This is a genomic window from Cohnella nanjingensis (assembly GCF_014212125.1).
Classification (GTDB): domain Bacteria; phylum Bacillota; class Bacilli; order Paenibacillales; family Paenibacillaceae; genus Cohnella; species Cohnella nanjingensis.
The window spans coordinates 57,672-173,014 of the sequence record NZ_JACJVP010000004.1; the positions used below are offsets into that span (position 1 = coordinate 57,672).

The 115,343-nt window shown below is 61.6% G+C and carries 101 protein-coding genes, 3 riboswitches and 1 other annotated feature (1 of these 105 only partly in view); of the genes, 22 read left to right on the forward strand and 79 right to left on the reverse strand.

The window, feature by feature from the left end:
* From H7C19_RS03250 to H7C19_RS03265, 4 genes are all read right to left on the reverse strand, one after another.
* On the reverse strand, positions 1-143 hold the 5' portion of the coding sequence (locus tag H7C19_RS03250) for an ROK family protein (protein ID WP_185141143.1). The gene continues 10 nt to the left of window position 1, outside the view; the window shows 143 of its 153 coding nt (coding positions 1-143); the start codon lies at positions 141-143; the stop codon falls past the left edge of the window.
* A 462-nt stretch (positions 144-605) separates the two neighbouring features.
* Complete coding sequence (locus H7C19_RS03255) at positions 606-1,802, reverse strand: aminotransferase class I/II-fold pyridoxal phosphate-dependent enzyme (RefSeq protein ID WP_185141144.1); 1,197 nt, start codon at positions 1,800-1,802, stop codon at positions 606-608.
* Between the two features lie 42 nt (positions 1,803-1,844).
* Complete coding sequence (locus tag H7C19_RS03260) at positions 1,845-2,855, reverse strand: site-2 protease family protein (protein ID WP_185141265.1); 1,011 nt, start codon at positions 2,853-2,855, stop codon at positions 1,845-1,847.
* A 394-nt stretch (positions 2,856-3,249) separates the two neighbouring features.
* Positions 3,250-3,618: an arsenate reductase family protein gene (locus H7C19_RS03265; protein WP_185141145.1), complete on the reverse strand. Its 369-nt coding sequence runs from the start codon at positions 3,616-3,618 to the stop codon at positions 3,250-3,252.
* An 89-nt stretch (positions 3,619-3,707) separates the two neighbouring features.
* On the opposite strand from H7C19_RS03265, the gene H7C19_RS03270 reads away from it, so the two are divergent.
* Complete coding sequence (locus H7C19_RS03270) at positions 3,708-4,223, forward strand: hypothetical protein (protein ID WP_185141146.1); 516 nt, start codon at positions 3,708-3,710, stop codon at positions 4,221-4,223.
* Between the two features lie 113 nt (positions 4,224-4,336).
* Here the strand turns inward: H7C19_RS03270 and H7C19_RS03275 are convergent, their stop codons facing one another.
* The 12 genes from H7C19_RS03275 to H7C19_RS03330 form a co-directional block, all read right to left on the reverse strand.
* The gene (locus H7C19_RS03275; protein WP_185141147.1) at positions 4,337-5,311 is read right to left on the reverse strand and encodes an RluA family pseudouridine synthase; all 975 of its coding nucleotides are present in this window, start codon (positions 5,309-5,311) and stop codon (positions 4,337-4,339) included.
* A gap of 15 nt (positions 5,312-5,326) precedes the next feature.
* Positions 5,327-5,944, reverse strand: coding sequence for a cob(I)yrinic acid a,c-diamide adenosyltransferase (locus H7C19_RS03280; RefSeq protein WP_185141148.1), 618 nt, complete (start codon positions 5,942-5,944; stop codon positions 5,327-5,329).
* On the reverse strand, positions 5,941-6,582 hold the full coding sequence (locus tag H7C19_RS35160) for a bifunctional adenosylcobinamide kinase/adenosylcobinamide-phosphate guanylyltransferase (protein WP_185141149.1): 642 nt from the start codon (positions 6,580-6,582) through the stop codon (positions 5,941-5,943). Before H7C19_RS35160 ends, H7C19_RS03280 begins: the two co-directional genes overlap by 4 nt.
* Before the next feature lie 77 nt (positions 6,583-6,659).
* Entirely contained in the window at positions 6,660-6,923 is a 264-nt protein-coding gene (locus H7C19_RS03290) for an aspartyl-phosphate phosphatase Spo0E family protein (RefSeq protein WP_246469285.1), read from the reverse strand.
* A 111-nt stretch (positions 6,924-7,034) separates the two neighbouring features.
* A complete protein-coding gene (locus H7C19_RS03295; protein WP_185141150.1) occupies positions 7,035-8,249 on the reverse strand; it encodes an aminotransferase class I/II-fold pyridoxal phosphate-dependent enzyme in 1,215 nt (404 codons plus the stop codon).
* A gap of 39 nt (positions 8,250-8,288) precedes the next feature.
* Positions 8,289-8,780, reverse strand: coding sequence for an Lrp/AsnC family transcriptional regulator (locus H7C19_RS03300; RefSeq protein WP_185141151.1), 492 nt, complete (start codon positions 8,778-8,780; stop codon positions 8,289-8,291).
* A 120-nt stretch (positions 8,781-8,900) separates the two neighbouring features.
* A complete protein-coding gene (locus H7C19_RS03305; protein WP_185141152.1) occupies positions 8,901-9,263 on the reverse strand; it encodes a spore coat protein in 363 nt (120 codons plus the stop codon).
* Between the two features lie 15 nt (positions 9,264-9,278).
* On the reverse strand, positions 9,279-9,509 hold the full coding sequence (locus H7C19_RS03310; protein ID WP_185141153.1) for a hypothetical protein: 231 nt from the start codon (positions 9,507-9,509) through the stop codon (positions 9,279-9,281).
* Positions 9,510-9,667: 158 nt separating this feature from the next.
* Positions 9,668-10,588 carry a cysteine synthase A gene (cysK, locus tag H7C19_RS03315; protein WP_185141154.1) on the reverse strand — a complete coding sequence of 307 codons (921 nt, stop codon included), beginning with the start codon at positions 10,586-10,588 and terminating at the stop codon, positions 9,668-9,670.
* A 15-nt stretch (positions 10,589-10,603) separates the two neighbouring features.
* Positions 10,604-11,134 carry a hypothetical protein gene (locus H7C19_RS03320; protein WP_185141155.1) on the reverse strand — a complete coding sequence of 177 codons (531 nt, stop codon included), beginning with the start codon at positions 11,132-11,134 and terminating at the stop codon, positions 10,604-10,606.
* A gap of 110 nt (positions 11,135-11,244) precedes the next feature.
* The gene (locus tag H7C19_RS03325; RefSeq protein WP_185141156.1) at positions 11,245-11,676 is read right to left on the reverse strand and encodes a DUF350 domain-containing protein; all 432 of its coding nucleotides are present in this window, start codon (positions 11,674-11,676) and stop codon (positions 11,245-11,247) included.
* A gap of 13 nt (positions 11,677-11,689) precedes the next feature.
* Positions 11,690-14,056 (reverse strand): endonuclease MutS2, encoded by a 2,367-nt coding sequence (locus H7C19_RS03330; RefSeq protein ID WP_185141157.1) that lies wholly within the window; start codon positions 14,054-14,056, stop codon positions 11,690-11,692.
* Positions 14,057-14,205: 149 nt separating this feature from the next.
* On the opposite strand from H7C19_RS03330, the gene H7C19_RS03335 reads away from it, so the two are divergent.
* Positions 14,206-14,577: a phage holin family protein gene (locus H7C19_RS03335; protein ID WP_185141158.1), complete on the forward strand. Its 372-nt coding sequence runs from the start codon at positions 14,206-14,208 to the stop codon at positions 14,575-14,577.
* A gap of 153 nt (positions 14,578-14,730) precedes the next feature.
* The gene (locus tag H7C19_RS03340; protein ID WP_185141159.1) at positions 14,731-15,105 is read left to right on the forward strand and encodes a cupredoxin domain-containing protein; all 375 of its coding nucleotides are present in this window, start codon (positions 14,731-14,733) and stop codon (positions 15,103-15,105) included.
* Positions 15,106-15,841: 736 nt separating this feature from the next.
* Here the strand turns inward: H7C19_RS03340 and zapA are convergent.
* From zapA to H7C19_RS03415, 15 genes are all read right to left on the reverse strand, one after another.
* A complete protein-coding gene (zapA, locus tag H7C19_RS03345) occupies positions 15,842-18,655 on the reverse strand; it encodes a cell division protein ZapA (protein ID WP_185141160.1) in 2,814 nt (937 codons plus the stop codon).
* A gap of 102 nt (positions 18,656-18,757) precedes the next feature.
* The gene (pheT, locus tag H7C19_RS03350; RefSeq protein WP_185141161.1) at positions 18,758-21,211 is read right to left on the reverse strand and encodes a phenylalanine--tRNA ligase subunit beta; all 2,454 of its coding nucleotides are present in this window, start codon (positions 21,209-21,211) and stop codon (positions 18,758-18,760) included.
* Positions 21,212-21,236: 25 nt separating this feature from the next.
* Positions 21,237-22,271 (reverse strand): phenylalanine--tRNA ligase subunit alpha, encoded by a 1,035-nt coding sequence (gene pheS / locus H7C19_RS03355; RefSeq protein ID WP_185141162.1) that lies wholly within the window; start codon positions 22,269-22,271, stop codon positions 21,237-21,239.
* 147 nt (positions 22,272-22,418) lie between these two features.
* Positions 22,419-22,679 (reverse strand) — a binding site (T-box leader).
* Positions 22,680-22,822: 143 nt separating this feature from the next.
* Positions 22,823-23,686 (reverse strand): bifunctional hydroxymethylpyrimidine kinase/phosphomethylpyrimidine kinase, encoded by an 864-nt coding sequence (thiD, locus tag H7C19_RS03360; RefSeq protein ID WP_185141163.1) that lies wholly within the window; start codon positions 23,684-23,686, stop codon positions 22,823-22,825.
* The gene (gene thiO / locus H7C19_RS03365) at positions 23,683-24,837 is read right to left on the reverse strand and encodes a glycine oxidase ThiO (protein WP_185141164.1); all 1,155 of its coding nucleotides are present in this window, start codon (positions 24,835-24,837) and stop codon (positions 23,683-23,685) included. The genes thiD and thiO overlap by 4 nt, the downstream gene beginning before the upstream one ends.
* Entirely contained in the window at positions 24,834-25,676 is an 843-nt protein-coding gene (locus tag H7C19_RS03370) for a thiazole synthase (protein WP_185141165.1), read from the reverse strand. Before H7C19_RS03370 ends, thiO begins: the two co-directional genes overlap by 4 nt.
* A gap of 5 nt (positions 25,677-25,681) precedes the next feature.
* Positions 25,682-26,545: a thiamine phosphate synthase gene (thiE, locus tag H7C19_RS03375; RefSeq protein WP_221469017.1), complete on the reverse strand. Its 864-nt coding sequence runs from the start codon at positions 26,543-26,545 to the stop codon at positions 25,682-25,684.
* Entirely contained in the window at positions 26,529-27,758 is a 1,230-nt protein-coding gene (locus tag H7C19_RS03380; protein ID WP_185141166.1) for a ThiF family adenylyltransferase, read from the reverse strand. The genes thiE and H7C19_RS03380 overlap by 17 nt, the downstream gene beginning before the upstream one ends.
* Positions 27,751-29,514 (reverse strand): phosphomethylpyrimidine synthase ThiC, encoded by a 1,764-nt coding sequence (thiC, locus tag H7C19_RS03385; protein WP_185141167.1) that lies wholly within the window; start codon positions 29,512-29,514, stop codon positions 27,751-27,753. The genes H7C19_RS03380 and thiC overlap by 8 nt, the downstream gene beginning before the upstream one ends.
* A 545-nt stretch (positions 29,515-30,059) precedes the next feature.
* A riboswitch (TPP riboswitch) is annotated at positions 30,060-30,165 on the reverse strand.
* A gap of 45 nt (positions 30,166-30,210) precedes the next feature.
* The gene (locus H7C19_RS03390; protein WP_185141168.1) at positions 30,211-30,831 is read right to left on the reverse strand and encodes a YcnI family copper-binding membrane protein; all 621 of its coding nucleotides are present in this window, start codon (positions 30,829-30,831) and stop codon (positions 30,211-30,213) included.
* A 120-nt stretch (positions 30,832-30,951) separates the two neighbouring features.
* Entirely contained in the window at positions 30,952-31,416 is a 465-nt protein-coding gene (locus H7C19_RS03395; RefSeq protein ID WP_185141169.1) for a DUF2269 family protein, read from the reverse strand.
* Complete coding sequence (locus H7C19_RS03400; protein ID WP_185141170.1) at positions 31,404-31,973, reverse strand: PadR family transcriptional regulator; 570 nt, start codon at positions 31,971-31,973, stop codon at positions 31,404-31,406. The genes H7C19_RS03395 and H7C19_RS03400 overlap by 13 nt, the downstream gene beginning before the upstream one ends.
* 263 nt (positions 31,974-32,236) lie before the next feature.
* Positions 32,237-32,917: a response regulator gene (locus H7C19_RS03405; protein WP_185141171.1), complete on the reverse strand. Its 681-nt coding sequence runs from the start codon at positions 32,915-32,917 to the stop codon at positions 32,237-32,239.
* Positions 32,918-32,921: 4 nt separating this feature from the next.
* The gene (locus tag H7C19_RS03410) at positions 32,922-33,758 is read right to left on the reverse strand and encodes a sensor histidine kinase (RefSeq protein ID WP_185141172.1); all 837 of its coding nucleotides are present in this window, start codon (positions 33,756-33,758) and stop codon (positions 32,922-32,924) included.
* Between the two features lie 62 nt (positions 33,759-33,820).
* Positions 33,821-35,494, reverse strand: coding sequence for a copper resistance CopC/CopD family protein (locus H7C19_RS03415; RefSeq protein ID WP_185141173.1), 1,674 nt, complete (start codon positions 35,492-35,494; stop codon positions 33,821-33,823).
* Positions 35,495-36,184: 690 nt separating this feature from the next.
* Here H7C19_RS03415 and H7C19_RS03420 point away from each other — a divergent pair.
* Positions 36,185-36,691 carry a hypothetical protein gene (locus H7C19_RS03420; RefSeq protein WP_185141174.1) on the forward strand — a complete coding sequence of 169 codons (507 nt, stop codon included), beginning with the start codon at positions 36,185-36,187 and terminating at the stop codon, positions 36,689-36,691.
* 51 nt (positions 36,692-36,742) lie between these two features.
* Here H7C19_RS03420 and H7C19_RS03425 read toward each other — a convergent pair whose 3' ends face one another.
* The 3 genes from H7C19_RS03425 to pxpB are packed head-to-tail and all read right to left on the reverse strand — an operon-like array spanning position 36,743 to position 39,976.
* Positions 36,743-37,162 (reverse strand): gamma-glutamylcyclotransferase family protein, encoded by a 420-nt coding sequence (locus H7C19_RS03425; RefSeq protein WP_185141175.1) that lies wholly within the window; start codon positions 37,160-37,162, stop codon positions 36,743-36,745.
* Entirely contained in the window at positions 37,159-37,920 is a 762-nt protein-coding gene (locus H7C19_RS03430) for a LamB/YcsF family protein (protein WP_185141176.1), read from the reverse strand. Before H7C19_RS03430 ends, H7C19_RS03425 begins: the two co-directional genes overlap by 4 nt.
* A 49-nt stretch (positions 37,921-37,969) precedes the next feature.
* Positions 37,970-39,976 carry a 5-oxoprolinase subunit PxpB gene (pxpB, locus tag H7C19_RS03435; protein WP_185141177.1) on the reverse strand — a complete coding sequence of 669 codons (2,007 nt, stop codon included), beginning with the start codon at positions 39,974-39,976 and terminating at the stop codon, positions 37,970-37,972.
* A gap of 135 nt (positions 39,977-40,111) precedes the next feature.
* On the opposite strand from pxpB, the gene H7C19_RS03440 reads away from it, so the two are divergent.
* Complete coding sequence (locus H7C19_RS03440; protein WP_185141178.1) at positions 40,112-40,435, forward strand: hypothetical protein; 324 nt, start codon at positions 40,112-40,114, stop codon at positions 40,433-40,435.
* A 109-nt stretch (positions 40,436-40,544) separates the two neighbouring features.
* Here the strand turns inward: H7C19_RS03440 and H7C19_RS03445 are convergent, their stop codons facing one another.
* From H7C19_RS03445 to ssuE, 3 genes are all read right to left on the reverse strand, one after another.
* Positions 40,545-41,513: an aldolase catalytic domain-containing protein gene (locus H7C19_RS03445; RefSeq protein ID WP_185141179.1), complete on the reverse strand. Its 969-nt coding sequence runs from the start codon at positions 41,511-41,513 to the stop codon at positions 40,545-40,547.
* Between the two features lie 155 nt (positions 41,514-41,668).
* Entirely contained in the window at positions 41,669-41,989 is a 321-nt protein-coding gene (locus tag H7C19_RS03450) for a LytTR family transcriptional regulator DNA-binding domain-containing protein (RefSeq protein WP_185141180.1), read from the reverse strand.
* Between the two features lie 493 nt (positions 41,990-42,482).
* On the reverse strand, positions 42,483-43,040 hold the full coding sequence (gene ssuE, locus H7C19_RS03455) for an NADPH-dependent FMN reductase (RefSeq protein WP_185141181.1): 558 nt from the start codon (positions 43,038-43,040) through the stop codon (positions 42,483-42,485).
* 246 nt (positions 43,041-43,286) lie between these two features.
* Here ssuE and H7C19_RS03460 point away from each other — a divergent pair, with 246 nt between their 5' ends.
* Positions 43,287-44,021 carry a FadR/GntR family transcriptional regulator gene (locus tag H7C19_RS03460; RefSeq protein WP_185141182.1) on the forward strand — a complete coding sequence of 245 codons (735 nt, stop codon included), beginning with the start codon at positions 43,287-43,289 and terminating at the stop codon, positions 44,019-44,021.
* Between the two features lie 269 nt (positions 44,022-44,290).
* Here the strand turns inward: H7C19_RS03460 and pruA are convergent, their stop codons facing one another.
* Positions 44,291-45,838 carry an L-glutamate gamma-semialdehyde dehydrogenase gene (gene pruA, locus H7C19_RS03465; protein ID WP_185141183.1) on the reverse strand — a complete coding sequence of 516 codons (1,548 nt, stop codon included), beginning with the start codon at positions 45,836-45,838 and terminating at the stop codon, positions 44,291-44,293.
* Positions 45,839-45,933: 95 nt separating this feature from the next.
* Between pruA and H7C19_RS03470 the strand changes: the two genes are divergently transcribed.
* Genes H7C19_RS03470 through H7C19_RS03480 form a run of 3 tightly spaced genes read left to right on the forward strand, consistent with a single transcriptional unit; the run spans position 45,934 to position 49,108 of the window.
* Positions 45,934-46,863 carry a proline dehydrogenase family protein gene (locus H7C19_RS03470; RefSeq protein ID WP_185141184.1) on the forward strand — a complete coding sequence of 310 codons (930 nt, stop codon included), beginning with the start codon at positions 45,934-45,936 and terminating at the stop codon, positions 46,861-46,863.
* Between the two features lie 55 nt (positions 46,864-46,918).
* Positions 46,919-47,854, forward strand: a complete 936-nt coding sequence (gene rocF, locus H7C19_RS03475; protein WP_185141185.1) for an arginase — start codon at positions 46,919-46,921, stop codon at positions 47,852-47,854.
* A gap of 18 nt (positions 47,855-47,872) precedes the next feature.
* Entirely contained in the window at positions 47,873-49,108 is a 1,236-nt protein-coding gene (locus H7C19_RS03480) for an ornithine--oxo-acid transaminase (RefSeq protein ID WP_185141186.1), read from the forward strand.
* Between the two features lie 272 nt (positions 49,109-49,380).
* Here the strand turns inward: H7C19_RS03480 and H7C19_RS03485 are convergent, their stop codons facing one another.
* Complete coding sequence (locus H7C19_RS03485) at positions 49,381-49,734, reverse strand: winged helix-turn-helix transcriptional regulator (RefSeq protein ID WP_185141187.1); 354 nt, start codon at positions 49,732-49,734, stop codon at positions 49,381-49,383.
* 152 nt (positions 49,735-49,886) lie between these two features.
* On the opposite strand from H7C19_RS03485, the gene hxlA reads away from it, so the two are divergent.
* Positions 49,887-50,519 (forward strand): 3-hexulose-6-phosphate synthase, encoded by a 633-nt coding sequence (hxlA, locus tag H7C19_RS03490; protein ID WP_185141188.1) that lies wholly within the window; start codon positions 49,887-49,889, stop codon positions 50,517-50,519.
* A gap of 11 nt (positions 50,520-50,530) precedes the next feature.
* A complete protein-coding gene (gene hxlB, locus H7C19_RS03495) occupies positions 50,531-51,091 on the forward strand; it encodes a 6-phospho-3-hexuloisomerase (RefSeq protein WP_185141189.1) in 561 nt (186 codons plus the stop codon).
* Positions 51,092-51,268: 177 nt separating this feature from the next.
* On the opposite strand, the gene H7C19_RS03500 is transcribed toward hxlB, so the two are convergent.
* The 15 genes from H7C19_RS03500 to H7C19_RS03570 all read right to left on the reverse strand — a co-directional run bounded on the left by H7C19_RS03500 (position 51,269) and on the right by H7C19_RS03570 (position 68,670).
* The gene (locus H7C19_RS03500; RefSeq protein WP_185141190.1) at positions 51,269-52,012 is read right to left on the reverse strand and encodes an SDR family NAD(P)-dependent oxidoreductase; all 744 of its coding nucleotides are present in this window, start codon (positions 52,010-52,012) and stop codon (positions 51,269-51,271) included.
* Between the two features lie 112 nt (positions 52,013-52,124).
* Complete coding sequence (locus H7C19_RS03505; protein WP_185141191.1) at positions 52,125-52,727, reverse strand: hypothetical protein; 603 nt, start codon at positions 52,725-52,727, stop codon at positions 52,125-52,127.
* Entirely contained in the window at positions 52,724-53,914 is a 1,191-nt protein-coding gene (locus tag H7C19_RS03510; RefSeq protein ID WP_185141192.1) for an MFS transporter, read from the reverse strand. The genes H7C19_RS03505 and H7C19_RS03510 overlap by 4 nt, the downstream gene beginning before the upstream one ends.
* Positions 53,915-53,997: 83 nt before the next feature.
* Positions 53,998-54,741: an oxygen-insensitive NADPH nitroreductase gene (gene nfsA / locus H7C19_RS03515; RefSeq protein ID WP_185141193.1), complete on the reverse strand. Its 744-nt coding sequence runs from the start codon at positions 54,739-54,741 to the stop codon at positions 53,998-54,000.
* Positions 54,742-54,999: 258 nt separating this feature from the next.
* Positions 55,000-55,563, reverse strand: a complete 564-nt coding sequence (locus H7C19_RS03520) for a peroxiredoxin (protein ID WP_185141194.1) — start codon at positions 55,561-55,563, stop codon at positions 55,000-55,002.
* A gap of 122 nt (positions 55,564-55,685) precedes the next feature.
* The gene (trxB, locus tag H7C19_RS03525; protein WP_185141195.1) at positions 55,686-56,630 is read right to left on the reverse strand and encodes a thioredoxin-disulfide reductase; all 945 of its coding nucleotides are present in this window, start codon (positions 56,628-56,630) and stop codon (positions 55,686-55,688) included.
* 824 nt (positions 56,631-57,454) lie between these two features.
* A complete protein-coding gene (locus H7C19_RS03530; protein WP_246469286.1) occupies positions 57,455-58,153 on the reverse strand; it encodes a winged helix-turn-helix domain-containing protein in 699 nt (232 codons plus the stop codon).
* A complete protein-coding gene (locus H7C19_RS03535; protein ID WP_185141197.1) occupies positions 58,123-58,524 on the reverse strand; it encodes a Fur family transcriptional regulator in 402 nt (133 codons plus the stop codon). The genes H7C19_RS03530 and H7C19_RS03535 overlap by 31 nt, the downstream gene beginning before the upstream one ends.
* 242 nt (positions 58,525-58,766) lie before the next feature.
* Positions 58,767-60,836: a molybdopterin-containing oxidoreductase family protein gene (locus H7C19_RS03540; protein ID WP_185141198.1), complete on the reverse strand. Its 2,070-nt coding sequence runs from the start codon at positions 60,834-60,836 to the stop codon at positions 58,767-58,769.
* Between the two features lie 455 nt (positions 60,837-61,291).
* A complete protein-coding gene (locus tag H7C19_RS03545) occupies positions 61,292-63,607 on the reverse strand; it encodes a histidine kinase (protein WP_185141199.1) in 2,316 nt (771 codons plus the stop codon).
* A 38-nt stretch (positions 63,608-63,645) separates the two neighbouring features.
* Entirely contained in the window at positions 63,646-64,254 is a 609-nt protein-coding gene (gene kdpC, locus H7C19_RS03550; protein WP_185141200.1) for a potassium-transporting ATPase subunit KdpC, read from the reverse strand.
* Between the two features lie 30 nt (positions 64,255-64,284).
* Positions 64,285-66,315, reverse strand: coding sequence for a potassium-transporting ATPase subunit KdpB (gene kdpB, locus H7C19_RS03555; protein WP_185141201.1), 2,031 nt, complete (start codon positions 66,313-66,315; stop codon positions 64,285-64,287).
* An 18-nt stretch (positions 66,316-66,333) separates the two neighbouring features.
* Positions 66,334-68,013, reverse strand: a complete 1,680-nt coding sequence (kdpA, locus tag H7C19_RS03560) for a potassium-transporting ATPase subunit KdpA (RefSeq protein WP_185141202.1) — start codon at positions 68,011-68,013, stop codon at positions 66,334-66,336.
* A gap of 45 nt (positions 68,014-68,058) precedes the next feature.
* The gene (locus H7C19_RS35630; protein WP_185141268.1) at positions 68,059-68,136 is read right to left on the reverse strand and encodes a potassium-transporting ATPase subunit F; all 78 of its coding nucleotides are present in this window, start codon (positions 68,134-68,136) and stop codon (positions 68,059-68,061) included.
* A gap of 129 nt (positions 68,137-68,265) precedes the next feature.
* The gene (locus tag H7C19_RS03570; protein WP_185141203.1) at positions 68,266-68,670 is read right to left on the reverse strand and encodes a hypothetical protein; all 405 of its coding nucleotides are present in this window, start codon (positions 68,668-68,670) and stop codon (positions 68,266-68,268) included.
* Between the two features lie 119 nt (positions 68,671-68,789).
* Positions 68,790-68,957, reverse strand: a riboswitch (cyclic di-AMP (ydaO/yuaA leader).
* 90 nt (positions 68,958-69,047) lie between these two features.
* Positions 69,048-69,241: riboswitch (cyclic di-AMP (ydaO/yuaA leader) on the reverse strand.
* 566 nt (positions 69,242-69,807) lie between these two features.
* On the opposite strand from H7C19_RS03570, the gene H7C19_RS03575 reads away from it, so the two are divergent.
* Positions 69,808-70,431: a hypothetical protein gene (locus H7C19_RS03575; RefSeq protein WP_185141204.1), complete on the forward strand. Its 624-nt coding sequence runs from the start codon at positions 69,808-69,810 to the stop codon at positions 70,429-70,431.
* Positions 70,432-70,801: 370 nt separating this feature from the next.
* Here the strand turns inward: H7C19_RS03575 and H7C19_RS03580 are convergent, their stop codons facing one another.
* Entirely contained in the window at positions 70,802-71,170 is a 369-nt protein-coding gene (locus H7C19_RS03580) for a winged helix-turn-helix transcriptional regulator (RefSeq protein ID WP_185141205.1), read from the reverse strand.
* A gap of 127 nt (positions 71,171-71,297) precedes the next feature.
* Here H7C19_RS03580 and H7C19_RS03585 point away from each other — a divergent pair, with 127 nt between their 5' ends.
* Complete coding sequence (locus H7C19_RS03585; protein ID WP_185141206.1) at positions 71,298-72,014, forward strand: NAD(P)-dependent oxidoreductase; 717 nt, start codon at positions 71,298-71,300, stop codon at positions 72,012-72,014.
* 455 nt (positions 72,015-72,469) lie between these two features.
* Here H7C19_RS03585 and H7C19_RS03590 read toward each other — a convergent pair whose 3' ends face one another.
* A complete protein-coding gene (locus H7C19_RS03590; protein WP_185141207.1) occupies positions 72,470-73,741 on the reverse strand; it encodes an IS110 family RNA-guided transposase in 1,272 nt (423 codons plus the stop codon).
* Between the two features lie 231 nt (positions 73,742-73,972).
* Between H7C19_RS03590 and H7C19_RS03595 the strand changes: the two genes are divergently transcribed.
* Positions 73,973-75,088: a protein kinase family protein gene (locus tag H7C19_RS03595; RefSeq protein WP_185141208.1), complete on the forward strand. Its 1,116-nt coding sequence runs from the start codon at positions 73,973-73,975 to the stop codon at positions 75,086-75,088.
* 124 nt (positions 75,089-75,212) lie between these two features.
* Here the strand turns inward: H7C19_RS03595 and H7C19_RS03600 are convergent, their stop codons facing one another.
* The 6 genes from H7C19_RS03600 to H7C19_RS03625 all read right to left on the reverse strand — a co-directional run bounded on the left by H7C19_RS03600 (position 75,213) and on the right by H7C19_RS03625 (position 85,186).
* Entirely contained in the window at positions 75,213-75,638 is a 426-nt protein-coding gene (locus tag H7C19_RS03600) for a PaaI family thioesterase (protein WP_185141209.1), read from the reverse strand.
* A 76-nt stretch (positions 75,639-75,714) separates the two neighbouring features.
* Complete coding sequence (locus H7C19_RS03605; RefSeq protein ID WP_221469019.1) at positions 75,715-77,400, reverse strand: AMP-binding protein; 1,686 nt, start codon at positions 77,398-77,400, stop codon at positions 75,715-75,717.
* A gap of 31 nt (positions 77,401-77,431) precedes the next feature.
* A complete protein-coding gene (locus tag H7C19_RS03610; protein ID WP_185141210.1) occupies positions 77,432-79,216 on the reverse strand; it encodes an acyl-CoA dehydrogenase FadE in 1,785 nt (594 codons plus the stop codon).
* Between the two features lie 151 nt (positions 79,217-79,367).
* On the reverse strand, positions 79,368-80,564 hold the full coding sequence (locus H7C19_RS03615; RefSeq protein WP_185141211.1) for an acetyl-CoA C-acyltransferase: 1,197 nt from the start codon (positions 80,562-80,564) through the stop codon (positions 79,368-79,370).
* Between the two features lie 27 nt (positions 80,565-80,591).
* Entirely contained in the window at positions 80,592-82,988 is a 2,397-nt protein-coding gene (locus H7C19_RS03620) for a 3-hydroxyacyl-CoA dehydrogenase/enoyl-CoA hydratase family protein (RefSeq protein WP_185141212.1), read from the reverse strand.
* Positions 82,989-82,993: 5 nt separating this feature from the next.
* Positions 82,994-85,186, reverse strand: coding sequence for a heterodisulfide reductase-related iron-sulfur binding cluster (locus H7C19_RS03625; RefSeq protein WP_185141213.1), 2,193 nt, complete (start codon positions 85,184-85,186; stop codon positions 82,994-82,996).
* A gap of 173 nt (positions 85,187-85,359) precedes the next feature.
* On the opposite strand from H7C19_RS03625, the gene fadR reads away from it, so the two are divergent.
* Genes fadR through H7C19_RS03640 form a run of 3 tightly spaced genes read left to right on the forward strand, consistent with a single transcriptional unit; the run spans position 85,360 to position 87,777 of the window.
* Positions 85,360-85,944: a fatty acid metabolism transcriptional regulator FadR gene (fadR, locus tag H7C19_RS03630; RefSeq protein ID WP_185141214.1), complete on the forward strand. Its 585-nt coding sequence runs from the start codon at positions 85,360-85,362 to the stop codon at positions 85,942-85,944.
* A 38-nt stretch (positions 85,945-85,982) separates the two neighbouring features.
* On the forward strand, positions 85,983-86,750 hold the full coding sequence (locus H7C19_RS03635) for an electron transfer flavoprotein subunit beta/FixA family protein (RefSeq protein ID WP_185141215.1): 768 nt from the start codon (positions 85,983-85,985) through the stop codon (positions 86,748-86,750).
* A gap of 43 nt (positions 86,751-86,793) precedes the next feature.
* Positions 86,794-87,777 carry an electron transfer flavoprotein subunit alpha/FixB family protein gene (locus H7C19_RS03640; protein WP_185141216.1) on the forward strand — a complete coding sequence of 328 codons (984 nt, stop codon included), beginning with the start codon at positions 86,794-86,796 and terminating at the stop codon, positions 87,775-87,777.
* A 77-nt stretch (positions 87,778-87,854) separates the two neighbouring features.
* On the opposite strand, the gene H7C19_RS03645 is transcribed toward H7C19_RS03640, so the two are convergent.
* The 3 genes from H7C19_RS03645 to H7C19_RS03655 all read right to left on the reverse strand — a co-directional run bounded on the left by H7C19_RS03645 (position 87,855) and on the right by H7C19_RS03655 (position 90,383).
* On the reverse strand, positions 87,855-88,064 hold the full coding sequence (locus tag H7C19_RS03645) for a hypothetical protein (protein WP_185141217.1): 210 nt from the start codon (positions 88,062-88,064) through the stop codon (positions 87,855-87,857).
* Positions 88,065-88,244: 180 nt separating this feature from the next.
* The gene (locus H7C19_RS03650; RefSeq protein ID WP_185141218.1) at positions 88,245-88,745 is read right to left on the reverse strand and encodes an ATP-binding protein; all 501 of its coding nucleotides are present in this window, start codon (positions 88,743-88,745) and stop codon (positions 88,245-88,247) included.
* A gap of 333 nt (positions 88,746-89,078) precedes the next feature.
* Positions 89,079-90,383 (reverse strand): MFS transporter, encoded by a 1,305-nt coding sequence (locus H7C19_RS03655; protein ID WP_185141219.1) that lies wholly within the window; start codon positions 90,381-90,383, stop codon positions 89,079-89,081.
* Between the two features lie 16 nt (positions 90,384-90,399).
* Here H7C19_RS03655 and H7C19_RS03660 point away from each other — a divergent pair, with 16 nt between their 5' ends.
* Entirely contained in the window at positions 90,400-90,636 is a 237-nt protein-coding gene (locus tag H7C19_RS03660; RefSeq protein WP_185141220.1) for a helix-turn-helix domain-containing protein, read from the forward strand.
* 288 nt (positions 90,637-90,924) lie between these two features.
* Here H7C19_RS03660 and H7C19_RS03665 read toward each other — a convergent pair whose 3' ends face one another.
* The 5 genes from H7C19_RS03665 to H7C19_RS03685 form a co-directional block, all read right to left on the reverse strand.
* Positions 90,925-96,738: an S-layer homology domain-containing protein gene (locus H7C19_RS03665; RefSeq protein WP_221469020.1), complete on the reverse strand. Its 5,814-nt coding sequence runs from the start codon at positions 96,736-96,738 to the stop codon at positions 90,925-90,927.
* A 183-nt stretch (positions 96,739-96,921) separates the two neighbouring features.
* Positions 96,922-99,609, reverse strand: a complete 2,688-nt coding sequence (locus tag H7C19_RS03670; protein ID WP_185141222.1) for an alpha-mannosidase — start codon at positions 99,607-99,609, stop codon at positions 96,922-96,924.
* A 24-nt stretch (positions 99,610-99,633) separates the two neighbouring features.
* Positions 99,634-100,458: a carbohydrate ABC transporter permease gene (locus H7C19_RS03675; RefSeq protein WP_185141223.1), complete on the reverse strand. Its 825-nt coding sequence runs from the start codon at positions 100,456-100,458 to the stop codon at positions 99,634-99,636.
* A 5-nt stretch (positions 100,459-100,463) separates the two neighbouring features.
* Entirely contained in the window at positions 100,464-101,348 is an 885-nt protein-coding gene (locus H7C19_RS34590) for a carbohydrate ABC transporter permease (protein WP_185141224.1), read from the reverse strand.
* Positions 101,349-101,421: 73 nt separating this feature from the next.
* Positions 101,422-102,888 carry an ABC transporter substrate-binding protein gene (locus H7C19_RS03685; RefSeq protein WP_185141225.1) on the reverse strand — a complete coding sequence of 489 codons (1,467 nt, stop codon included), beginning with the start codon at positions 102,886-102,888 and terminating at the stop codon, positions 101,422-101,424.
* Between the two features lie 372 nt (positions 102,889-103,260).
* On the opposite strand from H7C19_RS03685, the gene H7C19_RS03690 reads away from it, so the two are divergent.
* Both H7C19_RS03690 and H7C19_RS03695 read left to right on the forward strand, forming a co-directional pair.
* A complete protein-coding gene (locus H7C19_RS03690) occupies positions 103,261-104,283 on the forward strand; it encodes a LacI family DNA-binding transcriptional regulator (RefSeq protein WP_185141226.1) in 1,023 nt (340 codons plus the stop codon).
* A 227-nt stretch (positions 104,284-104,510) separates the two neighbouring features.
* Positions 104,511-104,726 carry a hypothetical protein gene (locus H7C19_RS03695; RefSeq protein WP_185141227.1) on the forward strand — a complete coding sequence of 72 codons (216 nt, stop codon included), beginning with the start codon at positions 104,511-104,513 and terminating at the stop codon, positions 104,724-104,726.
* 26 nt (positions 104,727-104,752) lie between these two features.
* Here the strand turns inward: H7C19_RS03695 and H7C19_RS03700 are convergent, their stop codons facing one another.
* From H7C19_RS03700 to H7C19_RS03740, 9 genes are all read right to left on the reverse strand, one after another.
* Positions 104,753-106,135, reverse strand: a complete 1,383-nt coding sequence (locus H7C19_RS03700; protein ID WP_185141228.1) for an ATP-binding protein — start codon at positions 106,133-106,135, stop codon at positions 104,753-104,755.
* A gap of 110 nt (positions 106,136-106,245) precedes the next feature.
* The gene (locus H7C19_RS03705; protein ID WP_185141229.1) at positions 106,246-107,823 is read right to left on the reverse strand and encodes an anti-sigma-I factor RsgI family protein; all 1,578 of its coding nucleotides are present in this window, start codon (positions 107,821-107,823) and stop codon (positions 106,246-106,248) included.
* Positions 107,820-108,623: an RNA polymerase sigma-I factor gene (sigI, locus tag H7C19_RS03710; RefSeq protein ID WP_185141230.1), complete on the reverse strand. Its 804-nt coding sequence runs from the start codon at positions 108,621-108,623 to the stop codon at positions 107,820-107,822. The genes H7C19_RS03705 and sigI overlap by 4 nt, the downstream gene beginning before the upstream one ends.
* 152 nt (positions 108,624-108,775) lie before the next feature.
* Complete coding sequence (locus H7C19_RS03715; RefSeq protein WP_185141231.1) at positions 108,776-109,201, reverse strand: hypothetical protein; 426 nt, start codon at positions 109,199-109,201, stop codon at positions 108,776-108,778.
* 171 nt (positions 109,202-109,372) lie between these two features.
* Complete coding sequence (locus tag H7C19_RS03720) at positions 109,373-109,921, reverse strand: peroxiredoxin (protein WP_185141232.1); 549 nt, start codon at positions 109,919-109,921, stop codon at positions 109,373-109,375.
* Between the two features lie 148 nt (positions 109,922-110,069).
* A complete protein-coding gene (gene leuB, locus H7C19_RS03725; protein ID WP_185141233.1) occupies positions 110,070-111,149 on the reverse strand; it encodes a 3-isopropylmalate dehydrogenase in 1,080 nt (359 codons plus the stop codon).
* Between the two features lie 194 nt (positions 111,150-111,343).
* Entirely contained in the window at positions 111,344-111,856 is a 513-nt protein-coding gene (gene mobB / locus H7C19_RS03730) for a molybdopterin-guanine dinucleotide biosynthesis protein B (protein ID WP_246469296.1), read from the reverse strand.
* Between the two features lie 5 nt (positions 111,857-111,861).
* Entirely contained in the window at positions 111,862-112,452 is a 591-nt protein-coding gene (mobA, locus tag H7C19_RS03735; RefSeq protein WP_185141235.1) for a molybdenum cofactor guanylyltransferase, read from the reverse strand.
* Entirely contained in the window at positions 112,449-113,738 is a 1,290-nt protein-coding gene (locus H7C19_RS03740; protein WP_185141236.1) for a molybdopterin molybdotransferase MoeA, read from the reverse strand. Before H7C19_RS03740 ends, mobA begins: the two co-directional genes overlap by 4 nt.
* Before the next feature lie 235 nt (positions 113,739-113,973).
* Between H7C19_RS03740 and H7C19_RS03745 the strand changes: the two genes are divergently transcribed.
* Both H7C19_RS03745 and fdhD read left to right on the forward strand, forming a co-directional pair.
* Entirely contained in the window at positions 113,974-114,339 is a 366-nt protein-coding gene (locus H7C19_RS03745) for a Na-translocating system protein MpsC family protein (RefSeq protein WP_185141237.1), read from the forward strand.
* The gene (gene fdhD / locus H7C19_RS03750) at positions 114,332-115,144 is read left to right on the forward strand and encodes a formate dehydrogenase accessory sulfurtransferase FdhD (protein ID WP_185141238.1); all 813 of its coding nucleotides are present in this window, start codon (positions 114,332-114,334) and stop codon (positions 115,142-115,144) included. The genes H7C19_RS03745 and fdhD overlap by 8 nt, the downstream gene beginning before the upstream one ends.
* Positions 115,145-115,343 lie beyond the last annotated feature (199 nt).

A 115,343-nucleotide genomic window follows, 5' to 3' on the forward strand; every position in this document is an offset into this window, starting at 1 on the left:
GCGGAGGATACGAAGCGCATCGTCTTCGGGTTCAGATACGATCGAATGCGCTCGACGAAGTTGGCGCTGCCCGCCACGCCGCCGCCCAGCACGATCGTATCCGGATCGCTGACGCGCACGAGGTTCATGATCGCGGCGGCCATCGCTTACGCCGCATCCTCGCTTACTTTTCCGCAGGGATACCGCGTCCCCAATCCGCCTGTCTAGGGCGGTTCTAACCAAGGTTAGCAAACGCCAAAAACAGCTTCAATCTCATAATTTCGGCTTTGGTATCATTATTTCGTTCCGAGGGCTCCCGCCGCGAAAGGGCCATTTCTGAGATTCTAGAAGAGCGGAGTTTCGTTGTTGTCGAGGGATCAAGCAGAGGAGGCGGAGGCAGTTGGTGCAGAGGCAGTTGGTGCAGAGACAGTTGGCGGAGAGGCAGGTGGCGGAAAAGGCAGGTGGCGGAGAGGCAGGTGGCGGAGAGGCTCAGGCGGGGATATACGGCGTGAACGTTGGCAGAGCGCGCTCTGCACGCAAAGAAAGAGGACGGCTGGGCCGTCCTCGGTGAACCTGTCGAATTGCGGTCTGCTAGGGAATAGGAGGCGTCTCCGCTGGCCCGCGTCCTACCGTTCCGACACCGGTTCGTGATGCCGCAGGAATTGTCCGATCCGCCGCGCGGCCTCGCGCAGGCGATCTTCCTCTTCGACCATCGCGAACCGCACATACCCTTCTCCGAGCGCGCCGAATGCGTTGCCGGGAATGACGGCCACGCCCGTATTCGACAACATTGCCCGGGAAATTTGTCGCGAAGACCATCCCGGCGGCACGGGCGCCCATGCGAACATGGTCCCCCTCGGAGGAGAAACGACCCAGCCCTCCGCGCCTAGGGCGCCGATGAACGCGTCTCTCCGGCCCTCGTAGATCGCCGATACGGGATGCGGATCGCGCATATCGAGATCCAGCGCCGCGACCGCCGCTTCCTGGACCGCCAGGAACACGCCGAAGTCGATGTTGTTCTTCAGCGCCCTGAGCGCGTCCAGCACCTGCGGGTTCCCGACGGCGAAGCCGATGCGTCCGCCCGCCAAGTGAAACGACTTGGACAGCGAATGGAACTCGATCGCCACCTCCGCAGCCCCCGGCACCTGCAGGACGCTCGGCGGGCGGAAGCCGTCGAACGCCATCTCGCTGTAGGCATTGTCATGCACCAGCAGGACGCCCCGGCGCCGCGCGACGTCGACCGCCCGCTCGAAGAAAGCCAAGTCGGCGACCGCGGTCACCGGATTGCTCGGATAGCTCAGCAGCATGAACTTCGCTTTGTCCCAGACTGCGTCGGGGATGGCATCGAAGTCCGGCAAGTAATCGTTGTCCGCGAGCAGCGGCAAAGGGATCGTCTCCACGCCCGCGACGGCCAGCCCGGCTTGATAGACCGGATACCCCGGATCGGGCAGCATGGCGCAATCGCCGGGATCCGTCACCGCGAGCGCGAGATGGGCCAGCCCGTCTTGGGTGCCCATGAGCGAGAGAATCTCCCGTGCCGGGTCGAGTTCGACGCCGAAGCGATGCTCGAACCATTCGGCGGCCTTGCGCCGGAACCGGTCGCTGCCTTCCGTGCCGGGATACCGGTACATGTCCGGCTTCAGGCTCGCTTCGGCGAGCGCCTCGCGAATCCGCTCGAGCGGCGGCCGGTCGGGACTGCCGATATCGAGCGCGATGACGTCCTTTCCTTGACGTCGTGCCTCCGCCTTCCATTCCGATACCTCGGCGAAAATCGCGGACCCCAGTCGGCCCAGCCGCCGCGAGCGCCACTTCTCATTCGTCATGTGCAGATCTTCCTTCCATTCGTCATGCGGTCGGCCGAGTCGTTAGCGAGGCGTTTGCGTCCATCCGGCCTCTTGGATGATCCACATCATCGTCAGGAGTCCGAGCGCCAATCCGCCGTAGAGCAAGCCGATCCGCCACTTGGCGCGCTTCGGCACCTCGTAGTAATTCTCGGGCTCGTAGACGACCGCTTCGACGCGCACTTTGAGCGTAACCTTCTGATCCGCATCCGGCCCTTCCACCTGATAAGCGTATACGCGCTTAATGATGCAGGCCTGATCGATCGGCAGCTCGCCCTTGAACGACATCGCTTCCCACCAGAACTCGACGACGTGTTGGCCGTCCAGGCGGCAGTACACCGTATAGGGGAGCTCTCTCAGATGCTGCGAGCCTTTGTAATACCAATCGGGCAAGTTCGGATCCGCCGTCGCTTGGTAGACGCCTTCCGCCATGTGCGGCGGCCCTTCTTTATCCTTGTGCTTGAACTTGCGGTACGCCTGCCACAGGAACCATACCCAGATGAGCAGGAACAGGAAGCTCTTCGTGTACCAGATGACGAGCGGACCCAAGACGGCGCCCGCGACCCACAACCAGCGGCTGAGCGCCGCAGCGATCCGGCCGCCGTCGAGCGGATGGATCGGCAGCAAGTTCAACAGGTTGATGAAAAAGCCGACGTAGGCGAGAATGTGCCAGATCTCGCTCCCCGTCCACTCCCCGATGCCGTAGCAGAACAGCGCTCCCAGCGAGCCGAGGAGCGGGCCGCCCAGCGCGATGTCGGCTTCGGTCGCCGCATCCTTCGGATTGCGCTTCATCAACACCATCGCGCCGAAGAAAGGAATGAAGAACGGCGCGGAGATCGGCAGGCCCTTGCGGCGCGCCGCCCAGACGTGGCCAAGCTCGTGCACGAAGATCAGGGCGACGAGGCCGATCGCGAACGTCCACGGATAGAGCAACGCGTAAGCGCCGACGCTCACCGCCATGGAGATCAGCGGCTTGCCGAACTTGAGCAGCAGGAGCAGCGCCGCCTTGCCCTTGGACACCAGGAACAGCAGCACCGCGCCGAAAGCCCAAGACGATTTGCGGCCGTTGGGAGGCCGCCGCGACGGCGGTGGGTCAGACGGCGGTGGGTCAGACGGCGTTTGGTTAGACGGCGTTTGTTCAGACGGCGACTGATCCAAATGCTGCTGCGACAGTTGCGAGTGAGGGCGATACGTTTCCGGTTGTTGCTGAGACAGATGCTGATCTAGAAGAAGCGTTTCCGGCTGATGCTCAAGCAGTTGCTGGTCCGACTGACGCGATTCCGGTTGCTGCTCCGTCAGTTGCGGTTCCGACTGATCGTGCGATTGATGCCGAGACCGTTGCTGATCCTGCTGTTGCTGCTGCCCTTGCTGATTGGGTTGCTGCTGGTCCGGCCGTTTGTCCGGTTGCTGCTGATGCCTCTGCTGCTCCTCAGCGGTCGGCATAGACGCGCTCCAACTCCTCTTCGCGGAATCCTACGGTCGCGGCGTGGCCGTCCGATACGACGGGACGTTTAATCAACATCCCGTTCGATGCGAGCAGCGCCATCTTCTCCTCGTCCGACAGCTTGGTCATTTGGTCCTTCAACCCGAGCGAGCGATACGCGTCGCCGGAAGTGTTGAACCACTTGTTGATCGGCAGCCCGCTCGCCGGAATCAGTCGGCGCAACTCTTCGACGGTCGGCGGATGGTCCTTGATATGGCGCAGATCCAGTTCGTGCCCCTGCGCTTGAAGCTGCTTGACCGCGGCACGGCAGGTGTCGCAAGTCGGATATTGGAAGACGGTAAGTGTGCGTGCCATGCTTAGGTAGGCCTCCTTATTCAAAACGCGTTGCAGTTCCCTAACCTGCGGTAATGGGATTCCGTTCGCGCTTGGTCGGTTGCTCGACGTTGCAGTTGCGCAACCGCTCGTCTATTATTACGTCGCTCGATGCCGTGAGTCAAAGTCACAACATGAGAAGAACGATTAAAAATGAAGCGGATTTTCCGCCTTATTTGATTCTTCTCACCATCGCGAGGCCGTTAAAAGCGGATTTTCCGCCTTATTTGGCCCTTCTCACCACCGCGAGGCCATTTAAAGCGGTTTTTCCGCCTTATTTGGCCCTTCTCACCACCGCGAGGCCGCGTAAAGCGGTTTTTCCACCTTATTTCGCCCTTCTCACCACCGCGAGGCCATTTAAAGCGGTTTTTCCGCCTTATTCGTTGCATCTCACCATCGCGAGGCCATTTAAAGCGGTTTTTCCGCCTTATTTGGCCCTTCTCACCACCACGAGGCCATTTAAAGCGGTTTTTCCGCCTTATTCAGCTTGTCTTGCCCTGCAAGGATGCCCATTTATGCTCTGCCCAAGCCTGAGAACCCTCGCCCGGTTACTGCGCTTCTCCGTCCCCTCGCCTGGCGCCCCTTAGGTCACGATCGCCCCTTAGGTCACGATCGCCCCTTAGGTCACGATCGCCCTTTAGGTCACGATCGCCCTTTAGGTCCCTACCGCCCCTTAAGGTGCCCTACTGCCCTTAGCTGCCTACAGGCCTAGGCCGGCCGGCAGACGCTCCAGCGCCGCCTCCAGCGCGCGCAGGTCGTACGGTAGCGACGCGACCAGCGTCAGCGGCTCGTCCGTCACCGGGTGACGGAACGCGAGCAGCGCGGCGTGCAGCGCCTGCCGTCCGATAACGCCGGCCAAGCGGTCCGCGAGCGCCGTCCGCGCCCAATCCGGATCGGCGTAATAGCCGTCGCCGATGAGCGGGCATCCGACGGAGCCGAGGTGCACGCGGATCTGATGCGTACGCCCGGTCCCCAGGCGCACGTCCAAGGCGCTCGCCCCGCAGGCGTAAGGCCGCGCGACCTCGTAATAGGTCAGCGACGGCTGCCCGTCCGGCAGGACGGCCCGCCGGTGCGGGTCCTCCGGCACGCGTCCGATCGGCGCGTCCACTTCCCCGCGCGCCGCGGGGGGATGCCCGTAGACGTAGGCGCGATACTTCTTCTCGATGCCGCCGGCCATCATCTGGACGGACAGCTGCTGATGCGCGTACGGGTGCTTGGCCACGACGACCAGTCCCGACGTGTCCTCGTCCAGCCGGTGCACCGGCCGGAACCGGCAGCGCTCGCCGCGCTCCCGCCAGTAATGGACGACGCCGTTCGCGAGCGTATTCGCGTAATGGCCCGTCGTCGGATGGACGATCAGCCCGGCGGGCTTGTTCAGCACGAGCAGATGCTCATCTTCAAATGCGATGTCGAGCGCCATCGGTTGCGGCAGGATGTCCTCCGACTCCTCCTCCGGCATGCGCAGCTCGATCCGGTCGCCGACCGCGAGCCGGGCGCTCGAGTAGGCTTTCTCCCCGTTGATCGTCACGCCTGCCTCGGTCGTCTTGAGTCTGACCCATAGACGCCTGGACACGCCCAGCCGGTGGCGCAGCACGTCCCGGAGCATCCGCCCCTCGTCCTGCGCATCGGCCACGTGGACCAGCGGCGCGTAATATCCGTTCGTACGTTCCGTCATGCTGTCGATAGCCCCTTACTCCTTGTCGCGTTTGAACACGTTCGCGCCGCGTTCGTATTCGATGTCGCCGACGCCGAGCCGCGCATTCGCGGCGCGGGCGGCGGCGAAGAAATAGTCCGATAGCCGGTTCAGATAAGTCCGTACCTCCGCCGGGCAAGGCTGCCCGGCCGCGGCGAGCGTGACGACGCGACGCTCCGCGCGCCTGCAGACCGTGCGGCAGACGTGGAAGAGCGCAGCCGCCTCGCTGCCGCCCGGCAGGATAAAGCGCTGAATAGGCGGCGTCTCGGCTTCCAGCCGATCGATCCAACCCTCGACTCTCGCCGTCATCTCCGGCGAGACCTTCAACTGCTCCGGAGCCGGCGCCGCATAGGACAGATCGGAGCCGCAGTCGAACAGCTCGTGCTGGACGACGGTTAGGTCTTGAAGCAAGTCGTCCCACCACCCCGGCTGCCCTTCCCTTGCACCCTCGCCCGAGCTCGTTTGCGCGCGCGCGATCGCGGCGGCCGTCTGCCCGACGAACGCATTCAGCTCGTCGATGGTGCCGTAAGCTTCCACGCGCGCGTCGTCCTTGGACACGCGGCCGCCGATGACGGACGTCCGCCCTTCGTCGCCGGTGCGCGTATATAGTTTCACGATGGATTCCTCCGTTTCACTCGTTCGCCTCGCACTTCGGCCGCCAGCCCCGAAGTCAGCCGATAGATGCCGTGAGCCTGCTCCGACAGCCGTCGGTTCGCCTCGCATAGGAGCCCGATATATAGTCGCTCCCAGGGATCGCTCGCGAGCCCCGCGATCGTATCTTCGGTGACGACCACCCGCGTGCCCTGGAACCCCAGCAGCGCGCCCAGCACGTCCCGGAAGGCTGCTTCAAGCCCGGGGCGGCAGCGCGACAACGGATCCCCGCCTTCGGCGGAAACTCGCAGATCGCATCGCTCCGAGCCCGCGCGCGCGTCCGCGATGAGCTGCCTGAGCCAGCCTGACAAGCTGTCCATGAGCACCACCCTGCGATCGGCGCGGAACGGGTTCGAGCTGCGGTTGATCCGGTTCAGATGCCCGGAGAGCCGGTCGTCCGCGTATAGCCGCGACCATGCGAATCCGTAAGGCCCCGGATCCTCGGGCTCGGGCGCGAACGCAGCCTGCTTGTCCGCGCCCTTCGTCTCGAGCGGCCATGCGGGACAGGCCAGCCGGATCGCCTCCCGGCCGTGCGACTCGGCCAGCGTCTCCGCGTAAGCCGACTTGCCGCAGCCGATCCCCCCGGTGACCACCAAGAGCATCTCCCGTCACCCCCCGCTCGTTCATATCCTCACTATAGCACAAAAGAAAAAGGCCGGTAACGGAAGTCGACCGGGCCTTAGCGGATGACGCAAATTTGTCTCATATATTCGTTGATCTTCACGTCCAACATACGGCTGATCTCCATGACGGGCTCGGAGGTGAACGATTCTTCGCGAATGAACGTCTCCGTCATTCTGCGTCTTAACGTATCGATCTCCTCTTCCAGCCTTCTATCGATCAGCGGGGATGATCCGCCAGCCTCTCCGGTGTGATCCGGGGCGGATAAGATCATACGAGCCGCGGCCGTATCCAGGAGGTTATGTGGTTCCGCCGTCGCCATGCTCTTCCCCCTTTCGCCCGCATCCATCCATTTTCGTCTCGGGTTGCAAAACAAGGGTTATTATAGCAGAACCTTGGGAAAAAGAACATCTTTTTCGTATATTTTACCGCTTTATCTCAATTTATTCAAAAATCCGCCAATTCTCTCCAGCGCCTCTGTCAATTGTGAGACCGAAGTCGCATACGAGCAGCGGATAAAGCCTTCTCCGCCGCGGCCGAACACGTGTCCGGGGACCGCTGCGACCTTCACTTCCTGCACCAGCCGCTGGGAGAATTCCTCCGAGCTGAGACCCGTCGATTGAATGGAAGGGAACGCGTAGAACGCGCCTTGGGGTTCGTGGCATTCAAGGCCGATCTCGCGGAACCCTTGCACGACGAGCCGCCGGCGCTGGTTGTAGGACTCGATCATGCGGTGCATGTCTTCCATCCCGTTCTTCAGCGCCTCGAGCGCGGCCACTTGGCCCATGATCGGCGCGCACATGACCGTGTACTGGTGAATCTTGAGCATGGCGCCGATCAGATCGGGATGTCCGCACGCGTAGCCCATCCGCCAGCCGGTCATCGCGAACGCCTTCGAGAAGCCGCTGACGACGATCGTCCGGTCCTTCATGCCGGGCAAGGAGGCGAAGCTGACATGGCGCTCCCCGTAGGATAGTTCCGCATAGATCTCGTCGGAGATGACGATCAGATCGTGCTCTTCGACGACCTTGGCGATCGGCAGCAGATCCTCGTAGGTCATGACGGCGCCCGTCGGGTTGCTCGGATAGCAGAGGATGAGCAGCTTGGAACGCGGCGTGATCGCGGCCCGCAGACTCTCCGCCGTCAGCTTGAACTGATCCTTCGCGAACGTCTCGATGCCGACGGCTACGCCGCCGCCGAGCGTCGCGATCGGGTTGTACGGGATATAGGTCGGCTCCGGGATGAGGAGTTCGTCACCCGGCTCCAGCAGCGCCCGGATCGCCAGATCGATCGCTTCGCTGCCGCCGACGGTCACGAGCACTTCGTCCGCCGGATTGTACGTCAGATGGAAGCGGTCGTGCAGGTATTCGCCGATCGCTTCGCGCAGCTCGGGCATGCCGGCGTTGGCGGTGTACTGCGTCTTCCCCTTCTCCAGGGAATAGACCGCCGCGTCGCGGAACCGCCACGGCGTGACGAAGTCCGGCTCCCCGACGCCCAGGGAGATAATGCTGCTGTCCTTGCTTGCGCTCACCAAGTCAAAAAAACGCCGGATCCCCGATGGCGGGATGGCGCGAGCGCTGGCGGCGAGGTAGTCTTGCATGCCGCCCTTCGGTTTGCTGGTCTCGAGCTTTTCCTCGTTCGTAATCATGGGACATCGTTCCTTTGCGGTCGGTTTACTGGCATAGCGTTAAGGCGAGACCAGCAGGCGGTGATCGTCCTCGAACTCCTCGAAGATAATGCCGTCTTGTTTATATTTCTTCAAAATAAAGAAGGTTTTGGTCGCGATGACGGATTCGATGGTCGACAGCTTGTGGGAGACGAACGAAGCGACCTCCTTCAAGTTCTTGCCCTCGATCTCCACCAGCAGATCGTACGCGCCGGACATCAGATAGACCGACTTCACTTCCGGGTAGAGATAGATCCGCTCCGCGATGCTCTCGAATCCGCGGCCGCGCTCCGGCGTGCACTCCACCTCGATCAGCGCCGTTACTTTCTCGTCGTCCACCTTGCTCCAATTGACGACGGTCGCATACTTGACAATAACGTGGTCCCGCTCCATCTCCGCGATGGCGGAGGACACTTCGGCTTCGCCCGCCCCGAGCATCGTTGCGATCGTGGCGCCGGACAGCCTCGCGTCTTCTTTCAGCAGATCCAGAATCTTCAGCTTCAACTCGTTCATGGGGATCCCTCCTGAATAACTTTCATATTACATCAAATACAGGCTTGATGAAAAGGATCATTTCGGAAAGCGGGATACCGCGAAAAAGTCCTCCCCCGCCAAGCGGGGGAGGACTTCCGGTCAGTGCTGCTGTTGTTGCTGCTGCGCGGCTTGGGCTTGCTGCTGCTGCCAAGCGGGCATCGCTTGGTGCGCCTGCTGAACGAACTGGTTCGTTTTTTGCTGCGTGCTCTGATAGCTCTTCAACTGCTTGTCGATCTCTTGCTTCAACGCCGGCGACGCGGCGTTGTACATGTTCTGCGACTGCATCGCGTTGAAGAGCTCGCCTTGCATCTGAAGCGTAGTGTTCAAGAGCTGCGTGAACGATTGGCGAACCGTCGGGCAGACCGATTCGGTCGCCGCCGTGGCGTATTCGCGGGTCACGCGCTTCAAGTCGGACAATACGGTATATGCCAGATCCCCGTCCGGCATAAATTGCTGCGTCATCGTCGTCGTTCCTCCTTAAGATTGCGGTTGCATGGGCGCGAGCGGCTGGTGCTGCTGAAGCATCGACATCAGCGTCTGATAGTGCTGCGTGTGCACTTGCGCCTGATGATCGAGCACTTGCTTCACTTGCGGATTGGTGCAGTTCGCGGCGGATGCCGTGCATTGCTTGATCAGCAGGTCTTCGTTCGACATCGAGTCGGCGATATACTCGAGCTCTTTGGCGGTGATCGGCTGGAGCGTAGGCATTGGGTGAATTCCCCTCCTTTTCCTGACATCAAACGATAGTCTGGTTTGCCGCGCCGTTTTCTATACAGCGTTCCTATCGCCTCTCGCCGGAAGACGATGAAGGCCGTCCCTGGCGAACGGCTTCGCCCGGAACGGCCTGGAACGGTACGACGATACGGTTAGAAAAGGTCCATGCTGAGATACCGCTCCCCGGTATCGGGGGCGATGCAGAGGACGCGTTTGCCGGCCCCCAGCTTCTTGGCCAGCTGCAACGCCGCCCACACCGAAGCGCCGGAGGAAGGTCCGACGAGCAGGCCTTCCCTGCGCGCCAGCTGCTTCATCGTCTCGATCGCGTCCTCGTCGGTCACGCGGACGATCTCGTCGTAGACGGCGGTGTTGAGGATCTCCGGCACGAACCCGGGGCTCGTCCCGACGAGCTTGTGCGGGCCGGGCTGGCCGCCGGAGAGCACGGGAGAGCCCGCAGGCTCCACCACCGCGACGTAGATGCCCGGCAGCTGCGCCTTCAGTGTCTCCCCGACGCCCGTGATCGTCCCGCCCGTCCCCGCCGTCGCGACGAAGGCGTCCAGCCTTCCGCCGGTCTGCTCGATAATCTCGCGCGCCGTCGTCGTCCGGTGAATGTTCGGATTCGCCGGATTCGCGAATTGGTTCGGCATGAAGCTGCCGGGATTCGCCGCCACGATCCGCTCGGCTTCCGCGATCGCGCCGGGCATCCGCTGCGCGGCAGGCGTAAGGACGACTTCGGCGCCGTAGCCTAGGAGCAGGGAGATGCGTTCCTTCGTCATGTTGTCCGGCATGACCAGGATGAGCCGATAGCCCCGGGCAGCCGCGTTCATCGCCAGACCGATGCCGGTATTGCCGCTCGTCGGCTCGACGATCAGGGAGCCGGGACCGATGAGCCCCCTCTCCTCCGCGTCGGCGATCAAGCCGTAAGCGGCCCGGTCTTTGACGCTGCCGCTCGGATTCATCTTCTCCAGCTTTACCAGCACTTCGGCGTCTTCGCCGCCGGTCAGTCGGCGCAGCCGGACGGCAGGGGTGTCTCCGATCATCTCGGCGACCGATTGATAGACCCTGGCTGTCATTGCGCCATCCCCTCTCTAGTCGTCCCGGGCTTCCCGGCTCAACTTCTGCGCGACTCGTCCGCGGTCCGCGTCGGACAACGTATGCGTCATCGCGAAGCAGGACGGGCAAACGTAGACATGCATCTCGAAAGGCGCTTGAAGCACCGCCTCGCCGCCCAGCAGTTCGGCCTTGCGAGGCGAGAACGCCTCCGCCGAGACGGTCTGGCGGCCGGCTTCGAGCATATACTCGCGGCACTGCGGACATTCCGGCACGAGATCCTGCTCGTCTAGCAGCGCCTCAACCGTCTCCTCGTAGCGCAGGAGCGCTTCGTTCTTCTCCCGAAGGTCCCCGTCCTGCCCCCATGCGAGATCGTCCGTTTCCGATTCGGACGCGACATCGTCTTCATCCTCTTCGTCCTCTTCTTCCTCCGCCTCCGCGCCGAGGCCGAACTGCAGCGTGCGGTAGCCCTTCAATTCATTGTCGCAGACCGGGCAGAATTCGTCCGGCTCTTGGCCTTCTTCTTGAATCAGTTCGCTCTGGCACCACGGACATACGATCGCGGCCATATTATCCCTCCATTACCATATACACGATGCCGAAAATAAAAAACAGCACGGCAATCGCGAACAGCGTTCCCCATAAATACTTCATCCCAAATCCTCCTGCGGCAACCCGCTCAACCGAGCGTCACGGCCGCGCCGATTATATAGGAGAGCGACACGGACAGCAGCAGCGAGATCAGTCCGACCGCGCGATTGTCCTTGCCGATCTCGTCGTCAATCCGGAAAACTGGCGTGACGAATTCGAACAGGAAGTACGCGGCGAGGAGCAACAGAAACCCGGCCCCGGCCCACAGCAGACTCTCGTAGATCGAATCGTTCGATTCGATCGAGAAGCGGAAGATGTTGCAGATTCCGAAAATCTTGCCGCCAGTCGCCATGGCCACGGCCAAATTGCCTTTGCGAATCTCGTTCCAGCAGTCGTACTTCGTCACCCATTCGAAGCAAGCCAGGCAGACGATCAGCATGAGGATGCCGACGGAGAAATAGGCCAGCATCGCTACAATCGGATGCGCCAGCCAGGTGTCGACGGTTCCCGTCTCAGGCATCGGACGCCCTCCTCTAGTTCAATTCGGCGACGGTGACGCCGGCGCCGCCTTCGCCGTAATTGCCGAGCCGATAGCTCTTCACGTGCTTGTGCCGGCGCAGGAAATCCTGGATGCCGCTGCGAAGGGCTCCGGTGCCTTTGCCGTGGATAATATACACCTGGCCTAGATTGGCCAGGAACGATTCGTCCAGGAAGCGGTCCACTTCGATGATGGCCTCATCGAGCGTCGCGCCGCGCAAGTCGAGCTCCATGCGGATGTTCTCGTCGCGCGATCGCTTGACCGTGGTCGCTTGGACCGGCGCTTTCTTGGCTGCCGCGGGAGCGCCGGATTTGCGGACCGGATCCAGATCGGCGAGCGCTACCTTCATCTTCAGGATGCCCAGCTGAACGAGCGCTTCGTTGCCGGACAGTTCGACGACGTGGCCCTTCTGTCCGCCCAGGCTGAACACCTTGACTTCGTCTCCCGCCTCGATCTTGACCGGCTTCCCGCCGCCTGCGCGGGGCTTCTCCACCGGATCGGGCACCGCTTCCTCCAGCCGCCGCTTTGCTTCGATCAGACGGTGCTCCTTGACCGATGCGCCTTCCTCCATCGCGAGCTTCCTCAAGTCCGCGATGATCTCTTCCGCTTCACGCCGCGCCTTGGCGACTTGCTGGCGGGCTTGCTCGCGCGCTTCCTCCAGCAGTTTGGCCTTCTGCTCCTGGAACTTGAAGCGTTCGTCCTCCAATTGCTGGCGGAGCGTCTCGACTTCGCGGCGGTCGCGCTCGGCCGTTTGCCGCTCGGATTCCGCCCGCCGGCGATCCTGCTCCAGCGAGGCGATCATCGTGTCGACCTTCAGTTCGTCCTCGCTGACTTCCCCTCGGGCATGATCGATGATGGCGCGCGGCAGACCGAGCCTTCCTGCGATCGCGAACGCGTTGCTTCGGCCGGGCACGCCGACCAGCAGCCGGTACGTCGGGCGCAAGGTCGCCACGTCGAACTCCATGCTGGCGTTAATGATGCCTTCCCGGTTGTAAGCGTAGGCTTTAAGCTCGCTGTAGTGCGTCGTCGCCACGATCCGGCAGCCGATGAGGTGCAGATGCTCCAGGATCGCGATCGCGAGCGCGGAGCCTTCCGCCGGATCCGTGCCGGCGCCCAGCTCGTCGAGCAGCACGAGGCTGCGCGGCGTCACCTGCTCCAGCATGCCGATCAGGTTCGTCATATGACTGGAGAAGGTACTGAGATTCTGTTCGATGCTCTGCTCGTCGCCGATATCGGCGTAGATCCCGTCGAACACGCAGAGCGAGCTGCCGTCGTCGGCGGGCACGAACAAGCCGGACATCGCCATCAGGCTGAGCAGGCCGACGGTCTTCAGCGACACCGTCTTGCCTCCGGTATTCGGACCGGTGACGATAATCGCCGAATAGCGCTCGCCCATCTCCAGATCGATCGGGACGACCTGCTTCGGATCGATGAGCGGATGGCGCGCGCGCTTCAGCCGCAGTTCCCCCCGGTCGTTCATCGCCGGGAGCGTGCCGAACATCGCATCGGCCATCCCGGCCTTGGCAAAGATAAAGTCGATATAGCCAAGCGATTCCGCGTCCGAAGCGAGCAGCTCGGCTTTGTTGCCGGCAAGCTCGCTAAGTTGGCGTAGAATGCGCTCGATTTCCTTTTGCTCCCTGACTTTAAGCTCCCGGAGCTTATTGTTCAATTGAAGCACCGCTTCCGGCTCGATGAACAGCGTCGCGCCGCTCCCCGACTGGTCGTGGACGATGCCGCCGAAGTGCGAGCGGTACTCCGCCTTGACGGGAATGACGTAGCGGTCGTTGCGCATCGTGATGAGCGCGTCCTGCAGCATCTTCTGCACCGTGGTCGAGCGGACGAGGCTATCCAGCTTCTCCCGCGCCCGGCCTTCCCCGATGCGGATCTCCCGGCGGATCGTGGCGAGGTCCGCGCTGGCGGCATCCATCACCTCGCCCTGCTCGTCGATGCAGCGGCGGATCTCGTCCTCCAGCGGCTTGGCGTCGATCAGCGGCTCGCAGAGGTCCTCCAGCAGCGGTATCTCAAGTTCGTCCGAGACGGCCGCGACATATTTGCGTATACGCCTGGAACCCATGATGAACTGCGCGATATCCATGAGTTCGGACGGTCCGAGCACCCCGCCGAGCTTGGCGCGCCCCAGCGGCGCGCGTACGTCGGTGACGCCGCCGAACGGCGGCGCGCCCTTCAAGGCGACGGCTCGGGCCGCTTCGTCGGTCGCGGCCAGCCGGCGTTGCACTTCCCGCAGATCCGACGAGGGACGAAGCTTGCCCGCCTCTTCCTTGCCCAAGGACGTCGCTCCGAGATCCGTCAGGCGTTGGATGATTTTATGATATTCTAACGTAATTAGCGCCTTGTCGTTCACGGCGAGGCCCAACTCCTCTCGCCCTTATTATATCCGATGCGGCGGCGCTTGCGAAACCTTCCACTCATACCGTTCGCGCCGATGGATACACTATTCCCAATACCGGTGCGAACCGGGAATTAGATCAGCTAGTCTGGAGGGATCGGAGCATGCAATTTCTTGGTCACGTCGTCCGTTTCATCGTCTCGGCGATCGTCCTGATGATCGTCGGCTTCATCGTGCCGCAGTTCGCGATCGGCGGCTTCTGGAGCGCTTTGATGCTCGCGCTCGTCATCGCGGTGCTCGGTTGGATCATCGAAGGGATTTTCGGCAAAAGGGTCACGCCCTTTGGCCGGGGGATCGTCGGATTCCTCAGCAGCGCGCTCGTCATCTGGCTGGCGCAGTTCGTCATCGGGAACATGAGGGTTACGATCCTCGGAGCGCTGCTCGCGGCGCTGGTCATCGGGATCATCGACCTCTTCATTCCGGTCGCCAGCCCGTTCCGCGCCGGCCGCAACAGCAGCCGTCCCGAACGGAATTGACAGGCGACGGCCCCCAAGCTCGGCTCCCGCGAACGCCGCGGGAGCCGTTTTTCGTTCATCTTTTGGACATATCCCGGCGCACGGACGATGTGATATGATATTGCCGAATCGGCCTAGCGCCGGTTCGACGCTATCGATCGGAGGGGAACCGGTTTGTTACGTACGACATTCGCCAAGCTGCTCGCCGTCGGCCTCGTCGCGCTTGCGCTGTCCGCATGCGGGAGCAAGAACGACAACGCGGCGCAGCCCGAGGATACGGCGGCGGCCTCGCAGGAGATCGTCATTCGCGCCAGCAACTGGCAGTTCGATCAGACGGAGTACAAGATTCCGAAGGATACGCCGGTCCGCATCAAGCTGGAGAACGAGGCGGGCGCGCACGGCGTGCAGATCGAAGGCGCCGGCGTCAAGCTGAGCAACGGCAAGAAATCCAAAGTCGTCACGCTCGCGGCAGGTACATACGACATCAAGTGCTACATCGTCTGCGGCGACGGCCATCTGAAGATGAAGGCCAAGCTGGTCGTCTCTTAAGCGGCGCACGGCGAGGCGGCCAAGGTTTGCTTGGCCGCCACGCGCCCGGACGCCTGCGACGCTTCATCTTAAGCCGGCCTGCGGCCTTCGGCCTCTGGCGGCAGCTTGACCTCCATCCCCTAGCTCACCGCTTAATCGCCTTCGCGCAGACGCGCCTCAGTCTGTTCCCGCCGAGTATGATTTTTCGCTCTTTCGCGACGATGAATGACCGCCTTCACCTTGCCCTCCGTGCCTCCGCCAAGACATCGCGTAGCCTTGCGATTCCCGTCGTGACGTATGAAAACCGTTATGTCTATTTTTCGGCTTACGCACCTCCACCGGCCTTCTCGCAGACTTTAAGGCGGTTTTTCCGCCTTACGCACCTCCGCTCGGCTTTCTCGCAGACTTTAAGGCGGTTTTTCCGCCTTACGCACCTCCGCTCGGCTTTCTCGCAGACTTTAAGGCGGTTTTTCCGCCTTACGCACCTTCCCTCGGCCTTATCGCAGACTTTAAGGCGGTTTTTCCGCCTTACGCACCTTCGCGCGGCCTTCCCGCAGACTTTAAGGCGGTTTTTCCGCCTTACGCACCTCCGCGCGGCCTTCCCGCAGGCTGAATTGTCTGTTTTTCGGGTTACGCTGGGCCGCGGACGCGTTCGCCACGCTGCTAACTTCTCCTTTCGGTTACGTGGACAAAAAAAGCCGCCCGCCCAAGCAGGCAAGCCTGCGCTCGCTTGGGAAGACGGCCTGGCAGAGGCTCGTTAAGATTGTTCTTCGAGCATGTCGATCCATTCGTTGTACTCGTTCTGGAGCTTCGAATATTCCACCTGCAGTGCCTCGAATTCCCGGCGCATCGTGAGCAGCTCCGTCTCCAGGCGTTCGACTTGCTCGTTGTCGCCGCTCTCCCCGCGGATACGCTCGGCCAGTTCGGCGCGCTCCGCCTCCAGCGTCTCGGCCGCCGCGGCCCGCGCGCGGGCCGCTTCCAGCTCGGCTTCGCGGATGCGCTCGGCCAGCTCGACGCGTTCCGCTTCGAGCGCCTCCATCGCGGCCGCTTGCGCGCGCGCCGCTTCGATCTCGCGCTCCGCCGCGCGCGCGGCTTCGAGCTGCCGCTCGCCGGCGCGGCTCAGCTCCGCGACGCGCGCTTCCAGCGAGGCCGCGCGTTCCGCCGCTTCGCGTCCCGATTGCTCGACCCGGGCGACCTCCGCTTGCAGGCGGTGCGCCGCTTCCCGCGCTTCCCGCTCCCGGGCGGCCAGCTCGCCGAGTTCGCGCTTCAGCTCGTCGCGCTCCTGCTCCGCGGCCGCGCGGGACGAAGCCTCCTCGTTTATTCGAAGCTCGGCTTCATCCGCCAGCGATTCTCTCTCCTTGTCTTCCGCGTCCGCGGCCAGGCGATAGGCTTCGACGGCCTGCCTCAGCTCCGCCGCCTCCGCGTCGATCCGGTCCTTGTAGGCCGCCCACTCGGACAGCTGGGCCTGGCGTTCGGCCTCGTCCGCTTCCCGCTGCGCGCGTTCCCGGGCCGCGGCTTGACGCTCCGACTCCGCCGCCGAGGCAGCGGCATCGCGCGCGTCCAACGCCGATTGGAGCTCCGACTCGTACAGCTCCTGCGTCGTCTTCAGCTCCTCGCCCACGGCGGCTTCGGCTGCCTGCAGCTTCGCTTCGTATGCCGTATGTACGGCGGTCAATTCCTTCTCGTAGAGGGCCTGAAGCTCCTTCATCTTCGCTTCGTGGGCGGCCTGCGCCTCCGTCAAACCGCTGACCTGCGCCATCTGGGCCGTCAGCAGCTCCGTCTCGAACGATTCCTGCATCTCCTTCGCGGCCGATTCGTAGGCCATCTTCGCCGCCTCGCGCTCCGCTTGCCGCTCGGCGTCGGCTTCGTCCAGCGCGGCTTGGGCCCGCGCAAGCGCGGATTGGGCTTCGCCTTGCACGGCGCGCGCCTCGTCCAGCGCCGCCAGCGCTTCCGACAGCTCCGCCTCGTGCCGCGACCGGACCGCCTTCAGCTCGTCGTCGCGGCTCGCTTCGGCGGCGGCGACCGCTTGGCGGGCCGCGGCCATCGCATCGGTCAACTGCGCATGCGCCAGCTGCAGATTCGCCTCCGACGCAGCCAGCGCTTCCGACAGCTCCGCCTTCGAAGCTTCGAGCGCGTCCAGGCTCTCCGCCTGGAGCTGATCGATCTCTTGGCGATGCCCGGTCCGGAGCCGGTCCAGCTCGGCGCGGCTCTCTTCGAGCAGCCGGTCGCGTTCGGCGTCGTGTCCCGCTTGAAGCTTGGCGACTTCCGATTCGTGGGCGGACCGGACTTGCGCGAGCTCCGCCTTGAGATCGTCGCGCTCCGTATCATAGCCGAGACGCAGCCGTTCCAGCTCCGCGCGATGGCCTTCCTGGAAGCCGTCAAGCTCCTGCCGGTGCGCGGCGCGAACCTTCGCCAGCTCGGCCTCCAACGCGGAGCGCGCCGCTTCCTGCGATTCGGTCAGCGCATCTTGCGCCGCCTCGGCCTGCTCGGACGCCTGCCGCCCCTCGGCCTGCAGGCGCGCGAGCTCCGTCTCGTACAGCTCCATCGCGGCCTTCAGCTCCGCTTCATGCCCGTTCGCGAGCGCCGCCAGTTCGGCGAGATGGCCTTCGCGCAGCCGCTCCGCATCCGACGCGCGGCCGGCCCGCTCCGCATCGGCCGCTTCCCGCAGCGAGGCGATCGCCTTCGCATGCTCCTCTGCCAGCTTCGCCAGCTCGGCCTCGTGGCCGGCGAGCAGCCGGGCCAGCTCCGCCTGCTGCTCCGCCCCCAGCCTTTCCAACGCCTCGCGCTGTCCGGCCTGCAGCCGCTCCGCTTCGTTCTCGCGGCCAGCGCGCTCCGCAGCAAGCTCGTCGTTCAGCAGCTCCACCTCGGTCCGGTAGTCCGACTCCAGCTTCGCGTAGGCTGCCTGCTGCTCCTCGAGCAGCTTCGCGCTCTCCAGCCGCTGGCTGTCCTGCGCCTCCGCGAGCGCCGCTTCCTGCTCCGTCCGCAGCCGCGACAATTCGGCTTGGTGCGCTTCCATCAGCCGTTCGCGTTCGGCTTCACGGCCGCCGCGCTCCGACGACAGCTCTTCGTTCAGCAGCTCCAGCTCCAGCTGATGATTCTCGAGCAGCTGCGCCAGCGCCTCGCGGTGCTCGCCCAGCATCCGATCCCGGTCGCCGTCCGCGTCCAGCCGGCTCTGGGTCAGCTTCTCCTCGTATTCGTCGCGCAGCCCCTCCTGCTTGGCCGCGTGCGCCTGCTCGGCGTTCTCCAGCGCGACGGCGCTCTGCGCCTGCAGCGCGTCCCACTCCGCGAGCATCGCCTCGAGCTCCGCCGCAAGGCGCTTGCGCTCGACTTCCTCGTGCAGGAGCCGTTCGTTCTCCCTGCGGATCCGCATGAGCTCGTCCGCCATATTGACTGAAGCGAGCACCGCCAGCTTGGCCAGATCGAGCCTCGGCGAACCGCTTGAGATCTTGTGCATCTGTTCATTCACTAGCGAGGCAACCCGCCGCATGTACTCGATGCTGGAGTGTCCAGTAAGGGTATATTGCGTTCCGTATATGTCAACCGTTACGCGTGTCTTATCGTCAGCATTCACGGCGTGTTCCTCCCATATCCCAATTAAGAAAAATCGCAGCGAACCGCATCAGGCCGCTCCCCGCGTTCTGATGTATTCGCTGCGCCGCGCGCCGTTTCCTGCTTACTTTCGCAGTTCTGCGCCGAAAGATTGTGCCAATTCCTGTACGGCACGCGCATGCGCCTCCGTCACTTCTTCATCCGTCAGCGTGCGTTCCGCATGGCGATAGACGAGCGCCAAGGCGACGCTCTTCTTGCCCGCCCCGAGCCGCTCCCCGGTGTAGACGTCGAACACGCGGACCGATTCGAGCAGTTCGCCCGCGGCCGCGCGGATCGCCCCGACCAGATCGCCGCCCGCCACGCCGGCGTCCACGACGACCGCGAGATCCCGCTCCATCGCGGGGAACCGCGGAAGCGCGCGATAAGCGATGCGGGCGTCCGCCCTCGCATAGAGCGGCGCCAGCTCAAGCTCCGCTACGAACGCGTCGCCCAAGTCGTATTCGCGCTGCAGATCCGGGTGCAGCTGCCCGACGTAGCCGATCGTCTCGCCGCCGTGCGCGTCCCGAAGCTTCAGCGCCGCCGTGCGTCCCGGATGGAAGCCGGCCGGCTGCGAAGCTTCGTAGGCGACGGACTCGGCGAGGCCGAGTCGCGCGAATACCGATTCGAGGACGCCCTTGGCGTCGAAGAAGTCGTACGGCTCCGCCGTCCGGTTCCAAGCCGCCGTACGGCGGTTGCCCGTCAAGAGGAAGGCCAGGCGGGGCTTCTCGTGCGGCAGCGTCGTGAGCGCGGCTTCCTCGGAATGGAAGACGCCGGCGATCTCGAACAAGGCGACGTCGCCGCTGCGGCGGGACAAGTTGTATGCCGCGGCTTCCACCAGGCTCGGCAGGAGCGAGGTCCGCAGCACGCTGCGCTCTTCGCTCATCGGCATCGCGAGCGGGATCGGCTTCGCCGCCTCGCCGCCGGACAGCGCGGGGAACCGCGCCGCGTTCGCCGGAGAGGTCACCGAATAGCTGACCGCTTCATAGAGACCGGCTTCGGCGAGCAGCCTCCGCAGTTCCCGGCGGATGGCTTGCGACTTGGTCAGCGCTCCGGTCGTCGTCGGTCCTTCGATCCGCGTCGTCGGGATCTCGTCGTAGCCGTGCAGGCGAGCCACTTCTTCGATCAGATCGACGTCGCGCGTCATGTCCCCGCGCCGCGTCGGCACCGTCACTCGCCATGCGCCGTTCCCGGTCTCCTCCGCCGCGAATTGCAGGCGCGACCAGATCGTCTTCACTTCGAGCGAGGACAAAGACGTGCCCAGCAGCCGGTTCACCCGGTCCAGCGTCAGCTCGACGATCGCCGGCTCCGGACGGGAGACGACCGCTTCCGCGACGCCCTCCGTAACCAGACCCTCCGCGTAGCGGCCCATCAGCGCGGCCGCGCGGTCCAGCGCCCCGCGAACCCGGGACGGGTCCACTTCCTTCTCGAAGCGGGCCGAAGCCTCGGAGCGCAGGCCGAGCTGCCGCGACGTCTTTCGGACGGAGCCGCCGTCGAACCGCGCCGATTCGAGGATGATGTCGACCGTATCGGCCGTCACTTCGGAGTTCAGGCCGCCCATGACGCCGGCGAGCGCGATCGGCTTCTCCGCGTCCGTGATCAGCAGCATGTGCGGCTCCAGTTTGCGCGTCTGGCCGTCCAGCGTCTCGAGCGTCTCGCCCTCGCGCGCCAGGCGCACGCCGATGCGTCCGCCCGCGACCTTGGCCGCGTCGAAAGCGTGCAGCGGCTGACCGTATTCGAGCATGACGTAGTTGGTAATGTCGACGACGTTGCTGATCGGCCGGATGCCCGCCGCGATCAGGCGGTTCTGCATCCAGAGCGGCGACGGGCCGATCTTGACGCCTTTGATGTAGCGCGCGGCATAGTGCGGGCACAGCGCCTCCGCCTCGATCGAGACGGACACGCGATCCGCCGTCTTGTCCGCCGACGGGTACAGCTCCTTCTCCGGTTCGGGCAGCCGCAGCGGCCGGCCCGTCAGCGCGGACGCCTCGTAGGCGACGCCGAGCATGCTCAGGCAATCGGAGCGGTTCGGCGTCAGGTCGAGCTCGAGGACGGAATCGTTCAGGCCGAGCACCTCGAGAATGTCCGCGCCGATCTCGGTGTCGGCCGGGAGGACGAGGATGCCTTCCTGCAGCTCCTTCGGCAGCAGCTTGTCGTTGATGCCGAGCTCCCGCGCCGAGCAGATCATGCCCTGGGACTCGACGCCCCGCAGCTTCGCATTCTTGATCGCCAGATCGCCCGGCAGCTTGGCGCCGACCAGCGCGACCGGCACCTTCTGCCCCGCCGCCACGTTCGGCGCGCCGCAGACGATCTGCAGATCCTCGCCGAGCCCCGCGTCGACCGTACACACGTTCAATTTATCCGCGTCGGGATGCTTCTCCTTGTGCTTGACGTAGCCGACGACCGTCTTGCTGACGCCCAGGTTGCGGGAGGGAACCGCGTCGATCTCGATCCCTCCGCGCGTCAGCATCTCCGCCAGCCGCTGCGGCTCGATGCCGCTCAGATCGATATATTCGCTTAACCATCGGTACGATACGTTCATGGGATTACACCGCTCCTTCCTTCGTTTACATGCGGGCGAACTGGCTCAGGAAGCGCAGGTCGTTGTTATAGAAATGACGAATGTCGTCGATGTCGTACTTCAGCAGCGCGATCCGCTCGACGCCCATGCCGAACGCGAAGCCGCTCACTTCCTTCGGATCGTATCCGCCGTGCTCGAGCACCTTCGGGTGCACCATGCCGCAGCCGAGAATCTCGATCCACCCGGTATGCTTGCACATCCGGCAGCCGTGTCCGCCGCACTGCGTGCAGGTGACGTCGACTTCGGCGCTCGGCTCCGTGAACGGGAAAAAGCTCGGACGCAGCCGGATCTGCACCTGCGCGCCGTACATCTGCTGCACAAACTGGAGCAGCGTCCCCTTGAGGTCGCTCATCCGGATGTTCGGACCGACGACCAGTCCTTCGATCTGGTGGAACATGAACGAATGCGTCGCGTCGTCGTCGTCGCGGCGGTATACCTTGCCGGGGCAGATGACCTTCAGCGGCGTCTTGCCGTTCGCCGCCTGCATCGTCCGGATCTGAACCGGCGACGTGTGCGTGCGGAGCAGAATCTCGTCCGTGATATAGAACGAATCCTGCATGTCGCGCGCCGGATGGTTCTTCGGCAGGTTGAGCGCTTCGAAGTTGAAGTAGTCCGTCTCGACCTCCGGCCCTTCCGCTACCGTATAGCCCATGCCGAGGAAAATGTCCTCGATCTCCTGCGTCACTTTCGTGAGCGGATGAATCCCGCCCCGTGCGCCCGCCTTGCCCGGCAGCGAGACGTCGATCGTCTCCGCGGCGAGGCGGCGCTCCGTATCGGCGCGGTCGAATGCCGCCTGCTTCTCGGCGATGACGCCCTCGATCGCGGCGCGCACGTCGTTCGCCACCTGGCCGATGACCGGGCGCTCCTCCGCGCTGAGACCGCCCATGCCGCGCAGCACCTCGGTCAGCTGTCCCTTTTTGCCCAAATATTGCACGCGCAGATCGTTCAAGCGGCCCGGATCGGCCACCTCCTGCAGCTGCGCCAGCGCCTCGCGCCGCAACGCTTCCAAACGGTCCTTCATGACCCCACGCTCCTTCATGTGTGCTGCCGTCCCACGGTCCCCGCCGCAGGCGGTTCGCCCGTCAGCCCTTGCCGAGGCTTCTCCGATCAGCCATCCTTGCAGCGCTTGATCGCCGCAGAAACGAAAAAAGGCCCCTTCTCCCCCAAAAAAAGGGACGAAAGGACCGTGGTACCACCCTCATTGGAACGACCTTGACGCGGCATGCCGCCGGTACGCTCCCACTCGCGCGGCGTAACGGGCCGCTGCCGGTGCTCCCTACTTCCGTAGAACCGCCTGCTGGCGGACGCGGGTTCAAGAGACTGCTCCGGAGTGAAATTCGGCAGCCCTCTTCCTAGGAACGCTTCCAGTCAACGGCGTCCCCTCCCTGCGAGGCAGGTGCTGCGTACTTGTCTCCATCGATGCATTTGTTGCCGGTTCCGATCGGAACGAGGTGACCCGCCCTATGCCGAACCGTCTTCGCTAACCGTCGGATTCGTCCCTATACTAGGTGAATCGAAGCCTATATTGACTAGCTACAATTACTTGTATTATAGGGGATTCCGGGGATGCAATCAAGTCCGCGGCGCGGAGCCCCGAATGCCCGGTTCTCGCCAGGCCGCATGCCAGAGCGGGCCCGCCCCCCGGCCGAGCGGAACGGCCCGCGCGATCGCCGCGGCGACGAAAGCCTTCGCCGTGCCGCAGGCCTCGGCCGCCGAGTGCCCGCGCGCGAGACAAGCCGCCGCCGCCGCGGCCAGCGTGCAGCCCGTGCCGTGCGTATGCCGCGTCGGCAGGCGGGGCGCGGCGAAGAACCGCGTCCCGCCGTCCGCGCCGACCAGCACATCGACGCATTCGTCGCCCGCCGCATGGCCTCCCTTGAGGAGCACCGCGCGCGGACCGAGCCCGAGCAGCGCCCGTGCGGCGGACTCCCGCTCGTCGAGCGTGCGGACTTCGTCCTCCCGGACGCCGAGCAGCGCGCAGGCTTCCGGCACGTTCGGCGTCACGAGCGCCGCCAGCGGCAGCAGGATGTCCCGCAGGGCGCCGAACGCCTCGTCGTTCACGAGCGCGGTCCCCGCCGTCGCCGTTCGGACCGGATCGACGACGAGCCGGTCCACGCCATGGCGGCGAATCGCCGATGCGACGGCCGCCACGATGTCCGCCGTCGGCAGCATGCCGGTCTTGGCGGCATCCGTGCCGATGTCGGCGAGGACGCTCTCCAGCTGATCGGCCACCAGCGTCGCCGGCACGGCGGAGACGCGCTGCACGCCCAGGCTGTTCTGCGCGGTCAGCGCGGTGACGACGCAGGTGCCGTACGTCTCCAGCTCCTGGAACGTCTTCAGGTCGGCCTGGAGCCCGGCCCCGCCGCCCGAATCCGATCCGGCGATCGCGAGGACGCGCGGAACGGGGGACGGCCGGCCTTGCCGATGCGGATCCTTCATCCCGGGATGCCCTCCGCCCAGGCCGAAGACCGGTCGAAACGGTCCGGCGCGAATGCGGCGAGGCCGCGTTCGCCAGGCCCGCCGCCCCGTCCGAGCCACCGGCCGACGATTGCGGCGGTGACCGGGCTGAGCAGGATGCCGTTGCGGTAATGTCCCGCGGCGAGGAACACATTCGGCGAGCGGGGCACGGGACCGAGCAGCGGCCACCCGTCGAGCGTGGCCGGACGCAGTCCCGCCCAGCTTCGGACCGGCGCCAGCCCGCGAAGCATCGGCAGCACGCGTTCGCCCCAGCGGACGAGCCGGCCGACGCCGCTCTCCGTCACGGACCGGTCGAAGCCGGCGTCGTCCTCCGAAGCGCCGCAGACGAGGCTGCCGTCTCCTTTGGCGACCCAATACGCCTGGGAAGAGAAGACAAGATGGCGCGGCCGGGGCGCAGTTGGCCCGAAGGCGCAGATCTGGCCCCGAATGGGGTGAATCGGGACGCGAATCCCGAGCCATTCGGCCAAGCCGCCGCTCCAGGCGCCGACGCAGCAGACGGCCAGATCGGCCGCGTAGGCGTCGCTATCCGTTACGGCGCGCACGCCGAAAGAGCCGGATCCGGCCTCCAGCGCCGACAAGCCGCCCGCATGGTCGACGAGGCGGACGCCAGCCCCGCGGCAGGCCGTCTCCAACGCGGCGACCAGCTTCGGCGCGTTCACGTGCCCTTCCGCCGGGCTGAACAGCGCGCCGCGGGCTTGCGGCGATGCCGCCGGCTCCAGCGCCCGCAGCGCGGCGCCCTCCGCCCACTCCCCGCGGGCGCCGAACGCACGCTGCCAGGCGAGACGGCCCAGCAGCGGCTGCCTGTCCGCCTCGTGCAGGGCCAAGTGCAGGCTGCCCGAGCGAACGAATCCGGTATCGATCCCCGCGGCCGCTTCGATCTCCCGCACCCAGTCGGGATAGAGAAGCAGACTGTCCACGCAGAGGCGGAAAAAGTCGTCCGGCCCTTCCCCGTTCTCGTAGAACGGCGCGAGCATGCCCGCCGCCGCGCCGGACGCCTGGCCTCCGATCGCGTCCCGCTCGATCAGCGTGACGTCGAAGCCGCGCTTCGCGGCCTCCCATGCGCAGGACAGGCCGATGATGCCTCCGCCGACGATCAGCACGGAAGCCTTCATCGTCCGCCTCCTTCGACGGCGCCGGCATGACGCCCGCCGGCCGCGGCGTCCGGAGCCGCGAACAGCCGTCCCTCCGGCGCGCTGCTCGCGGTCGCGTAGCGCTTCCTCGGGATGCGGCCAGCGAGCCGCGACAGCCGCCCCGCCTCGATCGCGAGCATCATGGCTCGCGCCATGGCGACCGGATCCCGGGCGCGCGCGACCGGCGTGTTGACCAGGATGCCGTCCGCGCCGAGCTCCATCGCCTGCGCCGCATCGGCGGCGGAGCCCAGTCCCGCGTCGATGATGACGGGCACCTTCGCTTCCTCCGCGATCCAGCCCAGGTTGTACGGGTTCAGCAGGCCGAGCCCCGTCCCGATCGGCGATCCGCCCGGCATGACCGCAGCCGCGCCGGCTTCCTCCAGACGCTTGCACAGCATCGGATCGTCCGAGGTATAGGGCAGCGCGACGAAGCCTTCGGCGACGAGACGCTCCGTCGCCCGCAGCGTCTCCAGCGGATCGGGCATGAGCGAGCGGGGATGCGCGCTGATCTCCACCTTGATCCAATCGCCGAGTCCGGCCTCCCGGGCCAGACGGGCGATCCGCACCGCTTCCTCGGCGTCCGCCGCGCCGGATGTGTTCGGCAGGAACACGAGATCGCGATCCGCCAGATGCCGGAGGACGGAATCGTCCTCCACGCCGTCCAGGTTCACGCGCCGGATGGCGAAGGTGATGACGTGCGCCCCGGACGCGTCGAGCGCTTGGCGCATCACGGTCGGGCTCGGGTAGCGGCCCGTCCCGAGGAACAGCCGCGAACGGAGCGGCTTCCCGCCGACGACCAGCCGATTCGTCGATGCTTGCATGGCCTTCAACCTCCCCCTACGAAATGAACGAATTCGATGCGGTCGCCTTCGCGTACGGGAACGTCCGGCCAGCTGGCCCGCGGCACGACTTCCCCGTTCCGCTCGGCCACGACGCGGCGGTCCGCCAGCCGATACTCGGCGGCCAGCTCGAGCAGCGTCGCGGCGGGCGTCTCTACCGCCCGCCCGTTGACCGTCAGTCTCGCGCGCGCCGCGGCCGATGGCGACGGCGGACGCGAGGCTTGCCGGCGGTCGATGTACCCCCGGAGCCGACGGCAGGCCTCTTCGGGATCCGGGCTCCCGACGACGGCCGAGACGGCGCAGAGCCGGCTCGCTCCCGCCGCCAGCACGTCCTCCGCGTTGCCGGGGTGGATGCCGCCGATGGCGAAGAACGGAATGCGCACGGCCCGGGCCGCCTCCGAGATGTAGGAGAGCGTCGCCGCCGGCCGGTCCGGCTTCGTGCCCGTCGGATAGACCGGGCCCGCGCCGATATAGTCCGCGCCGGCGCGCTCGGCCGCGATCGCCTGCGGGAGCGCGTGGGTCGACACCCCGATGAGACGATCCGGACCGAGCATCTGCCGAGCCGACGCGACGGGCAGATCGTCCTGCCCGAGGTGCACGCCGTCCGCCTCCGCCGCCAGCGCGATATCCGGGTGATCGTTCACGATGAAGAGCGTGCCGAGCCGGCGGGTGAGCTCGCGCATCGCCCGCGCCTTCCGCAGCAGCTCCCGCTTCGGCGACGCCTTATCGCGTAGCTGCACGATGTCCGCGCCGCCGCGGATGGCGGCCTCCATCACCTCCAGCAGCCCGCGGTCCGGATGGTAGTTCTCCCCGGACACGACGTACAGCTTGCATTCATGAATCGTTCGCATGACTGTCTCTCCCTTCTTCTTCCCGCGAGATGCGCCGATCGGTTCCCCTACCGTCCGTCCGCTCTGGATCGGCGCTCCCGATCAGATAGCGGCGGCACAGGCCGATGGCGACCTGCGCGTCCGCTTCGCCTTGCACCAGCACGCGGCCGTCGGCGAACGCCGTGAGCCGGATGCCGCCCGGCGTCACCGCCCGCGCCAGAAACGCGTTGACCGCGGTCACGCGGCAGCCGCTCGCGCGCAGGATCCCCTCCTGTTCGCGCGGCGAACGCGCCAACCCCGTCGCCACTTGGACGGTCTCCCGCCCGCACAGCACGGTCGCCTCCATCGGGAGCCGACCTTCGGCCTCCCCGCCGCCCTCGTCCGCGCCCGAGCCGCGGAACCGCGTCTCCCCGCTATCCGGTCCCGACGCGGCCGACAGCGGGAGCGAACGTTCAAGCGCGCGCCGCTCCGCCTCCCTCGCGCCGCAATACGGGCACCCGTCCTGCCCGGCCGGCATCCGCGACTCGCGGACGGCAAACCGCCACACGTCCGCGTTCAGCCAAGAGCGCCGCAGCGCGTCCCGGTTGCCGGTAAGCCACTTCAGCGCCTCCGCGGCCTGCAAGGCGGCGACGAACGCCACGGCCGGATAGATCACGCCCGCCGTCTCGCAGTTGCGGTCCGACTCGGCGGTCTCTTCCCCGCCGAGCAAGCACCGGAAGCAGGCCGTCTCGCCGGGCACGAGCGCCGCGCTGCTGCCCGCGGACCCGGTCACGCCGCCGTAGATCAGCGGCACGCCGCGCCGGAAGCAGGCGTCGCTGACCGCGAGCCGGCAAGCGGCGTTGTCGGTGCCGTCGAGCGCGAGGTCCATGCCCGCGAGGAGCGCATCCGCGTTCCGCGGCGTCACGTCCGCGACTTCGGGCGTCACCCGGATACCGCCGTTGATGCGCCGCAGCTTCGCGGCGGCGGCGACGGCCTTCGGCAGCGCCTCGCGCGCGTCCTCCTCGTCGAACAGCGACTGCCGCTGCAGGTTGCTCGGCTCGACGAAGTCGCGGTCGACGATCCGGATTTCGCCTGCTCCCGCGCGCGCCATCTGCTCCGCTAGCGAAGAGCCTAGCGCGCCTACGCCTACGATCAGCACGCGGGCATCCTTTAGCCGATCCTGTCCGGCCGCGCCGATCGGCGCGAACCGCATCTGGCGCGCGTACCGTTCCCGGTCCCCTGCGAGCTTAGACATAGAGCCGATTCCCGCCGGCTTTGAAGGCGGCGGCCTGGTCCCTCATCCCGTCCGCGATCGCCTCCGCGGCGTCCAATCCCCGCGCCGCCGCGTAATCGCGAATGTCCTGCGTGATCCGCATGCTGCAGAACTTCGGTCCGCACATCGAGCAGAAATGCGCGGACTTGGCCGCGTCCGCGGGCAGCGTCTCGTCGTGATAGCTCATCGCCCGCTCGGGATCGAGCGACAGGTGGAACTGGTCGCGCCACCGGAATTCGAAGCGGGCCTTCGACAGGGCGTCGTCGCGCGATCTGGCGCGCGGATGCCCCTTGGCGAGGTCGGCCGCGTGCGCCGCGATCTTGTAGGCGATGACGCCGTCCTTCACGTCCTCCTTGTTCGGGAGGCCCAGATGCTCCTTCGGCGTCACGTAGCAGAGCATCGCCGTGCCGAACCAGCCGATCATCGCCGCCCCGATCGCCGACGTGATATGGTCGTAGCCGGGGGCGATGTCCGTCGTGAGCGGCCCGAGCGTGTAGAACGGCGCCTCCTTGCAGACCTCCATCTGACGATCGACGTTCTCCTTGATGAGGTGCATCGGGACATGGCCCGGACCCTCGATCATAACCTGGACGTCATGGCGCCAGGCGATGTCCGTCAACTCGCCCAGCGTAGCCAGCTCCGCGAACTGCGCCTCGTCGTTGGCGTCGGCGATCGATCCGGGGCGCAGCCCGTCGCCGAGCGAGAACGTCACGTCGTACGCCTTCATGATCTCGCAGATCTCCTCGAAGTGGGTGTAAAGGAAGTTCTCCCGGTGATGCGCGAGACACCAGGCCGCCATGATCGAGCCCCCGCGGGAGACGATGCCGGTCACGCGGCCGGCCGTGAGCGGAATGTAGCGCAGCAGAACGCCCGCATGGATCGTGAAGTAGTCGACGCCCTGCTCGGCCTGCTCGATCAGCGTGTCGCGGAACAGTTCCCAGGTCAGATTCTCCGCCCGGCCTCCCGCCTTCTCGAGCGCCTGATAGATCGGCACCGTGCCCACGGGCACCGGCGCGTTGCGTACGATCCATTCCCGCGTCGTATGGATGTTCTTGCCGGTAGACAGATCCATGATCGTGTCCGCGCCCCAGCGCGTCGCCCAGGTCATCTTCTCGACCTCCTCCTCGATCGAGGAAGCGACGGCGGAGTTGCCGATATTCGCGTTGATCTTCACGTGGAAAGCCCGGCCGACGATCATCGGCTCGCTCTCGGGATGATTGACGTTGGCCGGGATGACGGCCCGCCCGGCGGCTACTTCGTCGCGGACGAATTCGGGGCTCATCCCTTCGCGCGTCGCGATGAAGTCCATCTCGGGCGTGACGATCCCGTTTCTCGCATAATGGAGCTGCGTCACGTTCCGGCCCCCGGCCGCGCGCAGCGGCGCCCGAGTGAGCCCGGGATACCGCGCTTCGCCGCGCCGTTCCGCGCTCGCTTCGGAAGCGAACCCGTTGTCTTCCGGCCGCACGCCGCGTCCTTCGTACCGCTCCGTATCGCCGCGCGCCTCGATCCAGCCGGCCCGCATCGCCGGCAGACCCCGGCGGATATTCGCCTCGTAAGCTTCGTCCGTATAAGGACCGCTCGAATCGTACACCCGCAGCGGCTCGTTCGGCGTCAACGCGCCGTCGCGTCCGCGGCTTTCCGCGAGCGCGATCTCCCGCATCGGCACAGCCACGCCCGGGATCGTCCCGGGCACGTACACTTTCCGGCTTCCCGGCAACGCATGAGTCCAGATCGACATGCAAAAAACCTCCCAAGGATTCGTCTCGAATTCCCCTAGGAGGCCGGATGAGCTTGCGTATGCGGAAAGACCGAGGCCCAAGTAAAAACGGCTTTGCCGCCTTCTCGGAAGAGGGCAACACGTTTTTATCGACGGTCATGCAGAGATGGATAGGCGTGCAATCCATTCTGTATGACGAGCGGCTTCGCCGCCCGACGAATCGGGCAGGGCGCGCGTCGGGGTATCGGCTGCGATGCCGGAGAAGGAAGGTTCGCTCGCATCCTCTCCGAATCGCGGACAAGGCGGATGCATCGCGCCGAACGCCACTCGGGCGCAGCGACCCCCTCGCCGCGAACGGCCGGATGAAGGATTCGCTGCCGCCTCTCCCGTCGGCGCGGTCTCCCGCGCCAGCAAAAAAGCCGCCCCGTCAAGGAGCGGCCCAAGTGTGTCGGCAAAAGGCGCAGGGCCCGAACCTGGCGGGCTCCGCTCCCCGCAGGGAGACGTCTGCCGCGCACCGGTACGGCGGACGCCCGAAGGAGTCCGAATGCCGCAAACGCCGCGATCTCGCGCACTTTGGTCCACTTTCCTACGCTGGCATGACCCAGATCAGGTTCGAAGGGACCAAGGCACGATGCCTTATCTCAGCCCTCGCGGGCGCCCCTAGTGGAATTCATGGTATCAATGTACACGTTCCGGCAGAAAGTGTCAATGCCGGGATTAGGCGGATTTCTTGCGCACGAGCGCGACGATCAGCGCGAGCACGCCCGCGACAAGGCCCGCGATCGCCAAGCCGAGCGTCAGCGGATCGCTGCCGCCGTCCTTGTTCGACGCCGTCTCGGCCGCTCCGGTGCCATGGCCGTGCGCGTCGCCGGCCACGGCCGGCGTCACCTTCGTCACGGATGCCGGCTTATCGGCATCCGCCGCTCCGGTCCAGTCGACGACGGTGCCGTCGGAGTAGGTCTGGTGCGCTTTCCAAGTCAGGTCGCCCGCGTTCTCGGCCACTTTGCCCTGGAACGAGAATTGGCCGAATTCCGTCGGGGAGAGGCCTTGGCCGGACGCTTTCCAAGTGACGGAGACGATCTTGCCGTCGTTGTTCCGTTCGAGCTCGTACGTCCAGTCGGGGAACGGCTGGAACCGGGAGACGTCGACGCCCTCCGGCACTTCCAGCTTCACTTGGGTGGTCGAGGCGCTCTCGCTCTCGGTCGGGATGCGGATCGTGAACACTTGGTAGGAGTTCTGCGGCGCCTCCGAAGGGGAGACGACGACGTGCGCGCTGGCTACGCCTGCGAATCCGAAGGCGAGGAACAGCGCGAGCAGGAGGGTAAGGCTTTTCTTCATGGGGAAATCCAACCTTTCATAGCGAAATTCGAATAACCCCATTATAAGACAGCCCTTACCGGCCCGCATGACTAGAAAGGGCTATGGCCCGTACAGCGTCGAACGAGCCGCGCTCTTCGGTCAGAAAGGTTTGTTCAGCATCAGATAAAGCACGGCCAGCGGCATCAGAATGACGAGCGTGCCGAAGACGTCCCAGCGGCGCGACGCCCGCCGGTACTGCGGGGAGAGGGCCGCTTGGGCTCGCGCGGCGGCCGCGCTCTCCTTCATCATGCTCCGCTGCGCGGGGATGAGGATCGCGAGCCAGACGAGGCCGCTGAGCGCGAACAGGCCAATCGACGCCGTCATCCAATTCCACGCGTCCATCGCGTAGCCTACTCTGACGGCCATGACCACGCCGGTGGCCAGCAGCAGCACGATGCCGGGCAGCGTAAAGGCGTAATCCGCCAGCATGACGTTCCGGGCGGTGCGGCTCAGGTGCCCGACGTCGCCGGCGCGCTCCGCCGCGATTTTCCAGAAGGCCGCCGTCACGATATTGCCCAGGAACAGCACCGCGCCCAACACGTGAAGCATAATCAAGAACGCCATTCATATTCCTCCTTCGGGCGTTCGTCGCCCATCGTCTCCTGTTCCAATAAGGCCATGCACGCCTGGATCGTCTCCAGGTGCGCTTCGTGATACCGGATGCCCATGAGCAGCGACAGCCTCATATGCAGCGGCATCTTCAATTCGAACCGTTCGCGGAAATCCTGCAGCGTCTCCAAGTTCGACCGGTGGTCGCTTGCGCCGCTCTCGAGCCAGCTCCGCATCGTCCCGGCATCCGCTCCCCCGCCGAAATAGAGCCGCATGCACAGATCCGAACGAATGCTGTCGGCGACGAGCGGGCTCCGCAGGTAAGCCTGGAACGCCGCACTGCCCGCCTCGGTGATGGCGTACTCGTTCTTGTTCGGACGCTCTTCCTGCACGATCGTGCGCTTGACGATGAGCCCCTCCTGCTCGAGCTTGGCCAACGCCGGGTAGACGCTTCCGTAGCTGCCGTCGTAGAAAAAGGAGATGGTGCTCTCGAACTCCTTCTTGATCTCGTAGCCGGTCATCGGGCGCTTCCCCAACAAGCCGAGGGCGACGTATTTGCCTTGCAGCTGCATTCGGATTCACCTCGCTTAATTCATATTATGTATATTCATATTGTTAATATAAACGATCGTTTTGACATTGTAAACCATTTTTCGGGCGAAAACCGTCTTCGCGTCCCTAATGCAAGGGCATCGCATGGACGGAAGATAGACTGCGGGTTGCGGGTTGCGGGTCGGCGCGGAACTTATCCCTCCCGCTAGGATCAACAAAAAAACCGTGTCCGCGTTGGCTGGGCGCCAAACGTAGACACGGTTCTCCCGCTTCGGATGTCCGGTTAGATCGGATCGACCCATCCGCGCTCGTAGGCGTAGCGGGTCAACTGCACACGGTTGTCGAGATGCAGCTTCTGCAAGATGTTTTTCAAATGGTTCTTGACGGTGTGTTCCGAGAGGCCGAGGACGCTCGCGACGTCCCGGTTCGTCCTTCCGCGCGCGACTTCCTGCAGAATCTCTTTCTCCCGGGGCGTGAGCCCCTCGCGGAAGACGCCGTCCTCTTTGCGGACGTCCGTCGAGGCGGACGCCGTCCTGCGGTTCGCGAATTCCCTCAGGATCGACAGCGCGAGCTCGGGATTGAGCGGAGCCTCGTCCGAAGTGACCGCGCGGAGATACTCCCGCCAGGCGGACGGATTCAGGTTCTTGAGCAAGAACCCTTGCGCCCCTTTCTTGAGCGCCTCGAAGAGATGGGACGGATCGTCCGACACCGTCACTATGACGATCTTCGCGTACGGGTACTCCGCCTTGATCGCTTTGGCCGCCTCCAAGCCGCCCATGCCGGGCATCGAGATGTCCATCAGGACCAGGTCGGGCATCGCGTCCGTCATGAGGGCGAGCGCTTCTTCGCCGCTCGCGGCCTCGCCCACGATCGTGAAGTCTTTGTCGCTCGACACGATCTCCCGCATGCCCTGCCTCGCGTGCTTATGGTCGTCTACGAGCATGATGCGCCACGGTCCGCTCATCCGTTCATCCCGCCTCCTTCGCCAGCTCGACTACGGTCCGGCCGTTTCTGCGTTCGATCGCGAACGTCCAGCCCATGCGCCTGGCGCGATCGCGGACCATGCGCAGGCCGAAGCGGCCCTGCGCCTGCAGCGGGTCGCCTTCGAAGCCGACGCCGTCGTCCTCCACGGCGCAGCGGAAGCCGCCGTTGCCGGTCGGCTCTCCGACGACCTGCACCGTCTGGGCCCGCGCGTGCTTGCGCACGTTCAGCAGCGCTTCGCGAAGGCAGGCATGCAGCTCCACTTTTTCTTTGTCGGAGAGGCTGTCTTCGGGAATGGTCCAGCGGAACTCCGCACGCGCTTCGATGATCGCCGACGTCTCGCCGAGCAGCTCGCGGAGCGGCACGACCCAAGCGTCGCCCTCCGCCGACGGCGGCATCCGGAGATTCGCGATCGCCTGCCGCACGTCCTCGTGCACGACGCGGACCGTCTCGCGCAACTGGGCGGCCAACTCGCGGACGGCGGGCTCCCCGCCCGCCGCCTGGTCGAGCTGATCCAGCTTGACCGCGAGGAGGAACAGCGATTGCGCGATGCCGTCGTGCAGCTCGGCGGCGAGCCGTTCGCGTTCCTCGAGGGCGGCGCTGACCGACCGCTGCCGCTGCAAGGCGCTCTGCGAATGCTCGAGCCGCTGGAACAGGCCGCGCACGAGCGTCATCGTGACTACGAGCACGATGAACGGCGCGAGCAGATTGCCGAGCTCCATCGTCATGTAAGGCAGCAGGAACGCATGGCGCACGTATTCCCACAGTCCGATCGTGACCGTAGGTATCCATAGAATGAGCCATTTGATCCGACGATCGCGCATACATATCCTCCTGCCCCGGTTCTCTTGTCGGCCGCGCCGCGAAGCGCCGGCAACGATCGGAATTAATAGATTCGGAAAGTCGTCTTGCGCGGCTTGAGCTCGTCGCCGTTCGCGTCGACCACGCGGATCTCCGCCTCCCACTTGCCCCGGAAGGCCAGATAAGGCCCCTGCGCCTTGAACGTATATTTGTTGTATTCTGGGAAGTCGTCAAGTTCCGAATCCTCGTACGGCTTCAACGGCACCTCGATCGCGCCGATATCTTCGCGGTCCAGCGGCTTCAGCCGAAGCGCGATCGACTTCGGATCGCCCGCCTTCTCCGGCGTCCATACTTTCAGCGTGAAGGCGTTGTCGCCCGGCACGTTCGGCGTGATCCGCAGCGTTACGTGCATGTCCGTTCCCATCTCGTGGAACGAGAGCGGCGCGTTGGCGGGAAGGGGCGTCTGATAGGTGAAGATGCCGACGCAGAAGACGATGCCCGCCAGCAAGCCGAGATCGGCCTTCAACAGGTGGCCGTGCGGCAGATCGCCGCGTCGCAGGCGCAGCCGGATGAGGAAGGCCGCGACGACGACGAGCAGCGACAGCCCCGCTTTGACCAGCAGCCAAGTTCCCCAGGCCGTGTACAGCAGATATTCCAGCGTCGGCAGAAAGGCTAGCGTCGAGAGCGCGCCCGTCACCCACAGCAGCAGGAAGGCGATCAGCGCCCACTTCGAGAATACGAGGGCGAAGCGGCCCGCTTCGGGACGTTCCTTCCGCCAGACCAGCACGAGCAGCGCCAGTCCGCCGCCCCATAGCGAGGCAGCCAACAGATGCACGAAGTCGAGGCCGACCGTATACGCGATCGGGGAGAACGCGGCCGCGTGACCGCTCCACGCCTCGATAAACAAAGCCACGGCCGCCCAGAACAGCCGGCCGGCGGTGCCGAGGCCGCTCAGCAGCGGCGCGGCGAGCGCGAGCAGCAGCTCCGCGGCGTACAGCCGACCGATCGTCGTCTCGGTGAGGATCCGTCCCCACTCCGAGAAGGGTTCGCCTTGGGTCAAGTTCGCCATCTGGAAGACGACATACGCGATGATCGCCAGCGTCGTGTACTTCGACACGAACCGGACCGCTCCTTCGCGCGCCTCGCGCACGATCGGGGACGCCGAGCGGTACAGGCTCCACAGCATCAAGCCCGCCAGCACGAGCAGTCCCGCATAGTAAGCGATCCGGGAAGCGTAGAGCAGGAACAGCTGCGTCGTCAGATCCTGTCCGCCGCCGTGATTGTGGCCGGCATGCCCGATCTGGGCATGCGGATCGAGTTGGCTGGCGTCAGGCAGCGGCGGCGGATTGCCGACCGTGAAGACGTAGGCGCCCGATACCGGGTGCCCGTCGGCGGAGATCACGTCGTACGTGACGGTGTAGTGACCCTCGCCTAGCTTCGGCAGCGCGAGGCGCAGACCTTTGCCTTGGTCGAATCGTTCGGGCTTCGCTGACGTGACTGCCTTGGACTGGTCGTCCAGCACCCGCAGCCGGGCTTCGGCAGCATCCAGCCGCTCGCTGAACCGCAGCTCGACGAAGGACGGCGCCTCCGTCAGCTTCGCATCCTGCTGGGGCGTCGCCTGTACCAGCGATGCATGCGCCGAGGCCGTTTGCACGGCGAGCGCGCCGCCCGCCAAGAGCAGTCCGAGCAGCAGGTAGAGTACCCGCGCCCACGTCTTGCCTCCGAGGCGTATGCGTTGATCGATTGTCGTATGCGTCATTGCTATGGCCTGCCTTCCTAATCAATCGTTTCAAGCTTCGTGAAGTCGAGGGGCCGTCCCTGAAGGACCGGGCCGTCGGGAATGCTCATCCTCTCATTATAGGACGAACGCAGGACGACCGCATGGCCCATACGGGCTATGCGCGGCAGCCGCGTACAGAGGGAAAAGGTCCGCGCCGCATGGTTTCATACGGGCTTTGCGCGTTTGCGCGGCCGCTGCGCGCAAAGGGGGAAGGTCCGCGCCGCGCACCCCCTGCTGATGTACGCAGCGGCTGCGTACAGAAGGGGAAGTCCGACGTCGCGCGGCCTTCCGGCTTTTCCCATCGTACCCGAACCGTTCGGCCAGTTCAACTTCTCGCCTTGCTTGAGTCTCATACTTATACAGTGAACTCTATGGTTGAAGAGGCTGCTGCCTACCGGAAGTTGGCATAGCCTTCGCCTCCCCCTGCAAAGCGACACGTTGAGAGGCTTACTAGGGGAGGATAAACGTCGCGTAGCGATCGAACGGATTGCAACTCGGAGGAGAAGCACTGGCTTTGAAGTATGGGGAATGGTTGTATAGGGAAGGGTTGGCTCAAAAGCGGTAGACTGGTGCTTAGGTGAGAGGTAATTGCTAAGGTTAGTGACAACTGCAAAGTGAGGGGCTGGTGCTAAGACGGAGACGCGACAAGTGACGTACTGAGTGCGACTCTTGGGCTCTGCTGCGGCGAAGTCGCGTGAAGTGACGTCCTGGTTACGTCTCTTTGGCCCTGCTGCGGCGAAGTCGCGTGAAGTGACGTCCTGGGTACGACTCTTGGGCTCTGCTGCGGCGAAGTCGCGTGAAGAGACGTACTGGGTACGTCTCTTTGGCCCTGCTGCGGCGAAGTCGCGTGAAGTGACGTACTGGGTACGTCTCTTTGCCCCTGCTGCGGCGAAGTTGCGTGAAGTGACGTACTGGGCACGTCTCTTTGCCCCTGCTGCGGCGAAGTTGCGTGAAGTGACGTACTGGGTACGTCTCTTTGCCCCTGCTGCGGCGAAGTTGCGTGAAGTGACGTACTGGGTACGCCGCATTCTGCGGCTTCAATCCAGAATCTCACCTTCTCTAGACCAAATAAGCCGCATTCTGCGGGTCAGAGTGTCGAAAAAGTCCAAGCGGACTTTTCGTCATTTCAGTTTTGATGTGGTGGGTCTCGGCCCCGCCGCCTCGCCAGTTGGTTGAATAGAGCCTGCTGCCGCTGCCTCCCGTGACTACCGCCGCGCGTATTCCCGCTTAGCGCATCTGGCGCACGACCACGTCCGGCCACCAATTCGACGCCGCGAACGGATAGCCTCGCGGCGTCTCCCATACGTAGACCCAGCCCGACGTTTGGGCTTCGTCCGCATCCGCGACCCACACCCGATCGTAATCGTTCGCCTCTTCGGTGCCGGCGAAGCCTTCGAAGGCGTCGAGTACCGGCCAGGCGGCGAGTTCGACCTCCGCCCACATGCCCCTGACGCGGTCGCCGCGGCCGATCGCTTCCTGCCCCCCGCCCAGCCATAGCGCGGGATAAGGACCGGCATCGATTAAGCGCCCGCGGACGCTGCCCGGTATCGGACCTGCCGTGAGATAAGGTGAGATCACGTCATGATGCGCCATGCCGGGCAGAAGCGAACCGTAGAGGAACAACCTGCAATATCTAGGGGATGTCATCGGGCGCCAATCGCGTAGCCCGCGTCCTCGAGCCCCCGGCGCAGCGCGGCTGCGAACGTCGCCGCACCCGGCGTATCGCCGTGCACGCAGATCGTCTGGGCCTTCACGGCGGCTACCGCGCCATCCGCCGTCGCCACGCACCCCCGCTCCAGCATGTCCAACGCTTGCTTCCGCGCGCGTTCGGGATCGTCCAGCACCGCTCCCGGCATGGATCTCGGCGCCAGGCTGCCGTCCGCGAGGTAGGCGCGGTCCGCGAATCCTTCCGCGATCGCGCGAAGCCCGTGCGCCTCGGCGGCGCGCAGCAGCGCGCTGCCGCCGGGGCCGACGATGGCGATCCGCTCGTCCAGCGCTTTCGCGGCGCGGACAACGGCCTCCGCAAGCTCTTCGCGGCGCGAAGCCATATGATACAGCGCGCCGTGGGGCTTTACGTGCGCGACCCGGCTGCCGGCGGCCCGGGCGAACGCCTGCAGCGCGCCGGCCTGATGGAGCACGAAGTCCTCCACCTCCTGCGCGGTCACCTGCATCTCCCGTCTGCCGAAGCCGAGCCGGTCCGGCAAGCCGGGATGCGCGCCGATCGCCACCCCTCGCTCGACGCAGGCAGCCACGGAGGCGCGCATCGTATGCGCGTCTCCGGCATGGTAGCCGCAGGCGATGTTGGCGGAGGAGACGATCGCGATGAGCGCTGCGTCGTCTCCGCTGCGGTACGCCCCGTATCCCTCGCCCAGATCGCAATTCAAATCGACCGTACGCGGTCTCATCTCTCATCGATCTCCCTTCTCGGACCTATTCAACCTTTCGAATTGGCGATTAACGATTCGTATACCAAGCGAGTCGGATGCCGGCCTCCCGAAGCGCCCGGTCCTGCGCCCGCTGGGCAAGCGCCGCGTGCGCCGACGAGAGGCTGACGGCTTCGAAGGCAATGCGCTGACCCGGCTGCAGCTGCCCGAGCTTCGGGAGGTCCGCCGCGATCACATGCGCGAGGATCGGGTAGCCGCCGGTCGGCTGGCAGCCCGGGCCGAGCACGATCGGTTGACCGTCCGGCGGTACTTGCAGCGTCCCCGGCGTTACGCCGTGCGAGACCGCTTCGAACGGCGACCGAAGCGCAAGGGGCGACCCGGTCAGCCGGACGCCCATCCGGTCGGATGCCGGCTGGACGCGATATTCCGTCAGCAGGAGACGGGCGCGCGCTTCGGGGGCGAACAAGTCCCAGCCGCGTCCCCGGACGACGCGCAGCACGACCGCGGGGCCGTCCGGCGCTTCGCCCTCGCCGGGTACGAAGCCGCCGCCTGCCGCCGCCCATCGTTTGCCCTGGCGTTCGGCGTCAACGGCCAGCCGCGCCATCAGCCGCAGTGCCGCGGGCGACGGCGGCCAGAGCCGCAGCGTATCGCCGGCTGCGAGCGGTCGGCCGTCCACGCCGCCGATACCGGCTCGGGGGTCGGTGCTTCGGCTGCCTAGCACGCGCGGTACGTCGATGCCGCCGGCGAAGGCCAGGTAAGCGCGGCATCCCCGCTGGGCCCGGCCGACGGACAGCTCCGATCCCGCGCGCAGCAATACGGGCCGCCCGGCAGTGAACGGTTCGCCATCGATGCGTGACTCCAGATCCGCTCCTGCCAAGGCCGCCAAGCAGTCCCGAAGGAAACGATAACGTCCGCCCTGCAACGTCAGCTCCAGGACGGCTTCGTCCGGACCGTTGCCCACGAGCGCGTTCGCCGCGCGGCAGGCTTCGCGGTCCATCGCTCCGCCGACCGAGACGCCGAACGCCTGCCAACCGGGGCGCTGCAAATCTTGCACCGTCGTATACAGACCGGGCGCGAGGACGGTGAAGTCCATTTCGTCCGCAGGCCTCGCCGCCCTTATGTTCATCGCTTCCGCTATCCGCCCGTCTCCCTCAAACATTCCTTCCGCTATCCGCCCGTTTCCCTCAAACATCCCTTCCGCTATCTGCCCGTCTCCCTCAAACAACCCTTCCGCTATCCGCCCGTCTCCCTCTAACCGCTCCTTCGCGGGTTCTTCGACCGGAACGAACCGCACCCGGTCGCCGGGGCGGATCGGGAACGGATCGAACGCCTCCAGACGGAATAGCCGTACGTCCGTACGTCCGATGATCTGCCAGCCGCCTGGCGAGTCCACGGGATAGACGCCGGTCTGGCGGCCCGCGATGCCGACCGATCCGGCAGGGACCCGGAGCCGGGGAGACGCGCGCCGCGGCTGCGTCAAGCGTTCGGGCAGTCCCGATAGATAGGGAAAGCCCGGCGCGAAGCCGATCATCGCCACCTCGTACGCCGCAGAAGAATGGCCGTCCACGAATTCCGCCTCGCTCATCCCGCTCCGCGCCGCAGCGGCGGCCAGGTCGGGTCCCGCTTCCCCGCCGTACCGGACGGGCAGGACGACTTCACGCGCCGCCGTCTCGCGGGTCTCTACCCTCAGTTGCCCGGCACCGGAGACTTCACGCGCCGCCAACTCGCCGGACTCTTCAGCCTGTGGTTCGGCATCGGGATCGAATTCTTTCTCCGAACCGGCGGGCGCTATCGCCGGCTCCTCCCCTTCTCCGCCAAAGAGGCTAACGATCTCCCTCTCGATCGCCGCGCCGTCCCATTCGCCGAGCTCGCCGACGAACGGCGGAGGCAAATCCCGTACGCGCAGGTGAAGCGTCAACGTATCGTAAGCCGGCACGGCTTCGCTTAGCCATGCCGGCGCGCGGCTTCGCAGCCGCTGCGCATGCCCCGCCAAAGCGGAAGGCGGCAAGTCCCCCGTTCCGATCCACCGCATCAGCAGCGCCTGATCGCCCAACGTTTCCACACGCCATTCGGACATCGCTTGTCTCCCCCTCTCGCCCTTGCGGATCAGCCCGGCGTTGCATCCGGCTCGCCATTCCCGCTACAATGAATGGGTCATGATCGGACCGGTTCGCCCAGTTCCGCTTATCCTTACCCCGGAGGTTACGCCTGCATGGAAACCTATGATTTGGCCCAACTCTCGATCGCCCAGGCGTCGCGGAGCTGGCAAGTTCCTTTTGACCGCGCCAAGCTGTACGTTATTCACGAATACGGAACGCTCTCGTGGTACGTCGACGTCGAAGGCGTCAACGAAGCGGCGCTGCTGTCGCACTTCGCCGCATCCGAAGAGATCGGCGTCACGATAGCGGCGACGACGATCGGAGGGCGCACGCTCGGCGGCAGCGCCTACTTCCATCCGAACCCGATGAATCAGGCCGCCGCCCTGCGGGGACAGGGCGAGCTCGAAGGCTACGGCCCCGGTCTTGCCTCCCGCTGATGCCGGCGGATGGCCCCTAGCCTAACGCAATGCCATACCTTGCGAAGAGACCGATCGGCTCAAGCCCAACGACAAAGGCGCTCCTGCGGGAGCGCCTCTTCGGTGTGCCTTATTTGCTCGAATACACTTCCGGCGTCGTCATCTTGTCGTAGAACTCGGTGAACTTGTCCCTGTCTGCCGACGCGCGCCAGCCCATCGCGGAGCGCGGATGCTCGTCCAGCGTCCCCGTGATCATATCCGGAATGAGGTAGCCCCATTCCTCCTTCTCGCGCAGCTTCAGCATATGCTTCTCGATCATGCCGAGTACCGGGCGGAGGCTGTAGCCCGGATTCGTCAGCTTGGCCAGGAGCAGCTCGGTCGGCGTGTTGCCGGCTGCGCGGCCCATGCCGTACACGGAAGCGTCCAACAGCTCGACGCCCATATCCGCGGCGGCAAGCGTGTTCGCGAACGCGAGCTGCATGTTGTTGTGCGTATGGACGCCCAGACGCTTGTTCTTCACGCTGCGGCGGAATTTCTCGACCAAGTAGCGAATATCGTCCGGATCCAGGCTGCCGTAGGAGTCGACGATGTAGACGACGTCGATCGGGCTGTCGCTGATCATCGCGAGCGATTCGTTCAGCTCGTTGTCCATCACGTTGGAGAGCGCCATGATATTGATCGTCGTCTCGTAGCCGCGTTCGTGGAACAGGGTGCCCAGCTCGATCGCCTTCTCCGTATCCCGAGCGTAGCTCGCCACGCGGATCAGGTCGAGCATGGACTCGTTGCGCGGCAGAATGTCGTTCTCGTCCACCCGGCCTACGTCGACGAGGGCGGACAGCTTCGTGTTCAGCTTGTTCGGAATGACCTTCCGCAGGTAGTCGTCATCCAGAAAACGCCAAGGACCGGCATTTTCCGATCCTTTGAGCAGACGCGGGGAGTTCTTGTAGCCGACTTCCATATATTCGACGCCGGCTTCGTTCAGGCTGTTGTACAGATCCTGCACGAATTCGACGCTAAAATCCCAATTGTTGACGAGTCCGCCATCGCGCACCGTGCAATCCACGATTTTGCAATGGTTCGTTTTGCTGTGAATGGTCATTTACCCGATCTCCTTTTGTAGGCATGCCGAAACGATTCAATTTGACGCATATGGTACTTAGTGTATAAGAAACGGCCCCGATTAACAAGCTTCAAGGACAATTTTTACAGTCTTAACCAATCGGCTAAAGAAAAGCAGGCCGCCTCCCGGCAGCCTCAAGCAAGTCCCTTTTTCGTCTCCAAGAACGCAAGCACTTTGGCGACGTTGTTGATCGAGATCGTGCATTTCTTGGCGTCTTTGCCTTCGGAGAAATACGCGATCCGAAACCGCCGGTCGACGTGCTTGACCTTGGTCAGATGCGCCGCATTGTTCCGGTCGATGATCTCGAAGCGTTCGCCGGAGGCCCGCAGCGCTTCGGTCCAATACTTGAGCGTGCCCGGCGCGTAAAATTGCTCGTTCTGCGTGTGAAGCACGATCATTTCCCTGTTCCGATGGGTTTCGAAAAATAAGACGTCCTTCACGTTTAATTCGATCAACCCCGCTTTCCCCTCAGGATCCCTGGAGACAGAAAGCTGCATAAGGATAATCCTCCAAACCTCTTGCTTGCCGGGAAGCGCCCGGGGAACTTCCGGTTGGCCGAAGCAGCGGGCGCTCGCTCTCCCGCAGCCATGTCCGCGCTCGGCTCTTGAAAGCGGAACGGCCAAGCCTGCCGCATGTCGAGGCAATGGCCCCGACGGAGGAACCGGGCTGACGCTCGAGAGGTTCCTCCCTGACTATTCCCCTTCGCGGCGCCATCGGCAGACCTGCCGGCCGCGAACGGCTTCCTCGATTCGTTTTCATATTTTAACATATTTCGCAAGTAAATGACTATTTTTGTTTCTTTCTCCACTGTTTGCTTGCCGTATGCCTCGCTTCTCATTCCTGCCCGCAGTCTCGGTGGACATCGGATGCGGCACGACGGAAGCACAAAAAAAACCAACCGGCAGCGCCGGTTGGCTCCCGCGCGTTTCCGCGCGTACGATGTGCGATTTATTGGACGGCGCCCGCCTTCGACGACTGCCATGCGGCTTCCTGGACGAGCAGCTGTACCGAAGCGTCGAGCCGGGCCGCGGCTTCCTCCGCGATATCCGCTTCTCCGTTATCCTTCCACACCACCTGCGTATCGAGGACGAACACGCCCGTCAGGATGTTGCGCGCGCCCATCACGGACAGGATCGGCTTCATGGCGTAGTCGATCGCGAGCAGGTGGGCGATCGTGCCGCCGACGACGATCGGGAGGACGATCTTGTTCTCCAGCCCCTTCTGCGGGAGCAGATCCAGGAACGCCTTGAGGATACCTGTAAAGGAGGCTTTGTAGACGGGCGACGCGACGATGACGGCGTCCGCTTCCGCTACTTGGCGGCTGGCGGCGATGATGGCTTCGCTGTCGAACCGGGCGTGCAGCAGGTCTTCGGCGGGCAGCTCCCGGACGTTCACGACCGACAGCTCGTGGCCTGCCGCGGCGATTTGTCCGCTGACGCGGTCAAGGACGCCATGCAGTCTCGATTTGGGCGTAGGGCTTCCTAAGAGAATGACAATCTTAGCCATGAGGATCACGTTCCTTCTCGATTACATTTCCGACTTCGACAGTCGGATTTCCGTTATCCAAATTATACCCGTCCGTCTCGGGCAACGTCAAGAATAATCCCCAGAGGAACGTCAATGTCAAGAACAGCTACGTCAGGTCATATGATGACTTTCGCCGTCATTCCGTATACACTGAGTACAAATGACCCCTATGCGCGACCGGATGCAAGGCGAATAACCGATCGCGGAACGAAAGGAACGTGCAGGATGAACTCGGCCGGCAACCGCCCGCTCAAAAGCTCCGAGTGGGTAATGAACGATCTTCGCGAACGCATCGGGAACGGCAGCCTGGCTCCAGGCGCCCGCCTGCCTTCGGTCGTCGAATTGTCCGTGCAATATCAGGTCGGGCGATCGACCGTGCGCGAGGCGCTCAGCGCGCTCAAAGCGATGGGCATGCTCACGATCCGCCAAGGCGGGGGCACGTTCGTCCATCCGGAGCCGGGAATCGGCCCCGCCCATCCCGGACAGCTGCGGCCCGACTCCTGGGTCGGACGAGCCAGCACGATCCGGCATATCCTCGACGTCCGCCGCGTGCTGGAGACCGGCTGCGCGCTGCTCGCCGCCAAGCATCGGACCGAGGAGGATCTGACCGCCCTGGCCGGCACGCTGAGCGAAATGGAGCGCGCGCTCGGGCGGGAAGCGGAGAGCGAGCAGGCCGACGTGCGTTTCCATCAGCAGATCGCCGCGGCGGCGCGCAACCCCGTGCTGAGCGATTGGATGGCCTCGCTCTCCCGGGAGCTGCACGAGAGCATGAAGGATACGCGCGCTCTCTGGTTCTATGCGGAGCGTGCGAACGCCGAGCGTCTGCTCGCCGAACACCGCGCCATCTATGAGGCCATTGCGCGCAAGGATCCGCAGCTCGCCTCGGATCGGATGGCCCGGCATATCGACAAGGTGGAGCAGGTGCTCGAAGCGAACCGCGCTGGGATCGAGACGCAGTAGTCGTTCGAATTCGGGGCTCGCGAACCGCGATTAAGGCGGTTTTTCCGCTTTAATCGGTTAGCCGGGGCGTGCGAACCGTGAATAAGGCGGTTTTTCCGCTTTATTCGGGCAATCGGAGTTCGCGAACCGCGAGTAAGGCGGATATTCCGCCTTACTCGGGCAGTCGACGCGGTGCTGCGTCGCATCACGAGGCGAGCGCGTTCAATCGTTTTGCGCAAGAGAGAAGCCGTCCGGCCGGGCCTTTGCCCGACGGACGGCTTCTTTGACGCTTAGAGCTTCTCGGACACCACCTTCGCTTGGGAGAAGAGCAGCAGGTAGTCGCGTCCGCCCGCCTTGGAATCGGTGCCCGACAGGTTGAAGCCGCCGAAAGGATGAACGCCGACGAGGGCGCCGGTGCACTTGCGATTCAGATACAGGTTGCCCGCGTGGAACTCGGCCCGCGCCTGCTCGAGTCGCGCGCGGCTGCGGCTGAATACCGCCCCGGTCAGGCCGTAGTCGGTCTCGTTCGCGATCGCCAGCGCCTCGTCGAACGTAGACGCCTTCAGGAACGCGAGCACGGGGCCGAAGATCTCCTCCTGCGCCAGACGCGAATCCCGCGCCACGTCGGCGAAGATCGTCGGCTGGAGGTAGTAGCCCCCCGGATCCCCGGTGCCGCCTCCCGCGATCAAGCGCCCCTCTCCCCGGCCGATGTCGATATAGTCGCGGATCTTCGCGTACGCTTTGTCGTCGATGACCGGCCCGACGTCCGTATCCGCCTCGACCGGCGCTCCCAGCTTCAAGCCCCGGGTCAGCGCCGCGACCTTTCCCAGCACGTCCTCGTAGACGTCCGCCAGCACGATGGCCCGCGAGCAAGCCGAGCACTTCTGGCCCGCGAATCCGAACGCGCTGGCCGCGATCGCGGCGGCCGCCGCATCCAGATTGCTGTCCGCATCCACGACGATGGCATCCTTCCCGCCCATCTCCGCCACCACGCGTTTGATCCACCGCTGCCCCGGTTGATGCTTCGCGGCGCGTTCGTTGATCCGCAGCCCGATCTCCCGCGAGCCGGTGAAGCTGACGAACCGGGTCAGCGGGTGATCCACCAGATAGTCCCCGATCTCCGCGCCCGGTCCCGGCAAGTAGTTGACGACGCCGGCCGGGACGCCGGCTTCCTCCAGGAGCTCGCAGAAGCGCGCCGCGATCACCTGCGCGGGCGTCGCCGGCTTGACGACGACGGTATTGCCGCAGACGATCGCCGCGGTCGTCATCCCCGCCAGGATGGCCAGCGGGAAGTTCCAGGGCGGGATCACGATGCCCACGCCGAGCGGGATATACGCGAGCTCGTTATCTTCGCCGTCGATGTGCGTGAGCGGCTGCCGCTCGGCGAGCCGCTCGGCCTCCCGCCCGTAGAACTCCATGAAGTCGATCGCTTCCGCCGTATCGGCGTCCGCCTCCGCCCAGGTTTTGCCGGACTCGAACACCATCCACGCGGAGAACTCGTGCTTGCGCCTGCGCAAGATGGCGGCCGCCTTGTACAGGCACCTCGCGCGGGCTCCCGGCGTCGTCTGCCGCCAGCCCTCGTACGCAATGGCGGCGGCTTGAACGGCCTGCTCCGCCAGCGCCGCGTCCGCTTGGTGCACGTTCCCCACGATCTGCCCGATCTCCGCCGGATTCACCGACGGCGTCCGGCGCCCCGTCTCCACCTTCCGCCCGCCGACCACGGGCGCGTACGAAGCGCCCAACGAGGCCCTTACCCGGCCCAGCGCCGCGCGGAACGCCTCCTTCTCCGCCTCCCCGGCAAACGGGGTCAGCGGCTCGTTGCGGAACGTCACAGGCATAAGTCTCCCTCCCGACTCGTTCTGAATATAATCTAGGGATTGGTGATTCGCCTCCCGCTCCAATCCAGGCCCCAAGGCCAAAGGAGATGCATGCGATGGCAATCGGTACGCGGCTGTTCCGCTCCGCGCTGCTCGCGATGGCCGGCAATCGCGCGGCCGAAGCGCTCGCTTTGAAGTACGGGCTGCGGCTCGGCGCGCGGCAATTCGTCGCCGGCGAGACGCGCGAAGAAGCGCTCGACAAGGTTCGGGACTTGAACCGCAAAGGCATCGAAGCGACGTTGGACCACCTCGGCGAAGGAATCCGCCGCATGAGCGAAGCGGAGGCTTATAAACAAGAATATGTGCGCCTCCTCGAAGGCATTCGCGCTGCAGGCGTCCGTTCGAACGTCTCGCTCAAGCCGACGCAGATGGGACTGGCGCTCGACCCCGACGCCGCCTACGCGAACATCCGCGAGATCGTCGCCGCCGCGGACCGGTGCGGCAACTTCGTCCGGATCGACATGGAGGACTCCCCGCATACGGACGCGACGATCGGAATCGCGCGTCGGCTGCACGGCAAAGGCTTGACGAACGTCGGCACGGTCATCCAAGCCTACCTCTACCGCTCGGAAGACGATATTCGCCGCCTGACGGCCGAACCGATGAACTTGCGGCTCGTCAAAGGCGCATACAAGGAACCGAAGTCTCTCGCTTATCCCCGCAAACCGGATGTCGACGCGAACTTCCGGCGCCTCGCCAAGGCGCGGCTGCGGAGCGGCGTCTATACCGCCATCGCCACGCACGACGAGACGATCATCCGGGAGCTTCGGTTGTTCGCCAGGCGGGAGGGAATCGACGGCTCCGCCTATGAATTCCAGATGCTCTACGGCATTCGATCCGCGCTGCAGGAGCAGCTCGCCGCCGAAGGCTGCAGGGTGCGATGTTACGTTCCTTATGGCCGGATGTGGTACCCGTACTTCGTCCGGCGTCTGGCCGAGCGTCCGGCGAACGCGGCGTTCCTGATTCGCAATTGGATTCGGGGTTGACCGTCCGCGCGAACGGCGGGCGATTGCCAGGGAAGAGAGAACGGAGGGATCCGCGATGGCGAAACGGAAAATCGTTGACATCCTCCCCGTGGCGTTCGATCTGGGAGCCAGCCGCCGCGGGGCGGCCGGAGGCCCGCAGGCGATGCTGCAAGCGGGACTCGCGGCGAAGCTGAGGCAGCTTCGGCTCCCCTACCGCATCCAGGAAGAGCTGAACGCCGGTCCCGCGGCCGCGGAGCAGGCCGCCGACCCGGCGCTTGCGCAGCGGCCCAGAGGAAGGCCGCCGATGAAGCATCTGGCGGCGGCGGTCGCCGTGAACGAAGCGCTGGCCGCGCGCGTGTCCGCCGCGGCCGCGGCAGGCAGATGGCCGCTCATCCTGGGCGGGGACCACAGCATCGCGATCGGCACGATCGCGGGGCTGGCTTCTCATTACCGCCGCCTCGGCATGCTCTGGATCGACGCGCACTCCGATATGAATACGGATCTGACGACGCCCTCCGGCAACATTCACGGCATGTCGCTGGCCGCCAGCATCGGTCTCGGCGCGTCGCCGCTCACCGCGATCGGCGGGCGGATCGGGAAGATCCGGCCCGAGCGCGTCGCCCTCGTGGGCGCGCGGTCGCTCGATCCGGAGGAGAAGCGGCTGATCCGTGCGCTGGGCGTCAGCTGCTTCACGATGCACGACATCGACAAGCGCGGCATCGCGAGCGTCATGGAGGAAGCCGTTCAGATCGTCGGCGCGGACACCGACGGCGTGCACGTCAGCTTCGACATCGACAGCCTCGATCCGCGGGACGCGCCGGGCACGGGGACGCCGGTCGGCGGAGGGCTGAGCAGCCGGGAGGCGTTCCTGGCGCTGGAACTGATCGCCGAGGCGGGCGTCGCTACCTCGGCCGAATTCGTCGAGGTCAATCCCGAGGCGGACCCGAGCGGATGCACCGCCGAGCTGGCCGTGTCGCTGATCGGTTCGCTGTTGGGCGACCGCATCCTATAGTCCGAGAGGAGAATGGCCATGGCCGAACGCGAGACGGCGGATATCATCGCCAAGGCCGACCGGTACGGCGCGCGCAACTATCTGCCGCTGCCGATCGTCGTCGCCCGGGCGGAAGGCGTCTGGGTGGAGGATCCGGAGGGACGCCGGTATCTCGATATGCTGAGCGCCTATTCCGCGTTGAACCAAGGTCACCGGCATCCGGCCGTCATCGCCGCGCTCAAGGCGCAGGCCGACCGGGTGACGCTTACGTCGCGGGCCTTTCACCACGAGACGCTCGGCCCGTTCTATGAAGCGTTGTCCGCCTACGCCGGCAAACCCGCGATCCTGCCGATGAACACCGGCGCGGAAGCGGTGGAGACGGCCTTGAAGGCCGCCAGGCGCTGGGCTTACGACGTGAAGGGCGTGCCCGGCGGGCAGGCGGAAATCATCGTCTGCGAGGACAATTTCCACGGCCGGACGATCACGGCGACGTCGCTCTCCTCCGCGCCCGCCTACAAGCGGGGATTCGGCCCGTTCACGCCGGGCTTCCGCCTCGTGCCGTACGGCGACTTGAACGCCCTCTCCGGAGCAATCGGACCGAACACGGCGGCCTTCCTCGTCGAGCCGATCCAGGGCGAGGCCGGCGTGCGGATTCCGCCGGACGGCTACCTGCGGGACGCCGCCGCCCTCTGCCGGGCGAACGGCGTCCTCTTCGTCGCCGACGAGATCCAGACCGGCTTCGGACGAACCGGCCGCCGGTTCGCCTGCGATCGGGAGGACGTCGAGCCGGATATGTACGTACTCGGCAAAGCGCTCGGCGGCGGCGTGCTGCCCATCTCGGCCGTCGCCGCCGGGCGCGACATCCTGGGCGTCTTCGAGCCCGGCTCGCACGGCTCCACCTTCGGCGGCAACCCGCTCGCTTGCGCGGTGGCGATCGCCGCGCTGAACGTCGTGCGGGACGAGCGGCTGGCCGAGCGCGCCGAAGAGCGGGGCATCTCCTTGATGCGGCGGCTCGCCGCCCTCCGGCATCCGGTCATCGCGGAGATCCGCGGCAGAGGGCTGCTGATCGGGATCGAGCTGACGGTACCCGCCCGGCCTTACTGCGAGCGCCTGATGGCGCACGGCCTCCTGTGCAAGGAGACGCACGACAACGTGATCCGCCTGTCGCCGCCGCTGGTCATCGCCGAGGAGGAACTGAGCTTCGCGTTCGAGGCGCTCCGCCGGACGTTCGACGAGCTGGCTGAGGCGAGCCCGGCGATGGGCCCGGACCTCTAACGGGCGAGCCTCGCGTCCGCGGCTGCGTCACATCTGCGGGCAAGACGGATGGGGTATCGCAGTCGCCCCTCCCCTGCAAACCAAGTAAAAACGGCTTCGCCGTCTTCCCGGACGGCGACACGTTTTTATCGGAGGTCATACAGGAATGGACAGGGGTAAAACTTATACATTCTGTATGACGAACAAAAACCGAGGCCGGCGGCGCTTAAAGCCGCTGACCTCGGTTGGAATCGCCTAGACGATAGACGATACATATATGCGGACGGAGCCGATTATTTCCAGACGACTTCCTCGCCGTAATCCTTGCCCCATCGGTACATGAGCTGCAGGATGGGCATCAAGCTCTCCCCGTATTCGGTGAGCGAATATTCGACCCGCGGAGGCACTTCCGCGTAGACCTGACGCCGGACGAGCCTGTCATCCTCCAGCTCGCGGAGCTGGTTCGTCAGCATTTTCTGCGTGATGGACGGGATCATCTTCTTCAGCTCGCCGAAACGTTTCGTCCCCTCCAGTCCGAGATGCCACAGGATGATAAGCTTCCACTTGCCGCCGATGACGGCCAGCGTCAGTTCCTTCTCGCAGTTAATCTCCTTCAGGTTGATTCTCTCTTTCAGTTCCACGGCCATCGTCCCGCCTCCTCGCTGTCTTCTCGCCGTTCAATCGTTCCCTGCAGGTAACTATCCCACTTGCAAGTGCGTACTTTCGCGATCGTTTCGATAGAACTAGAATAACCCTTGTGGCCACCCAACACAATGACACGAACGGAGGAAAATCTAACATGGAACTGCAACTGGCACTGGACTTGGTCGATATTCCGGGCGCGAAGGAAGTCGTGCGCGAAGTCGGCGCTTATGTCGATATTATAGAGATCGGTACGCCGGTCGTCATTAACGAAGGGCTGCGCGCCGTGAAGGAGATCAAGGCGCAATTCCCGCATCTGAAAGTGCTCGCCGACCTGAAGATCATGGACGCGGGCGGCTACGAAGTCATGAAAGCGTCGGAGGCGGGCGCGGACATCGTCACCGTCCTGGGCGTATCGGACGACGCCACGATCCGCGGCGCGGTCGCCGAGGCGCGCAAGCAAGGGCGCAAGATCATGGTCGACATGATCAACGTGAAGGATCTGGAGACGCGCGCGCGGGAGATCGACGCGCTGGGCGCGGACTACATCTGCGTTCATTCAGGTTACGATCATCAGGCGAGCGGCCTGAATTCGTTCGCCGATCTCGCGGTCATCAAACGCGTCGTGAAGCAAGCCAAGACCGCCATCGCGGGCGGCATCAAGCTCGAGACGCTGCCTGAAGTGATCCAGGCCGCGCCGGACCTGGTCATCGTAGGCGGCGGCATCACGGGCCAAGCGGACAAACAAGCCGTCGCCGCCGAGATGCAGAAGCTCGTCAAGGCCGTCTGAGGACGGACGCGATGGCATCGACAGCCGGTTACTCGTCCCTCCTGCTGCAGGAGCTCTCGCAAGTCATCGGAGCCGTCTCCGACGCGGAAGCGGCCGCGCTCGCCGAACGGATCCGGCGGGCCGACCGGATCTTCGTCGCGGGCGCGGGCCGATCCGGCCTCATGATGCGCGCGTTCGCGATGCGGCTCGTGCATCTCGGGCTTCAGGCCCACGTCGTCGGCGAGACGACGACGCCAGGATTCGGCCCTCGCGACCTGCTGATCTTGGGCTCCGGCTCCGGCGAGACGAGCAGCCTCGTCGCGATGGCCCAGAAAGCGGCCGCCCTAGGCGGAACGGTCGCCCTCGCCACCGTCCGGCCGGATTCGACGCTCGGGCGGCTGGCCGAATGCGTCGTGCGCATTCCCGCCTCCGCCAAGGAAGCGAACGGCGCGCAGCGGCCGACGATCCAGCCGATGGGCTCGCTCTTCGAGCAGAGCCTGCTCCTCCTGCTCGATGCGCTCACGCTAAGCTTGATGGCGGAACGCGAAGCCGATTCGGCGGCGATGTTCGGCCGTCACGCCAACCTGGAGTAGGCATGCGAGCGTGCGCCGCGACGGCAGCGGGAACGCGTCGGAGCCATAGCGAATAGACGCCGCAATAGCGGCGAATATGCGTCGAAACTGCGGCAGATAGGCGTCGAAACGGAAACTAAAGCGCGCCGCAAACAGCAAGAGACCGGGAAGCATATGCTTCCCGGTCTCTTGTCCGTGCTATTGCGCGGTATAACCGCCGTCCACGAGCAGCGTCGTCCCGGTGACGAAGGACGCGTCGTCGCTCGCCAGGAACAGCACCGCCTTCGCCACCTCTTCCGGCCGGCCCAACCGGCCGATCGGGTGAAGGCCGATCAGATGCGCCTTCACCGCCGGCGGCAATTCGGCCAGCAGCGGCGTATCGATGTAGCCCGGGCAGACGGCGTTCACGCGGATGCCGTGCTGCGCGTAGTCGATGCCGACCGTCTGCGTGAGCAGCTTGACGCCGCCCTTCGCCGCGGCATAGGCGGTGACTCTTCCTTTGCCGACATGGCTGTGGATCGAGCCGCAATTCACGATCGCGCCGCCCGTCCCTTGCTTGATCATCTGGGCAATGGCGTACTTGTCGCACAGATAGACGCCCGTGAGGTTGATGTCGATCGTCCGCTGCCAGGCCCCCATGTCCAGATCGACGGCTGAGGCGTCCTTGGCGATGCCCGCGTTCGCGAACAGAATATCGAGCTTGCCGTACTTGCCGACCGTCTCGTCGACCATGCGCTTCACGTCTTCCTCGCGCGTCACGTCCGTCTTCACGAAGAAGGCGTCCCGCCCTTCGCCGTTTAGCCGTTCGGCGAGCGCCTGCCCCCGTTCGGAGAAGTCGGCGATGACCGCCTTCGCTCCTTCGGCCGCGAACTGGCCTACCGTCGCTTCGCCGATGCCGCTCGCGCCGCCGGTGACGACGGCGACTTTGCCTTCGAATCTCATCTCATCCCGCTCCTTCGCTGCGCTCGGTCCTACCTGTCCCAGCTAGGATGGATCTGGCACTTGCGGCCTATGCATGAGGGTCTAACCGAGGTTCGAAGCGTGAGCTGTCCGCTTAGCGGAACACCAGCTTGCCGATCTCCTCCGCGCGCTCCGCCATCGCCGGACTGTCGCCGTAGACGACGAACTGCTTGCCGACCGGCATGCGAAGCTCGATCTGCTTGTCCTGGGGTAGCAGCCGGAAGTCGAGGGCGAACGTCGTCTTCTGCTTGCCGGTCGCGTGCGCCTGCAGCGTACCGTGCACGAACGCCGCGTCCCCCGTCAGCGCGTCCTCGCGGACGACGGAAGTCTGATCGAGCGCGAACGGGATGCTGCGTTTGCCCGTCCATAGCACGCCTTCGCCTTCGGCGATCAGGAAGTCGCCCTTTTGGGACAGATCGAAGTCCAGCGTCAAGACGGACTCCAGGTCCGCCGGCGACACTTCGAGCGCGTCCGACCCGCCGCTTCCGTTGCCCGAGCCTTCGGGCATCGGCTCCGCGCGGGTCGACTTCAAGTCATAGTGGTACGTCCGCGCCAAATGCGCGGACGACGAAGCGGACGGCGCTGGCGACCCCGCCCTCCCGACCTCCCCGGCTCCTCCGCAGGCTGCTGTCAGAAGCGCGAGGCCCGCTAGCGCCAGCGTGCCCGCCTTGGCCTTTCCGATCCATCGCTTCATCATGCGCTTATGCTCCCTTCCTCGAACCGCCGGCCGCGTACCCGATGGTGCAGCGCGTAGTAGAGCACGGCTGTCAGGATGACGAGCAGCGCGGCGATCAGGTACATCTTATGGTAGTGGGTATGCTCGGCGACGACGCCCAGCACGTAGGATCCGATGCCGTAGCCGAGATCGAACAGGAGGAAAAAAGTCCCCGTCGCGAGGCCGCTGCGCGCTGGCGCGGACCGGATGGCGAGCGTCTGGAAGCAAGGAATCAGCGCGCCGTGTCCGAGACCGATGACGGCCCCCGACAGCAGGAAGACCGGTTCCGAGTGCGCCTGGCTCAAGATGATCATGCCGAAGATAAAAAGTAGGATGCCCGGATAGGCCAATACATGCTCGCCGTATTTGTCGAAGATCTTGCCGATCCACGGACGGGGAAGCACGATCATGACGGCGAAGCAGACGAAGAAGTAGCTGGCCGCGCGGCTCAGGTCGATCTCGGCCGCGTAGACGGAGATGAACGAAGTGATCGAGCTGTACGAGAAGGCCAATATGAAGCCCGCGATCGAGACGGGGAGCGCTTTGACCTCGATGAGATCCCGCCAGTGCAAGGAGAGCTTCTTCGCCGCGCCGTCCGTCCCGGTTTTTTTCGCGGCGCGGAACGCAAGGCCGAACAGCAGCGCGAACGCCGTCGTCACGCTGCATACGGCGAACAGGACGTTATAGCCGAAGTGGGTCGTGAGCGTGAGGCCCAGAAACGGTCCGATGACCATCGCGAGGCTCATGAACATGCCGAAGTAGCCGATGCCTTCGCCTTTGCGGCTGGCCGGCACGAGATCCGAGGCGATGGCCCCGGTCGAGGTGGAAGCGACGCCGTAGCTTGCGCCGTGCACGACGCGAAGGACGAGCAGGATGGCGATCGTGCCGGCGCCGAAGTACAGGACCGTGCACGTGAGGAATAACGCCAGAGAGAACAGGACGACCTTTTTGCCGAAGCGGTCGACCCACTGCCCGGCCAAGGGACGCAGCACGACCGCTGCGATGACGTAGACGGTGATGACCAGACCGATCATCTGCTGGCTGCCGTGAAGCCGCTCCGTCACGTACAGCGGAAGCGTCGCAGCCAGGAGGTAGAAGTTCAGAAAAATGAAGAAGTTGCTTAAACAAACCGCGAGAAAATCCTTGGTCCAAAGGGTTGGCCGATTCAAGATGCAGAACTCCTATCCATAAATTCGCCGATAAACACACTCTTTTCATCTTAATCTTATGGATAAGATAAGTATAGGCGCGATTACTTGCGCAATAATCCTTTATCCTCCAAAAAAGCGCGCATATGCAGCCGATTCGGCCGCGCAAGCCACTCTGCCATGATTTTCGACCATGGCGTGGATTTGCGTCCTTCCGTTCGCTCCCGCAGATAGCGGACCATCGTCACGTCGTACCCCTTTACCGCTTCGAGGCTCATCTCCGGATCGTAGCCGTTGCGGTGCAGCACCGCTTCGGTCGGCAGCCGCGGCCGCTGTCCCGACTTGCGGTCCGGCACGCCGACGCACATGCCGAATACCGGGTAGGCCAGCTCCGGGATGCGCAGCAGCTCGGACACCTCCGCGATCCGGTTGCGGATGCCGCCGATATAACAGATGCCGAGGCCCATGGACTCCGCCGCCACGGCCGCGTTCTGCGCCGCGAGCGCAGTGTCGACAGTCGCCACCATGAAGCTCTCCGTCGAGTCTTCGTAGGTCGTTTGGTCGGAGAGGTACATCCCCGCCGTTCGGCAGACCCGATAGAGGTCCGCGCACCAGACGAGGAAGAGCGGACATTGCTCTACATACGCTTGATCGCCCGAGAGGATCGCGAGCTGCCGTTTGAGCGAAGGTTCGGTGACCGCGATGACGCTGTACGCTTGGACGTTGCTCGACGTCGATGCCATCTGTCCCGCCGTCACGATCGCCTGCAGCTGTTCCTCGGTCACGGGCGTGTCCAGAAAGGACCGGACGGAGCGATGATCCAACAGGGTCGATATCGTTTCGTTCATGCGATTTGCCTCCCAAGCCATTCGACCGAACCGAATGACCGTTATTTCCACTATGCCGATGATACACTCTTCCCCAAGCGAGGGCAAAGTGACGCGAAAAAGCACCCTTGCCGCGTGACAAGGATGCTTCGTAGAGCGGTGTTTCGGTGAGCGGTGCTTCGTAGAGCGGTGTTTCGGTGAGCGGTGCTTCGTTAAGCGATGCTTCGTAGAGCCGTGTTTCGGTGAGCGGTGCTGATGGATCGGGTCCCGACTGGCTCCTTAGCCGAGCGTCTTTTGACCCGGCTTCCAGTTGACCGGGCACAAACCGCCGGATTGCAGGGCTTGAAGGATGCGAAGCGTCTCGTCCACGCTGCGTCCGACGTTCATGTCCGTGACGACTTGATAGCGCAGAACGCCTTCCGGATCGATGATGAACAGGCCGCGGTGCGCCGCGCCGGTCGCGTCGTCTAAGATGCCGTAGGCGTGCGCCGTCTCCTTCGTGAAGTCGGATGCGATCGGGAACTGGATATCGCCGATGCCGTTCTGGCTCACGGGCGTCTCGATCCATGCTTTGTGCGTATACACGCTATCGACGGACGCGCCGACGATCTCGCAGTTCAGGTTCTTGAACTCGGCATAGCTGTCGCTGAAGCCGCGGATCTCCGTCGGGCAGACGAACGTGAAGTCGAACGGCCAGAAGAAGAACACGAGCCACTTGCCGCGGTAGTCCGCCAGGGAGACCTTCTCTTCGAGGGAGTCGAGGTTTTTGGTGGAGAGCAGGGTGAAGTCCGGGGCAGGTTGTCCGACTTTGGCAAATGGATAAGGGATCGCAAGATTCGTCATGGGTCAATAATTCCTCCTAGGAAAAGGTTATAGTGATTGATGGGGATGTTACGGATACGGATATGGTTATGCCGATGTTCGAAAGGGTGCTTATTATTGAAGCAAGGCTCGACCGGTCTCGCTTAAGAGACGGAGACCGGTACTGCCTCGTTCGCCTCCAAGAAACGCTCGCAGTCGAGGGCGGCCATGCATCCCGTGCCCGCCGCGCTGATGGCTTGGCGGTATTTGTGATCCTGCACGTCGCCGCAAGCGAAGACGCCCGGAACGTTCGTCTCCGTCGTGCCCGGCGTGACGACCAGATAGCCGGTCTCGTCGGTCGTGAGTTGGCCGTCCAGGAACTTCGTATTCGGCGTATGGCCGATCGCGACGAAGATGCCGTCCGCTTCGATCAGCTCTTCCTCGCCGGTCTCGTTGTTGCGCACTTTGAGACCCTTCACGCCGAGATCGCCGGCCGCCACTTCAAGCGGCGTACGGTCCAGGCTCCAGCTGATCTTGGCGTTGGCGCGGGCGCGCTCTTGCATGATCTTCGACGCGCGAAGCTCGCTGCGGCGGTTCACCAGCACGACTTCGGAAGCGAAACGGGTCAGGAAGTTCGCTTCCTCCATCGCCGAATCTCCGCCGCCGACGACGATGATCTTCTTCCCGCGGAAAAAGAAGCCGTCGCATGTCGCGCAGGTGCTGACGCCGCGTCCGACGTTCTCGCGCTCGCCCGGGATGCCGAGGTACTTGGCCGAAGCGCCGGTCGAGATGATGAGCGTCTCGGCCTGCAGATCGCCGTAGCCGTCGACGGTCACCGTGAACGGACGTTTGGAGAGATCCGTCTTCGTGACCCAGCCGCTCATGAACTCGGCGCCGAACCGTTTGGCTTGCTGCCTCATATTTTCCATCAATTCAGGGCCCATGATTCCTTCGGGGAAGCCCGGGAAGTTCTCGACCTCCGTCGTCGTGGTGAGCTGGCCGCCCGGTTCCGGGCCTTCGATCACGAGCGGATGCAAGCCCGCGCGCGCTAAGTAGATGGCCGAAGTCAACCCGGCGGGGCCGGTTCCGATGATGATCGTATGTCTCATCGCGATCGCTCCTTTAATATTGTATTTAGATTAAGTTTAAATATCGGCTACAAAAACATCATACCATCCGCTATCGACGGCTGCATGAAGGAATGATGAAGGGAAAATGAAGGTTTCATGAAGAGAGGGGGGAGCTTCGGAAAAGGGGGCAATTTTGTGCGTTCCTGCCTCGTTCGAGACGATGCGGGGGAAAGCCTCGGATAGGCAATCGTCGATGTTTTCGACGATCGCACCACTAAACCCCGCTTACCGGCTGACGTTAGTCGATTTTATCGACTATCGCACCCGTGAACCCCGCTTACCGGCGGACGTTAGTCGATTTTTTCGACTATCGCGCTATTGAACACCGCTTACCGGCGGGCGTTAGTCGATTTTTTCGACTATCGCACCACTGAACCCCGCTTACCGGCGGGCGTTAGTCGATTTTTTCGACTATCGCACCTCGAATCCAGCTTACCGGCGGGCGTTAGTCGATTCTTTCGACTATCGCACCCGCGAACCCCACTTACCGGCGGGCGTTAGGCGATTTTATCGACGATCGCGACCACCGAACGCAGTTTGTCGGTTGTGATGGTCGATTATTTCGACGACCGACCAAGCTTCTGCACCTCGCCCCAGTGCCCTCGCAATATTCGCTCTCGCACAAAATCACCTCTATCTCCGCCCAAGTAAAAACGGCTTCGCCATCCTCAGAAGAGGACGAGACGTTTTTATCGGCGGTCGTACAGAAATGGATAGCGTGAAACATATAAATTCTGTATGACCAACAGAAAAAGGAGTCCCGATGGCTCGAGCCCCCTTGTCTCTATATACGATACGCTGCGTCAATCGGCCGTCCGATAGCCCACGCCGCGCACCGTCACGATGTATTGCGGGTCTTTGGGATCGTCGCCGAGCTTGCGGCGCAAGCTCTTGATATGGACGTCAATCGAATTGCTGCCGCCGAAGTAATCGTCGCCCCAGAGCTTCTCCATGAGATCCTGGCGGGACAGCACTGCGCCTCGAGATGCGAGCAGCGCGCGCAGAAGGTCGAACTCCGTCTTGGTCAGATCGATGCGCTTGCCGTCCTGGATGACGGTGATGCGCTTCAAGTCGATCCGGATGTCCTTGAGGAGCAGCTCGTCCGGCGTCGTCGGGAGCACGCTCTTGCCCGCCAGTTCCTCGATCGCCGTCACGATCGCCGGCAGATCGCCGGGCCATCCCGCGAGATGGCTACCGGCCGGCAGATCGGCGGGCGGCTCTTCGCCGACCAGATAGAGCACGGGCGCTTGGAGCGTCCCGAAGCCCGCGGCCGGCACGGGCTCGAACGGCGCGATCGTCCGGTCCGCGATGAGCAGATCGATCGGCAGCGCGGACAGCACGGACTCCTGCGCCTGGTGGAAAACCAGGACGTCGTAGCAGCGCATCGTCATCTCCGCGATGAGCGGCTGCAAGCGAGCCGGGTAGGGACTAATGACGACGACGCGGCGCGTCGTGTCGCAGAAAGCGCCGATCATTTCATTTTCTTGTTCGATGCTCTGCATTCGGCGCATACCCCCTTGAACAACAGCTGCTCTTCGGTAATCTCGTATCCGGTCTCGGCGGCGATGCGGTCCAGCCATTCCTTCGGCGAAGCCGTCATCACTTCGTCTACCTTGCCGCAGGAGACGCACACGATGTGCTGATGGTCCTCCACGCGCGCGTCGTAGCGGCTCGCGTTCCCTTCCAGCTTCAGCTCGTGGATCAAGCCTTCATCGGTCAAATAACGCAGCGAGTTGTAGACCGTCGCGTACGCCACCGAGCTGCCGTTCGTCTTGAGCCGGTCGATGATATCGGCGGCCGTCGGATGATCCTCGGACGCCATGACGATCTCGTAGATCATTTTACGCGGAGCGGTTAATCCTTTGCGCGTCATCGTGTGCCCCTCCTCTTTTTAGATTTAGTTTAAGTTTACCTCTTGGTCGGGGTTCAGTCAACCCGGCATTCGCCTGGTCCGCAACCTGTACCGAGCTTCGCCTCCGCGATTCTGACGAGCTTGCAAACAGCGGCCGCTGCGCATAGCCTTCGGATGTCGGCGTCGTCCCCCGTACCCATCCAATGCCGTCAACGCTAAAGAAAGCCTCCCGGACGCATACCGGGAGGCTTTGCCATGATGCATTATGTGGCGAGCTCCTCGCGGGGAGCGACCGCGCGCTCCACCTGCACCCGCCCGGAGAAGAAGACGGCACCGCCGCCCATGTCGGCCAGCCGGTCGGGCGTCAGCGCGTTCACCGCCCGCTTGGCGCCCGGCGCGTCGGCCCACAGGCCTTGGCTGACGACGACGCCCGGCAGGACGTCTTCGCCGATGGCGGCCGTCAGCTCCACTTCGCCGCGCGCGTTCCAGACGCGCACCGTCTCCCCGTCCGCGATCCCAAGCCCCGCCGCGTCCGCCGCGTTCATGTGCAGCTTCGGCGTCCGCTCCAGCTTCGCATGCTTCTCGTTCTGCGAAAACGTGGAGTTCAGGAAGTTGTGGTTCGGCCCCGGGATGAAGCGGTACGGCCACTGCGCTTCGTCTTGCTCCAAGAGCGGCGTATACGTCGGCAGCGGCGGATAGCCCTTGCGCGCCATCGTCGCCGAATACAGCTCGATCTTGCCGCTCGGCGTAGGCAGCCTCCCCGGGAACAGCGGCTTCACGTCGGCCTTCACGTACTGTCGCTCGACGAGCGCTTCGTAGGTCACGCTATCGTAGGCATGGTTGCGCGGGTTGTCCACCGCATGTCGGATGAGCGCCTCTTCGCTGTCTTGCAGCGCCGGCTCTTCGTACCCCATGCCCTTGGCCAGCAGACGGAACACTTCGACGTTGGACTTGCTCTCGCCATACGGCGCGACGACCGGCTGCTGGATCTGAATGTAATGATGCCAGTAAGAATGATACAGATCGGTATTCTCGAACGCCGACGTCGCCGGCAGTACGATGTCCGCGTACTTGGCGGTCTCGGTCAGGAACAAGTCGTGAACGACCGTGAACAGGTCCTCGCGCGAGAGTCCCTCCCGCACCTTGTTCGCTTCCGGCGCGACGACGGCCGGGTTCGTGTTGTAGACATAGAGCGAACGGACCGGCGGATCGAGCTCCAACAGCGCGCTGCCGAGCCGGTTCATGTTCACGGAGCGGGCCTTGCCCTGACGCAGATCCGGACGCTCCAGCGCCCTCGCGTTATGCTGCACGTAGCCGCCGTTGCCCTTGATCGCGCCGCCGCCGGGGTGGAGCCACTGTCCGGTCAATGCCGGAAGGCAGGCGATGGTGCGGATGCACATGCCGCCGTTGTCGTGATGCTGAATGCCGTTGCCGATGCGGATGAAGGACGGCGTCGTGCCGCCGTAGAGCCGGGCGAGCTTCACGATATCCGCTGCCGGAACGCCCGTAATCCCGGATACCGTATCCGGATCGTAGGCCTTCACATGCTCGCGTAGCTCTTCGCAGCCGACGGTATATTCGGCCAGGAATTTCTCGTCCGTCAGCCCTTCCGCGTACAGCACGTGCATGAGGCCCAGCGCCAATGCCGTATCCGTGCCCGGCTTGAGCGGAATGAACCAGTCCGCCCACTTGCCCGTCCGGTTGCGGTGCACGTCGATGACGACGATCTTCGCGCCGTTCTTGCGGGCTTTCTCCGCGATCGTGACCTGGTGCATATTCGTGCTGACGGCGTTAATGCCCCAGAAGACGAACAGCTTCGCGTGCTCGGTCTCCTCGGGATTCGTGCCGAAGCTGCCGCCCATCGTGTACCGGTAGCCTTCGGTGCCCGCCGCTTCGCAGATCGTCTGCTCCAGCTCGCTCGCGCTCATCCGGTTGAAGAAGCGCCGGTCCATTCCTTCGGTGCCGATGCGGCCCATGTTGCCGTAGAAGCTGTAGGGCAGGATCGACTCGGGGCCTTCGGAGGCGATGAGCGCCTTCCAGCGGCCGGTGATCGCCTCGATCGCTTCCGCCCACGCGATCGGCTCGAAGCGGCCTTCGCCCTTCGGGCCGACCCGCTTCAGCGGCGTCGTCAGCCGCTTGGGATCGTAGATGCGCTCGGCCATATGCCGAACCTTGTTGCAGATCGCGCCTTGGGTAACGGGATGATCGGGGTCGCCCTCGATCTTTACGATGCGGCCCTCTTCCTTGTGCACGAGCAGGCCGCATTGGTCCGGGCAATCGAGCGAGCAGACGGACGGAAATACGCCGGTAGGATCATTTAAGTAGTCTTTCATGCCGCAGCTCCTTTCGCGTTGCGTCCATTTTATCACAAGGCCGCGCGTTGCGGCGACCATGGGCTGCCGGGCACGCTTCCCTCCAATGCCGCCTCCAATCCGCAACAGGCTCTTGAAGTCCTTATATGCGAAAAAGCTGCCTCCGCGTTGTCGCGGGACAGCTTCTCCTAGTCGTTCCTTTTACGATATAGACGCCGCCAATCGGTACCATCCCCACAACAGCAGCAGCGGCAAGCCGCAGACGATCGTCAGGCCGATGACGAACGCCTTGTCTCCGTATGCTTTCTTCATCTCTTCCCTCCGGCGGCAGTCGTCGTTCTCCCTCTATGAAACGATGCAGCGCCCGGCAAGGTTGCAGGGCGATTCGTAACGCGGCGCGACCCGTAACCCGGCACGGTCAACATGCAGCGCGAGCCGCGGCGGCGACTCGGACGCCAGACCGCGAGCCGGGACGGCTATCGCCTCAAGTCCGCGACCACGAGCACATCCATATGCCGGCCGTCCCGAAGGATCGCCTTCACCGCCGAACGGCGGAACGGAAGGATACGCCAGCCGCGGCCGGGCTGGCCGAGGATGAGCTGCGTGCTGCGGCAGGCGTTGGCCCGCGACAGCAGCGTCTGCGGCACCTGCCGCCGCGACGGGACGCGGAGCGTCTCGAACCGTCCGCCGAGCCGGTTCGTCAGCTCCGCGAGCGCTTCGAGCCGCCGCTCGTCGGACGCGGGCAGTGCCGGACCGGCATGGGCGTACACCGCCCGCCACTCCGCCTTCAGCCGATGCGCGATCCGAAAGCCGCGCCGGATAAGCCGCTCGGCGTTCTCGCTCGTCGTCACGGCGACGAAGATGCTCTCCCGCCGCCCCCAACCGCCGCGGAGCGACCCGTTCCGTTCCCAAGCTTCCAGCCGTTCGTCCACGTCGTCCGCGATCTCGCGGAGCGCAAGCTCCCGCAGCGCGATCAGATTCCCCGTGCGGAAAAAATGCCCCAGCGCCTGCTCGACCTTCTCCATCGCATAGATCTTGCCCTCGCGCATGCGCTCCTGCAGCGCCTTGGGCGCGACGTCGATCAGCTCGACCTCGTCCGCCAGGCGCAGCATGCGGTCCGGCACCGTCTCTCGCACGCGAACGCCGGTAATCTGCTCGACGGCGTCGTTCAAGCTCTCCAGATGCTGGACATTCACGGTGGAGACGACTGAGATGCCGGCTTCGAGGATCTCCAGCACGTCCTCATAGCGTTTCTTGTTGCGGCTGCCCGGCACGTTCGTATGGGCCAGCTCGTCGATCAGCACGACCTCGGGATTGCGCGCGAGGATGGCCGGCACGTCCATCTCTTCCAGCGACGTCCCGCGATAGGCAACGGTTGCCTGCTCCAGGAGCGGCAGCGCGCCGATCTGGGCGCGGGTCTCCTCGCGGCCGTGCGTCTCCAGCAGTCCGATGACCGCGTCGATGCCTTTGCGCAGCATGTCGTTGCCTTCCCGCAGCATCGCGTACGTCTTGCCCACGCCCGGGGCGGCGCCTACGTACACTTTGAACCGTCCGCGCCGGATGCGGCCGATCTTCCGTTCGACTTCCTGCTCGCTCAGCCGCTTGTAGGGGATCGCCGGCTCGCCCCGCGTTCTCGTGGGGAGAATCCGCTCGCCCTCCTGATCGGCGCGGTCCGCGACGAAGAAGACGTCCACGCCTTCGATCTTGCGCAGCACGCCGTTCACGATCGAGCCCTTGCGCCATTCCTGCCAGCGGCTCATCTTCGAGTGACCGAGCACGATCCGCGTCGCGCCCTGCCGGACGGCATAACCCACCAGCGCGCCGGCCAGCCTGCGGCGTCCCGGCATAGGCAGCTCTTCGAAGCGCGCGTTCACCTTGTCCGCGAGCTTCATGACGGAGCGTTTGAACGCCGCCGCTTCCTTCGCGAGCGGCTTCGCGGCATTCGCGAAGGAGACGACGAGCAGCTCGCCGTTCAGCCTCCTCGCGATCTGCTGCCCTCTGCGGATATAGATGGAGCCGTTCCAATGGTACTGGGCCGACACCAGGATCCGCTCCGTCGCGCCGGAGGGGCCTACGAGCCCTTCCGATTCCCGGTGCCGCTCCAGTGAGTCGTTCACGTCCTCGGCCATCATGCGGAGCGCCAGCTCGCGCAGCTTGCCCAGCTGGCCTCTGCGCATGCGCTTGGCGTCGGCGTCCTTCAGGTTGCAGAGATGCCCTTCGTCCAGCCGCTTCAGGATCGTCTCCGGCGACACGTCGATGAGGCGGACTTCGTCCGCCCCTTCGACCGCCTCGGCGGACACCGTCTCCCGCGTCTCGATGCCGGTGAGCTTCTGCGCCAGCTCGGTAACGCCCTCGATCTCATAGACGTTCACCGTCGTGAGGACGCTGATGCCTCGCCCGATCAGCTGCCGGATATCGCCCAGCCGGGTCGGGTTCGCCGCGTCCGGACGGTTCCGGTGCGCGAGGCCGTCCACGAGGACAACCTCCGGGTTGCGGGCCAGGATCGCCTCCATGGCGAGGTCCTTCCGCTCCTCGCCATCCCGGAGCCAATGAATGCTCGGGATCCGCTCCAGCCCTTCCAGCTGCGCCATCGTCTCCGGCCGCCGCATCGTCGATACGGCGCACGTCACGACGTCGACGCCCTGCGCCTTCAGCGCGTGGCCTTCGCGCAGCATGTGATACGTCTTGCCCGCGCCGCCGACGGCCCCGATATAGATCTTGAGCCGGCCCCGGTGCAGCTTGAAGATCGCGTGCAGCATCTCTTCCGGGGTTTTGCGCCGGTAGTCTTCCATTCGCTTCGCGCCCCTCTCAGGACCGGTATCCTTCGCGTCTACTTCGCCAGCAGCGCTCGGAGCGCCAGATTGAGCTCCAGCACGTTGACCCGCGGTTCTCCGAATACGCCGAGATCGCGCCCGGCGGTATGCGCGTCGACCAACTGACCTAATTGCTCGGGGGAGATGCCCGTCAGCTTGCTGATCCGGGGGATCTGCACCTGCGCGGATTCGGGTGAGATGTGCGGATCGAGCCCTGACGCGGAGTTCGTGAGCAGGCTGATCGGTACCCGGTCGACCGGCACGTCCGGGTTGGCCGCTTTCCAGGCGTCAATCGACGCTTGGGTCCGATTCAGCAGTTCCGGATTGGAAGGCCCGTAGTTGTTCGACCCGGACGCCTCCGCTTGGTAGGAGATGCTCGATACGCGGCCCTGGAAGTACTTGGGGTCCGCGAAGTTCTGGCCGATCAGCGCGGAGCCGACGACATGGCCTTCAGCGTCCTTGACGAGGCTGCCGTTGGCCTGATGGGGCATGATCGCCTGCGCGATCCCCGTCGTCGCGAGGGGATAGACGATGCCGCAGATCAGGATGAAGACGATACCCGCCCGCAGCGCGATCCACAAGGTCGAGATGCCGGAGGGGCCGGACGCGTTGGATGCTTGATTCATAGCGATATCCTTCCTTTCGGGATGACGGGATTAGATCCACAGATGAACGACGAGATCGATGATCTTGATGCCGACGAACGGAGCGACGATCCCGCCCAAGCCGTAGACGAACAGGTTGCGGGAGAGCAGCTTGGCGGCGCTCATCGGGCGATAAGCGACCCCCTTCATCGCGAGCGGGATGAGCAGCGGGATGATGACGGCGTTGAAGATGAGCGCCGACAGGATCGCCGACAGCGGCGAGCCCAGATGCATGACGTTCAGCGCGCGCATCTCCGGGACCGCCAGGATGAACATGGCGGGAATGATCGCGAAGTATTTGGCGATGTCGTTCGCGATGCTGAACGTCGTCAGCGCGCCGCGCGTCATGAGCAGCTGCTTGCCGATGGAGACGACCTCGATAATCTTGGACGGGTCCGAATCGAGGTCCACCATGTTCGCGGCTTCCTTGGCCGCCGTCGTCCCGCTGTTCATTGCGAGTCCGACATCGGCCTGAGCGAGCGCCGGCGCGTCGTTCGTCCCGTCGCCGGTCATCGCGACGAGCTTGCCTTCGGCTTGCTCGCGCCGGATGACCTCGATCTTGTCTTCGGGCTTGCTCTCGGCGATGAAGTCGTCGACGCCCGCCTCGCGGGCGATCGTCGCGGCGGTAAGCGGATTGTCGCCGGTGCACATGATCGTCTTGATGCCCATCTTGCGCAGCTGCTCGAAGCGTTCGCGCATGCCGGGCTTCACGGTGTCCTTCAAGTAAATCAGGCCGAAGATGGCGTTGTCTACCGCGACGGCGAGCGGCGTGCCGCCTTCGGTCGCGATGGCGTCGCTCTTGGCGTCCAGATCGGCCGGGATCGTCCCGCCTTGGGCGGCGACCCACCTTTTGACCGCGTCGACGGCGCCTTTGCGGACTTGCCGGCCGTCCTTCAGTTCGATGCCGCTCATCCGGGTCTCCGCCTTGAATTCGACGAACGTCCCGTCTGCGGCGATCGTCTCGTCGTAGCGCAGCGAATCCCTCTTCATCAATTCCAGCACGGAGCGCCCTTCCGGCGTCTCGTCGCGCAGGGACCCGATCGCCGCCCAAGCCGCCACCTCCGCCTCGTCGCGCCCGCCGACCGGGGTGAACGCGCTCGCCATTCGATTCCCGTACGTGATCGTTCCCGTCTTGTCGAGGATCATCGTGTTGATGTCGCCCGCCGCTTCGACCGCCTTGCCGGACATGGCCAGCACGTTGAACTGGGTGACCCGGTCCATCCCCGCGATCCCGATGGCGGACAAGAGTCCGCCGATGGTCGTGGGGATAAGGCACACCAGCAGCGCGATCAACACGGGCACCTGCAGCTCGATGCCGACGAACTTCGCGATCGGGGAGAGCGTGACGACGACGATCAGGAAGATGATCGTCAGACTCGTCAGGAGCGTGTTCAGCGCAAGCTCGTTCGGCGTCTTCTGCCGTTTCGCCCCTTCGACTAGGGAGATCATGCGGTCGATGAACGACTCGCCGGGATCCGAGGTGATCCGGACGACGATGCGGTCGCTGACGACGCGCGTGCCGCCTGTGACGGAGCCGAAGTCTCCGCCCGCTTCCTTGATGACGGGCGCGGACTCCCCCGTGATGGCCGATTCGTCTACCGACGCAAGGCCTTCTACGACTTCGCCGTCGCCGGGGATCGTCTCCCCTTGGGCGACGACGACGACGTCTCCTTTGCGCAGCTCCGTCGAAGCGATTCGTTTGATGCCGCTGCCGACGACCTTGTTCGCCGAGATCTCGTTTTTCGTCTTCTTCAGCGCGCTGGCTTGGGCCTTCCCCCGGCCTTCGGCCAGCGCTTCCGCAAAGTTCGCGAACAGCACGGTGAAGAGCAGGATGAGGAACACCGTCAGATTGAATCCGACGTCGTCCCGGGTGCCGAAGTACCCGGGGAACACCGTCATGAGCAGCACGACCAGCGTGCCGGCTTCCACGACGAACATGACCGGATTTTTCATCATCGTGACGGGATTTAACTTGACGAAGCTATCCTTCAGCGCTTGCACGGCCATCGGGCCGGTCAGCATCGATTTGCGTGTCGTATTCATATCCGTTTCCCCTCTTCGTTAACGAAGCGTCAAATGTTCGGCGACCGGTCCCAGGACGATGGCCGGCAGGAACGTGAGCGCTCCGATGATCAGTACGGTACCGATCAGAATCCCCCAGAACAAGACATTGTCCGTTCGGAACGTGCCCACCGTCTCCGGCACCCAGGACTTGCGCACCAACGAGCCGGCGACCGCGAGCATGGCGATCATCGAGATATAGCGTCCGAGCAGCATGACGATGCCGGTGGAGATATTCCAGAACGGCGTGTTGTCCGCCAGCCCTTCGAACCCGGAACCGTTGTTGGCGGCGGAGGACGTCATCTCGTACAACGCTTGCGAGATGCCGTGGAAGCCGGGATTCGTCACGCCCGCCCGGCCGGCGTCCGTCATCAGGGCGATCGCCGTCGGGACGAGGATGATGAACGGGTGCGCGAGGATCGCGACGGCGATCAGCTTCATCTCCCGCGGCTCGATCTTGCGGCCGAGGAATTCCGGCGTCCGGCCGACCATGAGCCCGGCCAGGAACACCGCCAGGATCGCGTACATCAGCATGTTCACGAGTCCGACGCCCTTGCCCCCGAACACGCAGTTCAGCATCATCTCCGCGAGCGGCGCGAGGCCGCCGAGCGGGGTCAGCGTATCGTGCATATTGTTGACCGAGCCGGTCGTCGCCGCCGTCGTTACCGTCGTGAACAGCGCGGACTGGGCGATGCCGAAGCGGACTTCCTTGCCCTCCATGCTGCCTTGGGACGCATCCATGCCGAGCGCGTTCAAGGCGGGATTGCCGCGCAGCTCGGACGTGTACGTGAGCGTCAGGAACGCGAGAAACAACGTCATCATCGCGCCGAAGACGACCCAGCCTTGCTTCTTGTTGTTGGCGAACTTCCCGTATACATACGGGAGGGAGGCCGGCAGCGCCCACATCGACAGCATCTCGATCACGTTCGTGAGCGGATTCGGGTTCTCGAACGGGTGCGCCGAGTTGACCCCGAAGAAGCCGCCGCCGTTCGTGCCCAGATGCTTGATCGATTCGAGCGCCGCGACCGGTCCGATCGCGATGTGCTGCGCCGCGCCTTCGAGCGTCGTGACCGTCAAAGTCGGATCGAGCGTCAGCGGGACGTTCAGCGCCACCAAGATGAGCGTAATCACCGTCGCGAACGGAAGGAAGATCCGCGTGTGCGCTTTGACGAAGTCTTCGAAGAAGTTGCCGATGGTCCGGCCCCGGCTGGTCAAGCCGCGGACGAAGGCGATCGCGACCGAGAAGCCGGTCGCCGCCGAAGTGAACATCATCATGATGATGACGGCCATCTGCGAGAAGTAGGAGAGTCCCGTCTCGCCGCTGTAATGCTGCAGGTTCGTGTTGGTGATGAAGCTGATGACCGTGTTGAAGGTCAGCGTCTGCTCCATGCCGCCGATCTTGTTCGGATTCAGCGGCAGCAGAGATTGCAGGCGCAGAATCAGATAACTCAACGCGACCAGGACGATATTCGTCAGCAGAAAACTGAGCGCGTAACGTTTCCACGTCATGCCGTCCCGCCGCTTCAGCCCGATCAGCCGATAGATCCCCCGTTCGACCGGGCCGAATACCCGGTCCATTCGGTTCGGCTCATTCGAGAATACATGATAGACATACGTTCCGAGCGGCTTGACCAGCAGGACAAGCACCGCCAGAACAAGGACGAGCTGCAAGATTCCCATCCGACCGTTTCCTCCTCCATAAACCTTGTGCGCATCGAACGCCGGCTAGAATTTCTCCGGATGAATAAGGGCATAGATCAAATACGCGAAAACCAGCGCGGCAAAGATCAGAACGACCGTCATGGGCGATCGCCCTCCGATCCGTCGACGACGCGGTCGCACCAGATCATGAATCCGTAGAACGCCGCGAAGATTCCGGCCAGCAGCAGTACCATATACACGTCCGACATGTCGATCCTCCTTCCGTCCTGCTTAGATCAAATCCTGAATGAGAAAAGCGACGTCGCCGCTATTGGAGTGAATCACGTGGTTCGCGCCGAGTCCCTTGTAGATCAGCCTCGGATTGTGGCTGCCCGTGATCACGTAGATCGGTTTGGACGTCCAAGCCCGGCAGATCTGGATGTAGCGGCAGCAGAGATTAAGGCTCTTCTCGAACAGGAACACCTTGCCGATGGCGAGCTCCGGCACGGCCCAAGTATGAACCTGGGTCGTGTCGACCGCGATCCGGTTGGCGACGCCCCATTCGTTCAGCCGCTCGAAGTCGGCTTTGTTGTTCACGATCGCCGCGAACGGGATCTCCCTGCGGCTCAGCTGCTTCATGAACTGTTCGCCCGCGACGTTCGGGGCGGAGATTAAGATATATTCTTGTGGAATCATTGACCTTTTATCCTCCTGTAGGTCGGAGAAGGCAACAAAAAAGAAGCCTCGAAGAAGAGGAACTCTTCTCGTGGCTTCTAGGCACAGTCGGAAATAAACCGTGTCTGTTCACGATCGTCGTTGCCTCTCTCGGTACGCTTACGAGGTTAGCTGTCGGATTCGGGCGTGAGAGTCGCCCTACCTTGGGAAAGGTTTCTTTCCCTCGGATTCACCCCATGGCCGCCGGATCGGCAAGCCGTTTGGTTCCCCCGCTCCCTGCGTTCGCAGGGACTCAGCGATAAAGAGCCGTTATCGGTAAATTCGTTACGATACTTGCAAAGCTTGGTTCATGTTCATATTCATGGTGTGCGTTCAGCGTCAACGGCGGTCGTCCCATCATCCTCTCTCTCCATACGCTTGCGAGGTTAGCTGCCGGATTCGGGCGGTGAGAGTCGCCCTACCCGAAGGCTCGGCTCCTAGGTGCCGTTCCCCCGGGATTCACCCCTGCGTCGTCTGCCGGCTCTCACACCGGACATCCGTCCACGTTTGGTTCCCCCGCTCCCTGTCTTCAGGGACTCAGCGATCGCAAATCAAGTCGATCATTATTCAGGCTAGCCGCAATCCGGCTGGTCGTGGTCAGGCCGTTTGCGATCTGGCTGATCGCAATTAGGCTGGACGTAACCAGGCCGAACTTGATCTTGCAGATGACTGCCAGCCCGCTCGTCATCCGTCCGGCCGCAAGCCGGTTGCCGAATGGCTGAATCGAATATTACGCCTCGGCCGAAATTTTGTAAATGCAAGTTGAAAACCAGGTTCTGCCTATTTCCGCTGCGGCGGCCGTTCGTACCGCTTACAACCGAGCCGATCTCGATAAAGGTCTTTCCGGCTCCTTAAATCTCGCATTCTTGCATTTTCCGCTTGCGCGATCTTCGCGAGCCGAAGGGCCCGTTACAGCGTGAAAACGATCGCGCGCGAGCGAAAGAGCTAGAAAGGTCCGCTACGAAGATAAAGGCGATTTCCCGATCCGTTATCGGCCGATTTCGGCGTTTTCCGGCATTGGCGGCGCTTGCCGAGAGCGGAACGATTTTACAAAGTCCGTCCGAGGCTTTATAGTCAGATATCATCTGTCGGAGCAAGCATGGAAGGGAGTGCGCGAGATTGGACCAGGCCTACTTGACGGGCATCGAGATCTTCGAATTCGCCGGGACGGGCGCGGAGGGACAAGCGCTCCCTCGCAGGCGCGGCGTGCTGAAGCTGTCTTGCGGGGCGGATGCGGGATGGAGCGGATGCATCCTGTCCGAGGGAAACGTCCCCTTCGATCTGATCCGGTGGGCCGCCTATCTGAACCAGCTGCGGCGGGTACCGCTGCACCTCGTCGGCGAGCTCGCGTACCAAGAAAGGGAGCGCTGGGGGCCTGCGCGCGCCTCGCTCGTAGAGGAAGCCTCGCGGGCGCTGCAGGCCCGGATGCAGCCGGCTGCAACGATCCGGCTGGTCGCCGCGGGCGCATCGACCGCGTCCTCCGTGGCTTGGGCCGGGGAGCGGGAATGGCTTGCGGCCGCGCCATCCACGGCTTGGGTCGGGAAGGCGGAATGGCAGGCCGAGCTTCTTGCGGCGCGGACTGGGAAGGCGGAGCGGCAAGCCGAGCTTCTAGCGGCGCGGGCTGGGAAGGCGGCGTGGCAAGCGGCCAGCATAGCGATCGATACACTCCCTGCGCTCGGCGTCCCTCTCGACGACGAGACGCTGTTCCGGACGTGCCGGGCGTACTATTCCGTCATTATTTAGCGAAAAAACCAAAGAACCTTCCATCCCCCTAGGTATGGAAGGTTCTTTCTTTGGCTTGCTGGGACGGGAGTGTACAACCGCCTTGGCGAGCTGTAAGCCGATTTTTGCGGCTTACACGGCCCGGTGCGCGCCTTTTGGCCGATTTAAGCCGACATTTGCGGCTTACACGGCCCGATGCGCGGCTTTTGGCCGCTTTAAGCCGACATTTGCGGCTTACACGGCCCGGCGCGGGGCTTTTGGCCGCTTTAAGCCGACATTTGCGGCTTACACGGCCCGATGCGCGGCTTTTGGCCTCTTTAAGCCGACATTTGCGGCTTACGAATCCCGTCGCTCGATTTTTAACGACGGATGATTCGCGCAGCTTTGGCCGTTAACCGTTAATCGCGCGAGCAACCTCAGTCGGTTTCCATGCAGACGTCTGATGCACCTCGCCCCAGTTGCACATCGCCTGCATGACCGGGACCAACGTGATGCCGTACTCGCTCAATGCGTATTCGACTTTGGGCGGCACCGTCGGATAGACCGTCCGCACGACCAATCCGTCGGCCTCCAGCTCGCGCAGGTGCTGCGCCAGCATCTTCTGCGTGATCTCGGGTATCATTTTCTCCAGCTCGCTGAACCTGCGGGTGGCGTCCAGCAGATGCCACAGGATCGTAGGCTTCCACTTACCGCCCAAGACGTGGATGACCGTCTCGATGGGGCATTTCCGCTCCTCGGTCGTCGCGTTTGCTGCTGCCATCGTCGTCCTCCTTCTCCATAACTTACTTTGAAGTGCGTCCCTTACATCAAAGTGGGTTCTTAACAAGATTTTAGGTTCGATGTTAACCTTTAGTCAATCCACAATCCAAGAAAGAAGGGCATCGAACATGAAAATCGCGGTATTTGGCGCAACGGGCAACATCGGTCGGAGAGTATTGGCAGCCGGGGTTGAAAGAGGGCATGAGATGACGGCTTTCGTCCGCAATCCGGAAAAACTGCTGGAGCAGCAAGGAGAGCGTATCGCGTCGCAAACGAACGTCATCGCGGAAGAGATGCTGGACCCGCAAAGCGTCTATCGGGCGTTGGCGCATCAGGATGCCGCTATCCTCGCGGCCGGCACGGCGGGGGATGGAGACGCGTTCGTCCGGCTCGTCGACAACATCGTCACCCAGTGCGAGCGGCAGACGCTGTTCGCCGGCCGCGTGTGGGCGATGGGAGGCGCCGGGCTCCTGACGGTCCCGCATACGTCCATCCTCGGCAACGATCTCCCCGGCATGCCGCCCGTCTACAAGAATCACGATCGGAACCTCGACCGGCTGCGCCGGACCGAGTTGGATTGGTCCATCATGTGTCCGGGTACGATGGTCGACGCTTCGCCGGAAACCTCCTTGCGCCAACTGGCGGTATCCACCGAATCGCTGCCGCTCCCTTTCCCGGAGAGCACGCGGGAGCTGTCGCCGGAGGAGCTGACGGGCCTCATCTTCAGCCGCTTCTCGGAGTTAAACGTTGCCTACGAAGACGTGGCCGCGTTTATGCTGGATCATCTCGAGCGCTCTGGCCCTTACAAGGGCAAGCGCGTAGGCGTAGCGTATCCATCGGCTTAACTCGACTCCAAGTCGACGCAGTTGCACGATGCCGCTCATGCTCCACTCGTAATTCTTTCGGCTCATCATTCATGAACTCCCTCGGTAAAATGTAGTTTTCTCACGAATGCTCGCTTATTCGCAGGATCTCACCATGGGATAAATCGTTATCTGGTCAGAAAAGGCTTTGTATCGTCAGATTCGGCAACCGAACCGCATGCGGGAACAGGAGGGGCGAGGTTTCGCTCCTCTTTTTACTACTCTGTTGCACGCTGCTCCATGTGACCTTCGGAGGCTTTCACTCCCATTTCTCGACGGGTCGATGCCCTTTCATTCCTTCGTTACGCCTATCCGGTGGTTGGAGGCCGGTCATCCTAACGGTACGGGTCTGTGCCCTTTTGCTCAACGCAATCCGGTACTCCGTGCAATCTTGAGATCCTGCGAATAAGCCAGTTTTCGTGCTAATCGAGATTTGGCTAAGCAGCTTGTTTCATAGGAAGAGCTCGATCCGGTTCGTAAGCTTCGCCGCTTTGTGCCATGGCAACCAGAAGGCGAGCCAGCTTGCCGCAAAGCTTCATCACTGAGCGCATCGGCTTCATACTTCTCGTCTTTACATTCGATTCGTGCTGTCGTTTAAACGATTCATCGTTCATGATGAGGGCCATGGTTGCCATGAATAGGGCATGACGAAGCCTCGGTCGGCCACGTTTGCTGATGGACATTTGGCCTTTCCACTTGCCTGAGCTCGCTTCAGCTAGGTTGAGGCCGGCATGCCGCAACAATGCATTGCCATGTGCATAGCCGCTAAGGTCGCCAGCTTCACCCAGAATGCCAGCGACAGACAAGGTACTCATGCCCTTCATCGCCAGCAACGGCTTAGCCAGCGGAATCCGGGCCAGTGCAACCGCCACTTCATCCTCGATTACTTGCAACTGCTCTAAAGCCAGATCATACTCAGTCAGCAGCTGTTGCAGATGAAGCTTGTAGGCTTTCTCAGCATGCTTAGCGCCGACCGAGCGAGCTGCCAGCATCAGCAGCTCACCAGCTCTTCGTTCACCGCTGTGTCGCTTCATGACCGTTTTCCAGCCATCGACTACCTGGCGAACGGTGAGCTTTCGAAGATCGGCGGGCGTTGGAAAGAGACGCAGTGTAGCCAGCGACCCAGAGCCCAAGAGGTGTTTGTATACCTGTCGCAGCTCTGGAAACACAATGTCGACCCAGCGGTGGATCTGGTTCTTGACGCTGACGAGACGATGGACGATGGTCTCCCGGTTCGCCATGAGCACACGTAGTTCCATGAACACTTCACTGGTTTCTTTGATGAAGGTATAGTAGCCGTTTTTCACCATGTCGGCGATAACCAAGGCATCCTTGACGTCGCTTTTGGAGGGTGTATTGTCGCGGTTTTCCTTGTTCTTTTTGACGAGATGAGGATTTACCAACACGACCTCGAGGCTGCGGTCTTTGAGCCAGGCAGCGAGGCTGAGCCAGTAGTGGCCGGTTGGCTCCATGCCGATGATGGCGTCGTTTAATTGGTGCGTTTCCTGCAGATCTTTCATCCACTGCAGCAGTAGGCTGAAGCCGGCGTCGTCGTTGGAGAAGTGAAGGGAAGTGCCGAGCAGGATTCCACGGAAGTTGACGGCGCGAGCAACGTGGGACTGCTGGGCGATGTCGATGCCGACGACAAGGTGCTGGGTTGAAATGCGTTCGAGCAGTTGATTTTGTTTGGCTTGAGCTTTAAACTTCAAGATAGAGCGACCTCCTTAAGATGGCTAAAGGGCTATGACCCGTGACTACTCCATCGTACCGGAGTCGCTCGTTTTTGTGCAAAGATCAAAATTAACGCTCTACAGGAATCCTAACGGGCAAAAATGGGCGATTAATTTCATACATTAATTGTAAAAGTTTATCCAAACTGATAGATTAGTGAGTGACAAACATGTTAACCAGGGAAACCGAGCGAAAGGATATTATCCCTTATGAGATTACCGCCCAACGAGCTAAATTCGTCTCTCGACATTCGACTTGCCCGCTATACCGCCGTGACCGCTGCCTTAACACAGCTAAGTGATGAACAGCTTAGAGAGCGAGTAGAAAAAGCTGCGGTGCTAAATACTGGCATTGGCGGTACAACGGCTTTGTTGCAATTGGAGGATACGTCCATATTCGTGAAAATGGTGCCGCTTACGGAATTAGAGCGAAGCTCCGAAAATTTCATGTCCACTGGAAACGTGTTCGACCTTCCTACCTATTGCCACTATGGTATAGGTTCGCCGGGAGGCGGAGTGTGGCGTGAGGTCGCCGCCCATACAATGACCACCGATTGGGTACTGGCGGGACAGTGTGAGAACTTTCCCTTCATGTATCACTGGCGGGTGTTGAAAAGTCCGGAACGGCGTACCCCCATCTCTGAGGAACTGAGCGATGTTTCCCATATGGTTGCGTTTTGGGGTACAACAAAAATACGGGGTCGTATTGAGGCGCTTCGGGAATCCGAATACATGGTAGCACTGTTCTGTGAGTACATCCCCTACAACCTGCATAACTGGCTTGCCGAGCAGGTCGCAATTGGCGAGAATGCAGCCGGTTCGGCGTTTGCTTTGGCGGAATCAAACCTGCGGTCCGCTGTCTCCTTTATGAATGCAAACGGATTGCTGCATTTCGATGTTCACTTTAAGAATGTTTTAACCGACGGACACCGTGTTTATATTTCGGACTTCGGACTTGCAACGTCTTCCCGGTTTGAACTGTCAGATTCTGAATTGAAGTTTCTTGAATTGAACAAGACTCATGATGGGTGCTATGTGGTAACAGAGTTAGTGAACTGGCTTGTAACCGCATTGAGCGGTACGGTGAACCGATCTGAACGAATAGACTTCATACGCCGTTGTGCTGAAGGGAACGAATCGCTAGAAGTGATGGATTCGGCAGCGGAGATTATCCTGCGGTACGCGCCAGTAGCCGTAGTGATTAATGATTTCTACACCGATCTCGTTTCGAAAAATAGAGCGACATCGTTTCCGGTCGAGGAGATTGAACGGGTCTGTACGACAACCGGGTTTGAGCCGATCTTCTCGGACACCAAACTTGTCTAGTCTGCTTTAGATTGAGGCTCCCCTTTCGTCTTCGAAAATCAAAAGCCGGCAAAAAGCAGCTCGCTGCTCCTTGCCGGCCTTTGTCTTTGCGGCGTTTCAATCCTCCCGCCCGCCTCGCGCTCCGCTATGGCCCCTTCCGCTCGATCACGCGGAACGAAGCGGTCGCCATGGCGCAGAGCGTGCCGTCCGGACGGGTCAACCGTCCCTGCGTCGTGATCATCCGGCCCGACAGATGCGCGATCTCCGCGACGGCGGCGACCGGGCCGAGCCCCGCGGGCGCCGTGAAGTGCAGATTCAGATTCGACGTGACCACGTCGACGTCCGGCCGCGCCATCATGGCGACGAGCCCCATCGCCGAATCCAGCAACGTAGCGTGCACGCCGCCGTGGAGGATGCCGATCAGATTCAGATGGTGCTCCTTCACGTCCAGCGAGACGACCACCTGCCGCTCGTCGATGCGCTCGATCTCGCACCCGACGTATCCCCAGAACGAATGCCGCGCCTTCTCCGCCATCCGCTCGAACTGCTCCTGCATGCGCGCGGTATCCATTCCGACGCTTCCTCCTTTCCAGCCGCTGCGCAGTTCTTTTCGCTGCTCAGCATTCGCCGCTGCCCAGGCCTCGCCGCTACTTGCCGATCCGCTCCCGCTGCGCCGAATCCTCTTCGAGCAGCTTCCGGCGCAGCACCTTCCCGGCCAGCGTCTTCGGCAGGCTGTCGCGGAATTCGTAGAGATGCGGCACCTTATAGGCGGCCAGCCGCTGCCGGCACCACTGTTCCAGCGCCTTCTCCGTCGCCTGCTTGCCTTCCTTGAATACGATATACGCCTTAACGGTCTCCCCCCGATACGGGTCCGGCACGCCGAGGACGGCGGCCTCCTGGATATCGGGATGCTCGAACAGCACTTCCTCGATCTCGCGCGGGTAGATATTGAATCCTCCGGCGATGATGATGTCCTTCATCCGGTCCATGATGTAGAAGTAGCCGTCCTCGTCCATGCGCGCCATGTCTCCCGTGCGAAGCCAGCCGTCGCGCAGCGTCTTCGCCGTCTCCTCCGGCGCGTTCCAGTAGCCCTTCATCACTTGCGGCCCGCGGACCGCGAGCTCCCCCGTCTCGCCGACCGGCAGCTCCTCGCCCGTGTCCGGATGGACGATCTTGGCGACCGTATCCGGGAGGGGAATGCCGATCGAGCCGCTCTTGCGCTTTTCCCAGACGTTGTTCGCCATCGTCACCGGAGAAGCCTCGGTCAGTCCGTACCCTTCGATGAGCCGGCCGCCGGACAGCTTCTCGAACCGCTCTTGGACTTCGTACGGCAGCGGCGCGGCGCCGCTGATGCACATCTTGATCGACGAGAGATCGTACTGGCTCAGATTGCGGTGATTGAGCAGAGCGATATACATCGTCGGCGCGCCTGGGAATATCGTCGGCTTGAGCTTGTGAACGACCTGCAGAATCTGGCCCGCCTCGAATTTCGGCACGAGGATGAGACAGCCGCCTTGGAGCACGGCCTTGTTCATCAACACCGTCAATCCGAACACATGAAAAAAAGGAAGCGCCGCCAAATACCGTTCTTTGCCGGGTTTGCATTTGTAAGCCCATAGGCTGATCTGCATCGTATTGACGATCACGTTGTAGTGGGTCAGCATGACGCCCTTCGAGACGCCCGTCGTCCCCCCGGTATATTGGAGGAGCGCGAGATCGTTCTCCGCATCCACGTCGGTGTGGCACGGCTCGCCGGAGGCATCGTGCATGAGGCGGACGAAGGAATGAATACCCGGCTCGTAGACGACTTCCAGGTTCAGGCCGTCCTTCTTCGCCTTCAGCGGGTAGAGCAGGTTCTTGGGAAAGGGCAGATAATCCTTCACCGAAGTCACGATGACATCCCGGACCGGCGTCTTGGGCATCACTTCCTTCAGCTTGCCGTGCAGCAGATCGAGCGTCACGACGACGCGCGCGCCCGAATCGCTCAGCTGATGCTCCAGTTCGCGGGGCATGTAGAGCGGATTGGTCATGACGACGACGCCGCCCGCGAAGAGCGTGCCGTAATAGGCGATGACGAGCTGGGGGCAGTTGGGCAGCATGATCGCCACCCGATCCCCCTTCGCTACGCCTAGACCGCGGATCGCGTGGGCGAACCGGTAGGCGCCCTCCAGCAGATCCGCGTATTTCATCTCCTTGCCCATGAAGTGAAGTGCCGCGTGCGCGGGATAATCGGCCGCGGATTGGATGAGAAAGTCGGCCAGATTTTTTTTCGGATACGGGTAGTGCGGCGGTACTTCCTTCGGATAGTGAGACAACCACGGTTGGAGCGACATGATCCTTCACCTCATTGGTTTGGAATCCGGCCTAGCACACGTATTGTTCCGACTGAATCACGCTGGAAGCGATTTCGCGCTTTAACTGTATCGTATGGAGCGGCGATTGGCGAGTCAATTTTTTGAGCACGGACAGCTGCGTGCGCAGCGTATCGCCCGTCGCGACGGCCGCGAGGATCTCCTTGGCCAGCGCTTCGATGCCGGCGAACGACTCGCGGACGAACACGCGCGTCATGGCGATGGGCGCGGCGGCTTTCTCCTCGCCCTTCTTCGCGATGAGCTTCTTCGTCCGCAGCAGGGCGCTCTCCATCGCATAGATCTGGATCATGATGTCGGCCAGATGGCTCAGCGTCTCCTGCTCCTCCTCCAGCTTCGTTTGGTAGGTCTGAACGGCGGAGCCTCCGGCCATCAGGAAGATTTTCTTCGCCATCGAGAGCAGGTGCGTCTCCTCCTCCAGCGTGCCCTCGAACGTCTGCCCCGGCACGAGCTGGAGCAGCTCGGACTGCAGCGCCTGCGCCTTTTGCAGGAGAGGCAGCTCGCCCTTCATGGCGCGCTTGACCAGCGTCCCCGGGATGAGCAGGCGGTTGATCTCGTTCGTCCCTTCGAAAATGCGGTTGATCCGCGAATCGCGATAGATGCGCTCGATCTTGTATTCCTGGATGAAGCCATAGCCGCCGTGAAGCTGTACGCCTTCGTCGGCGACGAAATCGAGCGTCTCGGAGCCGAACACCTTGTTGATCGAGCATTCGATCGCATATTCGGCGATCGCCTTGGCGGACTGCACGCCCGCGTCGGGGCTGGCGTGGTCGATGCCGCCGAGCCCGTCGTCCATCAGGCCGGCCGTCCGGTACACCATGCTCTCGAGCGCGTACGTGCGAATGTTCATCTCGGCGAGCTTCTTCCCGACGAGCGGGAAGGAGGAGATCGGGCGGCCGAACTGGGCGCGCTCGTTCGCGTACTTCGCGCTGAGCCCGATCGCTTCCTTGGCGGCGCCGAGACAGCCGACCGCCAGCTTGAAGCGGCCGATGTTGAGGATGTTGAAGGCGATCAGATGGCCTTTGCCGACCTGCCACAGCAGATTCTCCGCGGGCACCTTGACGTCCTCGAGGATGAGCGGCCGCGTCGAGGAGCCCTTGATCCCCATCTTCTTCTCCTCGGGTCCGACGCTGACGCCAGGCATCGTGCGCTCCACGATGAAGGTGCTGAAGTCCTTGCCGTCCACCTTGGCGTACACGATGAACACGTCGGCGAAGCCGGCGTTCGTGATGAACTGCTTGGTGCCGTTCAGGACATAGTGCTCCCCGTCCTCGGTCAAGCGGGCCGTCGTCTTCGCGCCAAGCGCGTCGGAGCCGGAGGACGGCTCGGTCAGGCAGTAGGCCGCGATCTTCGCGCCGCTGGCGAGATCGGGCAGGTACTTCTTCTTCTGCGCCTCCGAGCCGAAGTAGACGATCGGGAGCGTGCCGATACCGACGTGCGCCCCGACCGAGAGGGCGAACGAGGACGCTTTGGCGAGGTTCTCGCTGATGAGCGCCGAGCTGACCTTGTCGAGGCCGAGGCCGTCGTAGGCCTCCGGCACGTCCGCGCCGAGCAGTCCCAGCTCGCCGGCCTTCCGCATGAGCTTCACGGTGAGGTCGTAATCCAGCTTCTCCAGCTCGTCGTCGACCGGCAGCACTTCGCCGTCGACGAAGTCCGAGGTCGTCTCCGCGATCATCCGCTGCTCCTCCGTCAGATCGTCGGGCGTGACCACCCGCTCGTAATCCAGATCCGCGATGACGAAGCTGCCGCCCAACACTTGGTCGATCACTTTATCCGCCATGTTCGTCTCTCCTCCGATAACGTAAGGTTTGATGGGGCTTACGGTCCAAAACTGTTCAGGTCAGGTGCGCCTTGGTCAGTCCAGGCGAGAAACAGGCCTGCTTAGGTTAGTCCAGGTGAGAACGGGGCGGGCTCGGTCGGTACAGATGAGGTCAGTTCGGACCGTGCCCGGGAAATACTTCGAAAACGCCGGCCGCGCCCATGCCGCCGCCGATGCACATCGACACGACGCCGTAGCCGCCGCCGCGCCTGCGCAGCTCGTAGATCAAGCTGGTCGCCAGCTTCGTGCCGGTGCAGCCGAGCGGATGGCCGAGCGCGATCGCCCCGCCGTTCACGTTGACCTTGTCCTCCGGGATGTCCAGCGCGCGGACGATATGCAGGCATTGCGAAGCGAACGCCTCGTTGATCTCGAACAGGTCGATGTCGGCGAGTCGCAGCCCAGCCCGCGCCACGGCCTTCGGGACCGCCTCGACCGGTCCGACGCCCATGATGTCGGGATCGACGCCCGCGAGCGCGAACGACCGGAAGGCGGCGAGCGGCGCGAGGCCGAGCGCCTCCGCCTTCTCGCGGCTCATCACGAGCACCGCGGCGGCGCCGTCGCTCATCTGCGACGCGTTGCCCGCCGTGACCGTGCCGCCTTCCTTGAAGGCCGGCTTTAGCTTCGCCAACACCTCGGGCGTCGTGTCCGCCCTCACGCCCTCGTCCGTCTCGACGACAAGCGGCTTGCTCCACGGCTTGCCGTCGTCCCCGAACCCCCCGATCGACGTCGCGACCGGAACGGTCTCCTCCCGGAAGGCGCCCGACCGCAGCGCCTCGGCCGCCTTGCGGTGACTCTCCGCCGCGAAACGGTCCTGATCCTCGCGGGAGACGCCGAAACGTTCGGCGACGTTCTCGGCCGTGTGGCCCATGGCGATGTACACGTCCGGCATCTGCGCCACGATGTCCGGATGGGGCGCCGGCTTGAATCCGGCCATCGGGACATGGCTCATGCTCTCCACCCCGCCGGCGATGATCGCGTCGGCGCCGCCGGTCATGATGCGTTCGGCCGCGAACGCGATGGACTGCAGCCCGGACGAGCAGAACCGGTTGATCGTCAGCGCCGGCACGGCCGACGGGAAGCCCGCGTACAGCGACATGATGCGGGCGAAGTTCAGCCCTTGCTCTCCTTCCGGCATCGCGCAGCCGACGATGATATCTTCGATGTCCGCCTTGCTCACGCCCGGCGCGCGTTCCACGACGGCCTGCAGCACCGTCTTGCCCAGATCCTCCGCCCGGGTGTGGACGAAGCTGCCCTTCTTGGCCCGGCCGACCGGGGTGCGCGCGGCGGATACGATGACGGCTTCTCTCATGTCGTTCACCTCTCTTAGGGAATGGTATTAGTTCCGCAGCGCCTTGCCCTTGCCGAGCATGTGCTGCATGCGCAGCTGCGTCTTCGGTTCCCCGCACAGGCTGAGGAACGCCTCCCGTTCCAGATCGAGCAGATACTGCTCGGTGACCAGCGTCCCTGCCGGCACGTTCCCGCCCGCGAGGACGTGCGCCAGCTTGCCGGCGATGAGCAGGTCGTGATCGCTGATGTATCCGCCGCGCCGCATATCGTACGCGCCGAGCTTCATGACGGCGGCGCCGTCCCGGCCGACGACGCGGATCTTCTCTTCGCGCTGCGCTTCATACCCGGCCTGGACGAGCCGGAGGGCGGACTGCTTCGCCTCGTAGATCAGGTGGTCCTGATTCGCGACGACCCGGTCCTGCTCGCGGAAGTAGCCGAGCCGCTTGGCGTCGTGCGCGCTCGTCGACACCTTCGCCATACCGATGTTCAGGAACGCCGCGTTCAGATGCGGCTGAAGGTCGACCTCCGGATTCGGATTGGCCCGGCTGATCCGCCGCGCCATCTCCTTGCAGCCGCCGCCGGCGGGAATGAGCCCGACGCCGACCTCGACCAGGCCGTAGTAGGTCTCCGCGTGCGCGCACACCTCGTCGGCCGGCAGGCACACCTCGACGCCCCCGCCCAGCGTCATCCGGTGCGGCGCCGCCACGACCGGCTTTTCGAAGCGCTTCAGCTTCATCATCGTGTCCTGGAACATCCGGATGATGGCGTCGACTTCGTCCCATTCCTCGTCCTGCGCTTCCATGAGCAGGAGCATCAGATTCGCGCCGACGCAGAAGTTCCGCCCTTCGTTCGCGATGAGGAGCGCGTCGTGGTTCGCGCGCACCTCGTCCACGCTCTTCTGGATCATCGTCAAGATGTCGGCGCCGATCGCGTTGTTCGGCGAGTGGAACTCCAGGCAGGCGACGCCGTCGCCGACGTCGACGAGGCTCGCGCCGCTGTTGCCCGCGATCGTCCGTCCCCGCTCCTTCAGGTCGCGCAGCGAGATGCGCTCCGGCGCCTGCTCCTCGGTCTTAAAGCGTCCTTGGTAGACGTAGGACGTGCTGCCTTCGGAACGTCGGTAGAAGGAATCGTTCCCTGCGGCGATCCATTCCTTCACCCATGCCGGCACGGACCGGCCCTCGGCTTCCATCCGCTCGACCGACTTGGCGAGACCGATCGCGTCCCACAGCTCGAACGGGCCGAGCTCCCAGTTGAAGCCCCAGCGCATCGCCCGGTCGATGTCGTAGGCCGAATCGGCGATCTCGCCGACCTTCTCCGCCGCGTAGAGGAGCGTGGCGCTTAGCACCTCCCAAGCGAGCTCCGAGTACCTGTCCTTCGCGCCCAGTAGCGCCTTCGTCTTCGCCCGCGCCCCCTTTGCCGTCTTCGCCGCTTCGAGCGACGCGCCCGCGGGCTTTTTGCCTTTGACGTACGCCATCGTCTTCAAATCCAGCGATAGGATCTCGCTGCCCTGCTCGCCGCGGATCTTCTTGTAGAAGCCCTGTCCCGCCTTCTCCCCGATCCAGCCGCGCGCGACCATCTCCCGCAGCAGCGGCGACGGCGCGAACACGGCCTTCTCCGCTTCATCGTTCGCTTTGTCGTAGACGTTGTTCGCGACGTGGACGAACGTATCGAGCCCGACCAAGTCGAGCGTGCGGAACGTCGCGCTCTTCGGGCGGCCGAGCGCCGGTCCGGTAGCGGCGTCCACCTCGTCGACGGTGTAGCCGTGACGCTCCATCGCCTGCAGCGTCACCAACAGGCCGTAGGTGCCGATCCGGTTGGCGATAAAGTTCGGCGTGTCCTTGGCGATGACGACGCCCTTGCCGAGCTTCCGCTCCCCGAACGCGGAGATGCGCCGCACGATGCCGGAATCGGTCGTCTCGCCCGGGATGATCTCGAGCAGCTTCATGTAGCGGGGCGGATTGAAGAAGTGCGTCCCGAGGAAATGGGATTTGAACGCCTCGCTCCGCCCCTCCGCCATCGCATTGATCGAGATGCCGGACGTGTTCGAGGTGACGATGATGCCGGACCTCCAGTGGTTCTCGATCTTGCCGAGCAGATCCCGCTTCGCCTCGAGGTTCTCGACGATGACCTCGATGACCCAGTCGACCTCCGCGATCCGTCCGAGATCGTCTTCCAGATTCCCCGGCGCGATCCGGCTCGCGAACGCATCGTCGTACAAAGGCGACGGCTTGATCTTCGCGAGCCGCGAGATCGCCTGGGTCGCCAGGCGGTTGCGGACGACCGGGTGAAGCGTCGAATGTCCCTTGGCTTCCTCCTCCGGCGTCGGCTTTGCCGGGACGAGGTCCAGCAGCAGCGTGGAGATTCCGACGTTGGCCAGGTGCGCGGCGATGCTCGCGCCCATGACGCCGGAGCCGATCACGGCGGCTTTGGTGATGGTTGCGGTCATAAGCTTCATCCCTCCTGAACGGTTGGTTGGGCTATCGGTGCTATCGGTTCCGGGGCCGCCGTCCGTCCGAAGACGGCCCATTCCAAGATCTCCGCGATGTCGCGCGCCTTCACGCGATCGTCGACTTCCTTCAGCTTCGCGCCGTCCTCCATCATCGTCAGACAGAACGGGCAAGCGCTGCCGATAATCGACGGGTTCGTCTGAAGCGCCTGTTCCGTCCGGGCGACGTTGACGCGTTTGCCGGACGTCTCCTCCATCCACATCATGCCGCCGCCCGCGCCGCAGCACATGCCGTTCTCGCGGTTGCGCGCCATCTCGACCATTTCGACGCCAGCAATCGCGCGAAGCACGTTGCGGGGCTCGTCATAGACGTTGTTGTAGCGGCCGAGATAGCAGGAGTCGTGATAAGTGATGCGCTCGTTCACGGGATGTCTCGGATGCAGCTTCCCTTCCCGGATCAATCCGTCCAGCATTTGCGTGTGGTGAAGCACTTCCACCCCCTCAAGCCCGAATTCGGGATATTCGTTTTTTAGCGTATTGAAGGTGTGCGGGCAAGCGGTCACGATCCGCTTCACGCCGTAGCGTCGGAACGTGGCGATATTGTCCGCGCACAGCTGCTGGAACAGCATCTCGTTGCCCATCCGGCGCGGCGTATCCCCCGAATTCCGCTCCTCGTTGCCGAGGATCGCGAAGTTGACGCCAGCTTCGTTCAGAAGCCGGACGAAGGCTCGCGACACTTTGCGGGTCCGGTTGTCGTAGGCGCCCATGGAACCGACGAAGAACAGGACGTCGAACGCCGGATTGTCCTTCACCGTCGGCACGGGGATGCCGCCGATGTCCTCCGTCCATTTGCTCCGGTCGTTGCGGTTGATGCCCCATGGATTGCCTTGGCGCTCGATGTTCTGCATCGCCCGCTGCCCCTCGTGCGGCACGCTGCCCTGCATGAGGACGAGATGGCGGCGCAGGTCGACGATCTTGTCGACGTGCTCGTTGCCGACCGGGCATTGATCCTCGCAGTTCCGGCAGGTGGTGCACGCCCAGATCTCTTCCTCGGACATGACGTCGCCGATCAGCTCCATCTCCTCCGGCTTCTTGCCGTCTTCGGCCTTATTCCATGACCGCTTCTGCCAAGCAAGGGTCGGCCCGATGTCCGTGATGCCGTCGGGCTGCCAATCGGACATCTCCTCCGCGGTGTTCATCGCATGCGCGCCTCCGCCCTGGAAGGCGAACGCGGGCGCCCACGGCGACTTCGCCGTGACTGCGGCGCCCTTCTCCGTCAGATGATCGCGCAGCTTCACGATCAGGTGCATCGGGGACAGCGCCTTGCCCGTGTTCGAGGCCGGGCACACGTTCGTGCAGCGGCCGCACTCCACGCAAGCGTAGAAGTCGAGCATCTGCTTCTGCGTGAAGTCTTCGATCTTGCCGACGCCGAAGCTCTCCGCCTCCTCGTCCTCCAGATCGAGCTTGCGCAGCTTGCCGACCGGCTCGCTCCGGCCGAGGAATAGGTTGATCGGCGCCGTAATGAGGTGGAAGTGCTTCGACTGGGGGATATAGACCAGGAACGCCAATAAAATGACGAGATGCGCCCACCAGAAAACGTAGAAGAACGCTTCGGCCGCCCCCTCGGATAGCCCCCCGAACGCCGCCGCCAGCAGCGACGACACCGGCGCGTAAGCGGAGCTTGCCAGTCCTTCGTAGGCGCGGTGGAAGCCCAGCGACAGGAGCACCGACAGCATGAGGAAGAAGATGAAGAAGAGGACGATGCTCGGCTTCCATCCCTTCTTCAGGCGCTTCAGCCGTTCCCCGTATCTCCGATAGGCCGCGTAGCCGGTCGCGAGGAGGATGAGCAGCACCGTGATCTCCTGGGTCAGCCCGAACGCCCGGTAGCCGGGAATCGGCAGCGGCTTGCCGCCCGACAATCCCGTATAGATCAAGTCCAACGCGCCGAATTGAAGAATGATGAAGCCGTAGAAAATGACGAGGTGCATGAGGCCGCTCTTGCGGTCCTTGAGCAGTTTGGCGTGGCCGAGCGCCTGAACGAGCAGGTCCCGGACGCGCAGCCGCCAGTTCAGCGGCTGCCGCGCCGGCTGCCCGAGCTTCACGTACAGATAGCGATGATAGACGGCCCTGTAGAACAACGAGAGCGCATAACCGACGACGAGCAGGAATAAAAGGTATTGAATCCATTGCCCGAGCATGAGTACCCCGTCCTTTCGCGCAAGTCTGCTGTAAGCCCTTACATCGGCACTGTATAAAAAATCTTATGAATCGTACGTTGACAACGCCTTCCGGATTCCATAAGATGGGGTAAGAGAATAATGAATGACCATTCATTCAGTTTTGATTCGAATTCTACCACCGGGGTGGCCAGATGACAAGTAAAAAAAACCTAAAATTCAATTTAATCCTAGACGCAGCGGTCAAAGTCTTCGCGGAAACCGGCTACCACGGCTCCCAAGTGTCCAAGATCGCGCGGGAAGCCGGCGTCGCGGACGGGACGATTTACTTATACTTTAAAAACAAAGAAGATATTCTCATCTCCCTCTTCCGCGAACGGCTCGGCGGCCTGGTCGCCAAGTTCAAAGCCAGCGTGGAAGGCACGCAAGCCGCCGACGAAGCGCTCCGCCAGATCTGCACCATTCACTACGCCGAGCTGGAGAACAATCCGGAGCTGGCCTACGTGACGCAGATCGAGCTGCGCCAGAGCTCGCTGGAGCTCCGGGTCGCGATCGGCCAGGCCGTCAAACCCTATATTCAGCTGATTGAATCCCTGCTCGTCCAAGGGATGGAAGAAGGCGCGTTCCGGCCCGGACTCGACGTGAAGCTCGTCCGACTGCTCATCTTCGGGGCGATGGACGAAGTAGTCACCTCGTGGCTCATCTCCGGCCGCAAGTATTCGCTCACCGCGCAGACCGACGCGACCGTGGCGTTTTTCCTCAGGGCGCTCCAGCCTTGAGTACCATACTCCATCTTCGACCGAAAGGGGACATCGTCATGAACGTGTACGTGGTGCTGAAACAGACATTCGATACGGAGGAGAGAATCGTCATCCGGGACGGCCGGGTGGCCGAAGAGGGCGTCAAGTTCGTCATGAATCCATATGACGAATACGCGGTGGAGGAAGCGATCCGGATCAAGGAGGCCGGCGGCGGACAGGTCGTCGTCGTCTCCGTCGGACCGGAGCGGACGGGCGAGGCGCTCCGCACCGCGCTCGCCATGGGCGCGGACGAAGCCGTCCTCGTGACGGACGACCGCATCCCGCCCGACGAATACGCGGTATCTCGCGTATTGGCCGCTTACTTCGCGGAGCGTCCGTTCGATCTCATCCTCGGCGGCAATTTCTCGGTGGACAACGGCGCGGGACAGGTGGCCGTACGCGTCGCGGAACAGCTCGGCATTCCGCACGTCTCCTCGATTACCAAGCTCGCGATCTCCGGCGACCGCGCGGGCGTCGAACGAGACGCCGAAGGCGACCTGGAGAAGCTGGAGGTCTCGCTGCCGGCTTTGTTCACCGCCCAGCAGGGGTTGAACGAGCCGCGCTATCCGTCTCTCCCGGGCATCATGAAGGCCAAGAAGAAGCCGTTCCAGCAGTTGACGCTGGACGACCTGAAGCTGAGCGCGGAAGAGCTGACGGCCAGGACAACCCGGACGGAGCTCTTCCTGCCGCCCGCCAGACAGGCGGGACAGCTCCTGCAAGGCGATGCGGCGACGCAGGCGGCGGCGCTCGTCGAGCGGCTCCGCACGCAATCGAAGATCATCTGATCGTCGCTGCAAGATCGATGAACGACTGAGGAGGAATGGAATCATGAGCCGAACTTATCTCGTAATCGCGGAACACCGGGACGGAAAGCTGCGTCAAGTCGCGCTGGAGGCGCTGCAGGCGGCTCTCTTATCTTCTTCGGAAGGCGACTCGTTCACGGCCGCCATCCTGGGCGGCGAAGGAACGGCGGCGTTGGCGGAGGAACTGGCGGGCTATCCGGTCTCGCAGATCCATCTGCTCGAGGCCGACGGCCTGAACGCCTACAATCCGGAAGCGTACGCGGCCGCGCTCCTCCCGCTGCTGGACGCCGTGCGACCCGACGCCGTCTTCCTCGGACATACGGCGATCGGCCGGGACTTGGCCCCGACATTGGCCGCCCGCCTTCAGGCCGGGCAGCTCTCGGACGTCGTCGCCATCGAGCGAACCGGAGACGAAGTGTCGTTCACTCGTCCGCTCTATGCCGGCAAGGCGTTCGAGAAGCGGTCGTTCGCTTCGTTCCCTTGGGTCGTCACCGTGCGCCCGAACAATCTCCCCGCCGCAGCGCCTGCCGAGAACGGCCGTCGGGCCGACATCGTCCGGACGGACGTTGCCGCTCCCGCTTCCCTGCGTACCGTCGTGAAGGAAGTCGTGCGCAAGACGTCCGGCAAGGTCGACCTGTCCGAAGCGAAGATCATCGTCTCCGGCGGCCGCGGCGTGAAGAGCGCGGACGGCTTCAAGCCGCTGGAGGAGCTCGCGAGCCTGCTGAACGGAGCGGTCGGCGCTTCGCGCGGCGCCTGCGACGCGGGCTACTGCGACTATGGCATGCAGATCGGCCAGACCGGCAAGGTGGTGACGCCGGAGGTGTATATCGCGTGCGGCATCAGCGGCGCGATCCAGCATCTGGCGGGGATGAGCGGCTCCCGCGTCATTATCGCCATCAACAAGGACCCGGAGGCGCCGATCTTCAAGGTGGCCGACTACGGCATCGTGGGCGATCTGTTCGAAGTCGTCCCGCTGCTCACGCAAGAATTCCGCAAAGCGCTCGCCTGACGCGAACCGCGCACAGAACAGCCCGCTGGCCGATGGCCGGCGGGCTGTTCGCATCGGCGCCGCCGGATGGGCGCCGCCTAGATATTCATGAGCAGCAGGAACAGAATCGCGAGCACGATGATCGTAACGAGGTAGTAAGCGGACAGCTTGGTCCAGTTGCGGACCGGACGATTCGCGTAGTCCGGATTCTCTTCTTGATTTTTGCGCGAGAAGCCCACCAAGATCGTTCCCGCGAGCGCTGCGATCATCACGATGACGACCAGCGCAATGCCGATATTCGTATCCATAGGTTCACCCGGTTTGTCTGATGTCTGGCTCTTGCTCAACCATAGCCGGAACGCGGGGCAAAAGCAAGTGGCAATACGGTAGCGGCCGCCTATTACGGGAGGCGTCTGGATTGTTGATTCTCCATCAAGGTCTTGCCTCTAGGGGTCGGATATCATTATTCACATTCTATTGTGCTCTAATCAGGTGTACCTAAGTACCCACTCTTTGATCTGAATAGCAACTTCGGCGACATCGGTATTTGTAGTATCAATAGTCGGCATAGGAGGGTTATAGAATTCATCGGATATTTCGATTAGTCGGCTTGCAAAACTTGTATATCGTTGGATCATCTCATCCGGCCAATTTCTCTCGCGAAGTCGTTTTTCCCGAATTTCATCACTACAATGCAGATTCAGGTAGTAGACATGACGAAAACAATCAAAATCCACGCATTTTTCCATATCCCATGGCATTATCGTTCCGCAAAGGATGGTCATTCTCCCACTCTCAGCGATATTTCTGGCAAATCGAATCCAAATATTCAATACGTTCGGCCAATCATCATAATCTATGAATCCCCTCAAGTTGTCAGGGTCGAATACATCGAATTCAGGCATGATTCTTCGCAGCTCACTTATCACATAGGTTTTACCCGACCCGCTTGAACCAGTGACAATAAATAAAGGCAGCTTTTCTTCCATAAATTCCCCTCCTTCTTGTTTTTAGCTTATATCGAAATCAATCCTAAGCAAGACGGAGTTTTTTTATAGCTGATTTTACCCCTAAATTTAATAAATCCTGCTCATTAAAATGAAATGCGCCTCTTACGAGGCGCGAGGCGCTCAGGCTATCGAGAAGCCTCGACAGCCTGAGACGTACGTAGTACGTCACATGAGCGGCGATGGGCACGGGAGCAGCAAAGAGACGTATTGGGTACGTCACATGAGCGGCNNAGACGTACTGGGTACGTCACAGAGTGTCGAGAAGCCGTTGATCGTCCTTTTCTTCCTTAACCATGCCGGTCTCCCCTATACTCAGTAAGACGATGGCTTCTTGCTGCGGAACACGAACGGCGCGATGGCGACGGACAGCAGCATCATGACGAGCCCGGCAAAGCCGGTCACCCCGTAATTCTGCAGCCAGGCCGGCGCATCCCCCGTCAGCTTGTAGACCCACCCGCCGACGATCGGTCCGACGAAGCCGGCCATGCCCGTGAGCGCGGAGAAAACGGCCACGTACATCGGGCGTTCGGACTTCGGCGTATCGCCGATCAGGAAGTTAAAGACGAGCAGGTTGTACCCGCCGAGACCGACGCCGAGCAGGATGTGAACGAAGGCCAGCACGAGCAGCACCGGCAACGCCGCCAGTCCGAACCAGGCGAGGCAGGCCAGGGCGATGATCGGGAACGTCCACAGCAGCAGCGTCCGCGCGGGATATCGGGCGTTCATGTTGCCCCAGTAGATGTAGCTGACCATCATGACGATATTCTGCAGCATGGTGATCAGCGTCACGCTGCCGTAGCTGAGATGGAGCATGTGCAGCATCACGTAGGAAAAGAGCGGGATGACGATGTTCTGCGCCAGGATGTACAGCGTAATGAACAGCGTCGCGGTGACGAAGCTGCGGTCCCGTAGCGGCTTGAACAGCCGTACGCCCGCGGAGCTTCCCTCCGGCGAGGGCTGGAACGGCGGATTGGCGTACCGCGACAGCTCGAGCCCGTTCCAGACGACGCAGAGCGCGCTGATCGCGAACAGAATCGTGAACCCGCGGCCTCCGGGTATCCACTCCATCAGCTGACCGCCGAGCAGCAGCGTCAAGCTGACCACCGCCCAGTGAATGGTGTTGCGGATGCCGAAGTAGCGGCCCCGCACCGTCGGCGGCACGATATCGGCCATGAGCGAGGTCCAGATGACCCCGCCGGCCTGACCGAAGGAGAACGACAGGAGGAAGACGATCAGGTAGATCGGCGCCCACGACGCCTCCGGGAACAAGAGCGGAATCAGTCCCGTGGATACCCATAGCGCGCGATGCGTCGTGCCGAACAGCGTGACGAGGCGTCGCCGGTTGTGCCATCGCTGCATGCCGAGGGCGATAAAGATCTGGATGAGCAGCGTGAACGACGGGATCGCCGCCACGAGGCCGATCTGTTCGGAGCTGAATCCGAGGTAGAGCAGAAACGCCGTCTGCAGCGGTCCGCCGAGCAGGTTCCCGACGATGTTCGCGGGGACGCCCTCCCGGAGCGAGGCCCGCATGCCCCTGCGATTCTCTGAATCGTTCGGGCGGCTGCGGCTGCCCAAGTAACGCCTGAAGTCTTTGGCCGCATACGATTGTCGGCTCATCATCCCTAGCTCCCCCATGGTGTTCCCCGAATATGGCTTCGTTGCGATATTTTCAGTCGGCTGCGCAAAAAAAGATGGAGAAGGCCCTTTTGTATATGGAGCAGCACAGTTGAACATCGGTGAAATCGCAGCTTCGGACGGGTATAGCAACGCCAGCAATTTCACAACGGCCTTTCGCAAGCAATATGGCTGCAATCCAAGCGAATATGTAAAACGAATCAACCAACTGGATGTGGAGCGAAGCAAGCTATAGAACGGTCTGAACTAGCAGAAAGTTTCAAGCAAGCAGGACTATCATTCGGAAAACGATAATGTCTGCATGCTTGAAGCTTTTTTTATCCCCTAACAAGGAAGTAATCTCCCGCAACAGGTATTGGCAAAGTTACATGGGAGGGAAGGGGTTGTTGCAGAAACTAACAGAATCTACACTTAGATTTCCGAATCTGCCCGACTAATAGAAGCGATTGATCGGCCGGACGTTTATAAATTCTGGCCAAAAAGACTGCGGTCCAATTAAGCAACCGCAGCCCAAAGTTGTTACTTATTCCGTCGTCAGTTCATGGAAGGCAATCTCGACAAGCCCGCCCCAATCGAATGCCGTCCCCCCGATGACGATCTTCACGTATACCGTCTTGCGCCCCTTCGCATAATTCGTCAGGTCCAACGCCGTTTTTGTTCCGCCTTGGTCATATTCCTGCACCAGTGTATTCGCGGTAGCCACGCTGTCACCCACGTAGACATATACCTTCGATCCGAATACCCCGGCTCTAACCAACAGCTCGCTATCCAGACTTAAGAATTCATCCATCTGACTATCCAGCTTATAGACCAAGGTCGCCGCTTCCCTGGTAGGCCACGTTCCATCAGGACCCCCAATTCCGCTATAGTACCCGCGAATCGCGTTCATGTACGTATTCGCAGTCACTTCTACCCTTCCATAAACCGCTTTATCAGCCTGTACGAGGAAGCTGTCTGTCGAGACGCTATAGGTATCATTGCTATCATACGTGTTGCACACAGCGTCACTCGCACATCCCGCCTGATTTGCAAAATCGCTTTGATAGATTGTCCTGCTCACAGCAACTACAATCGGAATACTGGCGGTAAGATCAACCCCATCCTTCGATACAGTGACCATAATAGTGGCCGCTCCGGCAGATACACCGGCGATTGTCCCATTCGCCGAAACAGACGCAACTCCCGCGTTATCGCTTGTATAGGCAACCTCATACTGCGAAGGGCTCATAGCGTCGCTATGTTCGTTGTATGCTGCGACTGTTATCTGAGCAGTTCCATTTTTACCGATAATTTCCTTGGTGCTGGACGCTTCAATACGCGACAGCGTATTGGATCGAATCGTTAACGTAAGCACATTCGACTTCACCGCTTTCCCGCCGATTGACACGATTGCCTGCAAAGTCGTTGTTCCTGGCCGCAATAGTCGAATCTTGCCAGCTTCGATAGCTGCCAAGCTTTCATCTCCGATGAGGTACTCGATCTTGGCATCCGCGCTCGCAACGGGCTCCCCATTATCGTATCGCGCTTGGAGCGCAACCGGCGCAACTTCTCCCGCGAACAATGCAGCGTCGTCTACGACCGAGATCGAGGCAGAGTCAACCTCTCTTAATCCCGCCTTTTTCTTAATCTTCACATCGTTCAAGCAAGCCCATGTATCATTCGTCGAAGTGCGAATCTCCGCTTTAATATAAGCTGTGGTTTGTCCGCCTAAGTCCATATTAATCCCTCTGTTCAGCGAGAAATTGTTCTCGTCGCTGCCCGGTTCAATCATGCCTACCTGCGTCCATCCCACATTATCGGCGCTTATAAACCATTTGACGCTTTGCAAATCCGGATTCCCCATAATCGCCCTACCGCTGTACTCAATCGCAAGATCGCTGAGCGGCGTCGGACTATCAATCTTCCAGACCAAGATACCAGGCGAAGAACTATTTTCCGGCCTTGCAACCTTCAGCTTATAATTCGTATCCAGCGATTCCACAATCACGTTAGTCGTACTGTATGCTCTTGCCGTCCAATCGCCATCCTCAGCCTCGAACGTTTCCGACAAAAGCGTATCATAGACTTCAGAGATTTTGAGCGCCCTTAAGGAGCTTCCTTGATACGTGTACGGGCTGTAGACGACGGTCACTTCGTCACCCGGCTTCAATCCAATGTCGTCTATTCGTGCGGTCAGAATGTTCGTTCCAGTCGCATTAGGCGAGTCGATAATGGCATCGGACCCGATTTCAAATCGATATCGATCATCGATTTCGATGAAAGCGTTCTGCAGTTGACCGCGAATGGAGATCGGTTGAATGGCCGTAATCTGACCTGTTGCTCTTCCGTAATAAACCCGGATGAGCTTCGCCTCGTTTGCTTCGTTCATCGTGATTCTCAGCATTTCCCCCTTATTCACGATGGCCAGCGGCACTTCGATCAGCTCGTCGTCCGGCGCGCCGTCAGAACCGCGGAGAATTGTCACATCATCTGCCAGCCTCACCTTGACAGCGTCCACGTATTCACCAATCGCAGGATCCTGCGCTTGAATGCTAATGAACCCATCGCCGCCGCTCACATAGCTGGCCTCGAACTGCGCCGGATATTGCTTGGGAAGCGCAACTTGTGACTGAACCTCGAACACAACCCGACCATTGATCGCTTGTATTGCCGATGGCTCGTTTGCATTCGCAGTACGGATCTGGTAGATCCCGTTGCCCTTGGCTACCGCTTTATAATAAGCTCCTGTAACACCGTCTAGCTGCAAGCGGATGGCTGCAGCGGAATCAGCCGTGAAGCCGATTTTCACATCGTTGCTATATTCGTACAATACGGTATGAACCACCACATTCTTATTCTCAATATCCATCGTTATCGGATATTTACCAAGCGTCCCGTTCCCTTTCACTGCGAACTTGGCAGGAAGCGTCTGGGAGAGGGCCTCGTTCAGCATATGGTATGCCGTAACATATTTATTGCTCTCATATTGCGTGACGATTGCCTTGTAAGTTGCGTCCGCACCAGACTTGCTTAGGTATGTCTGCAACAATCTTTCCACGTCTGCACGGTAGCCCACCCACAGATTCCGCTCTCGCATTTCATCTACGCTGAATTGATAATCGTTCGTAAGCCCGCTTAGCTTATTCGATAACGCGAACGCCTTCACCTTCCAGATGGCCGACCAGCTAAACAGTTTGCTTGAAAGGCCTGGGGACATCAGCTTGAATTGCACATAGGCCACGCTTGCCGTCTTGTCAATGTAATCGCTGATATCTACATCCGCTGTGCTGAAGCTCTTCAAGGTAGCCGCCAACGTTAAGGCATCCTGGCTGGCCCCCGCCCATACTTCAATCCGATTGCTGCTATTGTACTCGCTGAGCGCCCTGCCTTCTACTTGAATCTTCGCCCCTGATGAGAAAGGCTCACCGCCATTGTTCAGCTTGAAGGTCAACTGTCCTCCGGTGCTATTGCCATTGTTCGGAGCAATGACATATTTGCCGTTAAGCCCTTCGATCATGACATCGCTAAAGCTAACCAGACCCGCATCCGCCTCAAGCGGTTCTGAACCGGCGAGCGCATAGGAAAGTATTGTCTTATCATGCGAAGGGACGGTTACCTTCTCGTTCCGTTTACCGTCAAAATCGTCGATGAGCCGTTGATCTCCGTCGCGATAATTGTATAAGGTCAGATGATCAGCCCCGTACATATACGCCTTCTCCAACGTCTCCATATCCAGGACAAGGCTTCTCTCCGCGTTCACATCCGCATATTTGCCTCTGGCAACAATGTAGTCCAAATATCTGGAATCGAGAAATCCTGCCCATTCTGCGCCGTAACGGATATTCTGAACCATGTGTGTCTCCCAGTCCGCTCTTTGCTCATCCCAATTCGGAAAGCCGGGGGTTGGAAACATATGCGAATAGGCATTTTCCACAAGCTGGTAGTCCGGGTAGGTAATCGCCCCTTCATTAATGACGATCGCATTATAGCCATATCCTTCGGCAATCGCATCAGCAACTCCAGAAATATAAGGGGTTAAGTTATTGAACATCCACAGCTTCTCTTCATCTGAAAGCCCATCCTCCGGATTCAATACAATACCGTCCTGTGCTGCTGCCGCAATCACGTCAGAACCGAAATCTCCTCCAGCGGTCGGAGAATTATTGAATGCGTAATAAGGCCAATATAACGGTTCATTCTCTGTAAAAATGACAACAGGCGGGATGCTGTCGCCGTTCGCCTGAATTTCCGCCGTTTGTTCCGAGATGTACTGCGTCAGCATCGTGATTTTATTAGCCCGGACCTCATTGTAATACGCATTATTCATCGTCAACCAAGGCGTATTCGACCAAATATTGGGGGTGGACAGCTTCCAGTTGCCCCTGCCATCAATATTAAGCGGATCGTAAATCACCTGGTTGTAGGCGATGTCCTTCCACTTACCCCCTTTGCCATCCGGCCCATCCGGAGTTCCGCTCCACCAGGAATTAATGCTTAGGTGGATGGGCAGTTCGCTATCCTTTGATAGATTCATAAGATAATCCAGTCGCCGCTTGAGCTCTTCCTCGCTCCACTTCATGTAGAAGATATCGAACCCAAGTCCAAGCTCATACATATCAAAATTGCTGTAGGTTGCCTTGATGTCCCGGATCAGAGCCAGATCGGAAGCATAATCGTTCCAATTAAGCACAGGCTGGAACAAGCCTACCGTCATCGGTCTGTTCACCTGCTCATCTGCAAGCAATTCGTTGAAATCTCCGTATGCCCATACGCGGCCAAAGTTAACCTTGCTGCCGCTCTCGTTGCGGAAAGTTATCGCAATCTCATCGTTGTTGCCGATCACGTCAGCATCTATGGACACAAAATAATGATTGGGTCCCTCGGACAATTCTTCATACGTCCTATAATAGGTCTCGACGCCGTTCACGAAGATGGAGTAGGCCAGCATATCGTCGCCTCGGGTGTGTATCTCCTCAATCTCTAGTGTGGCAGGATGATTTAGAGTAAGATCGGATAGTTCGAAGGAAATCTCCGAATCCACCCCCTCCATAAATCTGACCGAATACGCATCTTTAAGCTCACCCACTTGCGTATCAATCGTGGTTACGCCGGTTGTACCCTTCGTTGTTAAGTTTTTATCTGTTTCATCAGCGGAATCACCGAACACAATGCGTGATTGAACGAATGTATCTCCCAGAGGCGGAGTGTTCGTACCGTCATCAGCGCCTGGCGTTGCGCTGCCATTGCCATTGCCGCCTATGGTGACGCCATCGGCAAGATTCACCTTGTTGGGGCGTTTCTCGAACGATACCCCATTGGCATTGACATCGGCTGTCTCTATCGTACCTTGCCCCTTAACGGACACTCCCGCATTCGCGGTAAATCGAAGAACCGTAACTCCCGCAGCCAGTTGAACGGTGGAATCCCGCGCTTCCGAATGGATCGTAAGCTGTTCAATACTGCCACCTTCCGCAACGATATTCGAGGAATCGTATACATCAATCCGTCCTACAGTACCCTTCAGCAACAATGATGCGCCTGATTGCAATTGGATCGCGGACAGCTTTGTGTTTTCATCCGTTTCTATGCTCGCAGAATGATTGAGCTGATCCACAATTACTTTTCCTTGTACCGAGCTATTGTGCATCACAATCGAGGTTCCACCGTTTATGAATACATTCCCCGTCACCGTAACATTGTGCAGCGAAATTACGCCGCCTCCGATCCCGGGCGTCAAATACAAATTTCCTTCAATAATCATTCCATTCAGATCAACCTCTTCCGCGTTCACAACAAGGTTGCCCTTAACCGTGCCGGAGTAAGCTCCTGATGCATTCTTTAACTCGCCCATAATATTGTCGGTCATCTTGAGCGCTTCCGACCTCGTTACCGGCTCTTGAGCAGCGAATTTTCCAGAGGGACGTCCCGAAACATACTTTTGCTCAGTCAAGGCACTTATCGCATCTCTCGCCCACTCGGCTACGCCGGACGCATCATTAAACCTCGTATATGCCGTCTTGTCCGATACCTCCAGCTTGAATACTCTGGACAGAATGACGGCAGCTTCCTGTCTGCTTATCGGCCTGTCCGCATTGTAATTGCCCTTGCCATCGCCTTCAATGATACCGGCTGAAATCGCTTTCAGAAGATTGTCACGATACCAGGCCGTGCCTGGTACGTCGTTAAGAATCGCATCGGCTGTAACCGAATATCCGAAGATACGCGAGATCATAGCGATGAACTCTCCTCTGCTTATGGCCTGATCAGGTCTGAACGAACCATCGGAATAACCATTAGCGATGCCATAACCTTGCCATTTATCAATTTCATCGGACGCCCAATGGTTCCGTGCATCCACAAACCCTTTATTGCTCGTTGGCTCCTCTACTGTAGATACTTCTGCGCTCGCTTTACCGTACGCAGTGCTTAGCATTGAAAACAGGAATACAACGGGCATGACGATAGAGATAGCCCTACTACCCCTCATGGACATGATAATTGCCCCTCTATTATGAATTAGGTAGCTTGCTTTACCGATTGTCTACCGAAACAATTGAATCGTCATGATTTCTTTAGGCCTTACCGAAACGACCAGTCTTCTCCCCTGATCCCCCCGGTCTTGCAGGTCCACGGCTTGTTTAAGCTCCCCGTTAAGCCCCGCTAGCCGAGCCGCAAGGATGGGCAGACCGATCAGGAGATTAGCCTCAACCGCTGTGTGATGCAGATTAACCAGGCGCAACTCTATTCCATTCCCTTGATCCGGAATCGGTCTAACGCTCGTCATGTGAATGGCGTCCGTATCCAACTCCAACCATCCATATTCGCTGGAATCGACAGGGGCCGCAGACGCGCTTTTGTACTTGTCCAGAACACGGCTTTTCACGGCTATCTCCTGCTCATCTGCCACTCTCCATGGCGCCGGCAGATTTTCGCTGCGCCCGATCGTAACCCCGTACTCGAAAGTCATTTTTCTTATGCACTGTCCCTCTTCTGCAGCAACGCCCGGACCGGGGCGAATCATCGTCGTCATTCCGCGGTCAGCCCCGCCCAATTGGGAAACGCTTCGGAACAATGTAATCGCAAGCGTTCCTCCATCTGCGGAAGGAGCCGGAATCCATTCATACTCGTGAAGCCCCTTGGCATTCAGAATCACCCTGTCATGGTCATGATCGGCGAATAAGAAATGGCGGAAAGGAAACGTGGTCGGTTCATTCTCGATCCACACCGCTTCAGGCGGCTGGGCAACGCGAACCGGTCTTGCCGACACATCATAATGACCTCCGGCAACAACCGGCCGATCGCCGATAGGCAGCGGGAAGAGCAGACGAAGCCGATGATCGCGAGCGCGATTGTCTACGATCGTGCGAAAGCTTGCGGTTCTTCCGGAATCCGGCAACGTCAGCTCGGTCGTTATGGAAAGCGTAATACGGTCTTCGCTGCGCCGCTTGGAGCGGGGGTCTGCTGACTTAGGAATGCTAAGCTCATATTCAATTGTCATCCGTTTGTATCCATACCCCTCCCCCTTCACGCTCACGCTTGCGACCGAGCTTGTTACGAATCGTTCATTCAATATCGGTTGCGAATAGGAATACTCGTCGCCTACATCCCCGCTATCCTCGAATCGATGAAGTCCGCGCCACTCGCGTCCAGTCTTCAGATCCGTCCAGGTCACAGTACCATCGGCTTCAACGGCAATCCGCAAATATTCATTCTCGATCATTGCCGAAGCCGAGGCGATCGGCAAGTTGTCCAGAATCGGCACCTTGCTCAGCTTCGCCGCCACTAGCTTATAGCCTAAAGCCGGCATATTCTTGATATGTACCCATGCCTTGTGGCGATTGGTTTCCGCTTTGCCAAGCGGATACTTGCCTGCATACTTCTCGATCGGACAGATTTTATCGATAGATACGATTTCGCCCTTATACTGCATCCCGTCGCGGTCCTGAATGCGTACGGAACGATAAACCGTCTCGTCGTCGGCATCCAATTCGATTTCCGCAATCGCATCCCTTCTCCATGGAAGCGAATTAAATAGCAGGACGGGCACGCTCCCTTCCGGCACCCATGACCGGTCTATCCCCTCGGATAGTTGCAGAAGCGATTGCACGACGAGCTGCTCGCCGATCTGATCGGCCTTCTTAAAGCGGGTTTCCATCTCCTGATGAACCTCGTCAATGCTGCATCCGCATATGCTGTCATGCGGATGATTCTGCAAAATATACTTCCAAGCCTGTCGGACGAATTGCGGATGGTGCTCGTCCCGAACAAGGAGCGACAGCGCTTCAAGCGGTTCCACCCATCTTTCCATCAAGTTCTGAGCGGCGGCGTTTTGCTGCTTAAGGTATACTCTTGAGGAGAGCACATTAGGCAGAATGGTATTGATCGCTGCGCCAGGCGAATGGTTCGTATGACGGAACTCCCCATGCAATCGCATCAGCGGCGGATTGTCCGCCAGACTTGCCACAATGTAATCGACAATGCCGGAATGCTTGATAGGAACTTGTTCATGCTCGTTCCAATAGTCGATCAATACCGGAATGTGCGTTTGCGGTTCCATATGATCGAAGCCGTTCATGAGCAGTACATATCCGGTCTGCGTATGCGTGCCAATGTCCGCAACCAGCTCGCGAAGGCGCACGGACGCTTCCTCCGGATCTTCCGACAAGTCCATTGCGCTCGTATATCCGTGCTTATACGGCAGATGAATTGTAGTCAAGCAATCTCCATTGGGCGCTTCCCATTCGAACTCCGTAGGCGCTTGATCGGGCCTTCCGTTATGCCCTCTCCAGATTACGCCGTAATTCATCCCGTATTGCTTTAGAATTTGCGGCATCTGGGCAATATGACCGAACGTATCCGGTAGATAGCCGACTTGCAGAACAGGACCGAACGCGCTCGCTATGCGCCCTCCTTCCTCCAAATTGCGGATAATGGATTCGGGACTTACTAAATATTCATCTATCAGCACATACCAAGGTCCAATGACCAATTGTCCATTTTGCACGAACTTCTCGATTTTCGTCCTGTTCTCGGGTCTGATCTCCAAATAATCTTCAAGAATAATCGCCTGACCGTCGAGATGGAATCGGTAAGGAGGATGCTCTTCCAACGTGCGCAACAGTCTGTCCAGCAATCCGACCAACCGGAATCGAAAAACTTCGTAAGGCAGATACCATTCCCGGTCCCAGTGCGTATGCGAGACCAGGTGAATCTCTTTTAGTTCCCTCATTAACGTCAAATCCTCTCAATTGCATTATGCTTTTACTGCTCCGGATGTCATGCCTTGTACGAAATACTTCATTGTGAAAGCGAACAACGCCATTAAAGGGATAGAGGCTATGGTCATTCCCGAGAAAATGGAGCCATAGATTTTCTGCTGCGGATCCATAAATCGATATAGTCCGACGGTTAACGTGGTTTGGCTTTGATCGGACAACACCAGAAGCGGCCATATAAAGTCATTCCAGGTGCTCAGGATATTCACAAGGCCCATCGACAGAACAATGGGAATGGCGAGCGGAAGAACCAAACGGAAGAAGATGACCAACTCATTGCCACCGTCCATTCGAATGCTCTCGATTAACTCCTTCGGAATCTCTTCGAAGAAAGTTCGGAAAACGAAAATGACAACGAGCTGTCCTCCGGCAATGTAGGGTAAAATAGCTGCCCACGGTCTATTGATCAAACCCATATTCGTCACCAACACGAACTGCGGGACAAGCATGAGAATGCCGGGGATCATTAGAAATGCCAATAACAAGGCGAATAACGTCTGTTTAAGAGGAAATCTGAATCGTGCGAAAACATAGGCGGTCAAGCTGGAAACGATAAGAACTCCGATGACCGACAGGCCTGAAATAAAAATCGTGTTTTTCATATATATCCAGACTTTGGAGAATGCATCTTGCATAAAGCCGAATTGAGGATCCGTAGGCAGGCCAAAATAGTTGATTGAGAGCTGGAAATTGGTTTTGAAGGAAGTAATCAGCATAAAGTACATAGGAAATAAGGTGAAAAAAAGAAATACGCTCAACAGGCCAACGATAACGACACGGGGCGCTCCTTTGCGATTCGTCATGGTGTTCAGCCCCTCTCGCGAGTTGATCTCAAGTTCAAATACGTCAACGCCATCGTTAGTACAAACAGAATGACTCCAATCGCGGCGCCTACGCCCAATTTCCCGTAAGTAAACGCATTGTTGTACATATACAGCCCGGGAACCATCGTATCGTAACCCGGTCCGCCCTTCGTCATAATGAGCTGATCGCTGAATTGCTGCGTGCCGCCGATCAACACCAGAATGGTCGTTAGCCGAATTTGTGGCGCAACCATCTTCAAGTCGATCGCCCAGAATATTTTCCATGGGGATGCGCCGTCCACGGTAGCCGCTTCCCTCAGCGATTCGTCAATGTTCTGAAAGCCGGCCAAATAGATAAGAAATCCAAGACCGCTTATCCAAGGAAAACCCTTCATCATGAGAGAGCCCATGGCGGTGACTTGATTGTCGCCAAGCCATATATGCTGCCAATGTTCAAGTCCGATCATCGACAATACGGTGTTGAGCATTCCGTTGTTCGGCTCATAGAAGAACAGCCAGAACATCGTCGTAACCATTCCAGGCAGGACCATCGGAATCGTGAAGGCCACTTTATAAAATCCGGCCAATCTCGTGTTTCCTAACAAATAAATGAAATAAGCCCCTAAGAGAGAAGCGCCTTGCAAAATTATAATGTGCCAGATCATAAATACGAGCAGAATAAGGAAGCTGTTTCTGAAAATCGCGTCCTTAAATACCTCGATATAATTATCAAATCCCACACTTTCAGGATGAAGGTAATTCGTCATGTTCCAGTCCAAGAAAGACATGCGAAAAGCTTCCAGCGCCGGGTACAGCATAAAAAGTCCGATTAAAATAAAGCTCGGGAACAGGCACGCGTAAATGTATACATAATGGACTTTCTTTGTCACGATACATCATCTCCAAATCTAAGAAGAGGAGCGGGCGGCGTATTGCCGGCCTCCCGCTCTGAATAACCGTTTTTTACTGCAGATACTGCTCAAGATTCCACTCCGGGTGGGTCTTAATCGCTTCGTTCGCATATTTCTTCAGGTCTTTGCCGAATTCATTGAGGAACTGTTCCGCCGTCATTTTCCCCGCCAGATATTTCTGCTGATTTTTGAACCATTTGTCCTTCTGTTCGGCCGTGAACTCGTTCGCTCCGAAAGAAAGCTGCTCATCGTTTCCGAACGATTCCATGATCGGTTTAAGAACTTCCGGAACGTCCACGCCTTGAACAACGGGAATGAGATTTAATTCCTCGGCCAGCAGCTTCGCACCGCCTTCCGGCGCCGTCATATATTGCAGGAAGTTGACGGCGGCGCTGTCCGCTTTATTTTCCTTCGCATTGCGGGTAACCGCAAAGTATGGCGTCGAACCGATCTTAAACTTGTAACGCTCCGTACCGCCTAATTCGGAATAGCCCTTATCCAAATACGGGATCGGCGCGATGCCGTAATTGAATTTGAATCCTCCTTGCTGATATTGATTCGGATACCAGCTACCGTTGAGCGTCATCGCAGACTTGCCGTCATTGAACAACCCTTCGAACTCCCAGCTCGCGCTGTTAAAGCCTTCGTTAAAGTACGGAACCAAGTCGCTCAACAACCGCAAATACTCCTTCAACTGCGGACTGTCCTTCGTAACCTTATCCTGCACGACGGCGACCGCCCATTCATTTAACTCGATTTTCCCGGATTGGTTCAGATCGAGCTCCGACACGCTCGAACGCCACAAGTAGCTGGCCAAGTCCGTAGCGAGCCAGCCCAAATTCCAATCCATCGAGTTCTGAATGCTGAAAGGAATATATCCGGCATCTTTGGCCTTCTTGGCTACTTCAAGAAATTCGGTGATCGTTGCAGGCGGATCGGTGACTCCAATCTTCGCGAAGATATCCTTGTTATAATACAAATTAACGGTTACCACCTGATTCGGTATCCCGTAAAGATGAGGATTGTTCGCATCCGTCTTGTCCAACGCCGAGTCAATGAGGCCCGGCAGGAATGAATCCTTCCACGGCTTGTTCGTGTACGGGCTTATTTCATCCAGATAAGGCAGCAAATCGACAATCCATCCGTTCTTGTAGGCTTCTATCAGCTTCTCCGTCGTCGTTCCGCTAACGATTTCAGGTTCGGAATGCCCGATAAATTGCGTTTGCAGCCAATTTACCGCTTCTTCGGCAGGAATATATTTAAGCTCTGCCGTGTTGCCGGTTTGCCCATTAAACGCGGACACCATTTTCTCGTATGTAGGCCATGAATATTCGCCCTGATTGTGCATGATCGAGAATTTAACCGGGTCCGCCGCCGGACTGTTGGATGCGCTTGCAGACGAACTGCCGCTCGAGGTTTCCGACGGGCTCGCTTGATTAGAGTTGGAATTTCCTCCGCAAGCGGCAAGCACCCCCGTCATAAGCGCAAGCGAAGCTGCCAAAGTACCGATTTTTTTCATGTGTTACCCTCCCTTGTTTATGATTGTTAAGCTTTACCGTTCCGACAACCGTTTTTTCGCCCTTTTCGATGATAAATTTTATGTGAACGTTCACATTAAAATAAATCATAATGGATGGTGTAACCGTTGTCAACAGTATAGGTTAGCCATAAGCATTTAATATTTACCGATTAACAATTATGTTACCGGTCACATATTATGGTAATTAAGCCGATAATATGTGCAAATGTTACCGCTCATCAAATGGTTTATGGAACATTCTGATTGAAAATTCTTGTGTTTTTCAAGCAATACGCTTAATCTATCTATGTAACGATCATCCCGCTTCATTTTTTATGTGACCGGTCTCATAACGGAAAGAGGGTCTTTGTAATGGCAAGCACGATCAACGATGTCGCGAAATTAGCCGAAGTATCCAGACAAACCGTATCCCGCGTCATTAACGAGCCTTCCTTGGTGAATCCAAAAACACTGGAGAAGGTTCAGCGGGCAATTGAAATATTGGATTACCACCCTAACGTAACCGCCCGTTTATTGGTCAACAAACGGGTAAAGACGATGGGTTTGTTTATGCCCTTCTCCGCCGATCAGGTGCGGCAAAATTTGTTTTTCGCCACTTTGTCCTCTACAATCTGCCAAATTTGCTCGCAGAGCGACTTCGTCATGCAAATGTTTACTTCTTTGTCACGAGAGGATTCCAGCCGCTTTTTCGTCAAGCTCTTCAAGGAAAAGCAGGTGGGAGGGTTGATTCTAACCTGTCCCTCCGTCAGCAACGACGAACTGATCTTTCTATTATCCGAGAAAATTCCGTTCATTATCATCGGCCGCCCAGGAATAATGTCGCAGCAAATCAATTATGTGGACGTTAATAACGTGCAAGCGGGCGACTTGGCCATTGAGCATTTAATTCAATACGGTCATAGACGGATCGGATTCCTGAACGGCCCGGCCAACATGACATTATCCGCAGATTTAAACAAAGGGGTGATCACAGCTGCCCAGCGGCACGGCGCTAAGCTGGACATCCGCGAATCGGAGACCGATCTGACGCTGGATTCGGGATATCACCAAGCTTTAATTCTACTTAAATCGGACCAGAGACCGACCGCCATATTTACGGCTGACGATTTGCTCGCGGTCGGCGTTAAAAAAGCGGCCGACGAGCTAGGGTTGTCCATCCCGTCGGATTTGTCCCTGATCAGCGGAACCAATTCGGGGTGGGGCAATATCTTCCCTCAAGAGCTCACTTATATCGACACCCAATTCGAGAGGTTGGGGGACATCGCCGCGAAGCATATGATTCGGTTTATTCTTGAAGAACAACCCAGCAATCTATCCGAAGTGTTGCCGGTTCGTCTTGTGCTTGGACAAACTTGCGCCAGCGCTCACGAATAATGAAACCATTTTATTTTGTCCCTCGAACGCTCCGCAAAAAATGGATCGCAATCCATGCCACGATATAAATCTCGATCACAGCGCACGAAGAGGAAAGGGTTGTTTTCACCCATGAAGTAGATTGGCATGATGAACGCCATACGGACGATAACAAGCTTTCAACCTTAGGGTTGAAAGCTTGTTTTATTTTTTGTGCGGGGCAAACTTTATTTGAAGGGGTAGTCTTTGTGGCGGATAAGCATCAATCCGGACTGATCGCGATCTGGATCAGCCTCATCAGCAACATTGCGCTAACCGCGCTGAAAGTCATAGCCGGCCTCTTGTTGGCCAGCCCAGTTCTGCTTGCGGCATCGTCGCGGAGCTGCTCATCTATACCCTTCGCCGGCGCTATCGGCCGTTCGTCCGGCATTCATCTGGTCGATTCCCACCCGTTGCGATTCTAGGCGTTCTTGGCCTTCTCCTCCCGATTCTACTCTTTCACCTCTATTAATGGCAAGTAGATCATGAATTCCGTCCCCTCGCCGGCCTGGCTGTCCACATGGATCGTGCCGCCATGGTTGCGGATGATCCGATAGCTGACGGACAAGCCGAGACCCGTGCCGTCCTCCTTCGTCGTGAAGAACGGATCGAACAGCCGGTTCAGCGTGGCTCTGTCCATGCCTCTACCGTTGTCGCTGATGCTGATGACGGCGAACCGCTTCTCCCGCCTCGCCGTCAGCTTGATGAGTCCCCTGCGCTGATCCGGCGCGGACTGGATCGCGTCCATCGCGTTTTTCACCATGTTCAGAACGACCTGCTTGATCTGCTTCACGTCGATCGAGATCATGATATACGGATCGAAGATCTCGCAGCTTAGCTCGATGCCGCTCATGTGGGCTTCGCTCTCGGTGAGCAGGATCGTCTCCTTCAGCAGCAGTCCGACCAGCACCGTCTGCGTCATCGGCGCGGACGGCTTCGAGGAATTGAGGAATTCATAGATAATGTCGTTCGCCCGATCGATCTCCGAGAGGATGATCCGGGCGTACTCCTGCTTGCCGATCGAGTCCAGGTAAGGCTTCAGCAGTTGGATGAAGCCGCGGATCGAGGTCAGCGGATTGCGAATCTCGTGGGCGATCGCCGCCGCGATCTTGCCGAGCATCGCGAGCTTGTCGTTCTGAAACGCGGTCTGTTCGATCTGCTTGTATTCGGAGACGTCCTTCACGCTGACGAGATAGTCGCCGTCCAGCTCGTCGATCTGAGAGATGCTGATCAGCAGGAACCGGCCGTTCGCATCCTGGAACTCGCCGTGAAATCTGCGGTAGTAGACCATTTCCTTGAACATTCGGATAAAGATCAATCGCATCGGACGCCGCAGGTTCGGGTGAAACATGAGCTGGCGCAGCGAGTTCCCGATGAGCGCGCGGCGCGGCGCCTGCAGCACGCGGGACATCTGCACGTTCAGGAAGCGAAGCGTCCCTTGGGCGTCGAACAAGGCGATGCCGCTGTCCATATGCTGGAGCACCGTCTCGAACTTGCTCGGCCGCTCTTCATCGATCGGGACGGCCTTGACCGCCGCTACCTTCAGCCGTTCCTGCTCGGCGTCTTCGCGAGCGGCCGCGCCTTCAGGCATGCGCAGGGAAGCAAGCAGCTCCATCAAAAACAAAAGAGACCGGTGCATCAGCGTCATCCGGTCTTCCGTATCTGCGTTGGAGAGCAGGAAGCGCACGCTCTCTTCATGATGTTTGAGAATATCGTCGGTAGGAACGCCCTGCAGGAAGGTCCTCAGCTCGGCCAATTCCTTGCCTTGGTCCTCTCCGGAGGCTAGGGCGAATTCAGCTAATAACGGAAAATAGCGCGTTCTCCATCTCTCCATGATCTTCCCCCCAAGCCGACAAAAATTCACATTTATCATAGACATGGTTTCCAAGGACTGTCAATGAGAGATCGTGTCGAATGGTAGGGTTGGATCCGAACGCTGCCGTCTTAGCGCTTTTCCGTGCGCTCTTCGTGCGAATCTTGGCCGTCATGCCGGTAGCTTTTCTGGTCTTGCTTGCGCGAGGAATCGCCCGAGTCGGACTTCCCCGCGCCTGTCTTTCCGTCGTTCCCTTTCGAATCGTTCTTGTCGTTCTTGTTCGTCTTGCCGCTCTGATTCGTCTTATTGTTGTTGTTCGACTTGTCGCTTTGATTCTTCTTATCGTTGTTATTCGACTTGCCGCTCTGATTCGCCTTGCCGTTCTCGTTCGTCTTGCCGTTCTGGTTCTTCTTGTCGTTTGAATCCTTCTGGCCGTTTTTGTTCCCGCTGGCTTTGTCGCCGGCGGACGGCTTCGCGGACGTCGTCTTCGATCCGGCTCCGTCAGGCTTGTCCCGCTGCGCCCAAGCCTCCAGCTGCCGATCCCGATATTCGGACAGCTCCTTCGAACTCCAGCCGTCGAACCAGCGTTGAAGCTCCGACTTGTCCCGTTGCCGGTCGCCGAAGCCGGGGAATTCGGATTTCCAGCCGTGCCGCCACTTTTCCCGGCCGTCCTTCTTCCCATCTTTGGTTCCGTGCTTCCCGTTCAAGCCCGCTTGCGGTTTCGCGGTCGATTGCGCATGGACGGGATGAGTTGGCGAAGGCGTCGGCTTGGCGGTCGGCTTGCCCGCTCCGCCGGCTTGTCCGCTGCCCTTGCCCGGCTTGCCCCCGGCCGGCTTCGTCTCCTTGAGCTTATCCGGCTTCGTCTCCTGCGCCTGCTTCAGCAGCGCTTTCCAAGTCTCCTTGCTCGTGGCGCCGTCTTGGGCGCCGTCGTCCATCACGGCTTGGACGCCGCCCCATGACGAGGCGATGTCTTTGAGGGACGTCCGCCGGAGCGTCTCCAGCGAGACGTCATGCCCTTGGCTCTCGGCCTTCAGCCAGAACGCCATCTTCCCGGTGGAAAGGCCGTGCGCCTCCGCTTCCTCCCTCACCTCGCTCGGGACCGATACGGCCGTGATGCGGGTTGCCGCAGCGGTCGACCCGTCGAGAGGACCGGCCGCCTTCTCGATGGCCGTCCTCATCTTCGACGTCACGTCGTCTTCCCACGACGGCTTAACCGAGCGAACGGGCACGCTCGCGAGGACGATCTCCGATCCGGCGGCTTGGAGGAGATCCCGTTCCGCGAGCGCTTCGGCCAACGCCTCGGTGACGTCTTCGATCTTCTCGTCTTTGTAACGGATCGCCTTCACGATCGGGACCGCGTCCCTATTCAGCGCGCGGAGCTCCTGTACCCGCTCCTTGCTGTCGAGCCCCATCTCCACGCTCGGATTGACGTCCATCGTGACATAGGCCACGACGGTCGGCGCCCGGAACGTCCACAGTGCGCAGAGCGCGAGCACGATGACCGCCGCCGAGGCGACGGAGATCGTCCACCGGTTGCGGACGAGCGTCCGGATCCACCTGTCCGGCCGAGCGGCATGCTCGGCATGATCGATCTCGACTTCATCGCCGACGGCATACCCGCTCTTCTCGCGGACGCGGACGAACCGGCCGTCCGGGGTCAGGACGATGGCGGTTCCCGCTTCCAATGACATAATGATAGCCCGGCTCATCGTTCCCCCTCCTTCCCGCTCTGCGACAATCCGATGTAGTCCCGCAAAAATGGATAGCCGCCGTCCGCGATCAACGCGACGGCGATCAAGTATTTCCGGTGACGCTCGATCGTCTTCCTCGACACTTTTTCCGCCTCGCACAATTCTTTTACGGGAAGCTGCCGCTTCTGCCGCAGCGTCTCGAACAGCGCGGCATTCGCCGCCAGCCTGCGTCCGATGCCCAGCAGCGTCTCGCGCGAATCCTGGTGCTTCGGAGATTGGATCGCCAGATCGCCGAAGGAGACGCCGTACAGCTTCAGCGCCTCGGTCAACGCCGCGATCTCGTCCCGGCGGTCTTCCGCGAGCCTTTCCTTCTCGTACACGGTCACCGCTTCCCGAATTTCGACGCGCGTTAACAAGGAGCCCTGATCTTCGTCGTCTCCCTGGAGCGCGCTATATGGAACGGCCAGCCGATGGCGCTGATCCTTCCGGACATAATCGATCAGCCGACGCACGATCACCTTCTCGGCGAAGCCGAGGAATCGGCTGCCCGCGTCCGGCGAATAGCGCGCGATCGCTTCATCGAACGCGGACAAGGCGATGCTGAATTCGTCGTCGCGCGACGGATCGATATATCGCTTGCAGAACCGGCTAACCGTCTTGGCGATGAACGGCTGGTATTGACGGATCAGATCATCGCGCGCCTGGGCATCGCCCTGTTGGGCGGCGATCACCGTCTGCTCCAGCGTCTCGCCTGGACTGTCTATCGATACGGACGGGCTGGACCGCCCAAACCACTTCTCCCACAATAAGAGCAGCAAATGCTCACCCCGCAATTACAACCATTCGGTCTCTTGATGCCAAATAGGGGGGTAGACGCAAAAATACCCCTTCCTGCAACGCTAACATTCGCCGCGCGCTGCCGGAAGGGGCATCGTAACTATCCGTATAGGACCTGACTAGTTCTAAAGTCTCAATGCGCGCCGCCGGAGGTGCGCTTCAAGCGTAATTTATGCCGCCTTTGGCTCAGTACGCCGAGACGACGTTTGAGTTGCTTCTCCCACTCGGCGTCGCCGATCTGCTTCGCGAAAGACAGCAGATCCAAGCCCATGTCGATTTGGCTTTGCACCATTTGCAACGGATCCTCGTCTTCGTTGTTGACGCAGTTCTCGTTCAATTCCTTGTCCGACTCGTCTACGTAGTCGTGGAAGTCGACTTCGGACGCTCCGTCGCCATGCGCGTACTCCGCCAATATCTCGTACTCGTTCTCGACCAGGTAATGAACCTCGACCCGGTGACAGACCGGACAGAACAGGATCGGCACGTTATGAATCCGCGTCCGGTAATGCTTCAGCGTCCCCTTGGTTCCGATCATGCTGGCTCCGCAGCAAAATCCCATCTACTTCCCCTCCCCGACGAACGGATGAATTGCAAAGGTGATATACACTATATTCTCTTCATTTCCGGCGAATTCCTGCCATCCGGGAAAATGAAAACGTTTGGGCTGCTGCCCAGCGGATGGCAAAGGACGCATGCCTGGGCATGCGTCCCTTCGTAGTCGTTCGGTTGCTTATTTCGCTACCAGGTGCTTGTCGCCCGGTTTCCAGTTGATCGGGCACAGGCCGCCGGATTGGAGCGCTTGAAGGACGCGCAGCGTCTCTTCTACGCTACGGCCTACGTCGTTATGGTTCACGACTTGATACTTGAGCACGCCGTCCGGATCGATGATGAACAGGCCGCGCAGCGCGATGCCTTCTTCTTCGATCAGTACGCCGTAGTCGCGGGCGACTTGCTTCGTAATATCGGCTGCCAGCGGGAAGTTCAATTGGCCGAGGCCGTTGTCGTTCTTCGGCGTGTTGATCCAAGCGCGGTGGCTGTGGATGCTGTCGATGCTGACGCCGAGAACTTCCGTGTTCAGCGCCTTGAATTGGTCTGCAGCGTCGGACAGCGCGACGATCTCCGTCGGGCATACGAACGTGAAGTCCAGCGGATAGAAGAAGAATACCAACCATTTGCCTTTATAGTCGGACAAGGAAGCTTTGCCGAAATCTTTGCCGTCGCCGTTCACGGTCTCCATCGTGAAATCCGGAGCCGGGCGGCCTACCAAACGCTCTGCCATGTACGATTACCTCCTGGGAAATCCGACTACTAAGCCGGGCTTGTTTTGCTTCATTGAGATCGTACCACAGATTGAGAATCAAAATCAATATTGAATCGTTATTTATTTAGAATAATTCTAATGTAACATTTCCCGCTTGTCCGGGCGCTTAGCGGACCATGGCCGCGACGATCAGATCGCCCATCGCTTCGGTGCCGATCGCTTTGCTCTTGTCGACCGCGATGTCGCCCGTGCGGTGGCCGGCGTCCAGCACGTTCTTCACCGCGCGCTCGATGACTTCGGCCGCTTCCGCGTAGCCGAAGGTCAATTGGAACATGAGCGCGACGGACAGGATCGTCGCGATCGGGTTGGAGATGCCTTGGCCGGCGATGTCCGGCGCGGAGCCATGCACCGGCTCGTACAGGCCGAAGCTGCCTTCGCCGAGCGAAGCCGAGGACAGCATCCCGATCGACCCGGTCAGCATGGCCGCTTCGTCGCTCAGGATGTCGCCGAACATGTTCTCCGTGACGATGACGTCGAAGCTCGACGGACGGCGAAGCAGCTGCATCGCGCAGTTGTCGACCAGCACGTGCTCCAGCTCCACGTCCGGATACGCCGGCGCGATGCGGTTGACCGTCTCGCGCCACAGGCGGGACGTCTCGAGGACGTTGGCCTTGTCGACGGAGGCGAGGCGCTTGCTGCGCTTCTGGGCGATCTCGAACGCCTGGCGCACGATGCGCTCCACTTCTTGCACGTTGTACACGCAGGTGTCGACGGCTTCTTCGCCGTTCGCGCCTTCGCGGCGGAACTTCTCGCCGAAGTAGATGCCGCCCGTCAGCTCGCGCACGACGATCAGATCGGTGCCTTCGAGCACTTCGGGCTTCAGCGTCGAAGCGTCCTTCAGGCAGTCGAAGACGACGGCCGGGCGGATGTTCGAGAACAGGCCGAGCGCTTTGCGGATGCCGAGCAGACCGGTCTCCGGACGGAGCTCCTTCGGATTGTTGTCCCACTTCGGTCCGCCGACGGCTCCGAGCAGCACCGCGTCCGCGCGCTGGCAGATCTCCAGCGTCTCTTGCGGCAGCGGGGTGCCCTTCTCGTCGATGGCGATGCCGCCGAACAGGCCGTGCTCGAGTTCGAACCGGTAGCCGAACAGCTCTTCGGTTTTCTTCAATACTTTGATCGCTTCGCCAACGACTTCGGGGCCGATGCCGTCGCCGGCGATAACGGCGATTTTCTTCACTTCTGCCATGATTGCGTTTCACTCCCGTATAATAGTAGTCCTTATTCAGTTGTAGCACACTTCACACTCGTAGGCAAAATACATAAAATCTATTTAATTTATAGTTATAAACTATAGAGTGGCTCGCGCAGGAAACGGAGAGCATCGGCCTGCGCCGGCGAGGCGCAGGCTTCGGACGGTTTTTTGCGTCGCGTCATCCTGCGTCACCAACCGCGCTCCAGCTGATCTTCAAGCTGAATCGTCCGCCAGATCGCCTTCGCGATCCCGTCATAGTCGTCCAACGGCAGGACGGGCAGCGTCGGATGCACGCAGTCGAACCAAGCGGAGATCCCGATGGCTTGCGTCACTTGCGCGAGCAGCGGATAATCCGCTTCGTCGCGGAGCAGCACCCATTTGGGGAAATTCGCGCCTTTGAAGCCTTCGGCGATGACGAGGTCGCACGGTGGAAGACGGTCGGCCAACTCGCTCAGGCTGAGCTCCCGGGGTTCCCATACCGCGGAGAGACCCGCCGAAGCGATGGCCGTCGCGCAAGCGCCGGCAGCCCGGTGGAGCGCCGTATCCGTTGCCGGAACGTCCAGATCGTCCGCGTGCCCGTGATGCTTCGCCGTCGCGACGCGCAAGCCCTGCGCCCCGAATCGTCGCACCAAGCCGCTCACGACCGTCGTCTTGCCGCTATTTTTGAATCCGACCACCTGCACGATCGGCGGACGCCGCATCTGGCTCACTTCAACCGCTCCTTCACGTCCTTATAGTCCTCCGGCGCGTTCATGTTCACATAGCCTTTTTCTTCTTCGCCCTCCGGGATCCAGAAGACCGCGTTTATGCGGCGGACGGCCGCCATCACGCGCAGCTCCCCGCGCGCGAGCGCGTCTTCCCAGATCGGCAGCGTCCGCCGCCGGTAGATCCCGCAGAGCGGGTGCTCCTTGCCCAGCGCTCGCGGGATGATCGCGTCGATCGCCGGATCGGCTTCCAGCCGCTCCGCCAAGCGCATCCAAGCCCGCAGCGGCACAAGCGGATAATCGCATCCCGCGATCAACTGCAGCGGCGCTGCGCTCCGCGCCATCCCCGCGCAGATGCCGCCGACCGGCCCGCGATCCGGTACCCGGTCCCGCGCGACGCCGACCTCCGGCGGCAAGAACGGATAGTCCTGCCGCGCATCCGTCGCGACGGTCACTTCCTCCGCGACCAACCGCAGCTGACGGCATTGCCGAAGGAGATTGGGCTCGCCGTTCATGTCGAGCCATTCTTTGCGGGTCCCCATCCGGCGGCTCGCGCCTCCCGCGAGCACGATCGCATGACGTCCTTCGCTCACGTCCGCTCTCCTCCCCGATAGCCATCTCCCCGCGAAGCCAGCGGGATCGCTTCGACCAGCGTTCCCGCGGGCAAGCCGCGCGGACAAGGCGGTATAACGATGAGACAGTCGGCCTCCTGGATGGAGAGGATGTCGGACGACCGGTTCCCGCTGCAGGGCGTCACCCGGACGACCGCCCGCTCTACGCTTGTCCGCCCCCGCAGGTAGCGGGGGAACGCGCCGCCCTTCGGGTAATCCTCGCCCAGATAGGCGGAATAGGAAGGGAGACCGAATTCCGGGTGCCCGCCCATCCGCGCGAGCGCCGGACGGACCAGGAGCGCGAAGCCGACGTAACAGGCGCTCGGATTGCCGGACAAGCCAAACAGCGGCTTCCCGTCCTGAACGGCGGCGCTCGTCACGCTGCCCGGACGCATCGAGATCTTGTTGAACAGCAGCGTGCGGCCTTCGCGTCCCAGCAGCCGCCCCGTCAGATCGAAGTCTCCGACGGAAACGCCGCCGGACGTGAGGACCGCATCCGCCCCCGCTTCCTCAAAAGCGATCCGAATCGCTCGCGCGATCCGCTCCTCGTCATCGTCGGCATGCGCCGCAAAGACGACCTCCGCCCCGGCGTCCTCCGCGAGTCCGCGCAGCATCGCGAGATTGCTGTTGCGGATCTGCCCGTAGCCCGGCGTCTCCTCCGGCGCGATCACCTCGCTGCCGGTCGTGACGATGGCGACGCGCGGCCGCGCGTACGTCAGCGGCTCCGTCCGCCCGAACGAGGCGAGCAGCGCGGCCGCGCCAGGCCCGATGCGCACGCCCGGCGCCAACACGGCCGCGCCCGGCGCGATCTCGCCGCCGACCGGCGTCACGTTAAGGCCCGCCGCCACGGGCCGCGCAAAAACCGCTTGGCGCAGAGCGCCCGTCGCCTCCTCCCGCACCGACTCCAACATGACGACGGCATCGGCGCCTGCCGGGAGCGGCGCGCCCGTCATGATGCGCGCCGCTTCGCCGGGCGAGACCGGCTGCGGCGGCGCGGTGCCGCCGCTCGCGACCGTCGCCTGCGCAACGGCGAGCCTCGCGGGACGCGCCGGGCTTGCTTCCGCCAGGTCCGCCGCGCGCACGGCGTAGCCGTCCATCCCCGACCGCGCGAAGGCCGGCACGGGCCGGTCCGCGACGAGCGGCTCCGCCAGCCGGCGGCCGAAGGCGGCCAGCAGCGGGACGCGCTCGGTCCGCAGCGGCCGCGCATGCGCCGCGATGAGCCGCTGCGCTTCCGCGATCGGGATCGCCCGTCTGGTATAATCGCTCATCTTTCTTTCTCCCTCCGTCGTTCCGCCCGTCCTGCATAAACGTTCGTCTTCGCTTTTCCTTCAGCCGCCCGCTTAGCTTGACGTTCCCTGCGCATTTTTCTTCCTCCGCCCGGCGTTTGCGCGCCCTGCTCCGACACATCTTCCTGCATCATGCCCTTCGGGCGCCCGCATTGTCAACCCTGCGCGTTTCCCTTATATTGAAGACATACCAATGTTCGCCCGGGGAGGTCGGCGCATGCCGAGCAAAGAATCCGCTTTCAACGATATCGTCCGGCGCGTCCGCAAAGAGCTATTCGGCAAGGGGCCGGAGCGGATCCGCACCGTATTCGCCGAGAATATGGCGATCTCGACGATGCACGGCAACCTGACCGCCACGGAGAAATTCATCGCCCGCACCCCGGAAGGCCGGGACACCGTGCACGCGACGCGCACCAAACGCATTCAGCAAATCTATGCCGAGACGGTGCCCGCGGGCATGGAAGAACTCGTGGGCGCGAAGCTGCTGCACCTCTTCTCCGATATCCATCTCGAGGAAGACATGGCGGTGTCCGTCTTCGTCTTCGATCGCGAGATCGCCGGCGGGAGGTCATCCGATGACTGATCCCATCGTCACCGGCCGCCGCTTGATGCGGTACGCGAACGGCGCCATGACCGAAGCCGACGATCTCGTCGTCACGGAGCATCCGGTCACGCTCATGCTGAACGGCGAGGAATTCGCGACGCTGGTCTGCACCCCGGAATACGTCGAGGACATGGCGATCGGCTTCCTGGCTTCGGAGGGCGCCATCGCGGCCTATGCCGACTTGAAGCCGCTCTCGTACGACGCGCAGACCGGCTACCTATACGCCGACACCCATCGGCCGACGGCGTTCGCCACCGAACTCCATTCCAAGCGCTACGTGAGTTCCTGCTGCGGCAAGAGCCGTCAAGGTTTCTACTTCTGGAGCGACGCGCGGACGGCGAAGCGCATCGAGACCCGTACGGCGCAGCTGGCCCCCGAGGACTGCATTCGCTTGATGGAGGAGCTTCAGCGGGCCGCCGAAACGTTCCGTTCGACGGGCGGGGTGCACAACGCGGCGCTCTGCGACCGCGCCGGCATCCGGCTCATGCGGTCGGATATCGGCCGGCACAATGCGCTCGACAAGCTCTACGGGCACGCGCTGCGCACGGCGGGCGGCGGCGAACCGCCCGCTCGGATCGTCGCCTTCAGCGGACGCATCTCCTCCGAGATTCTGCTGAAGGTCGCCAAGCTCGGCGGCGAGATCGTGCTCTCCAAGTCCGCGCCTACGGCGTTGGCGTTGGACTTGGCCGAGGATTTGGGCATTACGGCCGTCGGATTCATTCGCGGAAGCTCGTTCAACGTGTACACCCATCCGGAGCGCATCCTTCGGTCATCTCCGCGTTGACAGCGCTTCCGACAGCAGGCACAATAGAGCTTGAGATCGGCGCGTACGCGCGTGCGTCCCGGTTTCCTGGCATACGCCCCATACGACCATGCGAATATGAACGTCCTTCACGACGTGCCGACAGCCGCGCCGTCTTGTCCGACCTTTATCCGGCATTCCGCCCCTTGTACGCGACCCACGACAAGCAGGCGGCTGCTGG

Bases quoted from the DNA above. Each gene is read 5' to 3' on its own strand.
- H7C19_RS03255 (WP_185141144.1), bottom strand. From the start codon at position 1,802: ATGACGAATGAGAAGTGGCGCTCGCGGCGGCTGGGCCGACTGGGGTCC.
- H7C19_RS03265 (WP_185141145.1), bottom strand. From the start codon at position 3,618: ATGGCACGCACACTTACCGTCTTCCAATATCCGACTTGCGACACCTGC.
- H7C19_RS03275 (WP_185141147.1), bottom strand. From the start codon at position 5,311: ATGACGGAACGTACGAACGGATATTACGCGCCGCTGGTCCACGTGGCC.
- H7C19_RS35160 (WP_185141149.1), bottom strand. From the start codon at position 6,582: ATGCTCTTGGTGGTCACCGGGGGGATCGGCTGCGGCAAGTCGGCTTAC.
- H7C19_RS03290 (WP_246469285.1), bottom strand. From the start codon at position 6,923: ATGGCGACGGCGGAACCACATAACCTCCTGGATACGGCCGCGGCTCGT.
- H7C19_RS03295 (WP_185141150.1), bottom strand. From the start codon at position 8,249: ATGATTACGAACGAGGAAAAGCTCGAGACCAGCAAACCGAAGGGCGGC.
- H7C19_RS03300 (WP_185141151.1), bottom strand. From the start codon at position 8,780: ATGAACGAGTTGAAGCTGAAGATTCTGGATCTGCTGAAAGAAGACGCG.
- H7C19_RS03305 (WP_185141152.1), bottom strand. From the start codon at position 9,263: ATGACGCAGCAATTTATGCCGGACGGGGATCTGGCATATACCGTATTG.
- H7C19_RS03310 (WP_185141153.1), bottom strand. From the start codon at position 9,509: ATGCCTACGCTCCAGCCGATCACCGCCAAAGAGCTCGAGTATATCGCC.
- cysK (WP_185141154.1), bottom strand. From the start codon at position 10,588: ATGACAGCCAGGGTCTATCAATCGGTCGCCGAGATGATCGGAGACACC.
- H7C19_RS03320 (WP_185141155.1), bottom strand. From the start codon at position 11,134: ATGGCCGCGATCGTATGTCCGTGGTGCCAGAGCGAACTGATTCAAGAA.
- H7C19_RS03325 (WP_185141156.1), bottom strand. From the start codon at position 11,676: ATGCCTGAGACGGGAACCGTCGACACCTGGCTGGCGCATCCGATTGTA.
- H7C19_RS03335 (WP_185141158.1), top strand. From the start codon at position 14,206: ATGCAATTTCTTGGTCACGTCGTCCGTTTCATCGTCTCGGCGATCGTC.
- pheT (WP_185141161.1), bottom strand. From the start codon at position 21,211: ATGAACGTATCGTACCGATGGTTAAGCGAATATATCGATCTGAGCGGC.
- pheS (WP_185141162.1), bottom strand. From the start codon at position 22,271: ATGAAGGACCGTTTGGAAGCGTTGCGGCGCGAGGCGCTGGCGCAGCTG.
- thiD (WP_185141163.1), bottom strand. From the start codon at position 23,686: ATGAAGGATCCGCATCGGCAAGGCCGGCCGTCCCCCGTTCCGCGCGTC.
- thiO (WP_185141164.1), bottom strand. From the start codon at position 24,837: ATGAAGGCTTCCGTGCTGATCGTCGGCGGAGGCATCATCGGCCTGTCC.
- H7C19_RS03370 (WP_185141165.1), bottom strand. From the start codon at position 25,676: ATGCAAGCATCGACGAATCGGCTGGTCGTCGGCGGGAAGCCGCTCCGT.
- thiE (WP_221469017.1), bottom strand. From the start codon at position 26,545: ATGCGAACGATTCATGAATGCAAGCTGTACGTCGTGTCCGGGGAGAAC.
- H7C19_RS03380 (WP_185141166.1), bottom strand. From the start codon at position 27,758: ATGTCTAAGCTCGCAGGGGACCGGGAACGGTACGCGCGCCAGATGCGG.
- thiC (WP_185141167.1), bottom strand. From the start codon at position 29,514: ATGTCGATCTGGACTCATGCGTTGCCGGGAAGCCGGAAAGTGTACGTG.
- H7C19_RS03390 (WP_185141168.1), bottom strand. From the start codon at position 30,831: ATGAAGAAAAGCCTTACCCTCCTGCTCGCGCTGTTCCTCGCCTTCGGA.
- H7C19_RS03395 (WP_185141169.1), bottom strand. From the start codon at position 31,416: ATGGCGTTCTTGATTATGCTTCACGTGTTGGGCGCGGTGCTGTTCCTG.
- H7C19_RS03400 (WP_185141170.1), bottom strand. From the start codon at position 31,973: ATGCAGCTGCAAGGCAAATACGTCGCCCTCGGCTTGTTGGGGAAGCGC.
- H7C19_RS03405 (WP_185141171.1), bottom strand. From the start codon at position 32,917: ATGAGCGGACCGTGGCGCATCATGCTCGTAGACGACCATAAGCACGCG.
- H7C19_RS03410 (WP_185141172.1), bottom strand. From the start codon at position 33,758: ATGCGCGATCGTCGGATCAAATGGCTCATTCTATGGATACCTACGGTC.
- H7C19_RS03415 (WP_185141173.1), bottom strand. From the start codon at position 35,494: ATGACGCATACGACAATCGATCAACGCATACGCCTCGGAGGCAAGACG.
- H7C19_RS03425 (WP_185141175.1), bottom strand. From the start codon at position 37,162: ATGACATCCCCTAGATATTGCAGGTTGTTCCTCTACGGTTCGCTTCTG.
- H7C19_RS03430 (WP_185141176.1), bottom strand. From the start codon at position 37,920: ATGAGACCGCGTACGGTCGATTTGAATTGCGATCTGGGCGAGGGATAC.
- pxpB (WP_185141177.1), bottom strand. From the start codon at position 39,976: ATGTCCGAATGGCGTGTGGAAACGTTGGGCGATCAGGCGCTGCTGATG.
- H7C19_RS03440 (WP_185141178.1), top strand. From the start codon at position 40,112: ATGGAAACCTATGATTTGGCCCAACTCTCGATCGCCCAGGCGTCGCGG.
- H7C19_RS03445 (WP_185141179.1), bottom strand. From the start codon at position 41,513: ATGACCATTCACAGCAAAACGAACCATTGCAAAATCGTGGATTGCACG.
- ssuE (WP_185141181.1), bottom strand. From the start codon at position 43,040: ATGGCTAAGATTGTCATTCTCTTAGGAAGCCCTACGCCCAAATCGAGA.
- H7C19_RS03460 (WP_185141182.1), top strand. From the start codon at position 43,287: ATGAACTCGGCCGGCAACCGCCCGCTCAAAAGCTCCGAGTGGGTAATG.
- pruA (WP_185141183.1), bottom strand. From the start codon at position 45,838: ATGCCTGTGACGTTCCGCAACGAGCCGCTGACCCCGTTTGCCGGGGAG.
- H7C19_RS03470 (WP_185141184.1), top strand. From the start codon at position 45,934: ATGGCAATCGGTACGCGGCTGTTCCGCTCCGCGCTGCTCGCGATGGCC.
- rocF (WP_185141185.1), top strand. From the start codon at position 46,919: ATGGCGAAACGGAAAATCGTTGACATCCTCCCCGTGGCGTTCGATCTG.
- H7C19_RS03480 (WP_185141186.1), top strand. From the start codon at position 47,873: ATGGCCGAACGCGAGACGGCGGATATCATCGCCAAGGCCGACCGGTAC.
- H7C19_RS03485 (WP_185141187.1), bottom strand. From the start codon at position 49,734: ATGGCCGTGGAACTGAAAGAGAGAATCAACCTGAAGGAGATTAACTGC.
- hxlA (WP_185141188.1), top strand. From the start codon at position 49,887: ATGGAACTGCAACTGGCACTGGACTTGGTCGATATTCCGGGCGCGAAG.
- hxlB (WP_185141189.1), top strand. From the start codon at position 50,531: ATGGCATCGACAGCCGGTTACTCGTCCCTCCTGCTGCAGGAGCTCTCG.
- H7C19_RS03500 (WP_185141190.1), bottom strand. From the start codon at position 52,012: ATGAGATTCGAAGGCAAAGTCGCCGTCGTCACCGGCGGCGCGAGCGGC.
- H7C19_RS03505 (WP_185141191.1), bottom strand. From the start codon at position 52,727: ATGATGAAGCGATGGATCGGAAAGGCCAAGGCGGGCACGCTGGCGCTA.
- nfsA (WP_185141193.1), bottom strand. From the start codon at position 54,741: ATGAACGAAACGATATCGACCCTGTTGGATCATCGCTCCGTCCGGTCC.
- H7C19_RS03520 (WP_185141194.1), bottom strand. From the start codon at position 55,563: ATGACGAATCTTGCGATCCCTTATCCATTTGCCAAAGTCGGACAACCT.
- trxB (WP_185141195.1), bottom strand. From the start codon at position 56,630: ATGAGACATACGATCATCATCGGAACCGGCCCCGCCGGGTTGACTTCG.
- H7C19_RS03530 (WP_246469286.1), bottom strand. From the start codon at position 58,153: ATGCAGAGCATCGAACAAGAAAATGAAATGATCGGCGCTTTCTGCGAC.
- H7C19_RS03535 (WP_185141197.1), bottom strand. From the start codon at position 58,524: ATGACGCGCAAAGGATTAACCGCTCCGCGTAAAATGATCTACGAGATC.
- H7C19_RS03540 (WP_185141198.1), bottom strand. From the start codon at position 60,836: ATGAAAGACTACTTAAATGATCCTACCGGCGTATTTCCGTCCGTCTGC.
- H7C19_RS03545 (WP_185141199.1), bottom strand. From the start codon at position 63,607: ATGGAAGACTACCGGCGCAAAACCCCGGAAGAGATGCTGCACGCGATC.
- kdpC (WP_185141200.1), bottom strand. From the start codon at position 64,254: ATGAATCAAGCATCCAACGCGTCCGGCCCCTCCGGCATCTCGACCTTG.
- kdpB (WP_185141201.1), bottom strand. From the start codon at position 66,315: ATGAATACGACACGCAAATCGATGCTGACCGGCCCGATGGCCGTGCAA.
- kdpA (WP_185141202.1), bottom strand. From the start codon at position 68,013: ATGGGAATCTTGCAGCTCGTCCTTGTTCTGGCGGTGCTTGTCCTGCTG.
- H7C19_RS35630 (WP_185141268.1), bottom strand. From the start codon at position 68,136: ATGACGGTCGTTCTGATCTTTGCCGCGCTGGTTTTCGCGTATTTGATC.
- H7C19_RS03570 (WP_185141203.1), bottom strand. From the start codon at position 68,670: ATGATTCCACAAGAATATATCTTAATCTCCGCCCCGAACGTCGCGGGC.
- H7C19_RS03580 (WP_185141205.1), bottom strand. From the start codon at position 71,170: ATGGCAGCAGCAAACGCGACGACCGAGGAGCGGAAATGCCCCATCGAG.
- H7C19_RS03585 (WP_185141206.1), top strand. From the start codon at position 71,298: ATGAAAATCGCGGTATTTGGCGCAACGGGCAACATCGGTCGGAGAGTA.
- H7C19_RS03595 (WP_185141208.1), top strand. From the start codon at position 73,973: ATGAGATTACCGCCCAACGAGCTAAATTCGTCTCTCGACATTCGACTT.
- H7C19_RS03600 (WP_185141209.1), bottom strand. From the start codon at position 75,638: ATGGATACCGCGCGCATGCAGGAGCAGTTCGAGCGGATGGCGGAGAAG.
- H7C19_RS03605 (WP_221469019.1), bottom strand. From the start codon at position 77,400: ATGTCGCTCCAACCGTGGTTGTCTCACTATCCGAAGGAAGTACCGCCG.
- H7C19_RS03610 (WP_185141210.1), bottom strand. From the start codon at position 79,216: ATGGCGGATAAAGTGATCGACCAAGTGTTGGGCGGCAGCTTCGTCATC.
- H7C19_RS03615 (WP_185141211.1), bottom strand. From the start codon at position 80,564: ATGAGAGAAGCCGTCATCGTATCCGCCGCGCGCACCCCGGTCGGCCGG.
- H7C19_RS03620 (WP_185141212.1), bottom strand. From the start codon at position 82,988: ATGACCGCAACCATCACCAAAGCCGCCGTGATCGGCTCCGGCGTCATG.
- H7C19_RS03625 (WP_185141213.1), bottom strand. From the start codon at position 85,186: ATGCTCGGGCAATGGATTCAATACCTTTTATTCCTGCTCGTCGTCGGT.
- fadR (WP_185141214.1), top strand. From the start codon at position 85,360: ATGACAAGTAAAAAAAACCTAAAATTCAATTTAATCCTAGACGCAGCG.
- H7C19_RS03635 (WP_185141215.1), top strand. From the start codon at position 85,983: ATGAACGTGTACGTGGTGCTGAAACAGACATTCGATACGGAGGAGAGA.
- H7C19_RS03640 (WP_185141216.1), top strand. From the start codon at position 86,794: ATGAGCCGAACTTATCTCGTAATCGCGGAACACCGGGACGGAAAGCTG.
- H7C19_RS03645 (WP_185141217.1), bottom strand. From the start codon at position 88,064: ATGGATACGAATATCGGCATTGCGCTGGTCGTCATCGTGATGATCGCA.
- H7C19_RS03650 (WP_185141218.1), bottom strand. From the start codon at position 88,745: ATGGAAGAAAAGCTGCCTTTATTTATTGTCACTGGTTCAAGCGGGTCG.
- H7C19_RS03655 (WP_185141219.1), bottom strand. From the start codon at position 90,383: ATGAGCCGACAATCGTATGCGGCCAAAGACTTCAGGCGTTACTTGGGC.
- H7C19_RS03660 (WP_185141220.1), top strand. From the start codon at position 90,400: ATGGTGTTCCCCGAATATGGCTTCGTTGCGATATTTTCAGTCGGCTGC.
- H7C19_RS03670 (WP_185141222.1), bottom strand. From the start codon at position 99,609: ATGAGGGAACTAAAAGAGATTCACCTGGTCTCGCATACGCACTGGGAC.
- H7C19_RS03675 (WP_185141223.1), bottom strand. From the start codon at position 100,458: ATGACGAATCGCAAAGGAGCGCCCCGTGTCGTTATCGTTGGCCTGTTG.
- H7C19_RS03685 (WP_185141225.1), bottom strand. From the start codon at position 102,888: ATGAAAAAAATCGGTACTTTGGCAGCTTCGCTTGCGCTTATGACGGGG.
- H7C19_RS03690 (WP_185141226.1), top strand. From the start codon at position 103,261: ATGGCAAGCACGATCAACGATGTCGCGAAATTAGCCGAAGTATCCAGA.
- H7C19_RS03700 (WP_185141228.1), bottom strand. From the start codon at position 106,135: ATGGAGAGATGGAGAACGCGCTATTTTCCGTTATTAGCTGAATTCGCC.
- H7C19_RS03705 (WP_185141229.1), bottom strand. From the start codon at position 107,823: ATGAGCCGGGCTATCATTATGTCATTGGAAGCGGGAACCGCCATCGTC.
- H7C19_RS03715 (WP_185141231.1), bottom strand. From the start codon at position 109,201: ATGGGATTTTGCTGCGGAGCCAGCATGATCGGAACCAAGGGGACGCTG.
- H7C19_RS03720 (WP_185141232.1), bottom strand. From the start codon at position 109,921: ATGGCAGAGCGTTTGGTAGGCCGCCCGGCTCCGGATTTCACGATGGAG.
- leuB (WP_185141233.1), bottom strand. From the start codon at position 111,149: ATGGCAGAAGTGAAGAAAATCGCCGTTATCGCCGGCGACGGCATCGGC.
- mobB (WP_246469296.1), bottom strand. From the start codon at position 111,856: ATGCGGCGTCCGCCGATCGTGCAGGTGGTCGGATTCAAAAATAGCGGC.
- H7C19_RS03740 (WP_185141236.1), bottom strand. From the start codon at position 113,738: ATGAGCGATTATACCAGACGGGCGATCCCGATCGCGGAAGCGCAGCGG.
- H7C19_RS03745 (WP_185141237.1), top strand. From the start codon at position 113,974: ATGCCGAGCAAAGAATCCGCTTTCAACGATATCGTCCGGCGCGTCCGC.
- fdhD (WP_185141238.1), top strand. From the start codon at position 114,332: ATGACTGATCCCATCGTCACCGGCCGCCGCTTGATGCGGTACGCGAAC.